Genomic DNA, 106,107 nt, shown 5'->3' with positions numbered 1-106,107 from the left:
GGCATTCGAGCCGACGAACAGCATGCCCGCCCGGGCCATCGGCTTGGCCATGGCCATCATCACGTCGGAGAAGGTCACGCCGGTGATGAAGCTGACCTTGTCCTTCTCGATCAGGTTCTGCACCAGCTGCGCCCCGCGCTCGGGGTTGTGCTGGTCGTCTTCCTTGAGGACCGTCACGGGAACACCGCCGAGCATGCCTTGGCGCTGCTCGACCGCCAGCATGAAGCCGTCGTACTGCTCCTGCCCGAGCGCGGCCCCGGGGCCGGAGAGCGTGCCGATGAAGCCGATGTTGACCTGCGCGGAAACGGCCAGTGCCGCGGCGCCCAAGATGCAGGCCACGAGGGCGGTGCGGATGCGGTGGATCAAGATGCTCCTTGTGATTTCGCTCGCGATGTTTCGCGGTTCGACTACCCGGCCTTCAAAGGGCCGACGACCTTGTAGGCGCTGAGGAGGATGCCTGATGGCATTGCTTTCGTGGTGACAAGCTCGAAGGCGCGTGGTGGAGTGCCCTGTGCGAAGAAGCGCTTTCCCGCGCCCAGCAGCACCGGATAGACGACCAGCACGACGTCATCCACCAGGCCGTGCTCGAGCAGCGTCGATGTCAGCGTGGAACTGCCCCAGAGGATCAGGTTCGGGCCCGCCTGCGACTTGAGGCGGCGAACGCCTTCGACGACGTCCGGCCCCACGCTTTCGAACGGTCCCCATGCCAGGCTCTCGGGGCGGTGGGTCACGACATGCTTGGTCGCTGCATTCAGTCCATCCGCCATCGCACCGCTCGGCGCCTTGGGCCAGTAGTCCGACCACATGTCGTAGGTGCGACGCCCAAGCAGCAGATCGAAGCGCCCGCCATGCGCGGCGAGCACTTCATCCCGGCCGGCGGGGCTGCGGTACGGCGCGGTCCAGTCCGCGTAGGGGAACGCGTCTTCGCCCGAGGTCTGGATCACGCCGTCCAGCGAGATGTGCTCCATGATTTTCAGCGTTCTCATGCGGGTCTCCGTGCTTAGGTTGGAGGGTGCGGTTCTGTTGCTTTGAGCGAAGCAGTCGCGGTGTGCGCAAGTACGTTGCAAATGGTAGTGGCCTCATCTCCCCTAGCCAAACGGGCGCAGCGGAGGGTGAGGCAGCTCCGAAGGCGCATCGGCGGCCAACGAATAGACCTCGATCCCACCGAGCAGACCTCCACTCTCGAAAATGAAGGCGCCTGCCGGTGCATCAACAGGGCCGCAGAGAAAGTCCCCGAGGATGTGCACGCCCGGAGGTGCGGGAGGATGGCCTTTGATCTGAAGATTGATGCTTGCGCAACCGCATGGACACCGCCACGGGGTCACTTCCGCCTCCTCCAGCTGCGCCAAAAATGCACGAGCCTCGGGAAGGCCGTTCTCCAACATCCACTGGGCGAGTGCACGTTCAGCGGTGCTCAATGGGCGGTTTTTCTCGGTCGAGTTCATCCCAAGCCTCTCCGGCTGACTACAAGGGCAAGCCCATTCAACATCACGTTGGAGCTTCCTCGCGAGACCAGTGAGCCCAGCGGGTGACGGTCGCTCTTGAGTGCGTGCCAACAAAGAAGCTTCATCGAAGCGGGACCATGGCCTAGGCTTTTCTAGCCTGCCACCGCTTGAACCAACGGCTTGCAGTCTTCAGCGAAATCCGCATCATGTGAGCTGCTGCATAGGGCGTCGCCTTCGCATCGAAGAGCTGAAAAATACAACCCTTTCCTGAGTCGGTGAGGTTGCCGTTGGCCCTCTGGTGATTCGGGTGACGAGGCTGTGCAGACTCCAGCACCGGCATTGGGATATCTTGAATGGACTGATTGGTATCAACGATGAACTTGCGGAGTTGACTGATGCCTTTTTCCACTTTGGCCTTGAGTCTTTTGATCTCCACGATATAGGTCGTCTCCGCAGCTTCAAAGGCGAGTGTGTTGAAGTTCAGCGAGATGGAAAATTTTCCCATCATCCCTTTCATGACTTTCAGTCTCAGTTCGGCAGCTCGCTCCGCCGCCGTGCTGTCATAGCCCACAACAGGTTCCAGATCACTGTTGGCCAGCCTCATCAACTCGGAGTAGGCCCCGACATCAAAGGTCAAATGCTGAATCTCATGGCCGATGGTATTTCGGTAGTCCACCAGATTCTTGATTTCGTCGCTCTCGGCCTGGTTTATGACTCCTTCGGCTACGAGTGCCGCACGGGCCAACTCCATCTTCTTGCCTTCCTTTGTCTTGGGTTTGCCGTCGCTCAGGCGATCAACCCGCATGCCATCGAGGGAGTCGCTGAGTGTGATGGAGTCAATGATGTGCCGCTTCAAATCTTCCATGTAGAAGAGCACCAGCACGATCTCGAATGCCCTGAGTTTCAGAACATTGGCTTCCAGACTCGTAGGAGTACGGCCCTGTGGCCGATGTTGTCGAAGTGTCATGGGTTCAGATATTTTTTCCACGAACTGGGCGACGTCTTTCCAATAGTGAGATCGAGCGATTCAAGCGTTTTTTCCGAAGCCCGGTATTGGCCGTTTTGTCGCATTAACCCGTGGGCTTCAAGCAAGAACAGCTTCATCGCGTTGAAATCGGAGAGCTCCTTAGCAGTCCAATCCAGTCATCCCCTCCAAACTGTCTGGGCAAGCGGGCGAGCGTCGGAAACAAGGCCGGTTCCGTGCGGCATCGAGCAATCGCTCCTTCCTGGGCAATGGTACCTACCCAATTCGGAAGTACCCCGGCAACCAGAGACAATCACCCCATGGCCAAAGGAAAACGAATCTCTTCCGACATTGGGGACGACGCGATCGACGCGATCAAGGCGTTCGGGGCTGCCGCCAAGCTAGCGCGCACCACCGCTGGCGAGGGCCAGGCCGTCGCCGCCGCGCGCCTGGGCGTTCATGTCCAGACGATCGCGCGGATCGAATCGGGGGAGCCGGGCGTTGCCATCGGGCACGTGCTCGGCATGTTGGCGCTCTACGGCATCTCGACGACGTTGCAGCAGCGACAACAGCAGCTACCGACGGAGAACGGCGAGCGCACCGCCTGAGCAGTCAGCCCCGCTGGGCATCGCCCACGGCAGCACGCAGCGACTGCAGCGTGGCCTCAGCCGTTTCGATGCGCCGTTGCAGTTCTTCATTGACCAGCCGCACGAGCGCGCCGAGTTCGGTGCGCGTCGGATACACATCGTCGGTGTCGTTCACATGTTGCGGCACGATGAGTTTCTCGATGCACGCATACGCGCGGCGCACCATGTGAAAGCTGTCGAGATCGTCGCAAGCCTGCAAGGCGAGCGATTCGGCGGATACGGAAGTGACGAGAGCCATGCATGGCCTCCAAGAGGTGCGATTTGCTGAAACCACCACTCCCGAGACCAATCGGAGGCGGCAGCTCGACGGGTTGGTCTACCGGGCACCTCTTGCGAGAACCGGCCGGGCTTGCGCCCGCCCGTCGAGCCGCCAAAACTGGAGGCACGAACGACAAAGCCGCAGACCCTGCGGGGAACTGCGGCTTTCGTCGCAGAGATGCTTCGGGAGACCAATCCCGGTCACGCCTTTTCGCGGCGCAACGGCCGCAGTATAGCCACGCACCCCCACCCCCTTCGCAGCGCAAAACCGGGATGCCCCTACGACCCGTGCCCCCTCCCCCGATGCTGGAACAATGCGCCGATCTATGGATGGTCTCGATCTCATCAAAACGTTCCGCGAAGTCGCGTTCCGGCGCAGCTTTTCCCGCGCGGCCCTCTCGCTGGGCATGTCCAAGGCCACGGTCAGCCGCTATGTGGCCGAGCTCGAAGCGCGCAGCGGCGTGCGCCTGCTCAACCGCTCGACCCGCTCCCTGAGCCTCACCGACGCGGGCGAGGTGCTGCTGGAGCGCAGCACCGAGCTGGTGACGATGGCCGAGAACACGCTCAACGACCTGCAGGCGCACGGCTCGCACCCGCGCGGGCGCCTGCGCATGAGCGCACCGCACGGGCTCATCGCGGGCTGGCTTTCGGACGTGATCGCGGAGTTCATCAAGCTCTACCCCGACGTGTACGTGAGCCTGAATTTCACCAACCACGACATCGACCTGATCGAGGAAGGCATCGACATCCACCTGACGGGCGGGCGCATCGACGACATGAACCTGATCGTGCGCCGGCTGGTGCGCTTCGACATGGTGGTGTGCGCGTCGCCCGCCTACTGGGCGCAGCGCGGCATTCCGCAGGTGCCCGAGGACATGGCGCGGCACGACGTGCTGAGCTATTCGCCGATGCCCACCACGCACCTGCCGTTCGAAACCGACGGCCAGCCGCACGACGTGGCGGTGCACAGCCGCATGGAAGCCAACGACGCGGTGGCGCTGATCGAGCTGGCGCTGCGCGGCGTGGGCGTGGCCTACGTGCCCGAGCCGCTGGCGCAGTCGCACCTGGAGCGCGGCGCGCTGGTGCCAGTGCTGCGCGACCACATGCCGCACGAGCACTGGCTGTATGCCGCGTACTCGCAACGCCGCCACAACAGCGCGGCGATGCGCGCAATGCTCGACTTTCTCGAAAAATCGATGGGGCCGGTGCCCGAACCCATGCCCGCGGCGGTGCCGGTGGCGCTGCCGTCTTGTCCCGCCAACGCCGCGACCACTGCCGCTGCTGCCGCCGCCATCGCGGCGCGCAACACACCCGTACCCAACGGAAAGGCCTCCTGACCCCATGACCACGCCCGCGCTCCTGATCCGCCCGCCCACGCCCGACGACTTCGCCGCATGGAAGCCGCTCTGGGACGGCTACAACGCCTTCTACGGCCGCGAGGGCCCCACGGCCCTGCCCGAGGCGATCACGCAGGTCACGTGGCAGCGCTTCTTCGATCCGTACGAGCCGGTGCATGCACTGGTGGCCGAGCGCGAGGGGCAGCTGGTGGGGCTGGTGCACTACCTGTTCCACCGCAGCACGACGCGCATCGAGCCGACCTGCTACCTGCAGGACCTGTTCACGCAGTCGTCCGAACGCGGCCGGGGTGTGGGCCGGCAACTGATCCAGGGCGTGTACGACGCGGTGCGCCGCGCGGGCGGGCAGCGCGTGTACTGGCAGACGCACACGACCAACGCGGCGGGGCGCACGCTCTACGACAAGGTCGCGAAGCACGAGGGCTTCATCGTCTACGCGACGATGGTCTGATCGATCAGTACTTGATGGTGACGCCGGCCTTCACGCCGGTGTTGGCCTTGCCGTCCGAATGCGCGCCGCCCGAGAAGGAGACGTCGCCGCCGGTCTTGGCGCCCACCGAATAGGTGGGCCGCTTGCCCGAGGTGTCGGTGCCGGCTTCGAGGGCGCTGCCGTCGGGGCGCTGCACGCCGACCGTGGCGCCGTTCGTGCGGGCGGAGGTTTCGGTGGAGTTGACGTTGGGGGCGATGTAGGCCGTGCCCTTGTCGTCGCTGTCGACGGGCACTTTGACGGGCTCCGCGATGGCCACCAAGGCGGCAACGCAGGCAACCCCACCCAGGAACGCAAGAATCACTCTGTTCATGGGGACCGATGGTGGATGCAGCGCGTCGCGCGGGCTGTGGGCGCGGCCTCACCGCGCGCGTAGGACGAAGGCGGCATCAGTGCCATGACAGGTTGAACAGGAAGAACGCCGCCAGCACCCACAGGAGCAGCACGAGGTGCGTGAGCTGCAGGCCCTCCTGCCGTATCCAGTAGCCGAACCACAGGCCGCCCAGGTGCATCGCGAAGAGGAAGGCAGCAAAGCCGGCCAGCCCCAGGTTGAGCCATGGCCGGGCGGCGGCCAGGTCGCCGCCGGCCACCAGCATCGCGCTGCCGGCCCAGAACGCCAGCGCCGCGCCGAACTGCAACGCCAGCACCACGCACAGCGCCGCGCGGTGCAGCGCCACCGAGCGGATGGCGCGCGTGAGCAAGGGCGTGTCGATGGCGGGGTCGACGCGCAACGGCGCCATCGACATCGTGCCGCCGACCGCGAACACCGAGCCCGCAAAGCCGCGCCAGTTGTTGCGCACCGCAATCGACAGCCACAGCGCCATGCCCAGCGCGTGGAGGGACTGGAACAGCCAGACGGAGGTAGGGAGATTCATCGGGGCGCCTGCGTTTTTAAATATCAAAGATTATTCTTTGATATTGACGTACCCGCCGGCCGGCGCTCAAAGTCCCTCAAGGAAGGTCGAACGAATGCCATGAACAACGCCACCACCCCACCCGGCCCCTCCCCCGAGGCGCTCGAGCGCCTGCTTGCCGCCGGCCGCGACGGCGCCCTGCTGCGCATGAGCCTGGCGCTGGCGCACCACCGGCGCGACGACGCGCCCACGGCGCTGATGCATGTCGAAAAGGCGCTCGCCTTCGACCCCGAGTTCACCGCTGCGTGGCGGCTGCAGGGCCTGCTCGCGCTGGCGCTCGGCGACGCAGCGAAGGCCGAAGCCTCGTTCGCGCAGGCGCTGGAGGTGGCGCAGCGGCGCGGGGAGCTTCAGCTGGTGAAGGAGCTCACCGTGCGGCTGCGGCGCCTGCGCACGCCGAAGCCGCCCGCAGACTGAACGGCCTCAGCCCATCATCGCGAGCGGATTGAGCCCCGGCTCGCCGACGCGCGTGAGCGTGTTGCGGTCGGTGTGGTGGAAGGGCTCGGCCTGGCCCAGGATCTGCATCACGGTGTCCTGGTCGTACGACCAGGTGCCGTCGGCGTTGATCTTCACCGTGATGTTCCACGCCACCGTGGTAAAGGCGCGCTCCAGGAACGGGTTCGACACGATGCCGTTCACCAGGCTGCCGTGCTCGGCGCTGAGCGTGAACTCGGTATCGCCGGGCTTCACGTGGCCGCTGGCCATGGCCACCTGCCCGCGCGGAATGGCCAGCGTGAGGAACACGGTGCTGGTGGCCGGCTCCCACAGCCAGTAGCCGACCTGGTCGTGGTACATCTTCGTGAGGCCGGGCTTGTGGATGTAGGTGTGGTAGCGCAGGCCGTACAGCAGCTGCGGGCCGTTGGTCTGCGCGTCGATGGGCTGCAGCTCGTAGTGTTCGACGTAGACCTGCGTCTTCGGGCCCTCTTTCTTCGGCTTGACGTCGACGCCCTTCATGCCCTCCCAGATGCCGGCCAGCGGCCGCAGCGGGCCCAGGTTGGCGAGCGTGTCGGGGTCGGCGGGGGGTTCGGTGTAGATGTCTTCGGGAGTGGTCATGGTGTCGATCGTGGGAGGGAAAACAGGACGAGGTTGCTTCGATTCGGATTCTGCTTGAGTGCGATGGCGGCCCGGTCGCGGGTCGTGGTCAGAGCGTGTCCCAGACCTGCACGAGCCCGACGAGGTGCACCACGCCGTACACGAAGCACACGAGCGAGCTCCACACCCAGAAAGCGCTGAGGCGGCGCCGGTCGAACAGCCACATCGCGACGGCGACAAGGCCGCGCAGCAGGTACACGGCGGTGATGGCAGGCAGCACCAGCGCCTGCAGCGGCAGCGGCTGCAGCACGCCGGCGCCTGCCAGCGCGTAGGCGGCCCACACGCCCAGCATGCCGGCGATGACCAGCGTGACGGCCACGGGGTACAGGTGGCCGGCCTCGGCGCTCGCGGCCATGCGCTCGCCTGCGCCGAAGAAGCGGTACCAGGCCGAGCCGCCGAAGATGACGCAGATGTGCAAGAGCGCGGCGATGGCGCTCAGCACGGCACCGGCGATCAGGAAGAGGTTGGGGGTCACGCGGGCTTTCTCAGGAGATCAGAGCAGCAGGTCGCGCGCGCGGACGGCCTCGCGCACCGGGCCGAACGCGCCGAAGCGCACGGGCAGGCCGCTGAGGGCTTCCACGCGCCGCACCCACTCGGGTGCGTGGGCGACGGGTTGCGGGTCATACAAAGGTTGGGCGCCCTCCAGCAGGCGGGTGAGCGCGTGCTGATGGTCCAGGTCGGTCGCATCGCCGAGCGGCAGCGATGACAGCGTGTGCCCGTCGGCATCGCGGTAGCCGGTGCACCAGCGCAGGTCCGCGTGCGCGAGCGCATCGAGGTGGCTCGCGAGCAGTCCGTCGAGCGGCCCGGCGGCGGCGAGCGCGTAGCGCAGCAGCACCGCGTCGGGGTGGCCGCGGCGGAACGCGCCCTGCCAGCCGTCGTCGGCGTTGTGCGGCTCGGCCAGCCGCGCATCGAGCGCGCGGTCGTGCGTGGGCAGCGGGCCGGCGCCGTGCCGCGTGAGGTGGCTGCGCAGCACGCCCAGGTGCTGTACGGGCGCCGCGATGCCCGCATCGCGCAGCACCGCCTCGACGGCGGCGGTGGAGACGGTGCTCCAGGTCGTGTGCGGATGAAAGCCGCGCCACTCGTCGAGCAGCACGCCCTGCGCGCCTTCGAACAGCACGGTGCCGGCGCGCGCGAGCCGCTCGCCGATGGTATCGGCGCTCGCGGGCGGCGACTGGCGCAGGCAGGGCTGCACGGCGTCGAGCCAGCGTCGTGCGAGTGAAGCATCGGCGAGCACGGCCAGCTCTTGCGCGGCCTCGGCCGACGAAGGCAGCGCGTTCGCGAACTCGCGGTGCAGCGCGAGGCGCAGGGCCTCGAGTTTGTCGAGCGTGCGCGCGGAGTTCGTGAGATCGCCGTAGTGCAGCGTCGTTTCAGGTGCAGCGAGCGCCTGCCGCACGGTCTCGCCCACGCCGACGCCGCAACTGCCATGCGCGGCCGCGCCGCGCACCCATTCGCGCAGGCGGCCAGCAGCCTGATGAAAAGGCGTGGTCACGCGACAGCGCGCATCGACGAACAGGCGCGCGAAGGCGTCGGGCACGCCCGCGCGTTGCAGCACCTCGGCCTCGACGCGCAGCGCGGTCGGGTGCACCACCACCGGGCTGGCGAGCACCGTCGCCACGCCGGCATGGAAGCTGCCCGCGCCGAACTGCGAGAAGGTGTGGTGGCGGCCGTCGGCCAGCACCACGTTGTGGCCGGCCTGCGCGCCGCCGTTGAAGCGCACCACGGTGTGCGCGCCCCAGGCGCCGCACAGGAAGTCAGTGAAGCGGCCCTTGCCGCAGTCGCCGAAACCGAGGCCGAGCAGCGAAACGTAGCGCGTGGAAGTCAACGGCAGGCCGTCAGCCGAAGAGTCGCTTCCACCACGAGCTGCGCGCCCCATTGCCTGCGGCGGGCGTGGCGCGGCGCAGCGCGGTCGGGTCGAGCAGCGCAGCGTAGCCATCGAGCGCGTGCAGCACGCCGCCCACGCGCTCCTTGGGCATGCCGGTGGCGGCCATCACGCCGGCCAGCGCGTCGAGGCTGGGCACGGCCTTCTCGGTGAGCGCGACGATGCCGGCGGCCACGGCGCAGGCGTCGTCGGGCGAGTCCATGCAGATCACGTGATCGCCCAGCAGCTCGCGCCAGCGCGGCTCGCAGCGGCGGCGGCGCTGCGCGTCGGGGATCAAAAAGAACAGGTGCGTGGTCTCGGCCGCGGCGGCGATGACCTCTTCGATGGGAATGTCCTCGTCGAGCTTCTCGCCGATGAGCCCTTCGACCTGGTGGCGCGACACGGCCGGGTACGGCAGCTCGTCGCCGGTGACGAACAGGTAGCCGCGCTTCTTGCGCTTGACCCAGCAGTCCATGTCGGTGTGCTGCGCCATGACGTAGAAGGCGAGCTCGTAGCTTTCTTCGCCGCTGCCCCCGCCGCCGCCTTCGAGGTAGCTCCAGGTGAGCCACTGGTCCATGAGGTTGGCGGTCGATTCGAACTGCCCCACCTGCAGCGGCGCCTGGTCGGAGGTGGCGTCGCCGATGGCCATGAAGAGCAGCTGGGGGTCGGCCACGCCGCAGTCCGTCAGCAGCTTCATGAAGGTCGGCAGCTCGCGGCGTGCGAGGGTCTGCGGGATGTCGCCCATCGAGCCGGTGACGTCGAGCGCGAAGGCGATGCCCAGCGAGTTCGGGTGGTCGGCGTTGTCGCGCGACTCGCGCACCTTGAGCCCCTGCGGGTTCATGAGCGCGTGCGTGGCGGTCTGCGTGAAGACTTCGCTGCCGGACTTGGCGGCGCGGTCGGCCACGATGGCCGCGTGGGCGGCGTGCGAATAGTTTCCGTAACCCATGGACGTGCTCCTTCGTGGGGAAAAAGTGAAAGGCTGGCGGCTAGCCGGCCGGCGCGGGGTCGAAGTGAACGAAGCGCGGCGGCCCGAAGGCCTCGCGCGAGGCGACCGACAGCGCCTGCTCGATGCCCTGCGCGCCCAGGCGCTCGCAGGCCACGGCGTCGTCGCTGCACTCGCGCAGCAAGGCGGCGATCGGTGCGGGCGCGGCGCCATCGGACAACAGCGCGCGCACGCTGCGCGCCGACGCCATCAGGTCGCGCCCGATGGCGCCGCCTGACACGTCCTGCCTGGCCTGCGACCAGCCGATGAGCAGCACGCCGTGGTCGCGCGGATGCACGAGCGCATGCGCGGGCGCGAGCGCGCGGTGCGTCCAGCCGGCGCCGTGCACGAAGGCCAGCACCTCGAGCATGCGCCGCCAGAGCCAGACGGCATGGCGGGCGTCGATGCCTTGCGGGTTGGCCTGCTGCACCTCCTGCAGGCTGCCCCAGAAACCGGTCGGGTGGCGCAGCACCAGCGCCTGCCGTTCGCCGTCGCCCAGGCCTTGCGCCACGCCCAGGCCCAGCGGCTGCGGCAGCCGCCGCGTGAAGTAGGCCGCGCCGGGCACCGACAGGGCTTGCAGCGCCTGCAGCACGGCGGCCTCGCGCGCCAGCACGGCGTTGCCGGCCGCGTCACGCGCAAGCTTGATCGTCACGCGCTCGGGCAGCGCGCCGAGCCGTTCGGCCAGCAGCACCTCGCTGTGTTCGCCCTGGCCCAGCGGCGCGAGCACGCGGTAGTGCGCGCCGCGCCATTGCAGGAGGCGACCTGTGTCCGACAGCTGCGCCGCGTTGGCGCGTCGCCAGGCGGCGCGGAAGCTCTCGCGCTCGACGGTCTCGGTGCCGCGCGTGATGGTGGCGCCGCAGTAGCCGCAGTTGACGGTGCGCCAGCGCGCCGCGCGCGGCAGCGGGGCCGAGCATTGGGGGCAACTCAGTGCAAGCAGCGACAGCATGGCCGCGCCCTCCTCTTCAGTCTTCTTGCGGCGCGGCCGGGTCCGGCGAGGCCAGCACGCGGTCGATGCGGCGCCCTTCGAGCGCCACGACCTCGAAGCACCAGCCGGCGCAATCGATGTGCTCGCCCACGGCGGGCAGGTGGCCCGACACGGACATCAGCAGGCCGGCCACGGTGTTGTAGCGGCCACGCTCTTCGTCGGGCAGCTCGCGGATGCCCAGGCGCGCGCGCAGCTCCGATACGGGCATGAGGCCGTCGAGCTCCCACATGCCGTCGGCGCGCTGGTGCGCCCAGGCGTCGGCCTGCATGCCGGGCTGCAGCTCGCCGGTGATGGCCTCGAGCAGGTCGCGCGGGGTCATGAGGCCCTGCACCACGCCGTACTCGTCGACCACGAACACCAGCCGGCCGGCGCGCGTGCGGAACTGCTCGAGCAGTTCCATGCCGGTGAGCGTCTCGGGCACGAACACGGCGGGCGTGGCTTCCTGGCCGAGCACGCCCTTGTGGGCGGAACCCAGGCGCAGCAGGTGCGCCACGCTGATCACGCCGACCACGTCGTCCAGCGAGTTGCGGCACACGGGGTACCACGAGTGCACGAGGTTGAGCGCCGCCGCGTCCGCCACCTTCTGCAGCGCCTGCGCCACGGTGTTGGAGGCGTCGAGCCATTCGATGTCGGCGCGCGGGATCATGAGCGACGACAAGCGGCGGTCGTCCAGGTGGAACACGTTGCGCACCATCTGGTGCTCGTGCTGCTCGATCACGCCGGCGTCCACGCCTTCTTCGAGGCTGGCCGAGATTTCTTCTTCAGTGACCGAGCGCGCGGCGTTGGCGTCGATGCGCAGCAGCTTCAGCGTGGTGGCGGTGGCGCCGGCCAGCAGCCACACGAAGGGCTTGGCGCCCTTGGCCAGCCCGCGCATGGGGCGCGACACGAAGCGCGCCACCGGCTCGGGGTACAGCTGGCCGATGCGCTTGGGCACCAGCTCGCCGAAGATGATGGTGAAGAAGGTGATGCAGGTCACCACCACCGCGGTCGACACGATGCTGGAGGTGCCGGCGCCCATGCCCAGGCCTTCCATCCACACGGCGAGCGGCGCCGCGAAGGCGGCCTCGCCCACGATGCCGCTGAGCATGCCGATGGACGTGATGCCGATCTGCACGGTCGAGAGGAATTGCGTAGGCGACTCCATCAGCTTCAGCGCAGCCTCCGCCCCGGTGTCCCCCGTTTCGGCCAAGGCCGCGAGGCGTGCGCGGCGGCTGGTGGAAAGGGCCATTTCGGACATTGCGAACACCGCATTGAGGGTGGTCAGCAAGGCCAGCAGGAAGACATCCATGAACGGGGGGAGAGAATGAGGGAATGTCACTTTACTGTATCGGCGACGTCCAGGGCTGCGATGCCCCCCTGGGCCGGCTGCTCGACAAGATCGATTTCTCTCCCAGCCGCGACACGCTCGTGGTGCTCGGCGACCTGGTCAACCGGGGCCCCGATTCGGCCGCGGTGCTGCGCCGCCTGCAGGGCTACGGCGCCTCGGCACGCAGCCTTCTGGGCAACCACGACCTGCACCTGCTGGGCGTGGCGCACGGCGTGCGCAAGGGCGGCCGCAAGGACACCGTGGCCGACCTGCTGGCCGCACCCGACAGCGCGGCGATGCTCGACTGGCTGCGCCAGCAGCACATGGCGCTGCACATGCAGATCGGCGGCGGCGACCTGCTGATGGTGCATGCCGGCGTGCTGCCGCAGTGGACGGTGGGCGACACGCTGGCGCTGGCGTCGGAGGTCGAGTCGGTGCTTCGCGGCCCCGCGCTGGGCGACTTCCTGCACGAGATGTACGGCAACACGCCCGACCACTGGGACGACGCGCTCACGGGCCACGCACGGCTGCGCGTGATCGTCAACGCGCTCACGCGCCTGCGCTATTGCACGCCCGAGGGCGTGATGGAGTTCGAGAGCAAGGACGGCGCCATTCCCGGCCCCGAGGGCTACCTGCCGTGGTTCGACGTGCCGGGCCGCAAGACCGCCGCGGCCACGGTCGCCTTCGGCCACTGGTCGACGCTGGGCTGGCTTTCGCGGCCCGACCTGCTGTCGACCGACACGGGCTGCGTGTGGGGCGGCTGCCTCAGCGCGGTGCGCTTCGGCACGACGCTGGACCAGCGCGAACTGGTCCAGGTGAATTGCGAGCAGGCGCAGAAGCCCGGCAAGGGGGCCTGACGGGCACCCGCCCCGTCCGGGGGCTCAGAACCCGTGCGTCATCAGCGCGTAGACCGTCTGCACGCCGGTCACGTAGTTGCCCATGCGCAGGTTCTCGTTCGCCGCGTGCTGGTTGTTGTCGGCGTTCACCAGCGGAATGATCGCGAACGGCACCTGCAGCACGCGCACGATTTCCGCCGTCGGCACGGTGCCGCCCATCATGCGGATGCGCACCGGCTCGGGCGTGGTGCCGAAGGTGTCGGTCAGCGCCTTGTAGGCCCACTGGCCGATCGGTGAGTTGATCGGCGAGCCCGCCGCGTCGGCGCCCTCGCTGCGGTAGCTGAAGCTGGCGAGCTTGTCGTAGCGGGCGCGCTCCTCGTCGGTGGGTGCGCCCTTCACGAGGTGGTAGCCCTGCTTGACGATGTGCGCTTCGATCAGCTTGCCCAGGTAGGGCGCGTCGGAGTCGGGCGTGGTGCGCAGGTCCATCTCGGCCTCGGCCTTGTCGGGAACGATGTTCGCCACCTTGTCGCCCACGGCCGCCGAGGCCATGCCTCGCACGTTCAGCGAGGGGTACTGCATCGCCTCCTGGTAGTTGGCGCCGACCCGGTCGGTGCGGGCGATGCCCAGGCGGCGCTTGAGCGCGGCCTCGTCGTCGGGCACGGCGGCCATGATCTTGCGCTCGGCCTCGCCGATCTTCACGCGGTCGTAGTAGCCGGGCACGGTCACACGACCCGTGTCGTCCTTCATCGTGGCCAGCAGGCTGGCCAGGCGCTGCGCCGGGTTGGGCGCGTAGTTGCCGTAGTGCCCGCTGTGCAGCGGCACCTTGGCACCGTACACGGTGAGCCGCGCATCGGCCGCGCCGCGGTTGCCGAACACCAGCGTGGGCCGGTTGGTGGCGTGCATGGGACCGTCGTGGATCACGATGGCATCGCTGCGCAGCAGCTCGCGGTGCGCCTGCATGACCTGGCTGATGGACGGCGAGCCTTTTTCTTCCTCGCTGTCGAGGATCACCTTCACGTTGACCGCCGGCTGGCCGCCGCCGGCCTTCAGCGCGTCGATGGCCGCCAGCAGCATCATGATCGGACCCTTGTCGTCGGCCGAGGCCCGGCCGAACACGCGCCACTCGGGGTCGAGCGGGCCGCTGAAGAGCGGGGCCGCGTCGATCTCTTCCCACTCGCCCTTGTCCGTCTTGCGCTTGAGCACGGGCGTCCACGGGCTCTTTTGCGCCCACTGCGCGGGGATCACCGGCTGGCCGTCGAGGTGCATGTAGAAGAGCACCGTCTTGCGCGCGGGGTCGCTGCCCGGGAACTCGGCGAAGAGCATCGGCTTGCCGCTGTTGGGCAGCTGCTTCGTCGTGAAGCCGCGCTTGCGGAAGGCCTGCTCCAGCCAGTCGACGTTCTTGCGGATGTCCTCCGGCACGGTGGCGTCGTTGGGCAGGGCCAGCAGCTCGAAGTACTCGCGGTAGGTGGCCTGCGCATGGCGCTCTGCCTGGGCCGGCGAGAGTTCGGCCGACTGCGCGAGGCCGTGGCCCAGCAGCAGGACGGCCGTGGGGAGCAGCGCCAACAGGCGACGGGATGAGCGGGGGGAAGGGGTGGGCATGGATGGCAGCGCAGAAGGGAGCAGGACGGCGAACCGGGGATCTGCGCAGCATAAAAAGCGGGCACCTTTTCAACAATTGCTATTTTCTTGAGCTACCTTTGCATTCCTTGCAAACCTCACACTCCCCCATGCCCAGCCGCCGCCTGCAGGAAACCTCGCTGCGCTACTTCCTCGAAGTGGCCCGCACGGGCTCGCTCACCGAGGCGGCCGCGCGGCTGAACGTCAGCATCTCGGCCATCAGCCGCCAGGTGGCCGCGCTCGAAACGCTGGTGGGCGCACCGCTGTTCGAGCGCCGCCCACGCGGCATGGTGCCCAGCGCCGCGGGCGAGCTGCTGGCGGCGCACGCCCTGCGCGGCGCGCTGGAGGCCGAGCGCGTGCTGTCGGACATCCAGGCGCTGCAGGGGCCGTTGAGCGGGCGGGTGCGCATCGCCTGCTCCTCGGGCTTCGCCAACGAGTTCCTGCCGCGCACCATCGCGGCGTTCCGCGAACAGTACCCGGGCGTGCGCTTCCGGCTCGATGCCACCGGGCCGACGCAGGTGAGCGATGCCGTGTTGCTCGGCGAGGCGGACATCGGCCTCACCTACAGCCGCGCGGCGGTGCGCGGCATCCGGGTCGAGCATCGCCAGGCGGCGTCGGTGTTCGCGATCATGCGGCCCGACCATGCGCTGGCGAAGTCGCGCAGCGTGACGCTGGCGCAGATGCATCCCTTCCCCATCGCGCTGGGCAGCCCCGAGAACACGGTGCGCCAGCTGTTCGACGTGGGCTGCAGCAACCGCGGCCTCGTGTTCGAGCCCGTGCTGGTGAGCAACCGTTTCGAGGCCCTCGCCAACTTCGTGCTGCAGGGCGGCGGGCTGGCCATCACGGGAGAGATCACGGTGCGCGACCGCGTGCAGCGCGGCGAACTGGTGGCGGCCGAGATCCGCGAGCCCGGCATGCGCGGGCGTTCGGTCGAGCTGCAGACGCTGGCCGACCGCACGCTGCCGGAGGTGGTGCGCACCTTCCTGGACTACCTGCGCGAGCAGTTGCCGGCGGCCGGCGGCACGCCCAGGCCACGCACGCGCAAGGCCGCCTGAGCTCAGCCGCGCGCGGGCCCGGCCCCCGGGAAGCTGATCACCCGGCGCTGCGTCGCGCCCGAGGGGCGCAGCAGCCCGCGCCGCGTGGCCTCGTGCACGGCCTGCGTGCGCGAATGGACCGACAGCTTGCGGTAGATGCTCTTGATCTGGCTGGCGACCGTGCTGTCGGAGCGGTGCAGCGCCTCGGCCACGCGCCGGTTGCTCCAGCCCTGGGCCACAAGCTCCAGCACCTTCAGTTCGCGCGGCGAGAGCAAGCCCTCGTCGCCGGTTTCTTCGTGCGCCCTGTCGAGCCCGTGCGCCGCCAGGGCCGCCTCCTCGATGTCGCACAGGATCTGCCGCGCCGTGCGCGCGGCCGCCCACACGTCGCCGCGCTCGACCGCCGTCATCAAGTTGGCCAGGTCCAGCTGGTTGGCCTGGGCAAAAAGCCGCGCCGCGGCGTTCGCGGCCACGGCGGGGCTCAAGGGCGGTGCGTCGTCCAGTTCCGAAATGGCACGCAGCTCGGCGCTTCCTTTGGACATGTCAATGCTCGCTCGGTCGATCAACGCTAGGGGAAAAAAGTAAACCCGGCGTCCCTCTGCCACGAAATGCAATGCAAGGACGCCTCTCGCGAGCCTGAGGTCGCTTTGTAAACAGCCTTGACCTTCCGTCTCAGTTCTTGGGAGAATTTCGCGAAATCTGTGATTTTTTAACGCTTAGTTAGTACTATTTGGCGGGCATGGACCCCCCAGCCCCTTGGCGCCGCTCCGACCTCGCCCTATGACGCACAGCGCCGCCACGGCCCCCGAACGCCCCCTCTGTCCCCCGGGCGTGGCGCACAGCCATTTCGACGTGCACGCAGAGCCGCCCGACCGGCAGTTCCTGGCCTGGCGCGCACGCGTCGGCCATGTGATGGACGCCCTGCCCTCGCGCGACGCGCTCGAGCGCCCCTTCCACGCCGCGATCGACCGCTACGACGTGGGCGGCCTGGTCTTCACCGAATGCCGCTCCGACACGCTGGTGCTGGAGCGCTCGCTGGCCCGCGTGTCGACCGACAGCGTGCGCGACTTCGTGTTCCATGTGTTCGAGGAAGGCGGCGTCGACGACCTGCGGGTGCGCGCCACACCGGGTGCGCGCCGCAAGGGCGAACCGCCGCCCGCCCCCACCGGCACGCCCACCATCCTTGCGCTGGACATGAACCAGCCGGTGCGCATGCGGCGCCACGACTGCCGGGTCCACACCTTCTTCGTGCCCGGCGCGCTGGTGCAGGAGAGCTTCCCCGACCCCGAGGCCCTGCACGGGCGCACGCTGGCCTGCACCACGCCGCTGGCGCGGCTGGCGGCGGGGCACGCGATCTCGCTGGCGCGCCACATCGGCGGCATGACACCGGCGGCGGCCCAGAGCGCGGTGCGCACGGGCGCGCAGCTGGTGGTGTCGGCCTTCGGCAAGCAGGCCGGCTTCGACGGCAACGCGCGCGCGGCGGCACGCGCCGCCATGTTCGACCGCGTGCGCCGCCATGTGCAGACCCACCTGCACCGCGCCGACCTCACGCCCGAGAGTGTGCTGGCCGCGCTGCAGCTGCCGCGCCCCACGCTGTACCGCATGTTCCAGCACGAGGGCGGGCTGGGCAGCTACATCCGCAGCCTGCGGCTGCGCCAGGCGGCGAGCGACCTGGCGCGCTACCCGCATGTGATGGTGACCGACATCGCCTACGGCGCCGGCTTTCGCAGCGCCTCGGACTTCAGCCGCGCCTTTCGCCGCGCCTACGGCATCGCGCCGCAGGACTTCCGCGTGCAGGCGCTCGAACGACGGTTCTAGGCCGCCGTGCCGAAGCCCGTGTCGAACGTGCCCTTCACGTCGAGCGGCTGCTTGATGAGCCCCACCTGCCGGTAGAAATCGGCCGTGCCCTGCTGGTCGGCGATGACCTGTGCATCGATGGCCACCCACTGCTGCTGGCGGCGCTCGAACTGCAGCTTCGCCGCCTCGGTCGGAATGCCGATGATGCGCGCCAGCGTGGCCGAAAACGCATCGACGTTGCGGTACGACCAGCGCTGCGCCTTCACCACGCGCTGCAGAAAGTCCTGCAGCACCGACCGCTTGGCGGCAATGGCGGCGTCGGTCGCGGCGAGGTAGCTCAGCCCCGGCAGCAGGCCGCGCCCGCTGACCAGCACGCGCGCATGGCGGCTGATTTCGGCCAACGCGGTGTAGGGCTCCCAGGTGGCCCAGGCATCGACCGAGCCCTGCGTGAGCGCGAGCTTGGCATCGGCCGGTGCAAGAAAGCGGATGTTCACGTCCTCGGGCTTCAGCCCCGCCGCGGTGATCGCCTTGAGCGTGACGTAGTGGCCGATGGAGCCGCGGTTGGTGGCGATGCTCTTGCCCTTGAGCTCGGCAGCGTTCTTGAGCGGTGAATCGGGCCGCACCAGCACCGCCGTGCCGTAGGCGTCCGAGCGGTTCGCACCGATGGCCTTGACGCGCGTGCCGGCCGCGAGCGCGAAGATCAGCGGCGCATCGCCGATCGGGCCCGAATCGACCGCGCCCGCGTTGAGCGCCTCGGCCAGCGGCGCGGCGGCGGGGAACTCCGACCACTGGATGTCGTAGCCCAGGCCCTCGAGCCCGCCCGCCGCTTCGAGCAGCGCGCGCAGCCCGCCCTTCTGGTCGCCGGCCTTGAGCACCGGTCGGCCCTGCGCACGCACGAAGGCGGGCAAGGTGGCGGTCGTGGCAGCGGCAAGGCCGCCGGCAAGCAGCTGGCGGCGCGATCGGTCGAGGTGTGAGGTCATGGGTTCGTTCTCCGTGGAAGCAGTGAAAAGAAATCAGTGGATGAAGCCGCCCTTGACGAAGCGCACCGGCTCGGCGTCCATGCGGGCGATGAGCGCGCCCAGGCCATCGGGCGGCAGCACGGCGCCTTTCGCCGAGGCGGCCGGCGGGCTGTCGCTGCGGCACAGCAGGTCGTCGTCGGACCAGCCGGCCTGCCCCGGCTGGCCGCGCACGCGCAGCCAGCCGTCGCGGTCGGCGATGAGCTGCATGCCTGCGAGCTGGTCGGTGCCCGCGATGAGCGCCAGCGCCTCCCACGCGGCCGGTGAATCGGCCACGCAATCGGCGGTGACGCCTGCGGCCTTCAAACCGGGCGGCAGCAGCTGCACCGTCACCAGGCGCGGGTCTTCGCTGGGCGCGACCGCGCCCGCCACGACGCGCACGCGCTGCCCGCGCCACTGCGCGAGTGACTTGGGCGCCTGCGCGCCGCAGCGCACCGCCATGTCGGGCAGGCCGACGGGCTGCGGCCAGTGGCCCTGCGCGCGCAGGCTCTGGCCCGCGCCCTGCGCCTTCATGTAGTCGATGAGCGCCCAGGCATCGGCCGCGTCGAGCGGGCCGCCGAAGCCGGGCATGGCGGCGGTGCCGTGAAGCACGCGCCAGAGCAGGTCGCCATCGGCGCGGCGCCACAGCAGCGGGCCCGTGAGGTTCGGCGGCCACACGGCCAGCGAGGCGGCCAGCGGCCCTTCGCCCTTGCCGTCGGTACCGTGGCAGCTCACGCAGTGCTGCGCGTAGAGCACACGGCCTTGCGCGATCGACGCGGCCGTGAAGCCGGTCGGTGACGCGTGGAAGCTCGCCGGCGTTGCAGGCACGAGCACGACGTTCGCGTGGGGCCAGGGCGCGGCGATCAGCAGCATCGGCACCAGCGCGAGCAGGTACCAGCGCGGGCGCCGCCAGACCAGCGCAATCAACAGCAGCAACAGCGCCACGCCGATGCACACCAGCGTCCACGCTAGGCTGCGCGCCTGCCCCAGGTCGATCAGCAGGTTCTCGCCCGAGAGCCGGTGCGCCCACGGCCACGCCGGCTGGCCGTGCACCTGGCGCACGAGGCCGAGCGCATCGAGCACGCGCAGCAGTTGCACCTGAGCGCCCTGGAGCAGGTCGATCAGGAAATTGAGCCAGTCGGCTTCCGGCAGAGCGTTCATATCTGTTCAAGGGGGCCGCCGCGCACGGCCGCCCGAAGCGGCCGGCCCGCCCCCGGTAGGGGGTTGGCGAAGCGACACGAAGTGCGCGCAGCCTGGGGGCGAGCTACATCTACCAGGTGGCGTCGAGCCCCAAGTGGCGCAGCGCTTCGTGGCGAAGCTCCGCCAGCCGTGCGTGCCCGCGATGCCGCGGATACGGCAAATCGACCACCAGCTCCGCCGCGATGCGCGCCGGCCGGTCGCTCAGCACGATCACGCGGTTGGCGAGGAACAGCGCTTCTTCCACGTCGTGCGTCACCAGCAGCGCCGAGAAGCCCGCGCGCTGCCACAGGTTGACCAGCTCGCTCTGCATCGCGATGCGCGTGAGCGAGTCGAGCTTGCCCAGCGGCTCGTCGAGCACCAGCAGCTGCGGGTCGTTGACCAGCGCGCGCGCCAGGGCCACGCGCTGCGCCATGCCGCCCGAGAGCTGGTGCGGAAAGGCTTTGGCGAAGTCGGTGAGGCCGACGAGCTTCAGCGCCTCGTCGACGCGCCCGCGCTGCGCCTTGAGCACGCCGCGCGCCTGCAGGCCGAGCGCCACGTTGTCCCACACGCTGCGCCAGGGGTAGAGCGTCGGGTCTTGAAAAACGACGATGCGCGACGGGTCGGGCCGCGTGATGGGTGTGCCGTCCTGCGTGATGCGCCCGGCCGTGGCGGGCTCCAGCCCGGCCACGAGGCGCAGCAGCGTCGACTTGCCGCAGCCGCTCGGCCCGAGCAGCGCGACGAACTCGCCGGGCTTCACCGTGAGATCGATGTCGTCGAGCACCTGCAGCGGACCTGCGGGCACGTCGAACCAGTGGCTCACGCCCTGGATGTCGATCTGCGCGCCGGCCTGGCGCACATGGGGTTCAACGGTGGCTACCATTTCACGGTCCCCTTCTGCCACGACAGCACGCGGTCGCGCACCTTGAACAGCAGCGTGATCAGGCCCGAGCACAGCAGCGCCATGACGATCAGCGCCGCGTACATGTTCGAGTACGAAGCCCAGCCCTGCGCCCACGACAGGTAGAAGCCCAGCCCGGCCTTCACGCCCATCATCTCGGCCGTCACCAGCACCGAGAAGGCGGCGCCCAGCCCCATGAACAGGCCCACGAACACCTGCGGCAGCGCGGCGGGAATCGCCACGCGCAGCACCAGGAAGCGCTCGCTCGCGCCCATGGTGCGCGCCACGTCGTAGTAGTTGCGGTTGACGCCCGCCACGCCCGACCACGTCAGCACCGCCACCGGAAAGCCCGTGGCCAGTGCGATGAGGAACACGGCCGCCGCGTAGCTCGATGGAAAGAAGAAGAACGCCAGCGGCAGCAGCGCCGAGGCCGGCACCGGCCCCACGAAGCGCAGCACCGGATGCACCCAGTAGCCCGCGATGCGCGACCAGCCGATGGTCACGCCCGTGAGAAAGCCCGCGAGCGCACCCAGCACGAAGCCGTGGGCGAGCAGCCGCGCCGAATGCGCCAGGCTTTCGCCGAGGCGGCGCCAGTCGTCGATGTAGGTTTCGATGAGGCTCTGCGGCGGCGCGAAGAACGGCGTGGGCAGCAGCGCGAGCTTGGCGGTCGCGATTTCCCAGAGCGCGAAGAGCACCGGCAGCGCCACCAGCCACGGCCCGGCCGGTCGCAGCGTGCGCGCCACGCGGCCCGCGCGCGCGCCGAGCAGCGCCACGAGCAGCAGCGCCGCACCGATGGCGATGGCGGCGATGCCGAATTCGTCGGTGTAGGCCCAGTCGCTGAAGCCCACGGCCTTGTTGGGCCAGTAGACGGTGAGCAGGCCCAGCGCGATCCAGCCCGCGCTCGCGAGCGCGCCGGTGCGCCAGAAGCCTTCGGCGGGGCGCGCGAACACGGCGGCCGGCGCGGCCTTTTCGATGCCAGGGCGGCGCCAGTTCCCCGGCGTCGGCGGTGCTTCCAGCACCCGGTCGATGACGGCGCTCATGCCAGCGGATCGAAGGACACGTGCTCCGCGAAGCGCACCGGGTCGGTGGTCTTCTTGAGCACGCCGACGCCGCGGAAGTCGCGCGCGTAGAACTCCACCTCGTCGCGCAGCTTGCGGCCCAGCGGGTGATGGTTGTGCGTGAGCGTGCCCAGCAGCGCGCGCAGGTCTTCGACCGGCACCTTGGGCGAGTACTTGGCGAAGAGCTTGGCCGACTCGTTCGGGTTCTCGGCCACGTAGTCGGAAGCCTGCGCAATGGCGCGCACCAGCGAGGCGACCGTGGCCTTGTCCTTGCGCACCAGCTCGCCGCGCGCGCCGACGATGCAGCAGACCTTGTCCTTGTACTCGCCCGAGAGGTTGCTCGCGAGTTCGACGAAGGTGCCCTGGTTGCGCTTCTCGATGAGGTAGACGTTCGGGTCGCCGTCGGCGATGGCATGGATCTCGCCCTTCTTCACCGCGATGTCGAGCAGGTCGGCCGGGTACTGGCGCCAGGTGACGTCACGGTCGGCGTCGATGCCGTTCTTGGCCAGCAGGATCGAGAAGAAGTTCTTGCCCGGGCTCGCGATGTCCGACACGCCGATGATCTTGCCCTTGAGGCTGGCCAGGCTGGTGGCGCCCGCGTCCTTGGCGCCCACCAGGCGCACGCAGCCGCCGTGCGAGCTGCCGACGATCTTCACGTCGAAGCCCGATTCGAGCGGCTTGAGCCAGCGGTGGATCATGCCCACGGCCGCGTCGGCCTTGGCGGTGGCGAGCGACTCGAGCAACTGGTCGGTCGAGCCCGTGTAGTTGACGAGGTCCACCTGCAGGCCGTTGCGCTCGAAGTAGCCGCGCTCCTGCGCCACCACCACGGGCGAGAGGCAGAAGGCCGCAGCGTTCCAGGCGAAGGTGAGCTTGCGCGTCTGCTGCGAGAAGGCCTGCGAGGCAATGAGGCCGCCCGAGGCGACCACGGCGGCGGCGGCGCCGGTGCGCAGCACGCTGCGGCGGGAAAGGGATGCGTTCATCGGGGAAAGGCTCCGGGGGTTCATCGTCAAAGCAGGAGTTCGGGTTCGGCCTCGACCAGGCCTTCGTACAGGCTGTCGAAGGAATGGATGGCGCCTTCGGGCCCGCCGATCTGGCCGTGCGTGTGGCGCGCGGTGGCCTCGTCGATCGGCTGCGGCGTGCCTGCCGCCTCGGCCAGCAATTGCGTGTGGCAGGCGTTGTCCAGCGCGATGTACCACCACGCGGCGGCCTCCACGGTGGGGCCGGCCGTCAGGATGCCGTGGTTCTTGAGGATGGCGCCCTTTTTATCGCCCAGCGCGCGGGCGATGCGATCGCCCTCGCTGGTGTCGACCACCATGCCGGTGAAGTCGTCGAACAGCGCCACGTCGTCGTGGAACACGCAGGCGTCCTGCGTGAGCGTGTCGAGCTTGCGGCCCAGCGTGGACCAGGCCTTGCCGTAGGTCGAGTGCGTGTGGGCGGCGGCCACGATGTTCGGGTTGTGCTCGTGGATCGCGGCGTGGATGGCGAAGGCGGCCTTGTTGAGCGGCCGGTCGCCGACGACCGTTTCACCCTTCGCGTTGACGAGCAGCAGGTCGGACACCTTGATGCGCGAGAAGTGCACGCCCAGCGGGTTGACCCAGAAGTGGTCGGTCAGCTCGGGGTCGCGCGCCGTGATGTGGCCGGCCAGGCCCTGCGCGAAGCCGAAGCGCGCGAACAGGCGGAAGGCGCCCGCCAGGCGCTCCTGCCGGTGGCGGCGCTCGGCCTGCACGGTGGGGCGCGGCGGGATGGGGTCGAACCAGTGCTTCTGCTGCGGGTTCGCGTGCAGCTTCAGCGGTTGGGCCGCGTGGCGGTCGATGGACAGGACGGCGCTCATGGCTCAGGCCGCCTTGCGCTGCGACTGCAGGCGCTGCGCGACGAGTTCGCGCGTGCGCGGAATCAGCGCGCGGCCGTAGTCCGCCGCGTCTTCGAGCGGATCGAAGCCGCGGATCAGGAAGGTGGTCACGCCCAGGTCGTAGTAGTCGAGCAGAGCATCGGCCACCTGCTCGGGCGTGCCGACCAGCGCGGTGCTGTTGGAGCGCCCGCCGATCTCCTGCGCGACCGCGGTCCACAGGCGCTTGTCCAGGCGCGAGCCCTTCTCGGCCGCGGCCAGCAGGCGCTTGGCGCCTTCGCTCTGCTGCGGGCCGCCGCGGTTGTAGCCCTGCACCACGCGCAGGCGCTTCGTCTCCGCCAGGATGTTCTCGGCGCGCGCCCATGCCGCGTCTTCAGTCTCCGCCAGGATCGGGCGGAACGACACCGAGAAGCGCACGCTGCGCCCGTGCTTCGCGGCTTCGGCGCGCACGCGCGTCGTGAGCTCGCGCGCCTGGTCGAGCGATTCGCCCCACAGCGCGTACACGTCGGCGTACTTGCCTGCGACCGGGATCGCCGCCTCCGACGCGCCGCCGAAGTACACGGGCACGTGCGGCTTGCCGTGGCGCGTCTGCACCGGCTTCACTTCGGAGAACGCGTTCTGGAAACGGTAGTGCGCGCCTTCGTGGTCGAAGGGCTTCTCGGCCGTCCACACCTTGTGCAGCACCTCGAGGTATTCGTCGGTGCGGGCATAGCGCTGGTCGTGGTCGAGCCAGTCGCCGTCGCGCTTCTGCTCCTCGTCGGAGCCGCCCGAGATGTAGTGCACGCCGAGCCGGCCGCCGCTGAACTGGTCGAGCGAGGCGAACTGGCGCGCCGCGAGCGTGGGCGCCACGAAGCCTGGGCGGTGCGCGAGCATGAAGTGGATGCGCTCGGTCACCGAGGCCGCATAGGCCACGGTGAGCGTGGCGTCGGGGCTGGTGGAATGGTGCGGCACCAGCACGCGGTCGAAGCCGGCGTTTTCGTGCGCCTGCGCGAAGGCGCGCACGTAGTCGCGGTCGATGGCCGGGCCCTTGGCGGCGTGGATCTCCGAGACCTTCTGGCCCTGGATCATGCCGATGAATTCAACGTCGTTCTGGCTCATGGTGTCCTCGTGGATGCGGATGGAATGAAGAGGTCAGGCGGCAGGAAGCCGCAGCAGGTTTTCGAAGCGGCGGTCCCACAGCGGCTTCACGTCGGCCGGGCCGTCGAGCACGCCGATCTTCTGGAAGGTGTCGGCCACGTCCTGGTGGCTGCGCACCACGGCGTCGGTCACCGGGCCCAGGCTGTAGTCGCCGCTGCGGCCGTTGAACAGCTCGACCAGGTCGCCCACGGGCACGCGCGTCTCGGCCGACTGCGCGCGGGCGTAGGCCAGGAAGTTGCCGTTGATCCAGGCGAACGCGCGCTGCAGGCGCTGCAGCAGGTCGCCCAGCGCCGCGCGGCGCAGCGTGTCGTCGAGCGCGCGCGGGTTGGCGTAGATGGGGAAGTTGCCCGACAGGTAGCCCACGCCGGTCTTGAGCGTGCGCGCGCCGTACTGGGTGCGCGCGAGCTGGCCGTTGTAGCCGTAGATGGCCCAGGCATCGAGGTCGCCGCGCGCAAAGGCCGAAAGGCCGTCGGCCGGCGTGAGGCTCACGGGCTGGATGTCGGCGAACGACAGGCCCGCCTCGGCCAGCTGCTTGGCCAGGTAGTAGTGCGAGGTGGTGGCGCGCACATAGCCCACGCGCTTGCCCTTGAGGTCGGCGATGCTGCGGATCGGCGCATCTTTGCGCGCCAGCGTGGCCTGGTTGTTGAGGTCTTCGTGCGTCACGGCCACGAGCCGCACGCTCGACTTCTGCCGCGCCGCGAACACCGGCGGGATCTCGCTGCCCGAGCCCAGGTCGAGCGCATCGCCGTTGATGGCCTCGATGTGCAGCACGCCGTTGTTGAGCTCGCGCCAGTCGATCTTGTAGGGCGTGTCGGCCTGGCCCGAGGCCGTGAGCAGCGGGCGCCACAGGCCCTTGTAGGTGCCCACGCGCAGCGTCACGCCCGACAGGTCACGCGAAGGTGCAGCAGCCTGCGCCACGCCCGAAGCCGCCACGCCCCATGCGGCGGCGGCCTGCAGCAGGCGGCGTCGGTCCAGCGGGAAATCGGGTGTCATGCCTTGTGTTCTTTCTTCTTCACTCACTCACGAGGAGAAGCGAGACCGTACCGAGGCAGGCCCCGAAAACGAACGCAGAAAAACGAATTTGGATATGCGCGATGCATCCTTCGCGCGCTGGCAGCGGGCCTTTACCGTGCGGGCACCATGAGTGCACTCCCCTTGCGCCGCGCGCCGGCCGTTCCCGACACAGACACCCCGCCCTCCGTCGATCCCGCCGTGCTGGCCCACCTGTCGGACCAGTTCGCGTCCACGGCGGCCGACCACGACCGCAGCGGCGCCTTTCCGCGCCAGAACTTCGAGGCGCTGCAGGCGCACGGGCTGATCGGCCTCGTCGCGCCCGTCGCATACGGCGGTGGTGGCGCCACGCTGGCCACGGCACGCCGCGTGATCGCGGCGGTGGCGCGCGGCGAGCCCGCCACCGCGCTGATCCTCACCATGACCTACCTGCAGCACCAGGCGCTCGCACGCCGTGAGAGCCGCTGGCCCGCGCACCTGCGCGAGCGCGTGGCGCGCGACGCGGTGGCGCATGGCGCGCTCATCAACGCGCTGCGCGTGGAGCCCGCGCTGGGCTCGCCGGCGCGCGGCGGCCTGCCCGGCACCGTGGCGCGGCGCACGCCCGAGGGCTGGCGCATCGACGGCCACAAGCTCTACACGACCGGCATCGAGGGCCTGTCGTGGCTGGCGGTCTGGGCGCGCACCGACGAGCCCGCGCCGCGCACCGGCGTTTTCCTGGTGCCGCGCGACGCGCCCGGCATCCGCGTGATCGCGAGCTGGGACCACCTGGGCCTGCGCGCCTCGGGCAGCCACGAGGTGGTGTTCGAGGACGTCGCCATTGCCGCCGACCACGCCGTCGACCTGCGCGCGCCCGCCGACTGGGCGCCCGGCGCCGGCAGCCAGACCGACATCGACGCCCATGCGGCGCAGCAGGCCTGGATGGTCGTGCTGCTGGGCAGCCTCTACGACGCCGTGGCGCGCGCCGCGCGCGACTGGCTGGTCGACTTCCTGAACCGGCGCGCGCCCGGCAGCCTGGGCGCGCCGCTGGCCAGCCTGCCGCGCGTGCAGGAGCAGGTGGGCGAGATCGAGGCGCTGCTGCGCACCAACCGCGTGCTGCTCGACGACGCCGCCGCCGCGGTCGACAGCGGCCACACGCCGCCCGCCACCGACAGCGGCCTGCTCAAGCACACCGTGACCACGCACGCCATCCGCGTGGTCGAGCTGGCGCTGCAGCTGAGTGGCAACCACGGCCTCACGCGCCAGAACCCGCTCGAGCGCCACTACCGCGACGTGCTGTGCAGCCGCATCCACACGCCGCAGAACGACGCGATCCTGGTCGCGGCGGGGCAGCGGGCGTTGCAAGCAGCGGGAGGTGCGGCATGAGCGCGCTGCCAATTTCTCGCCGCAGCTGGCTCGCGCAAGGCGCCGCGTTGTCGCTGGCCGTGGCCGGCCCGTTGCGCGCGGTGGCGCAACCCCAGGCCACGCTGGTGCTCGGCGACCAGGCCGGCGGCCTGCGCTCGCTGTTCGAGGCCTCCAAGGCCCTCGACGACGCGCCCTTCGCCTACCGCTGGGCCAACTTCCAGGGCGCCGCGCCGCTGTTCGAGGCGCAGCGCAGCGCCGCCGTCGACACCGCGATGGCCGGCGACCTGCCCGTGCTCGCGGCGGCCGTCGGCAAGACGCCGCTGAAGATCGTCGCCACGCGCGTGGGCAAGGCCGAGTCGCTGGGCATCGTGGTGCAACCCGACTCGCCGCTGCGCCGCGTGGCCGACCTGCGCGGCCAGACGGTGGTCGTCTCGTCGGCGCGCGGCAGCATCTCGCAGTACCAGCTCTACGGCGCGCTCGAAGAGGCCGGCGTGCGGCGCGACGAGGTCACGGTGAAGTTCGTGCTGCCCACCGACGCGGCGGCCGCGTTCGCGTCGAAGCAGATCGACGCCTGGGCCATCTTCGACCCCTACTACGCGATCGCGCTGCAGCAGGGCGGGCGCATCCTGCGCGACGGGCGCGGCATCAACACGGCGCTGGGCTTCATCACCGCGAGCGAGCATTCGCTGGCCGATGCGGCCAAGCGTGCGGCCATCGTGCAGTTTCTCGAGCGGCTCGCCCGCGCGGGCGACTGGGCGCTGGCCAACCCCGAGGCCTATGCGCAGGCCTACAGCCAGCTCACGCGGCTGCCGATCGCGTCGGCGCGCCTCATCACGGCGCGCGCCTCGGTGGCGGGGCGGCCCGTGAGCGAGGCCGACATCACCGCGCTGCAAACTGTGGCCGACCGCTCGGCGCGTGACGGTATCCTTCCCACACGCGTGGATGTGCGCGCGATCACCGACACCCAACTCTGGAAACGCCCCGCATGATTGCTCCGCTGCGCGATTTCGTCGGCGCCTTCGGCCGGCTGCTCGACAGTCGGCCCGACGAGCCGCGCATCCTGTCCGAAGGCGGCGCGCTGCTGCGCACGCTGGTGGCGCGCGACGACTGGCTGCCCGACGCCTTCGCCGTGGCCGACCCGACCTACTACCAGCAGTTTTTGCTGCACGCCGACAGCACCGAGCGCTTCTCGGTCGTGAGCTTCGTCTGGGGGCCGGGCCAGGCCACGCCGGTCCACGACCACACGGTGTGGGGCCTGATCGGCATGCTGCGCGGCGCCGAGTACAGCCAGCCCTCCGCGCTCGACGCCGACGGCACCGCGCGGCCCCAGGGCGAGCCGGTGCGGCTCGATGCGGGCCATGTCGAGGCCGTGTCGCCCACCGTGGGCGACCTGCACCGCGTGCACAACGCGCACGCCGACCGCGTGTCGATCAGCATCCACGTGTACGGCGCCAACATCGGCGCCGTGCGCCGCCACACCTACCCGGCCGAAGGCGGGCGCAAGCCCTTCGTCTCCGGCTACTCCAACACGCTGCTGCCCAACCTGTGGGACCGCTCCGCCGAACTCCGAAACACTGCCGCATGACGACGACAACGACCGACTCCTTTCCCCTGCTGCCCTTCGCCGCGCTGCGCGAACGGCTGATCGCGCGCGAGGAGACCGCGCTGCTCGACCTGCGCGAGGAAGACCCCTTCGCACAGGAGCACCCGCTGTGGGCCGCGAACCTGCCGCTGTCGCGCATCGAGATCGAAGCGTGGCGACGCATTCCGCGGCGCGACACCTTCATCGTGCTGTACGGCGCGCACGACGGTGTCGATCTCGCGCCCCTCGCGGCACGCACCTTCGCCGCGCTCGGCTACACCAACGTGCACCTGCTCGACGGCGGCCTCGAAGGCTGGCGCGCGGCGGGCGGCGAGCTGTTCCGCGACGTGAACGTGCCGAGCAAGTCCTTCGGCGAACTGGTCGAGCACGAGCGCCACACGCCCTCGCTGTCGGCGCCCGAGGTGAAGGCGCTCATCGACAGCCGCGCCGACGTGGTCGTGCTCGACGCGCGCCGCTTCGACGAATACCAGACCATGAGCATCCCCTCGGCCACCAGCGTGCCCGGCGCGGAGCTGGTGCTGCGCGTGCGCGAGCTCGCGCCCGACCCGGCCACGCGCGTGATCGTGAACTGCGCGGGCCGCACGCGCAGCATCATCGGCACGCAGTCGCTCGTGAACGCGGGCGTCCCGAATCCGGTCGCGGCGCTGCGCAACGGCACCATCGGGTGGAAGCTCGCGGGCCAGGTGCTCGACCACGGCGCGGGCCGGCAGGCACCGGCTGCGGTGTCGGAAGCGAACCGCGCGCAGGCACAGGCCGACGCGCGCCGCGTGGCCGACGCCGCGGGCGTGCGCCGCATCGCCTTCGACGCGCTCCACACGCTCGAAGCCCCGGGCCGCACCGTGTACCGCTTCGACGTGCGCACGCCCGAGGAATACACCGCCGGCCACCTGCCCGGCTTCGCGAGCGCGCCCGGCGGGCAGCTCGTGCAGGAAACCGATCACCAGGTGCCGGTGCGCGGCGCACGCATCGTGCTGGCCGACGACGACGGCGTGCGCGCATCGATGAGCGCCTCATGGCTCGCGCAGATGGGCTGGGAGGTGTACGTGCCCGATGCGGTGCCGCCAGCCGCCGCGCTCAGCGAAACCGGCACGCCGACCTCGGCCTACCCGCCCGTCGCGGCCACGGTCACCGAGATCGCGCCCCAAGCCTTGGCCGAGTTGCTGAAGCAGCAGCCCGCCACCGCCGTGATCGACGTGACCACGAGCGCCAACTACGTGAAGCGCCACATTCCCGGCGCCTGGTACGCGATCCGCGCGCAGCTGGCGCAGGCGATCGACCGCCAGGCCCTTCCATCCGCGCCGCGCTACGTGCTGACCTGCGGCAGCAGCCTGCTCGCACGCTACGCCGCCGCGGACCTGCGCGCCCTGCTCGACGCACGCGGCCAGCGCGACGTGGAGGTGCAGGTGCTCACGGGCGGCAACACCGCCTGGTTCGCCGCCGGGCTGCCGGCCGAGACCGGCGAGACGCGCCTGGCCACGGCCCGCACCGACCGCTACCGCCGGCCCTACGAAGGCACCGACGCGCCCGCAGAAGCCATGCAGGCCTACCTGGACTGGGAGTTCGGGCTGGTGGAGCAGCTGGGGCGCGACGGCACGCATCACTTCCGCGTGGCCTGAGCGCGAAGAGCGCAGACGAAAAAAAGCCGGGCATGCCCGGCTTTTTGCTTTCGCTGTCGCGCAGCCCCGGCTCAACCCGGCTCGGCCGCCTTGAACAGTGCCGCGACCTTGCGCTTGCTCTTGATGTTGCTCGAGATGCCGCGTGCGGGCGCGGCCTTGGCCGACGCTTCCCAGGCCGGTGCGGCTTCGCGTTCGCCGGATTCGTAGGGCTTGTCGAAGAACGGGTCGCGCGGCGCCGACGGCGCACGGTGCGGGCGGCCACCGCCGCTCATGCTGCGGCGGGTGTCGGCTTCGCGGCGTTCGCGCGGCTGGTCGAGCACGTCGCGTGCGTCGCCGGCTTCGCCTTCTTCACGCCAGTGGCGGCGTCCGTCGTTGATGCGGCCGCGCGGGCGGTCTTCCTCGAACTCGACGGGTTCGAGCTCGATCTTCTTCTTGATCAGCTTCTCGATGTCGGCCACCAGGCGCGCATCGTTGCCGCCGCTGGCGAAGCTCACGGCCAGGCCGGAGGCGCCGGCACGGCCCGTGCGGCCGATGCGGTGCACGTAGTCTTCGGCGTTGAACGGGATGTCGAAGTTGAAGACGGCGGGCACGTCCTTGATGTCGAGGCCGCGGGCCGCGACGTCGGTGCACACCAGCAGGTCGACTTCGCCGGCCTTGAACGAGGCGAGCGCCTTCAGGCGTTCGTCCTGGCTCTTGTCGCCGTGCAGTGCGGTGGTACGCAGACCGTCGCGCTCCAGCGAGCGTGCGAGGCGCGCGCAGCCGAGCTTGCTGTTGACGAACACGAAGGCCTGCGTAATGCCGCGCTGCTTGACGATCTGCTTGAGCGCACGGCGCTTGTCGTCGTCAGAGACGCTGTAGAAGTGCTGTTCGACGGTGGAGGCCGTTTCGTTCGGCCGCGCCACTTCGATGGTGACCGGGTTCTGCAGGTAGCTGCTGGCCAGCCGCTTGATTTCGGGCGAGAAGGTGGCCGAGAACAACAGCGTGGTGCGCTGCTTGGGCAGGTAGCTCAGGATGCGCTGCAGGTCGGGCAGGAAGCCGATGTCGAGCATGCGGTCGGCCTCGTCGAGCACGACGTATTCGACCTGGTTGAGCACCGCGTTCTTGGCTTCGATGTGGTCGAGCAGACGGCCCGGCGTGGCCACGAGCACTTCGACGCCCTTCTTCAGCTCCAGCGTCTGGGGCTTCATGTCGATGCCGCCGAACACGACCGTGCTGCGCAGGTTGGTGTACTTGGCGTACAGCTTGACCTGTTGCGCGACCTGGTCGGCCAGCTCGCGCGTGGGCAGCAGCACCAGCGCACGCACCGGATGCCGCGCGGGCGAGGTGGAGGCGTTTTCGTGCTTGAGCATGCGCTGCAGCAAAGGCAGCGAAAACGCCGCCGTCTTGCCGGTGCCGGTCTGCGCGGCGCCCATCACGTCCTGGCCTGAAAGCACGACCGGAATGGCCTGTGCCTGGATGGGCGTCATGGTCTCGTAGCCCATTTCGGCCACGGCGCGGGCCAGCGGTTCTGCCAGCGATAGATTGGAGAAGGACATTGTCATTGAGCCTTCTATTGTCGCATTGCCGCAAAAAACGGCAGTGACAACGAAACGACAACATCCGCGCAGGCCGAATTGCTATCTATTCAATAGCAAAAACCCCAATGAATCCGGGGCTCTCGGGAGACAATCTTTACAGATTGCGCGCGTTGAAGGTGTCGCAGGACTTCATTTCACCCGTCTGGTAGCCCGTGCCGAACCAGCGTTGGCGCTGCGCACTGGAGCCGTGGGTGAAGCTGTCGGGCACCACGGCGCGGCCTGCGGAGCGCTGCAGGGCGTCGTCGCCGATCTTCTGCGCGGCGTTCATGGCGGCCTCGATGTCGCCCGGATCGAGCCACTTCTTCGACTCCTGCGAGTGGTGCGCCCACACGCCCGCGAAGCAGTCGGCCTGCAGCTCGACGCGCACGCTGATGGCGTTGTTCTGCGACTGGCTCAGGCGCCCGCGCATGCCGTCGACCTTGGCGGTGATGCCGAGTTCGTCCTGCACGTGGTGGCCCACCTCGTGCGCGATGACGTACGCCTGCGCAAACTCGCCGGGCGCGCCGAGCTGGTTCTTGAGGGTGTCGTAGAACGCCAGGTCGATGTAGACCTTCTTGTCGCCCGGGCAGTAGAACGGCCCCATGGCCGATTGACCGGTGCCGCAGGCCGTGGGCGTGGCACCGCGGAACAGCACGAGCCGGGGTGCCTGGTAGTTGCCGCCGCTCTTGCGGAAGAGATCGGTCCAGACCACCTCGGTGTTCTTCAGCACGGTGGAGACGAAGGCCGCCTCGCGGTCGCCGGTGGGCGGCTTGGGCGCGGGGCCTTGCTGCTGTTGCTGCACCTGGACCGGGTCGCCGCCGCCGCTGAGCAGGCTCAGCACGGTGAGCGGATTGATGCCGAAGATCCAGCCCGCGATGAGCGCGACCGCGATGGTGCCGATGCCGATGCCACGCCCGCCGATGAAGCCGCCGCCTCCGCCACCACCCCCGCCGTCACGGCGGTCTTCGACGTTGTCGGATTGTTCGTTGCCTTCCCATCTCATCGCAGTCTCCTTGCCGGCTTGCTGAACGGCGTATTTGCCGGAACGTCGCAGGATGGTACTTGGCCCGGCCGCCCGGAACGTAACTGGCGGTCAGGATGCCTGTATCAGGCTGTCAGGTCTTGGGCAGCGTGACGCCGCGCTGGCCCTGGTACTTGCCGCCGCGGTCCTTGTAGCTGGTCTCGCAGACCTCGTCGCTCTCGAAGAACAGCACCTGCGCGCAGCCTTCGCCCGCGTAGATCTTGGCGGGCAGCGGCGTGGTGTTGCTGAACTCCAGCGTCACGTAGCCTTCCCATTCGGGCTCGAACGGGGTCACGTTGACGATGATGCCGCAGCGCGCGTAGGTGCTCTTGCCCAGGCAGATGGTCAGCACGTTGCGCGGGATGCGGAAGTACTCCACCGTGCGCGCCAGCGCGAAGCTGTTGGGCGGAATGATGCAGTAGTCGCCGTGCATGTCGACGAAGCTCTTCTCGTCGAAGTTCTTCGGGTCGACCACGGTGCTGTGGATGTTGGTGAAGACCTTGAACTCGGGCGCGCACCGGATGTCGTAGCCGTAGCTCGAGGTGCCGTAGCTGATGATCTTGTGGCCGTCGTTCTCGCGCACCTGGCCCGGTTCGAAGGGATCGATCATTCCTTCGTTCTCGGCCATGCGCCGGATCCATTTGTCGCTCTTGATGCTCATATGCGCTCGCTGATGCTGCTGCGGAGGAAATCGGGGCCGAATTGTGGCATGGGCGCCCAGCGCGCCCTCCCCCCGCAGGCGCCGCTCAGCCCGCCTGCGAAATCACCGTGCGCTCGACCAGCCGGTCGTCGCCCAGCACGATCATCGCGAACAGCAGCTCTTCGAGGTTGTTGGCCAGCGAGGTCTTGCGCGCCAGCAGCGGCGTGGCGGACGGGTTCAGCACCAGGAAGTCGGCCTCGCAGCCCGGCTGCAGGTTGCCGACCACGCCGTCGAGCCCCAGCGAGCGCGCCGCGCCGCCGGTGTGGTGCCACCACAGCCGCGAGGGCGCGATGCTCAGGCCGGTCTTGGTCTGGCCCTCACGGCCCACGTAGTACGCGGCCAGCATGGTGTGGAAGGGGCTGAAGCTGGTGCCGCCGCCCACGTCGCTGGCCAGGCCGTACGGTTGTTCGAGGCGGTCGGCCGCGCCGAAGTCGAAGAAGCCGCTGCCCAGGAACAGGTTGCTCGTGGGGCTCACGGCGGCGGCCGTCTTGGTCTCGTGCATGAGCGCACGGTCGGTGTCGTCCAGGTAGATGCAGTGGGCGTACACGGCGCGCTCACGCAGCAGGCCGAAGTCGGCGTACACGTCCAGGTAGGAGCGCGACTTGGGGTACAGCTCGCGCGCCCACTTCACCTCGTCGCGGTTCTCGGCCACGTGCGACTGGATCCAGGTGTCGCCGTACTTCGCGGCCAGCTCGCCGGCGCCGCGCATCTGCGCGTCGGTGCTGGTGGGCGCAAAGCGCGGCGTGATGGCGTAGCCCAGGCGATCGACGTTGTGCCACTTGCGGATCAGCGCCTCGGTGTCGACCAGGCTCTGCTCGGTGTCGTCGCGCACGCCGTCGGGCGAGTTGCGGTCCTGCAGCACCTTGCCGGTGATCATGCGCAGCTGGCGGCGCTGCGCGCTCTCGAAGAAGGCGTCGACCGAGGCGACGTGCGAGGTCGCGAAGGTCAGCGAGGTGGTCACGCCGTTGCGCAGCAGCTCGTCGAAGAACACGTCGGCCACCACGCGCGAATGGGCGGGGTCGGCGAACTTGGCTTCCGCGGGGAAGGTGTAGTTCTCGAGCCAGGGCAGCAGGCCGGCGGCGGGCGCGCCGATGATGTCGGTCTGCGGGTAATGCACGTGCATGTCCACGAAGCCCGGCGCCAGGATGCGGCCCGGCAGGTGGGTGGTGTGGGCGCCGGCATGGCGCTGCGACACGTCGGCATGGCTGCCGGCGTCGAGCACGCGCTGGCGGCCGGTGCTGTCGGGGGCGACGACCAGCAGGCCGTCCTCGTCGAAGACAGGCAGGCCGGCGGCGTCGAATCGCAGGAGGGAGGCGCGGTAGGCTTTTTTCATCGTGGATGCGGAGGGTAATCCAGCCCCGGACGGCGGGAATTGCCCTGCGCGTATGAGTGCTATACGCGCAACGCTCTCTTCAGGCGGGACAAAAGGCCGCGCTCAGCGCGTCGCCCGCCCCTGCACGCCCTCGGCCAGCCAGTTCATCTGCAGGATCTGTTCGTCGCTCAGCTGCGCGCCCTTGGCGATCGCGACGCGGCCTTCGTTGTCGCGCACGTCGGCCGCCACCGCGCGGAACGGCTGCAGCTTGCCGGCCGCGATATCCTTCTGCCGCGCCAGCACCTCGTCCTGCACGGCCTTGGGCACCTTCGTGCCGAAGTCGCCGACGCGGATCATTCCTTCCTTCACGCCGCCCCAGAGGTTGCCGCTCTTCCAGGTGCCGTCGAGCACGGCCTTCGCGCGCTGCGTGTAGTAGCCCCCCCACTGGTGCGTGACCGCGACGATCTGCGCGTCGGGCGCGATCTTGCGCATGTCGGAGTGGTAGGCCACGGCCATCTTGCCGCGCTCCTGCGCGGCGGCCATCACGGCGGTGGAGCCGGTGTGAAAGGCGAGCACGTCGGCGTTCTGGTTGAACAGCGCCATCGCCGCGTCGCGCTCCTTCGGCGGATCGAACCACTCGTTGAGCCACACCACGATCACCTTGGCCTTCGGGTTCACCGAGCGCATGCCGAGCGTGAAGGCGTTGATGCCCTGCAGCACCTCGGGAATCGGGAAGCCCGCGACGTACCCGGCCACGTTCGTCTTCGTCATGCGCCCGGCCGCGATGCCCGCGAGGTAGCGGCCTTCGTAGTAGCGGGCGTTGGCGGTGGCGACGTTGGGCGCGGTCTTGTAGCCGGTGATCGACTCGAACTTCACGCCGGGGAAGTCCTTCGCGACCTTCAGCGTCGGCTCCATGTAGCCGAAGCTGGGCGTGAAGATCAGCTGGCTGCCCTGCTGCGCGAGGTCGCGGATCACGCGCTCGGCGTCGGCGCCCTCGGGCACGTTCTCGACGAAGACGGTGTTCACGCGGGGGCCCAGCGCGGCCTCGACGGCCTTGCGGCCTTCTTCATGCTGGCGCACCCAGCCGGCATCGGTGACCGGCGTGACGTAGACAAAGCCGATCTTCAGCGCGTCCTTGGCCAGGGGCGGCTTCGGCGGTGCGGTCTGTGAAAAGGCAGGGGATAAAAAACAGGCGGTCACCCACGCCAGAACGGCGCGGCCCGCGAGGTTTTTGTACATGGTGTTCCTCTACATGGCCCCGGAAAAGCAAAACCCCGCAGCAGGCCGGGACGCCCTGCTGCGGGGTGGAGATTTTAAGCGCCGGGGCTCAGCGAGCCCTGCTCGCCGCCCACAGCCACGCAGGCACAGGTGTCATGCCCGCGCCGCCGCATCCGCCCCGTTCGCCCGGTAGCGCGCCGCCGGAGCCGTGCTCGACAACCGGCCCGACATCGCACGCCGCGCCGCATCGAACGCATCCCACTCGGCCAGATCAGGCAACGCCGGAATCGTGACCTGCTCGCCCTGATCGAGCCCCGCAAGGGCGGCATCGACCATGTCCTGCGCCGTCATCACGATCTCCTTGGGCAGGTGCGCCATCGGCACGCCCGCGACGCCCCAGAACTCGGTGGCCGTCGCACCGGGCAGCACCGCCTGCACGCGCACGCCTTTGTCCTTCAGCTCGTGCTGCAGCGACTGGCTCAGCGCCAGCACGAAGGCCTTGGTGCCGCCGTACACGCCGTTGAGCGTCTCGGGCGAGATCGCCACGATGGAGGCGATGTTCACCAGCGTGCCGGCACCGCGTTCGACGAAACCCGGCACGGCCGCGTAGGTGAGCCGCGTGAGCGCGCTCACATTGAGCTCGATCATGTCCTCCATCTTGTCGATGTCCGAGCCGAGCAGCGGTGCGGCGGCGCCGAAGCCGGCGTTGTTCACCAGCAGGGTGATGTCGCCGCGCGTGCGCAGCACGGCTTCCACGGACGCGATGTCCTTCCGGTCGGACAGGTCGGCCGGGAGAACCTCGACCTTGCGCCCGGTCTCGTCCGAGAGCTTCGCGGCCAGCGCGGCGAGGCGTTCGCGGTTGCGCGCCACCAGGATCAGGTCGAAGCCGCGCCGCGCGAGACGGTCCGCGTACACGGCGCCGATGCCCGACGACGCGCCGGTGATGAGGGCCGTGCCCTTGTTCGGATTTGCTTGGGTTGCAGTCATGGAGTTTCCTTCGTCGCCACGGGTGTGTGGCCGTAAGGAGAAGTCTCTTCCTGCAAGGCGATGGCGTAAATGTCATATAAGCCACCTTTCAGGACATGCGCTGCTCAAGCCGTCGCAGCCTCCCGACGGGCCACGCGGCGCACGCTCTGCGGCGGATGCCCCAGCGTGCGCAGGAAGGCGCGGCGCATGCGCTCGGGGTCGCCGAAGCCCGTTTCGCGCGCGACCACGCCGAGCGCGAGGCTGCCTTCGTCGATCAGCGCGCGTGCCGCCTCCACGCGCAGGTTCTCGACCGCATGCGCCGGCGACTGCCCGGTCTCGGCCTTGAAGGCGCGACTGAACTGGCGCGGGCTGAGGTGCGCGACCTCGGCCAGTTCTTCCACCGACAGCGTCTCGCGCAGGTTGGCGCGCGCATGCACCAGCGCCTTCTGGATGCGGTCGGACTTGGGTGCCAGCTCGAGCAGCGCGGAATGCTGCGACTGCCCACCCGCGCGGCGGTGGTACACGACCAGCTTCCTCGCCGCGAACCGTGCCGCCTCCACGCCGAGGTCTTCCTCCACCAGTGCCAGCACGAGGTCGATGCCCGCCGTCATGCCGGCCGAGGTCCACACCGGCCCGTCGTTGATGAAGATGCGGTCGGGCTGCACCTTGACGGCGGGATGGCGCTTCTGCAGTTCGCCCGCAAAGGACCAGTGCGTGGTCGCCCGGCGTCCGTCGAGCAGGCCCGCGTCCGCCAGCCCGAAGGCGCCGGTGCAGATGCTGGTCACGCGGCGCGCGTTGCGCAGCCCCGCACGCAGGAAGCGGCACATCTTCTCGGACGTGGGCGCGATGAAGAGCGCGCCGCTCATCACCAGCGTGTCGAACTTCCCCGTGCCGAAGCGCTTGCTGTCGGTGACCACGCCCGACGAGCTGGTCACGGGGCCGCCCTCTTCCGACAGCAGCTCGACCTGGTAGACCTGCTTGCCGGCATGGATGTTCGCGAGCTCGAACGCGGCAATGGCAGCGAGGTCAAGGATCTGGAAACCGGGGAAGACGAGCATGCCGATGCGTTTCATGGCCATGTCCTGAAAAGAGGGTTGTTCGAGGTAGCAGACGCAAGGCTAGACGAACCGGGTCCACCGCGCCAGCGGAAGGGATACGGCCCGCGCCCTTCCCGCGCGGCGATGGGTGTCCCCACCAATCGGCAAGCGCCAGCCCGCGCGGGTCGTCCCACAATGGGCGTTCCCCACCATGACCAACCCGACGACAACGACAACAGGCGCCCCTGCAGCCGAACCGGGCGCCCACGCACACTGGCAGCGCAACCTCGCCGTCTGCATGTTCGGCTCCTTCACGACCATCATCGCGATGACGCTGCTGCTGCCCTTCCTGCCGCTGTACGTCGAGCAGCTTGGCGTGAAGGACCACGCGGCCATCGTGCAGTGGTCGGGCGCGGCCTATGGCGCCACGTTCCTGAGCGCCGCGCTGGTCGCGCCGCTGTGGGGCCGGCTGGCCGACCGCTACGGGCGCAAGCCGATGCTGATCCGCGCAAGCCTCGGCATGGCGGTGGCGATGGCGCTGATCGGCCTGGCGGCCAACGTGTGGCAGCTCGTGGGCCTGCGGCTGCTGGCGGGGCTGCTCGGCGGGTACGCCTCGGGCTCGATGGTGCTGGTCGCCACGCAGACGCCCAAGGACCGCACCGGCTGGGCCCTGGGCACGATGTCGTCGGCCATCATGGCGGGCAACCTCGTGGGGCCGCTGGTGGGCGGGGTGCTGCCGCCGCTGGTCGGCATCCGCAACACCTTCTTCGCGGCGGGCGCGATGATCTTCGTCGCCTTTCTCGCGACGGCCTTTCTCATCCGTGAAGAGAAGAAGGCGCCTTCCGCAGCGAAGCAGCACGGCGCCTCCGACGACATCGGCTGGGCCGCCGTGCCCGACAAGCGCCCGCTGGTCGCGATGCTCTTCACCGGCATGCTGCTGATGCTCGCGAACATGTCGATCGAGCCGATCATCACGGTCTACGTCGCCACGCTGCTGGACGACCCGCAGCGCGTGACGATGATGGCCGGCCTCGTGATGTCGGCCGCCGCACTCGGCAGCATCCTCTCGGCCTCGCGGCTGGGCAAGCTGGCCGACCGCGTGGGGCACTGGAACGTGATCGTCGGCTGTCTTGCAGTGTCGGCGCTGCTGCTGATTCCGCAGGCCTTCGTCACGGCGGGCTGGCAGCTGGTGGTGCTGCGCTTCCTGATGGGGCTGTCGCTCGGCGGGCTGCTGCCGTGCATTGCCAGCGTGATCCGCCACAACGTACCCGAGCGCGTGGCCGGCAACATGCTGGGCTACTCGACGTCGGCGCAGTACGCGGGCCAGGTGGCGGGCCCGCTGCTGGGCGGCTTCGTGGGCGGGCACATCGGCATGCGCGCGGTGTTCCTCGGCACCTGCGTGCTCATGGCCGCAGGCGCCGGGTGGAACTGGCTCGCGCAGCGCGCGGCCGCGTCGTCTGCTATTCGCTGACGACCGCGCTGCGGTAGGCCGCGTCGCCCTTGATCTCCGCTTCGGAGAACGGCACCTTCAGCCACTGCCCCGCGCTGTAGGCCCGGGTGTAGTCGGCGTTGTGTGCCGAGGCCGGGTCGTCCGACAGCGAGAACGTCAGGAAGGTGTGGGCCTCCACGCCGCCTTCAGGGAAGCGCACGATGTGCATGTAGCTGTTGCCGTTCGGGTTGATGTCCATCGTGTAGCCGCCCTTGTCGAGCCGGTTCTCGGAGCAGGCGATGGTGAAGTAGCCCGGGCCGCCGCAGCCGCCGTACAGCGGGATCTTCTGGCCGCTGCGCGTGGCGAACAGGTAATCGCCGCGCGCCGCGTTCTCGGCGAAGCCGCTGGCCTGCACGCGCGCCACCGCGGCGGCGAAGGCCTGCTGCAGCGCGGGCGCGGCGTCAGGCTTCAGGTCGCGCGGGGTACGGACCGGGTCGGCCGGGTTGAAGGCCACGCTGTACAGGTCGGCCGCCGGAATGCGCGAGGCGCGGTTCCAGAACTCGTCCCACACATGCGCGCCGCGCGCGCCCGCAACGCCGGTGCCGTTCCAGTCCTGCAGCGCGCTGCAGGCGGCCGTGACGTCGATGTCGCGGCCGATGGCCTCGCTGGTCAGCGGATCGGTGGCGACGTTGATGGTGGCCTTCGCGCACACCAGCGGCAGCGCCTGCATCTTGAAGAGCTCGGCCGTCAGCGCGCGGCTGTCCAGCACCATGCGCTTCACGGTGTCGGGCGTGGCACCCCGCGCGCCGTGGCTGTCGGTGCCATTGATGCGGCCTTGCGCGAGCAGGTGGCCCAGGCGCGTGCGGAAGGTCACGGGGTCGGTGCCGGCCGGTCCCATGATCTCCGGGAAGCCGGTGAGCGGCGCCTTCGGATTCGCCAGCCAATAGCTGTCGTTCATGTTGGCCACGTAGTCGTCGCGCAGCAGGCTGGGCATGCGGGCGGCGCCCAGCGCGCCCTTTTGCGCCGAGTCGGGGTCGGTCTGCCAGTCGCAGGCGCTGCGCGAGCCGTCGAGCACCGGCACGCGGGCCAGCGCCGGCACGGCTTGCAACGCCCCGCCGACCGGGCTCTTGCTCGAACAGGTCGCCACCTGGTCCACCGACACGTTGGGCACCGCACCGATGTCGGCATACCAGGCCTTGGCGCTGCCCCGGCCCACGGCCACGGTGTTGACCCACGGAATGGCCGCTTCTTCGCGCTGGATGGCGATGAACTCGTCGAGCGACTTCGCCTGGCTCCAGCGCAGCCAGTTGCGGAAGGTGCGGAAGTTCTGATCGTTGATGTCGCGCATCGCGTAGGCCATGGTGGTGGTCCACGGCGGCAGCTTGTCGCTGAGGTACTGCAGGTTGATGATCGGCCCGTACTCGGACTTGTAGAGCGTGCGCGTCACCGGCACCACGCTGCCGTCGGCCTGCTTCACCTGCACGGTGATCTCGCGCGCCTGCATCTTCACCGCGTTGCCGTCGCGCATGTAGCTGGTGGCGTCGCCCGAGGCCAGCTGCAGTTCGTAGAAGCCGAAGCGCTTGGCGGTCGAGACCGTGTGGCTCCACGCGATGTTGTCGTTGAAGCCGATCAGCGTCACCGGAATGCCCAGGAACGAAGTGCCGCTCACGTTGAGCTTGCCCGGAATGGTGAGCTGCGCCTGGTAGAAGCGGTCAGGCCCGCGCCAGTACCAGTGCGGGTTGCCGAACAGCAGCGGGCTCGCGTCGCCGGTGGCGGCGGTGCCGAAGCCGATCATGTTGCTGCCCACGCCCTCTTCGCCGCCGACCTGCAAGGGCACGGCGAGATCGCGTGCGGCGAGCTGCAGCGGCGGCGCTTTCTTCTTGCTGTTACTGGTGCTGCGTGCCGCGACCTTCGTCGGCGCCGCGGGCACGGGCGGGGTCGCGTTCGCGATGTGCGCCAGGAAGTTGCTGTAGCCGCCCGCCAGGTTGGTCGCGTACATGCGGCGGTAGATGTCCTCGGCGGTGATCGGCTTCACCCAGGCTTTGGTGCGGCACGCCGCGTGCGCGCTGCCACCGGCCTTCGCGTCGCGCAGGTAGCGGTTGTAGCCCGCGGCAAAACCTTCCACCAGTCGCTGCATGTAATCGGCCTGGGCATTTGTCATCTGCTGCAGCACATCGGGCGAGATGACGTGGCGGTGGAAGAAGTCGGAGTCGATGTTCTTCGGCAGGCCGATGGTGCTGCCGGCCACGAGCTTCGCGTCGGCACCGAAGTACTGCGAGCGCTCGCCGCGGTAGGTGAGGAACGAGTCGGCCATGGTGCACAGGTTGTCCTCGGCCTGCGCGTAGCCGTAGCCGTAGCCCAGGTCGGGCCAGTCGGCGGCCTTGATGTGCGGCACGCCCATCGTGGTGCGGCGGATCTCGGCCTTGTAGGCGTTGTTCTCTGCGGGTGGATTGCCGCCCGTGCCGGGGAAGAAGGGAAAGCTGCTGCTGCCACCGCCTCCGCCGCCACCGCAGGCGGTCAGTGCGGCTGCGGCCACGAGCGCAAGCCAGAGTGATCGCGGCGTTGCGCCGCGCAGGAAAGTCCGAGGTCTCATGCTGTCTCCAGTTGGATGGGCGCTCTCTTGACGGAGCACCGCACAGCTTAGGCACGCCGGCGTGCCGGGGCTTGAACGCAGCCGCTGTCCTGCGCCGCGCCTGGAGACCTTCGAAGGCGCCTCAGTGCGCGAGCCCGCGCCCCCACGCGTGCGAGGCCTGCTCGTCGGCCGTCACGCGCACCTGGTTCGACAGGAAGGACGGCGACAGGCCGAAGTAGCGCTGGAAGGTGCGGCTCATGTGCGCCGCGTCGGTGAAGCCGCTGACCAGCGCCACGTCGGTCAGCGGGCGGCGCGCGGTGAACTGCTGCACCGTGCGGCGCACCTTGGTCCACAGCGCATAGCGCTTGATCGACACGCCCACCTGCTGCGCGAACAAATGCGTGAGCCGGTCGGGCGAGAGAAAGGCCAGCGCCGACAGCTCGCGCAGCGGGATCTGCCCCGCATGCGTGCGGATGGCCTGCAGCACGCGCTCGATGCGCGGGTCGATGGCGGCCTCGATCTCGGGGCACTCGGTGATCGCGGTGACCAGCCTGGAGCTCAGCAGCTGCAGGCGCCGGTCGGACAGCGCGCCGTGCTGCGCCGGTTCGAAGTCGTCGCGCGCGCGGCCGAAGCGGCGCGCGTCGAGCGGCTGGATGCCGTGGCCGCCCAGGTGCCGCGAGAGCATGCGGTAGGCGCTGGAGGCCGGGTCGAGGTTGAGCGACAGCAGTCCGCAGCCGTCGACATCGAGCCGGCGCGACACGTGCGGCCCCACCAGCGCGGCGGTGCAGCGCACGCGCGTGCCGTCGACCGCCTCCAGCGTGAAGGGATGGCCGCTCACCGACGCCAGCAGCGTGGCCGACGAACGCGCCGTGAGCCCCGACTGGATCGCCGGCGTGATGTAGAGGAACCTGTCGTCCCACAGGTGCAGGGAGTTGTGCCGCGTGGTGGTCATGCCGTCTCGCTTGGGTCTTGTCTCTTGTACTTGTCTCCAGCGGCGGATTCTCACGCATCGCGGCGGCGGCCCGCGCAAGGGCCTGCGCTCAGCGGGGTTGCACGGTCTCGAGCTGCAGATGCTGGCGCACGGCCTCCAGCAGCAGCGTGGCCAGCCGGCTCGCCGGCGCTTCGGCGCGGGCCTGCGCGCGGTACAGCACGAGCGAGATCTGCGGCAGCGCGGGCAGCGAGAGCACCGCGCGGTCGAGCGCGCGCACATGCGCAGGCAAGCCGAACGGCGTGCGCACGGTCAGGCCCAGCCCGGCCGAGGTCGCGGCCCACAGCGCCGCCAGGCTGGCGCTGCCGAAGGCGCGGCGCCACGGCAGGCCGGCGCGGTCGAGCGCGGTGATGACGATCTCGCGCAGCGGGCACGGGGCGTCCAGCATGATGAGCGGCAGCGGCTCCTTGCTCTTCACGGCGCGAACGCCCGCGCGGTGCTCGCGCTCGGTCCACCAGGGCGCATCGACGCGCTCGGGCGCCGTGGGGCCGATCCACAGCAGCGGCATCCGCGCCACGCGCTCGGCATGCGGCGACAGCGGCTGGTCGCCCGCGTCCCATGCCAGGGCCAGGTCGAGCTGGCCCAGCTCGAGCCGCTCGCGCAGCTCGCCGCTGCGCGCCACGCAGGCCTCGATGCGCACCTTGGGATGGGCGCGCGCGAAGCGGCCGAGCACGGCCGGCAGCAGCGTCTCGCCGAAGTCTTCCTGCAGGCCCAGCCGCACCCAGCCCTGCAGGTCGGCGCCGCGCAGGGCGGCGCTGGCTTCGTCGTTGAGCTCGAGCATGCGGTGCGCGTAGGCCAGCAGCGTCTCGCCGGCATCGGTGAGCGCCAGGCCGCGGCCCTCCTTGCGGAACAGCACGGTGCCGGCCTGCGACTCCAGCTTCTTGAGCTGCGCGCTCACGGCCGAGGTCGAGCGGCCCAGCTTGTCGGCCGCGCGCGCGTAGCTGCCGAGCGCCATGCCGGTGGAGAAGGTGCGCAGCACGTCGAGATCGAACATCACCTGGGTCATCGCGGGTCCTTGCATGAGGCTTTTCGATCATCCTGAATTTCAGGACGATCCGCTCATTATTTTCTGATTTTCAAAACATTTTCAGCGGCGGACACTGCGCTGCAACATGACCCAATCGCCCTCCTCCCCTCCGTTGTCGCCCCGCCATCGCTGGAAGGTGCTCGCCGCCGGCGTGGCCGCCAACGCGGCCTTCTCGGTCGCCTTCAGCGGCATTCCCATGACCGCCGTGCTCATGCGCACCGGCTACCAGCTCGACAACGCCGCGCTCGGCCTGGTGCTCGGCCTCATGGGCCTGGGCATCGCCGTGAGCGAGCTGCCCTGGGGCCTGCTGACCGACCGCTGGGGCGACCGCCCCGTGCTGCTGGCCGGGCTGGGCAGCACGGCGATCGCGCTGGTGGCGATGGCGCTGTGGGCCGCGCCGGGCGCCGGCCATGTGCCGGGCCTCGGCGTGCTCGGCGCGGGGCTGCTGCTGGTGGGCCTGCTCGGCGGCAGCGTGAACGGCGCCAGCGGGCGCGCGGTGATGACCTGGTTCGACGCCAGCGAGCGCGGCCTCGCCATGAGCATCCGCCAGACCGCCGTGCCGATGGGCGGCGGCATCGGCGCGCTGGTGCTGCCCTTCGTGGCGCTGCACTTCGGCTTTGCCGCGCTGTACGGCCTGCTGGCGCTGCTGTGCACGCTGAGCGCGGCGATGAGCTGGGCCTGGGTGCACGAGCCGCCCGTGGCGCCCCGTCACGCGAACGTGGAAGCGCCGGCGCCGAAGACCGGCCCGCTGCGCGATGTGCGCGTGTGGCGCATCGTGGCCGGCATCGGCATCCTGTGCGCGCCGCAGTTCGCGGTGCTGTCCTTCGGCACGGTGTTCCTGCACGACTTCGGCCACGTGGGCCTGGGCACGATCACCGCCGCCATGGTCTTCGTGCAGGTCGGCGCGATGGCGATGCGCGTGTGGAGCGGCCGCTGGACCGACCGCCGCCGCAACCGCCCGGCCTACCTGCGCGCCTGCAGCGCACTCAGCGTGCTGCTGTTCGCGGGCCTGGCCGCGCTGGTGATGACGGCGGGCACCGAGGCGCCCTCCACACCGCTGCGGCTGGCGCTGATCGCGCTGCTGGCCGTGAGCGGCGTGTGCGTGTCGGCCTGGCACGGCGTGGCGTACACCGAGCTGGCCACGCTGGCCGGCGCGGCGCGCGCCGGCACCGCGCTGGGCATGGCGAACACCAGCGTGTTCCTCGTGTGCTTCGTCACGCCCTTCTCGATTCCGCACCTGCTGGCACTGCAGGGCTGGCCGGTCGTGTGGCTGGCGGCCAGCGCCTGCGCGCTGGTGGCGATGCCGCTGCTCGTGCCGCGCCGCGACGCCGGTCCCGGCGCCTGCGCGGCCGAGCTGGCTCAGAAGGTCGCGAAGACGGCGTTGAGCCGGTCGACGTAGGCGCGCTTGGCCGCCGCGTCGATGAAGCTGCCCTCGAAGCTGTTGGCCGCGAGCTGCCAGGCCTGCTGCACGCCCAGGCCGGTCGCGGCGAAGGTCTGCGTGAAGTTCTGGTTCATGTAGCCGCCGAAGTAGGCCGGGTCGTCCGAGTTGACGGTGGCGACCAGCCCCGCCTCGAGCAGCGCGCCCAGGTTGTGCTGCGACAGGTCGGGGAACACGCACAGCTTGAGGTTCGACAGCGGGCACACGGTGAGCGGAATGCGGTCTTGCGCCAGCCGCTTCATCAGCGCCGGGTCCTTGGCGCTCTGCACGCCGTGGTCGACGCGCTCGACCTTCAGCACGTCGAGCGCACTCCACACATAGGCCGGCGGGCCTTCTTCGCCCGCGTGCGCGACGAGATGGAAGCCCAGCTCGCGGCAGCGTGCGAACACGCGCGCGAACTTCTCGGGCGGGTGGCCGACCTCGCTCGAGTCGAGCCCCACGCCGATGAACTTGTCGCGGTACGGCAGCGCCTGCTCCAGCGTCTCGAAGGCCTCTTCCTCGCTCAGGTGGCGCAGGAAGCACAGGATGAGCGAGGCGCTCACGCCCAGCTTCGGCAGCGCATCGACGCAGGCGCGGTGCAGGCCGTTGACCACCGTTTCCATGGCCACGCCGCGCGCCGTGTGCGTCTGCGGGTCGAAGAACATCTCGGTGTGCACCACGTGGTCGGCCGCGGCGCGCTCCATGTAGGCCCAGGCCATGTCGTAGAAGTCCTGCTCTTTCAGCAGCACGCTGGCGCCGGCGTAGTAGATGTCGAGAAAGGTCTGCAGGTTGGTGAAGGCGTAGGCCTTGCGCAGCTCTTCCACGCTGGCATACGGGATCGAGACACCGTTTCGCTGCGCGAGCGCGAAGATCAGCTCGGGCTCGAGCGAGCCTTCGATGTGCATGTGCAGCTCGGCCTTGGGCATGGCGCGCAGCAGCTCGGGCAGGCGTTCGGCGGGGATGCGCTGCGCGAAGCTGGGGTCGAAGAGGGGGCGGCTGGAATCGGTCATGGGGCGTGGGAAATCGACGTTGTGATCGCGCACAGCATAAGGGCAGACACCCTGCGCGGCATCCCCGAAAACGTATACGCTGCCAGCCCCATTTCCCCCAAACTGATCTGGGTCAAATCGGGCCATGGCGGATGCGCTAGGCTTGGACCCCGGCAGGCCCGGCATCGGGCGTGTTCCCTCCAATCCGCGCGCAGCGTGCATTCGTGCCCCTGGCGCCGTCCTTGATCGACTCGCATGACCCTACAAAACGCCTTCACCCGCGAAGACCTGCTGCGCTGCAGCCGCGGCGAACTGTTCGGCCCCGGCAACGCCCAGCTGCCCGCCCCGAACATGCTGATGGTGGACCGCATCACCCACATCAGCGCCGAGGGCGGTACCTACGGCAAGGGCGAGCTCACGGCCGAACTCGACATCACGCCCGACCTGTGGTTTTTCGCCTGCCACTTCGAGGGCGACCCGGTGATGCCGGGCTGCCTGGGCCTGGACGCCATGTGGCAGCTGGTGGGCTTCTTCCTCGGCTGGCAGGGCCTGCCGGGCCGTGGCCGGGCCCTGGGCTCGGGTGAAGTGAAGTTCACGGGCCAGGTCCTGCCGACCGCCAAGCTCGTCACCTACAGCATCCAGATCAAGCGCGTGCTCAAGGGCAAGCTGAACCTGGCCATCGCTGACGGCTCGGTGAGCGTCGACGGCCGCCAGATCTACACCGCCGAGGGCCTGCGGGTCGGCGTGTTCACTTCCACCGACAACTTCTGAGGGTTTCGCCATGCGACGCGTCGTCATCACCGGTCTGGGCATCGTTTCGTGCCTGGGCAACGACAAGGAGACCGTCTCCGCCAACCTGCGTGCCAGCCGCCCCGGCATCCGGTTCCAGCCGGCCTACGCCGAAATGGGCCTGCGCAGCCAGGTAGCCGGCTCCATCGACCTTCCCCTCGAAGACCTCATCGACCGCAAGCTCTACCGCTTCGTCGGCCACGCGGCGGCCTACGCCTACCTGGCCATGAAGGACGCCATTGCCGATGCCGGCCTGACCGAGGAGCAGGTGTCGAACCCGCGCACCGGCCTTATCGCCGGCTCGGGCGGCGCCTCCACGCTGAACCAGATGGAAGCGCTCGACCTGCTGCGCGAAAAGGGCGTCAAGCGTGTCGGCCCCTACCGCGTGACGCGGACCATGAGCAGCACCGTGTCGGCCTGCCTGGCCACGCCCTTCAAGATCAAGGGCCTGAACTACTCCATCGCCTCGGCCTGCGCCACCAGCGCGCACTGCATCGGCAACGCCATGGAGCAGATCCAGATGGGCAAACAGGACATCGTGTTCGCCGGCGGCGGTGAGGAAGAACACTGGACCCAGTCGTTCCTGTTCGACGCCATGGGCGCGCTGTCCACCAAGTACAACGACAGCCCCGAGAAGGCCTCGCGTGCCTACGACGCCGAGCGCGACGGCTTCGTCATCGCCGGCGGCGGCGGCATGGTCGTGGTCGAGTCGCTCGACCACGCACTGGCGCGCGGCGCAAAAATCTACGCCGAGATCGTCGGCTATGGCGCCACCTCCGACGGCTACGACATGGTCGCGCCCAGCGGCGAAGGCGCCGTGCGCTGCATGCAGATGGCGCTGTCGACCGTCGACACGCCCATCGACTACCTGAACACCCACGGCACCTCGACGCCCGTCGGCGACGTCATGGAAATGAAGGGCGTGCGCGAAGTCTTCGGCGACAAGGCGCCGGCCATCAGCTCCACCAAGAGCCTGTCGGGCCACTCGCTGGGCGCCGCCGGCGTGCACGAGGCGATCTACTGCCTGCTGATGATGGAAGGCAACTTCATGGCCGGCTCGGCCAACATCGAGGCGCTCGACCCCGAAGTGGCCGACATGCCGATCCTCACCGCGACGCGCGAGAACGCCACCGTCGACACCGTGATGAGCAACAGCTTCGGCTTCGGCGGCACCAACGCCACGCTGGTGCTCAAGCGCTGGCAAGGCGCGTAGCCCGGCCACCTGCCGGCCCCGTCGCGCCCGCGACGACGAGCCCGCAGGCGCTTCGCTAGACTGGGTTTTCCGTTCTTCCATCCATCCACCGCGCGAGGAGACCCATGGCGATCGACACCCTTTCCACCTGGCACCGGCTCGTCAAGACACGCGACGTGGCGGGGCTCGACGCCCTGCTGGCCGACGACGCCGTCTTCCTATCGCCCGTGGTGCACCGGCCGCAGGTCGGCAAGGCCATCACGAAGCAGTACCTCGCCGCGGCCTTCCAGGTCTTCTTCAACGAGAGCTTCCGCTACGTGCGCGAACTCCAGGGCCCGACCGATGCCGTGCTCGAGTTCGAACTCGAGCTGGACGGCATCGCCATCAACGGCGTGGACATGATGAAGTGGAACGCCGAAGGCCGGATCACCGAGTTCAAGGTGATGCTGCGCCCGCTGAAGGCGGTGAACCTGATCCACCAGAAGATGGCGGCGCAGCTGCAGGCGGCTGCGCAGCAATAAGCGCGCTCAGGGGCAGGCCAGTTCCGTCCTGGCCACGGCACACAGCCGGGCCTTCTCGGCCGCAGGCAACGTGAGCCCCGGCATCAGCCCGTCCAGCCGCAGCACCGCCGGGTAGAGGCGCGTGTCCTGCGGGTTCTTGCGGTAGGCGCGCAGCACCAGTTGCTGGCTTTCCTTGCCGCAATGCTGGCGCTGTTGGCGCGCCACTTCCTTGTCGTGCGCCGACCCGTCGCCGTTGAATTCGCCGGCGAAGTGAAAGCACATTTCCGCATCGTCCACAGCCTTGCGCAGGCGCTGCTCTTCCTTCGAGAACGTCGGCGGTGCGGCGAACGACAACGACACGGCCAGCAGTGCCGCGCCTGCCGCCATGACCCTCTGCAGCTTCATGGTGTGAATCCCTTTCCTGAATGAAAAAGGGCCGTCCACAGACGACCCTTTTCGTGGCAATCGCCGAAGCGATCGATCAATGATTACTTCTTGTCGCCGCCCGGCACCTTGCCTTCCACGCCCTTGACGTAGAAGTTCACGCCCGACAGGAACTTGTCGTCGGCGACCGCGTCCTTGGCGATCAGCTCCTTGCCGTCCTGACCGACGATCGGGCCCTTCCAGATCGAGAAGCTGCCGTCCTTCAGGCCCTTCTTGATTTCCTCGACCTTGGCCTTGGCTTCGGCGGGCACGTCTTCGGCGATCGAGACGATGTCGATCGCGCCTTCCTTCACGCCCCACCAGGTCTGGCCGGTGGCCCACTTGCCGTCCAGCGCGTCCTGCGTGGTCTTGATGTAGTACGGCGCCCAGTTGATGATGGCCGAGCCCAGGTGGGCCTTCGGGCCGTAGGCGGTCATGTCGGAGTCCCAGCCGAAGGCGCGCTTGCCCTTTTCTTGGGCGGTCTTGAGCACGGCCGGCGAGTCGGTGTTCTGGAACAGCACGTCGGCGCCGCCGTTGATGAGGGCGGTGGCGGCTTCGGTTTCCTTCGGCGGGCTGAACCACTCGTTCACCCACACGACCTTGGTCGTGATCTTCGGGTTGACCGACTGCGCACCCAGCGTGAAGCTGTTGATGTTGCGCAGCACTTCAGGAATCGGCACCGAGCCGACCACGCCCAGCGTGTTGCTCTTGGTCATCGAGCCGGCGATCACGCCGGCCATGTACGCACCTTCGTAGGTGCGGCTGTCGTAGGTGCGCATGTTCTCGGCGGTCTTGTAGCCGGTGGCATGCTCGAACTTCACGTCCTTGCTGTCGTTGGCGACCTTGAGCATGGGCTCCATGTAGCCGAAGGTGGTGCCGAAGATCAGCTTGTTGCCCTGGCCCACGAAGTCGCGGAACACGCGCTCGGCGTCGGCCGACTCGGGCACGCTTTCGACAAAAGTGGTCTTGATCTTGTCGCCGAATTCCTTCTCGAGCGCCTTGCGGGCGTTGTCGTGCGCGAAGGACCAGCCGCCGTCGCCCACGGGACCGACATAGGCGAATGCGATGTTCAGCGGGGCCGCCGGTGCGGGAGCCGGTGCGGCCGCGGGGGCCGGCGCCGGCGATGCTGCGGGGGCGGCCGCCTCTTCCTTCTTGCCGCAGCCGATGAGGGCCGCCGAAGCCACCGCGGTGAGGGCGGCGAGCTTGAGAAGGGAACGCTTGTTCAGATCATTCATTGTCGAAATCCTCGGAAGAAAAGGACGGGTTGGCAAAAAAACGAGAACGCGATTATGAGCCGGGGTAGAACGGTTTCCCCATCGATGCCGGCATGTTGATGCGGATGAAGGCAGGGTTGCGCGAGATCAGCGCCAGCACCACGATCGGCGCGATGTACTGGGCCATGCTGAGGAACTGCGAGGGCACGTCGACGCCGCTGCTCTGCAGGTGAAAACCGAGCATCGAGACGCCGCCGAACAGGTAGGCGCCGAGCAGCACGCGGACCGGACGCCAGGTGGCGAAGGTGGTCAGCGCCAGCGCGATCCAGCCGCGGCCGGCGACCATGCCCTCGACCCACAGCGGCGTGTACACGGTCGACAGGTACGCGCCTGCCAGCCCGCACAGCGCACCGCCCGCGATCACCGCCAGGAAGCGGATGCGCCGCACCGGGTAGCCCAGCGCATGCGCCGACTCGGGCGACTCGCCCACCGAGCGCAGCACGAGGCCGGCGCGGGTGCGGTACAGGAACCAGATGAGCCCGATGGTCAGCAGCACGGCCACGTACACCATCGGGTGGTGCCGGAACAGCGCCGGGCCGGCCAGCGGAATGTCGGCCAGCACGGGAATGGCGAAGGGCGTGCTCTCGGGCAGCTTGGCCTGCACGAAGCTGATGCCCGCGAAGGCCGAGAAGCCGACGCCGAACAGGCTCAGCGCCAGCCCCGTCGCGTACTGGTTGGTGTTGAGCCAGATCACGAGCACGCCGAAGAAGGCCGCGAGCAAGGCACCGGCCGCCATGCCGGCCAGAAAGCCGAGCCACGGGTTGTGCGTGATGACCACCGTCGCGAAGCCCGCGATGGCGGCGCACAGCATCATGCCCTCGGCGCCGAGGTTGACGACGCCGGCCTTCTCGTTGATCAACAGGCCCAGCGCCGCGATGGCGAGCACGGTGCCCGCGCTCAGGGTCGAGCCCAGCAGAAGTGCGTAGCTTTCCATGGTTCAGAGACCCCCTTCGGTGGCACGCGTGGTCGGCGCAACGGGCGCGGTCGGCGCGGTGATCGGCGTGCTGACCTGCAGCGAGCTTGTGGTCAGCGTCGCCGCCTTGGCGCCGGCCTTGCGGCGGATGCGGTAGGCGATGAGCGTGTCGCAGGCCAGCAGCGTGAACAGCAGCAGGCCCTGGAACACACCGGTGAGCGACTTGGGCAGGCCCAGGCGCGACTGCGCGAGTTCGCCGCCGATGTAGAACATGCTCATCAGGATGGCCGAAAAGATCATGCCCACCGGGTGCAGCCGCCCGACGAAGGCCACGATGATGGCCGCGAAGCCGTAGCCCGCCGGCACGTACGGCGTGAGCTGGCCGATGGGGCCCGCCACTTCGAGCGCGCCCGCCAGGCCGGCCGCGCCGCCCGAGGTGAGCAGCGCGATCCACACCGCGCGGCGTGCCGAGAAACCGGCATAGCGCGCCGCCGCGGGCGCCAGCCCGCCGACCTGCTGCGCGAAGCCCGCGCGCGTGCGGAACAAGAACACCCACAGCGCGCCCGCGCCGACCAGCGCGATGATCAGCCCGATCGACACGCGCGAGCCCTTCATGAGGCGCGGGATTTGCGTCACCGCCTCGAAGGTCTTGGTCTGCGGGAAGTTGTAGCCCTGCGGATCTTTCCAGGGGCCGAAGACCAGGTAGCTCAGCATCAGCGTGGCCACGTAGACCAGCATCAGGCTCACGAGGATTTCGTTGGCGTTGAACTTGTCGCGCAGGAACGCGACGATGCCCGCCCACACCATGCCCCCCAGGATGCCCGCCAGCAGGATGGCCACGACGATCCAGCTGCCGGTGCTCTTGTCGGCCAAGAGCGCCACGCCGCCCGCCGCGATGGCGCCGCAGACGAACTGCCCTTCGGCGCCGATGTTCCAGACGTTGGAGCGAAAGCACACGGCCAGGCCGAGCGCAATGATGAGCAGCGGCGTGGCCTTGACCATCAGCTCGCCGATGGCGTAGCCGCTCTTGATCGGTTCGTAGAAGAACACCTGCAGGCCCTTGACCGGGTCCTTGCCCAGCGCGGCGAACAGCGCCACGCCGATGAGCACGGTGATCAAGAGCGCCAGGATCGGCGAGCCATAGCTCCAGAAGCGCGACAGCTCCGGGCGGGGTTCAAGCTTGAGCATGCGCGCCCTCCTTCTTGTTGTTCTGGTGGGGCTGTGCCTGCGGCCACAGGCCGCTCATCCACTCGCCGATCTGCGGCAGCGTGGCCGCCGCGCGGTCGATCGAGGGCGACAGCCGCCCCTTGGCGATCACGTGCAGCCGGTCGCAGATGTTGAACAGCTCGTCCAGCTCCTCGCTGATCACGAGCACGGCGCAGCCGGCGTCGCGCAGCGCCAGGATCTCGGCGTGGATGAGCGCGGCCGCGCCCACGTCCACGCCCCAGGTCGGCTGCGAGACGATGAAGAGCTTGGGGTTGGCGTCGATCTCGCGACCGACGATGAATTTCTGCAGGTTGCCGCCCGACAGCGAGCGCGCCGCCGCGCCCGGGCCGCCGGCCTTCACCTTGAAGCGATCGATGATGGAACGCGCCTGCTTGTCGAGCTCGGCGGTGCGGATCCAGCCGCCCTTGCCCACCGCATTGCTGCGCGTGAGCAGCAGGTTGTGCGCCAGGCCCAGCGTGGGCACGGCGCCGCGCCCCAGCCGCTCCTCGGGCACGAAATGCAGGCCCAGCGCACGCCGCGCACGCGGGCGCAGCCGGCCGGCCGGCTGGTCGAACACGCGCACCATGGCGGGCTCGGCGCGCACGTCTTCGCCCGAGAGCGTGTACAGCAGTTCCTTCTGGCCGTTGCCCGAGACGCCAGCGATGCCCACGACCTCGCCCGCGCGCACGTCGAAGGAGATGCCGTCCAGGTCGACGCCGAACTGGTCTTCGCGCGCCAGCTTCAGGCCCTGCACGCGCAGCGCCACCGCGCCGGCGTGCAGCGGGCGGTGCTGCAGCGGCGGCGGCTCGCTGCCGATCATCAGGCGCGAGAGCGACTCGGTGCTCTCGTTGCGCGGGTTGCACACGCCCGTGACCTTGCCGCCGCGCAGCACGGTGCAGGCGGTGCACAGCTCCTGGATCTCGTGCAGCTTGTGGCTGATGTACAGGATGCTGCAGCCTTCCGAGGCCAGCTTGTTCAGCACGCCGAACAGGCGGATCACGGCCTGCGGCGTGAGCACCGAGGTCGGCTCGTCCAGGATCAGCAGCTTGGGGTTGGTGAGCAGCGCGCGGATGATCTCCACCCGCTGCATCTCGCCCACCGACAGCGTGTGCACGGGGCGCGAGGGGTCGATGTCCAGCCCGTACTCGCTGGCCTTGGCCGTGATGCTGCGGGCCACCTCGGCCAGCGCGAGCGACTTGTCCAGGCCCAGCCAGACGTTCTCGGCCACGGTGAGCGTGTCGAACAGGCTGAAGTGCTGGAACACCATGCTGATGCCCAGTGCGCGCGCCTGCTGCGGGTTGCGCAGGTTCACCGCCTGGCCGTCGAAGGTGACGGTGCCTTCGTCGGGCTTGACCGAGCCGTAGATGATCTTCATCAGGGTCGATTTGCCCGCGCCGTTCTCTCCGAGCACGGCATGGATTTCGCCGGGCTGCACGGCCAGGGAGATGTCGCTGTTGGCCACCACCGCGGGGTACCGCTTGGTGATGTGCGCCAGCTGGAGTCTGGGGGTTGTCATGCCGGGTTTCGTGGGTTTGTCTCGTTCAACATCAACAAGCGGGGACAGCTATAAGTTTAATAGCGTCCCCGCGACCATCGGCGCCCGACGGCGCGTCCCTCAGAGGTTGGGAGGCGCTTCGGCGTGGCCGAGCAGCCCCCGCAAACGGGCCCAATCAAGGCGCAAAGCGCAGCCATAGCGAGGGCTATGGCGAGCATTTGCAACGCAGAGTGGGCGCGTTTGCGGGGGATGAGCGGTCATGCCGAAGTGCCTCTCAATCTCTTAGTGCCCGCCGATGTAGGCGAACTTGAACAGGAAGATCGCCGCGATCACCCACACCATCGCATGCACTTCCCGTGCCCGGCCCGTGCACAGCTTGAGCACGGCGTAGGTGATGAAGCCGAAGGCCAGGCCGTTGGCGATCGAGTAGGTGAAGGGCATGGCCAGCGCGGTGACGGCCGCCGGGATCACCTCGGTGGTGTCTTCCCAGTCGAGTTCGACCAGGTCGCGCAGCATCAGGCAGCCCACGAAGAGCAGCGCCGGTGCGGTGGCGTAGGCCGGCACCGAGCCCGCCAGCGGCGAGATCATCAGGCAGGCCAGGAACAGCACCGCCACCACCACGGCCGTGAGGCCGGTGCGGCCACCGGCTTGCACGCCGGCCGCGCTTTCCACGTAGGCCGTGGTGCTCGAGGTGCCCAGCAGCGAGCCCGCGAAGATCGCGCCGCTGTCGGCCAGGAGCGCCTTGTTCATGCGTTCCATCTTGCCCGGCACCAGCAGGCCCGCGCGCTTGGCCACGCCCATCAGCGTGCCGGTGGCGTCGAACATCTCGACCAGGAAGAACACCAGCACCACGTTCAGGATGCCGCCCTTGAGCGCGCTCAGGATGTCCAGCTGCATGAAGGTGGGCGCGATGGACGGCGGCGCGTCGAACACGCCGTGGAACTTGTTGCCGCCGAAGAAGAACGACAGCACCGTCACCGTGAGGATGCCGATCAGGATGGCGCCGCGCACCTTGAGCCGGTCGAGCGCCACGATCATGAGGAAGCCGATGGTCGCCAGGATCACGGGGGCCGAGTGCAGGTCGCCCAGCGTGACGAAGGTGGCCGGCGAAGCCGCGACCACGCCCGCGCTCTTGAGCGCGATGAGCGCCAGGAACATGCCGATGCCCACGGTGATCGCCGTTCGCAAGGACTGCGGTATGCCCGCGATGAACAGCTCCCGCAACCCGGTGACCGTCACGATCAGGAACAGGCAGCCCGAGATGAACACCGCGCCCAGCGCGGTCTGCCACGTGTAGCCCATGCCGAGCACGACCACGTAGGCGAAGTAGGCGTTCAGGCCCATGCCCGGCGCCATGGCGATCGGGTAGTTGGCGTACAGGCCCATGATCAGCGTGCCGATGGCTGCGATCAGGCAGGTGGCGACGAAGACCGCGCCCTTGGGCATGCCCGCGTCCCCGAGGATCGAGGGGTTCACGAAGATGATGTAGGCCATCGTCAGGAAGGTGGTCAGCCCTGCGATGACTTCGGTGCGCACGGTGGTGTTGTGCTCGGTCAGCTTGAAAAAGCGTTCCAGCAGACCGGCGTTGGCCGGTGCGGTGGCCGCACGCAACGGCGCCGCCTCGGTGGCCCCGGCGGCCCGGGGAGTGGTGGCCTTGGGCACCTCTTCATACCTGTTCATTTCGCTTGTCTCCAGCTGTTGTATGTGGCGGTTCGTTCATCGTTGCCTCGGTCGCGACGCCGGCGCGACGGAGGGCTCAGGGAGGATCGGAAAGCGGCTCAGCCGGCAGGGCTCGGGCAGTGGCGGGCGCGGCATCGGAGCCGGGCCGCAGCGACGCCGCCACGCCCTTGATGCATTCGCGCAGCCAGCGCGCGGAGCTCGACGAATGCGTGCGTTCGTGCCAGAGCTGGTAGTACATGAGGCGCGGCAAGGCAGCCGGGCACTCGAGGATCTTCACGGGCAGCCGTGCGGCAAAGCGCTCGCAGTACTGGCGCCCGGTGGTCAGCACCAGCAGGCTGGAGGCCACCATGTCCGGGATGAGGCTGAAGTGCGCGCAGCGCGCCGTGATGTTGCGCTGCCGGCCCAGCTCGTCGAGCATCTGGTCGATGATGCCGCGCCCGCCCGGGTGCATGGGCGTGGGCGCGATGTGCTCGGCCGCCAGCCAGGTCTCCAGGTCCCACCCGCGCCGCACGGCCGGATGGTCCTGGTTGACCAGCGACACCACCTCGTCGCCGAAGAGGCGCGCCATGTGCAGGTCTTCCGGCGGCTTGAGCCAGTTGCCGATCACCAGGTCGACCTGCCCGAGCGCCAGGTGCCCGTGGTAGTCCGAATCGGGCGAGAGCGCATGGATCTCGATCTGGCACAGCGGCGCCTCGCGTTTGACCTGCGCCACCAGCATCGGCAGGAACAGCGGGTCCATGTAGTCGCTGGCCGCGATGCGGAAGGTCGTGGCCGCCGACTGCGGCTCGAAACCCCGCGCATCCGAGAACAGCATCTCGGCCGCCCGAAGAATGCTGGCCGCGGGCTCGATCATGCGCAGCCCCGCGTCGGTGGGCACCATGCCCGAACCCGAGCGCACCAGCAGCGGGTCGCCCGACAGCTCGCGCAGGCGCTTCAGCGCGGCCGAGACGGCCGGCTGGTACATGCCCAGGCGGATGGCGGCGCGCGAGACGCTGCGGTCGGTCAGCACGGTATGAAGCACCCGAATCAGATGAAGGTCGATCTTGTCGAAAAGCGCCTGGTCTCTCATGGCTGTTCACACCTTTCTTGTCTGTGCGAACAGTTATACAGCGCAGCATTTGGAGAACGGAAGGACGCTCGGACCGTGCGAGCACGGCCGGTGCTCATTCGCCAGAGGCTGCCTGCACCGCGGTCAGGGCGCGGAGGATGGATTCGCTCGTGGCCGGCGCCTTCAGCGGCGGATCGACCCGGTGCCCGCCCGCGGCCGACACGGCATCGCGGATCGCGAAGAACACCGAGAACGGCAGCAACAGCGGCGGTTCGCCCACGGCCTTGCTGCGGTGAATGGAGTCTTCGAAGTTCTGGCCCTCGAACAGGCGCACGTTGAACACCGGCGGGCAGTCGTTGGCCGTCGGGATCTTGTAGGTGCTGGGCGCGTGCGTGGTGAGCTTGCCGCTCGCCGGGTGCCACACCAGTTCTTCGGTGGTGAGCCAGCCCATGCCCTGGATGAAGGCGCCCTCGACCTGGCCGATGTCCACGGCCGGGTTCAGCGACTTGCCCGCGTCGTGCAGGATGTCGGCGCGCAGCAGCTTCCATTCGCCCGTGAGGGTGTCGACCACCACTTCGCTCACCGCCGCGCCGTAGGCGTAGTAGTAGAACGGACGGCCCTGCATCTTGTCCTTGTCCCAGCTCAGGCCGGGCGTGGCGTAGAAGCCGTCGGACCACAGCTGCTTGCGGTCGAGGTACGCCTCGCCCACCACGGTGCTGAAGGCCAGCGTGCGGCCGTTCACTTCGACCTGGTCGTTGGCAAAGCGCACGTCGGCGGCGTTGCCGCCATGGCGCTCGGCGGCACACGCGGCCAGGCGTTCGCGGATCTGGCGGGCGGCGTCCTGCGCGGCCTTGCCGTTCAGGTCGGCGCCGGTCGAGGCGGCCGTGGCCGAGGTGTTGGCCACTTTCGTCGTGTCGGTCGCGGTGACGCGCACGCGTTCGAAGCTCACGCCCAGTTCGTGCGCCACCACCTGTGCCACCTTGGTGTTCAAGCCCTGGCCCATCTCAGTGCCGCCGTGGTTCACGAGGATGGAGCCGTCGGTGTACACGTGCACGAGCGCGCCGGCCTGGTTGAAGTGCTTCACGTTGAACGAGATGCCGAACTTCAGCGGCGCCAGCGCCAGGCCGCGCTTGAGCACCGGGCTCTTCGCGTTGAAGGCCGCGATCTCTTCGCGGCGCAGGCGGTAGTCGCTGGTTTCTTCGAGCTCGGCCACGAGTTCGTGGACGATGTTGTCGGTCACGGTCTGGCGGTACGGCGTGACGTTGTTCTCGCCCTTGCCGTAGAAGTTGACGCGCCGCACATCGAGCGGGTCGCGCTTCAATTCGCGCGCCACCGAGTCCATGATGTTCTCGATGGCAATGGCACCCTGCGGGCCGCCGAAGCCGCGGAAGGCCGTGTTGCTCTGCGTGTTGGTCTTGCCCGAGAAGCCGTGCATGCTCACGTTGGGCAGCCAGTAGGCGTTGTCGAAGTGGCACAGCGCGCGCGTCATCACCGGGCCCGACAGGTCGGCCGAATGGCCGGCGCGCGACACCATCGTGATCTCGGCGCCGAGGATGCGGCCCTCGTCGTCGTAGCCCACGTCGTACTCGTACCAGAAGCAGTGGCGCCGGCCGGTGATCATGAAGTCGTCGTCGCGGTCCAGCCGCAGCTTCACGGGGCGCTGCAGCTGGCGCGCCGCGATGGCCGCCACGCAGGCGAACAGCGCCGACTGCGATTCCTTGCCGCCGAAGCCGCCGCCCATGCGCCGGCATTCGACGTGCACTTCGTTCGAAGAAAGGTGCAGCGCGTGCGCCACCAGGTGCTGCATCTCGCTCGGGTGCTGCGTCGAGCAGTGGATGTGCAGCGTGCCGCCCTCCTTCGGGATGGCGTAGCTGATCTGGCCTTCGAGGTAGAACTGTTCCTGCCCGCCGACGTCGAGCGTGGCGCTGTGGCGGTGCGGTGCCTTCGCGATGGCGGCGCGCACGGCGGCCTCGTCGCCTCCGTTGGCGGCCCCGCCGCTGCGCACGATGTGCATCGGCGGCACCACGTACTGGCCACGCGCATGCGCGTCCTGCGGCGTGAGCACGGGCGGCTGCGCTTCGAGGGTGATCGCGTCCTTGGCCTTGGCGGCGGCGCGGCGCGCGGCGTCGCGCGTTTCGGCGATCACGGCGAACACGGGCTGGCCGAGGTAGCGGATCTGGCCGCCGTCGTTCACGGGCAGCAGGATCGGGTCGTCGTGAATGATCGAGCCGCAGTCGTTGGTGCCGGGGATGTCGTCGGCGGTGAGCACCGTGACCACGCCGGGCATGGCGCGGATGGCGTCGAGCGACAGCGCCGTCACGCGGCCGTTGGCGGCCGGCGACAGGCCCAGCGCGCAATGCAGCGTGCCGGCGAGTTCGGGAATGTCGTCGATGTAGGTGGCCTCGCCGGCCACGTGCAGGTGCGCCGACTCGTGCGGGCGGCTGATGCCCACGCGCATGCCGCGGCCGTGCGCCAGCGCTTCGGCGCCCACGTCGATGCGGGCGGCGGTGTTCTTCAGGTAGTCGGCAAAGGCCTCGGCGGGCTGCAGCAGGCGGGCGTCGATGGGTTTGTTCATGGTCAGAGTCCTTCCGCCGCAACCTTGGCAACGACATGGGGCATCACGCTCCAGACGCTGGTTTCTTCGATGGACAGCGCGTCCTGCGTGCGGGTTTCGAGCCACAGGCGCTGGATCAGGTTCTGCGCCACCTGCAGGCGGTAGTCGGCCGAGGCCCGCATGTCCGAGAGCGGCTTGAAGTCTTGCGCCAGCGCCAGCTTGGCGGTCGCCACGCTGGCCTGCGTCCAGGGCTTGCCCACGAGCGCGGCTTCGGCGTTGGCGGCGCGCTTGACGGTGGCGGCCATGCCGCCGAAGGCCAGGCGCACGGCCTTCACCGTGTCGCTGCCGGCTTCCAACTCGATGGCGAAGCCCGCGCACAGCGCCGAGATGTCGCAGTCGAAGCGCTTGCTGATCTTGTAGGCGCGCACCTGGCGGCGCATGGCGGCCAGCGGCACGGCCAGGCCCTGCACGAACTCGCCGGGCTGCAGCTCGTTCTTCATGTAGTCGAGATAGAACGCGGGCAGCGGCATGCGGCGCACGACGTCGCCGCGGCGCAGCTCGATCTCGGCGTCCAGCGACATCAGCACCGGCGGCGAATCGCCGATGGGCGAGCCGTTGGCGACGTTGCCGCCCATGGTGCCCGCGTGGCGGATCGGCGGCGAGGCAAAGCGCAGCCACACGTCGGCCAGGCTGGGCACGCGGGCCACCAGCGCGCCGAAGGCGGCTTCGAGCGAGGCGCCGGCGCCGATGTAGAGCTCGTCGGCGCGCTCTTCGACCGTCTTCATCTCGGCCACGTCGCCGACATAGATGATGTCGCCGAGGTCGCGAAACTGTTTGTTGACCCACAGGCCGACGTCGGTCGAGCCGGCCAGCAGCTGGGCGCGCGGCTTCTGCACGCGCAGTGCGGCGAGCTGGGCCAGGGTCTTGGGGGCGTGGAAGTGGTCGATGCGGGCGCCCAGCGGGGCGGCGTAGTCCAGGCCGTCGTTCTTCAGCGCGGTGAGCGCGGCCACCACGGGGGCGGTGTCCAGGCGCACGGCCGGCAGATCGAACATGCGCTGGCCGGCGTCGAGGATGGGGCGGTAGCCGGTGCAGCGGCAGAGGTTGCCCGACAGGTCGTCGGCCAGCTGCTGGCGCGTGGGCTGCGTGCCCTCGGCCTGGTGGTGTTCGTAGGTGGCCCACAGCGACATCACGAAGCCCGGCGTGCAGAAGCCGCACTGCGAGCCGTGGCAGTCGACCATGGCCTGCTGCACGGGGTGCAGCGGGTGGACGGCGTGCTTGGCCGGGGCTTCCGTCTTGGGCTTGCACTGCGACGCGCACTGGCCCTTGAGGTCTTCGACCGTGAACAGCGCCTTGCCGTGCAGCGTGGGCAGGAACTGGATGCAGGCGTTGACGGTCTGCAGCTGCAGGCCGTCGACCGCGCCGGGTGCGTGGGCGTCGGTGGCGAGTTCGCCGATGACGACGGTGCAGGCGCCGCAGTCGCCTTCGTTGCAGCCTTCCTTGGTGCCGGTGCAGCGCGCGTCTTCGCGCAGCCAGTCGAGCACGGAGCGGGTCGGATGGACCCCGCTGACGTCGACGATCTTTCCGCGATGGAAGAAGCGGATCGGTTGAATCGGATTGCTACTGCTCTCGGTGCTCATGCTTTTTCAGGCTCGTGGGCGGCCCGTCATGGGCCAGTCATGGACGTTAGCGGCTTGCGTGGGGTCTTGCATACGGGCACGCCCATAACGCGTATGTGAGGGTCGGTATGCCACGTCCGGGGAAACCCTTGGATTGACGCTGCAATTCCCGGGCCATGCCGGAAACCGAGGGTTTTCAGCCTTTTTCAGCCGTGTGCGATCGCGGTCCAGGCGGTGGCGAGCAGCGTCACGCCGGCCACGAAAAGCAGCCCGGCGACCAGCCATTGCAGCGTGCGCGGCTGCAGCTTGTTCGGCAGGCGATGGTGCAGCCGCGTCGCGGCGTAGACCACGGGCATGGCGCAACCGGCCAGCAACGCCGAGTGCCACGAGAAGTGGCCGGTGGGCACCACGATGACGAGCCGCACGAGCGAGTTGAAGGCGAACATCAGCAGCAGCGCGCGGCGCACGAGTTCGCGGTCCAGCGGCTGGCGGTACATGTGAAAGACGATGGGCGGGCCCGAGGCCGAGAACAGCCCGCCCAGCACGCCCGAGAGACCGCCGATGAGGGCGAAGCTGGTGCGGCCCGACACGGCCGGCAGCGGCTTGCCCTGCAGCAACAGCAGCACGGCGCAGATCAGGATCGACACGCCCAGCAGGCCCCGCAGCCAGTCCACGGCACTGCCGCTGAGCCACACGAGCAGCATGAGCCCGACGATCACGCCGACGGTGCTGCCGTTGAGCGCGGGCTTCATCAGCTGCCAGGGCACGGGGCCGGGGCGCGCGCGGAAGTAGGTCCAGGCGTTGATGAGGCTCAGCACGGTCGCGGCATTGGCCGCGTCGTTCACGCTGGCGATGTCGAACACCGACACGAGGCCCAGCAGGATGAGGCTGAACGCAAAGCCCGTGAGGTTCTGCGCGTAGGTGGCCAGGCCCACGCAGGCCATGAAGATCAGGACCGGGACGGCCCCGGAAAGAATCGCTTGCACCGGGGTGTCGTCAGCGCGCGCCGAAGCTTGCGGGACGGTGAAGGGAGACGGGGGAAAGGGGATGCGGGACGGACATTCGGACGGGGATCGGGGGACGGGGGCGCGAGGCGGGGACGCTTGAGAATAACGCGTGTGTCCGGGGTGCGTGCCCAGGCCACCGGGTACTTCCCTCCGCGAATGTCCCCCGGGCTTCGCCCTCCTCCTTGATTTCGCTGCGGGAAGCACCCAGTGCCCTGTGCACGGGGCACGCTGCGGGTGTTCGGCGGTCGCGGTCAGCCGCGCTCCGAGAACAGGGCCACGATCACCTGCCGCAACCACCGGTTGCCCGGGTCGGCCTCGAAGCGCTTGCTCCAGTGCAGCGACACGGTGAAGTCGCGCAGCGGAAACGGCGGCTCGACGATGGCGTAGCCGCCCTCGGCCGCGAAGCCACGCGCGATGTTGCGCGGCATCACGACCGCGAGGTCGGTGGCGCGCACGATGGCCGGCAGCACCATGAAGTGCTCGGTCGTCAGGCGCAGGCGGTCTTCGAGGTTCAGCAGCTGCAGGATGCGCAGCGTGTCGGCGTGGGTGCGCACGGCCACATAGTCGAGCTCGTGCAGCGCGGCCAGCAGCGCCTGGCCGCTGCGCCGGCGCTTCACGAAGGGATGGTCGTGGCGCAGCAGCACGATGTAGCGGTCTTTCAGCAGCTGGGTGCGCTGGGTGTCCTCCACATGCGGCAAAAAACCGAAGGCGAAGTCAACCCTGCCGCTGTCCAGCGCGGTGGCGATCTCGCCCGGCGCGAGCGGCATGGTCTCCACGCGCACGCCCGGCGCCAGCTCGCGCAGCCGCGCCATCAGCGCGGGCAGAAAGCGGCCCTCGCCGATGTCGCTCATGTGGATGCGAAAGAGCTTGCGCGAGGCGGCCGGGTCGAAGCGCTCGGGCTCGGCCAGCGCCTGCTGCAACATGGCCAGCGCCGACTGCACGGGCACCGCCAGCCGCTCGGCGCGCGGCGTGGGCGCCACGCCGCCGAGGCTGCGCGTGAACAGCGCGTCGCCCAGCAGCAGGCGCAGCCGCGTGAGGCCGTGGCTGGCCGCCGGCTGCGTGAGGCCCAGGGCCTCGGCGGCGCGGCTCACGTTGCGGGTGCGGTAGACGGCGTCGAACAACCGGAGCAGGTTGAGGTCGACCGAATCAATATGCACCCCATTCATATTCGATAGCTGGCTCATTGCATTGAAGTATGACGCAGGCCCGCCCACACTCCCGCGTTCTCCCCACGACAAGAAGCACGAGACACGATGGAAGTTTCATTCAGCAAGGAAGTGGAAATGCTGCGCCTGGGCGCGGGCGACACCTTCCACGGCGAGGGCATCCTCGCGATCACCAAGGGCCTGCTGCAATCGGGCGTGGCCTACGTCGGCGGCTACCAGGGCGCGCCGGTGTCGCACCTGCTGGACGTGATGGTGCAGGGCAAGGCCTACATGGACGAGCTGGGCGTGCACGTCGAGGCCTGCTCCAACGAGGCCTCGGCGGCGGCGATGCTCGGCGCCTCCATCCACTACCCGCTGCGCGGCGCCGTGACCTGGAAGTCGATCGTCGGCACCAACGTGGCGGCCGATGCGCTGTCCAACCTGTCGTCGCCCGGCGTGACGGGCGGCGTGCTGATCGTGGTGGGCGAGGACTACGGCGAAGGCGCCAGCGTGATCCAGGAGCGCACGCACGCCTACGCGCTCAAGTCGAGCATGTGCCTGCTCGATCCGCGGCCCGACCTGGGCGTGATGGTGCGCATGGTCGAGCAGGGTTTCCAGCTGTCGGAGGCGTCGAACATGCCTTGCCTGATGGAGCTGCGCATCCGCACCTGCCACGTGCGCGGCAGCTTCGACTGCAAGGACAACATCGCGCCCGCCGTGTCCACGCGCGCGCTGATGGACGAGCCCGCGGGCTTCGACTACATGCGCCTGGCGCACCCGCCCGTCACCTTCCGCCACGAGAAGCTCAAGGGCGACGAGCGCATGCCCGCCGCGCGCCGCCACATCGTGGCGAACGGCCTCAACGAGCTGATGGCCGGCCGGCGCCACCCCGACCTGGGCATCGTGGTGCAGGGCGGGCTGTACAACGCGCTGATCCGCAGCCTGCAGCAGCAGGGCCTGGCCGATGCCTTCGGCGACACCGACATCCCGATCCTGGTGCTCAACGTGACCTACCCGCTGGTGCCCGAGCAGGTGGCCGACTTCTGCATCGGCAAGCGCGCGGTGCTGGTGGTGGAAGAAGGCCAGCCCGAGTACATCGAGCAGGACATCGCCACGCTGCTGCGCCGCCGCGACATCCAGACGCCGCTGCACGGCAAGGACCTGCTGCCGCAGGCCGGCGAGTACGGCGTGGAGGTGCTGTCGGGGGGCCTCGCGGCCTTTGCCGAACGCTACCTCGGCGCGAGCGAAGCGGCAGCCTCGGCGCAGGCTTGGCTGGCCGGCAACCGCGAACGCCGCGAGGCGGTGGCGCGCCGGCTCGATGCGCCGCTGCCCAACCGCCCGCCGAGCTTTTGCGTCGGCTGCCCGGAGCGGCCGGTGTTCTCGGCCCTCAAGCTCGCGCAGCAGGAGACCGGGCCGGTGCACATCGCGGCCGACATCGGCTGCCATGCCTTCGGCACCTTCGAGCCGTTTTCGATGGGCCACTCGATCCTCGGCTACGGCATGAGCCTGGCCAGCCGCGCGGGCGTGGCGCCGATGATGAACCGGCGCACGCTGTCGATCATGGGCGACGGCGGCTTCTGGCACAACGGCCTGCTCACGGGCGTGCAGAGCGCGCTGTTCAACGACGACGACGCGGTGCTGCTGATCTTCAAGAACGGCTACACCTCGGCCACCGGCACGCAGGACATCATCTCCACGCCCGACGACGAGATCAAGGAACGCGCGGTCGACAAGCAGCAGAGTCTGGTCGACAAGAACCAGACCATCGAGGCCACGCTCACGGGCCTGGGCGTGAAGTGGATGCGCACCGTGACCACCTACGACGTGGAGCGCATGCGCAAGACGCTCACCGAGGCGCTCACGAGCGACTTCAACGGCCTGAAGGTGGTGATCGCCGAGGGCGAGTGCCAGCTCGAGCGCCAACGCCGCATCAAGCCGTGGATCGCCGGCCTGCTGAAAAAAGGCAAGCGCGTGGTGCGCGTGAAGTACGGCGTCGACGAGGACGTGTGCAACGGCGACCACGCCTGCATCCGCCTGTCGGGCTGCCCCACCCTCACGCTCAAGGACAACCCCGATCCGCTGAAGGTCGACCCGGTGGCCGTCGTCATCGACGGCTGCGTGGGCTGCGGCCTGTGCGGCGCCAACGCGCACGCGGCCACGCTGTGCCCGAGCTTCTACCGCGCCGAGGTGGTGCAGAACCCGAAGTGGCACGAACGCCTGCTGCACGGCCTGCGCAGCGCGATCGTCGGCGCCCTGCGCCCGGCCTGAGAAGAAAGAACCGAGACATGGAACAGAACCGTCCCACCACCCTGCTCGTGTGCGCCCTCGGCGGCGAAGGCGGCGGCGTGCTCACCGAATGGCTGGTCGACGCCGCACGGCACGCGGGCTACGCGGCGCAGAGCACGTCGATCCCCGGCGTGGCGCAGCGCACCGGCGCCACCACCTACTACCTCGAAGTGTTCCCGGTGCCGATGGCGCAGCTGGACGGCCGGCGGCCGGTGTTCAGCCTGGGCCCGGTGCCGGGCGCGCTCGACGCGATCGTCTCGTCGGAGCTGCTGGAGACCACGCGCCAGATCGGCAACGGCATGAGCGCGCCGCTGCGCACGCTGGTCATCAGCTCGTCGGCGCGCGTGCTCACCACGGCCGAACGCATGGTGCCCGGCGACGGCCGCGCCGACGCGCAGCGCCTGCTCGACGTGGTCAAGGCCTTCAGCCGCGAGCACCACGTGCTCGACATGGGCGCCATGGCGCGCGAGGCCGGCACGGTGGTCAGCGCCGTGATGCTGGGCGCGATCGCGGGCAGCGGCCTGTTCCCGTTCCCGCGCGAGGCCTACGAGCGCGCGGTGCGCGGCGGCGACGAGGCCGCGCCCGACAAGCTCGGCAAGATGGCCGCCGCCAGCCTGCGCGGCTTTGCCGCCGCCTTCGAGGCCGTGCGCGCGCCGCGCGCCCAGGCCGCCTTCGTGCAGGGCGTGCTGGCTGGCGACGACACGCGCGACGCGCCCCCGCCGCCGCAGGCCCTGCCCGACGACGTGGCACGCCGCTTTCCGCCGGCCGTGCACGACATGCTGGCACTCGGCCATGCGCGGGTGCGCGACTACCAGGACAGCGCCTACGCCGCGCTGTACGCCGAGCGCCTCGCGCGGGTGCTCGAGGCCGAGCGCGCCGCCGATCCGTCGGGCGCGCAGGGCTTCGCGGTCACGCGCGAGATGGCGCGCTGGCTGGCGCTGTGGATGGCCTTCGACGACATCGTGCGCGTCGCCGCGCTGAAGGGTCGCGCCAGCCGCGCGCAGCGCGTGCGCCAGGAAGTGCGCGCAGGCGACGACGACCTCGTGAAGGTCTTCGACCACTTCAAGCCCGGCGCGCCCGAGTTCGCGGCGCTGCTCCCGCCGTCGCTCGCGCGCCGCGTGACCGCCTGGGACCGTGGCCGCCAGTCGCGCGGGCGCGCGCCGTGGGCGCTGCCGCTGCAGGTGGGCAGCCATTCGGTGCTGGGCATGGCCTCACTGCGGCTGCTGGCCTCGCTCACCTGGCTGCGCCGGCGCGGCAGCCGCTTTGCCGAAGAGCAGGCGCTGATCGAGCGCTGGCTCGCCGCCGTCGAGACCGGCACGCGCGCGCACTGGGCGCTGGGCCGCGAGCTGGCGTTGTGCGGCCGGCTCATCAAGGGCTACGGCAGCACCAACGAGCGCGGCAAGCACAACCTGCTGCACGTGATCGACGAGCTCGCGGGCCGTGCCACGCTGCAACCCGCCGCGCGCGCCGAGGCCATCGCCGCGGCCCGCGAGGCCGCACTCGCGGACGAAGGCGGCAAGGCGCTGGACGCCGCGCTCACGCGCCACGGCGCCGCGCCGCGCCCGGTGCAGGCGCAACCCATCCGCTGGATGAAGCGGCCCAAGACAACGACCACGATCTGACAACGACCACGATCTGAGGAGACAAAGAACCATGAACCCATCCACCCCCGCTTCATCGCGCCGCCTGCTGCTGGCGCTCGCGTTGGCCGGCACCGCCCTGTGCGCGCCCGCCGTGCATGCCGACACCTGGCCGTCCAAGCCCATCAAGGTGATCGTCAACTTCCCGGCCGGCGGCGCGGCCGACCAGCTCGCGCGCGCCGTCTCGCAACCGCTGCAGGAAGCGCTGAAGCAGCCCGTGGTGATCGAGAACCGCGGCGGCGCCAACGGCAACGTCGGCGGCGAGGCCGTGGCGCGCGCGGCGGCCGACGGCTACACGCTGCTCATGAGCTCGGGCGGCATGGTGTCGGTGAACCCGCACCTGTATGCACGCATGAGCTTCGACCCCGCCAAGGACCTGGTGCCCGTGGCCGCGGCCGCGCGCGTGCTGGTGTTTTTGGTCACGCGCCCTTCGCTGCCGCCGACCGACGTGAAGTCGTTCATGGCCTACCTCAAGGCCAACCCCGGCAAGCTCTCGTACGGCTCGCCGGGCAACGGCAGCTCGCCGCACCTGGCGGGCGAGATGTTCAAGAGCCAGGCCGGCCTGTTCGCGCTGCACGTGCCGTACCGCGGCGCGGCGCCCGCCTTGCAGGATCTGCTGGCCGGCCAGATCGACTACGCCTTCGACCCCGGCATTGCCCTGAACCAGGTGCGCGCCGGCAAGCTCAAGCTGCTGGCCGTGGGCAGCCCGCGCCGCTCGTCGCAGTTCCCCGACGTGCCCACGCTCGACGAGGCCGGCCTGCGCGGCTTCGACGCCGACACGGTGTTCGGCTTCTACGCCCCGGCCGGCACACCGCCCGAGGTGGTGGCGCAGCTCAACACGCAGGTCAACCGCGCGCTCGCGCTGCCGGCGGTAAAGGAGCGCATCGCGGCCATCGGCGGCGAGCCGGCGCCAGGCACGCCGGCCGACTTCCAGCGCCGTGCGGCGGCCGACTCGCAACGCTTCGGCGCACTCATCCGCGAGCGCGGCATCAAGGCCGACTGAGCAGCCGGGACAATCGACGGATGAGCAGCACTCCCTCTCCCACCGACGCTTCCGGCAAGGAAGTCGTCTACACCGCACGCGTCGAGTTCGGCGACTGCGACCCGGCCGGCATCGTCTGGTTTCCCAACTTCTTCCGCTGGATCGACGCGGCCTCGCGCCACTTCTTCGCCGAGTGCGGTGTGCCGCGCTGGGAGGAAACGGCCCAGACGCTCGGCGTGATCGGCACGCCGCTGGTCGACACACACACGCGCTTCGTCAAGGCAGCCAGCTACGGCGACACGCTGCACATCGCGGTGCGCATCACCGAATGGCGCGACAAGAGCTTCGTGCAGACCTACCGCGTGACGCGCGGCGACGACCTGATCCTCGAATGCGAAGAGGTGCGGATCTTTGCCGCCAAGCGCGAAGGCGGCGGCATCCGCGCGGTGCCGATTCCGCCGACGATCCGCGCGCTCTGCACGGGCTGAGCTACACCGCCTGCAGGCTCAGGCTGCGTCGCGACGCAGCTGCGCGAGCAGGCCTTCCACGCCGAGGTCGATCAGGTCGAAGGCCTCGATGAAGGCTTGGTGGCCGCCGTACCACGGGTCGGGCACGTCACCGCCGATGGCATCGGCGAACTCCGAGAGCAGGCGCACCTTGCGCCCCGCATCGGCGGGCGCACGTCGGCGCAATGCGGCGCAATGCGGCGCAGTGCTGCTGCGTCATGCCGATGAGCCAGTCGAAGCGCTCGAAGTCGGCCACATGCACCTGGCGTGCGCGGTGCGCGGGCATCGCGATGCCGCGCCGCAGCGCCTCGGCCACCGAGCGCGGGTCGGGCGGATTGCCGCGCTCCTCGTCGGAGATGGCGGCGCTGTCGACCTCCACCGCGAAGCCCGCGCGCTGCGCCTTGTGAAGCAGCAATGCGTGCGCGGTCGGCGAGCGACAGATGTTGCCGGTGCAGACAAATAAAACAGCGAAATTCTTCAATTAAAACAACTACTTAACTCTGTTTTTAGGGGTCAACGCGATAGGGAAATATCGGACATTGACGCCCATATAAATCAACAACTTACAGCGCTGTTTCTACCGCATGATTTCAGAATAGGATTCAGCATGAAGATCTTCTATGCAGTCCAGCCGGGACGCTACCTGGCAGAGATGGTGCCCACGCAAGGCGGCGGCGCGGCCGATAGCGTTGTGGTCGATCCTGACGGCGCTCAGCACAAGTTCAGGAACACCGTCACCGGCTACAAGGTCGTCGTGAACGAAGACGACATGACCTACCAGACGCTGTATTCCAAAGGAGGCGATGTGTGGCTTGAGAAGCGACCTCTGGGCCCGCTCGCGCAGGCAACATGGGAGGCGATACAGCGCGATTTCGCGGACGGGCATCTCCGGATCGCCTGAATTCGCACCGGCCCGCTCGGCTATCCGCACTAGGCTATTTAGGCCAGCTACCGAGTCTGTAGGTTGGCTTGAAGTGCGTAGCAGGCGTCACGCTCGGCGGCGATGGTGTCAGCGCGGGAAGCGAGCCGGACAAGAAACTCTGCATCATCTCTGAGAAGTTGGGCGCCGGTTGTACTGGGGCAATTGCCGGGGGACGCGGGCACTGGGCCACTGGCGGGACGCTGGGGACGGTCGCGCAGCTTGCCAACAGCATCGTCAAGGCGAGCACGGATGTTCTGGATGGCTTCATCTTTGGCTTTCGTGGTCTGGTTGGCTGCGGCTTGCCATTCCTGCTCCGTTGCGCGGAATTTGGCTTCGGCTTGTTGGAGTGCTTTGGTCTGGGCGATCTGGTACGCATCGAAGTCGGCCCGGACGTTCGCCTCCCCTGCCCTGTAGACGAAGAAGTGACTGAACGCCAGCGCTGCGGCAAGAGCTATGGCGATCCAGACGCGCGGAGAAAGAAGCGCTGTCATCGAGCGATCCTCCACTTGCAATCCTGCGTATCGTGGTCCTTCGAGCCGCAGAAGCAGCAGATCCTGGTCATGGCTTCTCGCACAGCTCACGCTCGGCAGCGCGGCGATTCACCAGGCCTGGCAACTTCTTGCCGCCAGCCATCACCCAGCGCGACAACTCGGCGCATGCTCCTGCCATGTCGCCTGCGTTGGCCTTGCGCACCAGCGTAGAGCCGCAAAAGCCTGATACGCCGACGTTGTACGCAAAGCTCACGAAAGCAGCCTTCTGGCCGTCTGTCATGGGCGTCTTGACGCAGTTCAGTGCCTCAGCATGCTTTGCTAGGTCGTCGGCCAGCATCGTTTCGCACTGGGCGCGCGTGTAGGTCGTACCGGGCTTCAGGGATTGATCGTCATGCCCGTAGCAGACCGCCAGCCGCCCAATCGGATCGCGGTAGACCGTGGGCACGTAGCCCTCGAAGTAGGCGACCAGCGAGACAGCAGACGCAGCGGCAACGGCGCCGATCTTGGCAATGAGCCTCGTTTTGACGCTCATTTGATGCTCGTCCCAGCCTTGAAGGCGGTATACAGGCTAACGACCGCTGCAATGGCGCCAGCGATGTAGCCGAGCGGTCGGGCGAACTTGCCGATCCAGTTCAGCACCTTGAACGCACCTTTGAGATTCGCGAAGGCCTCGACCAAGTCAGAGGTGTTGGACTCGATCCGGGCCGTAGCTTCTGTGTTGGTAGCAAGCCCTTTTTCGATCCGCTCCATGCGGGCGTCGCCGTCGTCCAAGCGCTTGTTCACGACCTCAAGCAGCTCGCCGGGTTGGGTGTCGTTGCTCATCACAGCCCCGTCGCAGCAGTCCAATGACCAGTGATGACAACGTCACTGCTCAGTGATCCTGAGTTGATGTTGAAAGCCGATTCCGATTGATTGGAAGCCGATGCCGATCTAGTTGACGGAGTGCCACCAGAATCGAGGCTGACCACTGAATTCGCATTGCTGTTGGTATCCCAAAGCTGAACCGTCGCCGCTGTCTTTAGAGGAACGGATAGCCGGATGTTGGCGGAGATGACGGCGCCCACGTTGCCCGCTGCGAAAAACGCGCCAACTTGGGTAGTCGTTCCCGGCGCCGTGCCCATGGCGTAGCTCTTCTGATAGTCCCGCTGGCAAAGTGCCAGTTCAACCCCGGGAGGACGGCGCTCAAATGGCGTGACGTAGGTGGGCTCAAATTGGGCTAGACCAACAGTGCCACCAGTGAAGCGAACCGTGACCGCTGTGTTTGCGGGAAGCGATGCCGTCTGCGAGCCTTTCGTGACGGACACACCATTGACTGTCGCAGTCGCCGTGCCAGTCCAAGAAAGCGCGTAGACGCCCCCTGCGACCCATCCAGCTTCAATGATTTGCTCAAGCCCTCCAGCCGGAGCCGTTACCACGCGATCTGGAGCTGCAGCGGCGAACGTGATGTTCTGGCCCGAAGTCACCACGCGCCACCGATCCAGCGTCACTTGGTTGGCAATGCCCGTCGCTGCGCCGCTGGCGTAGACGCGCTGGTTGATCGCGAAATTCCCGTTCACCAGCAGATTGCGGCCTTGCGGGTAGACTGCAGGCAGCGCGGTATCCAATGGCGAAATGACGCCGTAGGAGACAGCCGAAAGTCCCGAATCCAGCACGCCAGAGCTATTGCCAACCGTCACCGTCGTGTTGGGCGCGCTGTAGGTACTGGAGAGAATCGTGCCGTAGGCCGTGCCGCCCGTGTTCGTGGTCTTCAGCCGGCGACCAACCTGGAAAATCTGCGTCTGATCTCCTGGAACCGTGAACGACGTTGCGCTGACGTAGGTGGGGACGCCTTGGTAGACGACCCATTGATCCGCCGCAACGGTCGTGTCGTTGATGCCGCTGACGTAATCAATGGTGCGTTGGGTCGCGCCATCAGCATCCTTGATGACGAATTTGTACGCCTGCCCACCAACGAGCCACACCGCGCCCTGCGAGTTCACCCCTAGGGTGTTCAGCGTGATCGGGAACGAGTTCGCATGCGCTGGCAGGCCGTCGCGGTCGTTGTAGGTGGCGGCTGGAGTGCTGGAATCAGCTAGGTACACCCAAATAGTTCCACCCGACAACGGATTCCCGCTGACATCTACCTGCTGCTCATTGATAAGGGGGGCGAGAAATGCCATGCAGGCTCCTGAAATGAAAAAGCCACCCGAAGGTGGCTAGTGGCTAAAATCTGCCGGTGGAATTCACCGACTACATGTTTTGGAAGATGGTTGTCGTAGGGGTGGCAGCGGTTCTCTACGGGATCTATCGCGGCTACACCGATTACGGCGATTGAGTTGCTGCGACGGGCGCTGCTTTGTAAATGAGCTGCTGCACTTCGGGGCTGCGTGCGAACTCCAGGAGTCGGTTTCCACCAGCGGAAGGTGCTCGTGGAATCAAAGAGTTCTGAGCACGCTGCGAGAACATCTGAGCACGGATGACTGGCGGAACCACCCAAGGGGCTGCTGCCATCGCCGCCCCGCCTACAGGACCGCCAAGCACGGTCCCCAGCACTCCGCCTCCAGACGATGCATATGCCTTCAGGTTGTGCACCCCCGCACCGGCCACCATAGAAGGCGGCTGTGTGGCTTTGGGGAAGGCGCTGCCAAAACGGGCAACCGTCAGTAAATCACCTTCCAGCGGCACATCCTGTTGTAGTGCAGTAGCAAGTTTTCGCGCATCGACAGCCCCAGTACCCTCCTTCAGCGCATCCTCGACAGAAAAACTCTTGGCGATGTTCTGGCGAGCCAATCGGTAGTTTTCTAGGGTATCGCTACCCTTTGGCAACGATCGCTCAAGGGCGCTTTCATAGGCATTCGCCACAGCCCGCTGAGCCTTCCCCATCGCCGAATCTCCCTTCCTGAAGGAATCAGCTGCGTCCTCGCGAAGAATGCGGATCGCATCAACTGCATCACTTGAGTCGAACCCTCCCGACTGATGAGCGCGCACGAGATCGTTGATTTCCGTCTTCTGTACTGCGGGGATCGTCCCCTTCCCCGTGTACATTTTTACTACGTCGGACAAGTCGGCGGAGAATTTCGGGTCAGCCTTGATCGTGCCAAGTTGACGTAATGGGTCATAACCAGCCTGAACTTGAGATGAGCGATAGGCCTTCAGAGCCTCGGTGCTAAGGGGCGCGTCCTCTGCCAGGCCGAGCGCGCGACGAACTAGTTTGTCCGTGATCTCCTGATTGCGCACTGATGCAACTTGAGCTGTGGCGATCTTGCCCGCCATACTCTCTTTGACAGTGTTGTAAAGCGTTGGATTTACGGCGGATGGCGTCACCACATACCCTTCAGCAATCGCATCCTTCAGCGTCTGCGTGAGCGGAGCGTTGCGTGCGAACGCCTGGGCTTCTTCAGCGCTTCTGGCTGCCATTCGATTTCCAACTGCCCGGCCTACTGGCGCGCCAAGCATCGCAACAGCCGGGGTTGCCATTCCATAGAGCGCCCCCTTCCCCGCATCGTCTGGATTGATGATGCCTGCAGTTGCACCTCCGCTGATTGCACCGCCGCCAAGCCGCAGCAACGCATTTCCTGCCCCCTGGGCAAGTGTTGCTGGCGCGGCGCCTCCAACCCTCATGCCGCCCGATGAAATGGCGTTGCCGAACTTCGTGAGCGAGTTTCCGATGGCCGGCGCGGATGACGAAAGCGCGCCGCCAGCTGCTCTGACTGGCGCGGCGATTGCTCCGCCTACAGGATAGGTAGCTGCGATGTTCCCTAGAAGTCGCCCGCCAGAAAAAATGGCCCCCTTGTTCTCTTCGTTGAAGTCCTTCAGCCCTTGGGCGCGATCCGCATTGCTCTGCTCAGCAGGGCTCATCGGAGGCTGTCCACTCACGATATTAGTGATGCCTGATGCTGGCCGCTGAACATCTGGGTTGATCAGCAGGTTCGGCTGCGAAGGAATGACGCTTGCTGCGGATTTTGTGCCGCTGTTGATGATCGTATTTCCGACATCAGCAAAGCCGCTGGCGACCCCTTTGACGGCCGATCCGAGCGCGTCAGTGGTGTTGTTTTTGGCCTCTCGCCGAGCCTTGGGATAGACGCCGAACGCAGCCCCTCCGGAGACTGGCTCAGCCGAATCCTCGGGATTTGCCAGCGCAGTCGCAAATGGGTCGTGGTCCACCGGAACAAGTGTCGGCCCCGCCGTCGCCTTGACGGGCGTCATCTTGGCCGCCGTCGTGACCTTCGATACGTATCCAGGGTCTTCGGCATAGCCGCCGCTTTTCAGTGCCTTTGCGAAGTCCTCGGGCGTCTTGGCGTTCACCGCATTGGGATACTTGCGCTGGATCAGGCTCACATAGTCATCGACAAACTGGTCGGGCGTCTCGTAGGCACGGTATTTGTCTCGACTGCCATTCATGTTGTCCGTGGCCGCCACACCACCGCCAGCGAAGTCCTTGATGTTGCCGAGATTGTTTGTGCCGGGGATGACGCTCTTGCCCCATCCGGTTTCAAGGCCCCATTGACCGAGAACAACGCCGGGATCAACGCCAAGAGCCTTCCCCGCCTTCTCGGCAGCCGCGCCATAGCGCGCGCTAAAGTCGTTCGGCGTCGTGGACTTCTTGAACGGGTCGAAGTCAACCGCTACAAGCTCGGCCATTACTCTTTCACCTCGAAGTATTTGCCGTTCTGCTGGACGTAAAACTTACCGTCCGGCGCCCGGCGTGCCTGCAGTTGATTGCCGTCGATGGTGACGGTTCGAGCCGAGCCAGCGAGGCCGCCAGCCTTCCCGCCGTTCAGCGCTGCCGGCTGCTTGGCATAGGCGCTCGTGTCCATCGGGTCGTGGCCGTAGTTGATCCGCACGTTGTCAATGTCGAGTTTGCGCAGTTCCACCGCACGTTCGTTGATGCGCTTGATCTCGGCCAGGCGCTGCTTCACAACCTCGGTATCGTTGATGTTCTGGAAGAGCTCGTTCCAGGCGCGCTGGGCGTCGCCATCGGTCTGCACGCCCTTGTTCAGGCGCAGCGAGTCGTTGCGCAGCTTTTCGAGGTTCGACTTGAACGAGGCGAAGTTTCGGCTCTCTTCCGTGCTCATTCCGGAGACATTCAGGGCCGAGTTCGCTAGATTCGAGATGGGGCCAAACTTGAGCTTTCCGCTGCCGATTTGCTGTTCGATTGCGCTGAGGTCCGCATTGATGCTCGACGCCGTTCCGATGGCATCCAGCCCTTCCTGCTGCATCTTGAGGGCGGCAGCAGGCAGGGGCTTCAGAACCTTCTTCTGCTCGGCAGTCGTTGCGGCAGTGGATGCGCGCAAATCCTGTCCACGGGTCGTGGCGGCCACAGTGTTGGCATTGTTTGCTGCGGAGGTCTGGGCTTGCAACCTCGCATTTGCATTGGGAGTGGTGTATTCCATCTCCTTCCACTTCTGCTCCAGTTGCTGCTTCACACTCATTGCCTGCGCCCGCTTCTCTTCAATCAACGCCGGGTCGTACTGGGCCGGCATCTGGGCGGCGGCCTCTGGGCCAAAGATCTGCGCCGTCTGTTGGCGCGCGCGTTCCCACGTAGCCTGATCCCTGACGCCGTTCATGATCTGACCAGCGACCTCGTAGTTCTTCAAGTGCTGCTCTACCTGAAGCTTCATCGTCTCAAGGCCGGACTTCTTTTGTTCGTTCTGGAACTTCAGGGCGTCCTGCGCTGGCTTCACAAGGCCGGCCTTGTAGTAGGCGCTCGCAAGCCCTTCGGGCGCGGTGCCTTGCGCAATCCGGCGCTGCTCGGCGTCGTCCTGCATGCCCTGGCGTAGCTGCGACAGCTTCAGGCCTCCAAGCTCGCGCTGCATGCGCTGGTCGTCAATCTCCCCCTGTGACAGGAGAGGCGTGACGCCCTTGCCGAGGTTCAAAATGATGCTGGGGTCAAGTGCCATTTCTTATCCAATCATCCCGTTTGTGCCTGCAAATACGTTTGCGGGTGGGTTCCATCCACTTGGTCCGTTCAAGCTTGTCGAGCTCGCTCCATAGGGCGTTGCTCCGCTGGAGATCAAGCTATTCCAATTGGCCGCTCCGCTTGGATTTGAGTTGGAACGGAAGGCGTTCACCAGAGAGTTCGCGCCCGACACCAGAGCATTGCTACCGGCGACTTCGCCAGCTGCTGCCGCGTTGGCCGCCCCCGTCAAGTTGCCACCAACGGTTGCCGCCGTCTGGTTGCCAGAAGCGCCAACCTGCGCCGCCGAGTTCTGCCCCAATTGGGACTGGCCAGTCAGGAAGCTGTAGATCGTGTTGCGGTTCTGGTTGTATGCACCAAGGTTCGTATCCCAGGTGCTACGCGCGCGGCTGAAGCCCTCATTGAACTTCGTGCCGGCGTAGTCCTGTCCGAAGCGATTGAGCTCCTTCATGGCAGCGCCAGACAGGAAGTTGCCTCGTGCAGCCTGACCGCGCTCGATTCCCTGCGTTCCCTGATCGAGGCCGAACTTGTAGCCCGGGTCCGTCAGCAGGTCTTTGCCGGTGAAGCTGAATTCTTCACCGTTGCGGTAGGCGCGCATGAGCGAGCCATAGCTTGGGTCGGCGGCAGCGGCAGCGTTCTGGGCGTCCTGCTCTTCGTAGTACTTGGCGATGGCGGCGTTCAGGCCCTCTTCGTCAATCGTGGAGCCGGGGCCCATCGCGCCAGCCGAAGCGCCGTTGGCCTGGCTGTCTGGGCTAGTCCAAAGCGACGACCTGTCCGGGTTCTCGTTCCGTGCGGCTTGCTGCTGGAAGTAATCGTGCGCACCTTGAGCGCCCAATGCGGCAACGGCATCTGCGCCCGTTCGGTACATCGGCGCTGCATTGGCCGCCGTCGATTGCCGGGTGTATCGACTCATCAACTGTTGTCGCACTTGATCCGGCGTCAATCCGGTCTGCAGGCCCATCGATGTGACGCCGCTCGGGCTTCCAGTGCCAAGATACCGGCTCAGAAGGTTCTGCGCGGCGCCGCCAGCCTTGGTCCAAGGCGACAGGTCTTCGCGCATCAGCGCTTGAGCGATGATCGCGGCCTGATTGGCAGCGTCAGAGCCACCCTGCTGCGCTGAAGCCGCATTCTTCGATGCGCTCATCTGGGAAACAGTCCCAACGGCGGCGATGCCCGCCCCGACCCATGCAACGCTCATGACAATTCCTCCTGATATTCAGTGGTGGCGACTTCCGCCTCGATCTTCTCGATGTCGGTTTCGTCGGTCCTGAAGACGTTGATAAAAACCGTGTCCTGGTGGGCGTAGCCGACCTTTTGAATGCCAGGCTTCGACACAGCGACGTGCCCCGCCTGGAAGCGCCCCATGCCCGTCTCGGTGAGCACCGAGATGTCGCCCTTCGCGACGATGTTCACGCACTCTTTAAGGTGAAACTTGCCAACCAAAAGAGAGCCTTTCGGGATGAACAAGGTCCGCGTGTAAACACCGTCAATCAGCGTGTGCTGCACATCAAACTCACGCTGCTCGGTAGCCGGCAGATCAAGAAGGCTTTGCGTCCATGCGCGGATCTGCTTACGAATGGCCGCCGGAGAACGGTCGGGCACATTGAATGTGACTTCACCATCCACAAGGATGAGCAGCGCCCCCGGCCTCGTCATCGCGAAGCCTTGTCCATACTTGACCTTCATGCTGGTGCGCCTGCAGCGTCGTGCCAAACAATCGGGTTGATCGAGTGCAGCCAGACGGGCAGTCCTAGGTCTTCGTCGTAGTAGAAGCGGCCAACCCACAGGAGCGACGTGGGCCTATCTGCCGTGGGGCCGCTTTGCTGAACAGACAACGCTGCCCGATGCGTGCGGCTGATCCACTGGGCCCATGACGTGGTCCAGTTGCCGGAGGCATCGAACGGCTGGCCGCCAGGGATGTCGTAGGACTTCATCAGTTGAACTCCGCCCATGCACCGATGAACACGGTCTTCACTGGGTCAGTGACGCGAAGGCGAAACACCCAGTCGCGGCCACGGCCAAGACGCAGGAACAGCGAGCGGCACTTGAACTGGCCCATTGCACCAATGTCGCGCCAGATCTCTTCAGACCATGTATGGCCGCCGTCCTTGCTGTACTGCAGCATCAGCTTCGGCTGAGAGCCCTGCCCTGTCAGCAATCCAACGCCGCCTTCCATCTCGATCCAGAGCTTCGACAGGAACGTGTATTCACCGGTCGATTGATGGCGAGACACGAGCTCGCGGGCAATGGACTGGCCGTCATCGGTGTAGATGCCGTCTTCAAAGCGATACAGCTTGCCGTTCTCGTAGTCGGTGACATACGAGCTATCCAGGAAATTGATCTGAATCTCGCCACGGTGGCGACCGCCCGACGACTCGGCGCGATGCCACTCACGGCTAAGCCCATCGAACACCCACGACTCATTGGCCGAGGGGAAGCTGATCTGATAGAACGGATGCCCGCTCACCATGTACGCAAAGCCGGTGGCGTTGGAAACGCCGCTGTACTGGCTGAAGATGTAATCCATCTCAGGGTTCGACACGGGAACAGCGCTGTAACCAGACAAGGTGCAAACCTGCACAGCACCGAGACGGTTCTTGCGCAAGAAGATCATCGAGTCCATGAACTTGCACAGCGACCAGCGCGCAGCAAGACCCCACTCAATCGCCGCAGCACCTACGCGAGCAAACGGAAAATCAAGCGCCCCCGAATCGCTCCAGAACTCTGTCGTTTCACTGCCAAACAGAACAATCTGCCCGTTGTCTGCGATGACTCGGATCAGGTTGTCCGGATTCGACTCAGCTGTTGCGAAATCCAGCGAGGTCCAGCCAGTCAACCCATCAAGCGGCGCCGAAACATAGAAGCGGCCAGATTCAGGCTTCTGAACAATGAAGTACTGGTTCAGGAACGTCACCGTGTCTGCCCCCGGGAAATCCGGGTCGGTGATCTGCGCAAACGTCGAAGTCCCCGTGTCGTAGATGTACCCATTCGGGCCATCCACGATGATGATCTGAGTACCGTTGTCCGACATGTCCACCCGCCCGGCAGACGTGAGCAATGTGCCGATGTTGGTCATCGTCCCATCGTTCGTGACGCGCCACAGCGTGAAGCGGTTGACGATGTAGAGAACGTCGTCCTTCTTCCAGGCCCCACGGCTCGCATATGCACCGAAGTTGACGAACGTCGTCAGACCGGGCGTCGGATAGAGCGTAAGAGTGCCCTTCTCTCCGTCCTTCTGGATCTCGGCGTACAGGTTCGTGCGCTTCTGCGCATCGACGTTGTACGACTTGCCGAAGTTGCCAAGTCCGAAGAGAGGAACAGGCCTCAGCGCCATTCCAGCGGCCCCGAGCGCGGATAGGCGCAGTCATCGACCGTGAAGTTGATCGGCGCCTGGTCGGTCGCCCATTGCAGCATCAGAAACTTCTTCTGTGCAGCACGAGCGGAGATTTCCGCGCGGATCGTCTGGTCAACGCCGTACTTCAGCGAGATCTCATCGGCAAGGAAGTACTGCAGGCTGTTCACGAACTGCTGCTGGATGTTCGTCGTCCCCGCAAGGATCACGTCCGGCAGGATCGACTGATAGCTCAGCGTCAGTCCCGGCTCTTGTGTCGGCGCCGGGTACAGGTGAAAGCTCAGATCAGGCGAGACGTAGAACACCTCCGGGTAGTCCGCCGTCTTCGTGAGGTCGTATGCCTCCCAGATAGCTTTGGGGACTTGCTTCAGGGGACGCGCTGAGCCGGAGGCATCTGTGTACTTCAGCAGGGGCACTCCGAAGTAGTCGGTCGGCGGCGTGACGATGCTTGGCGTCCCAATGGTCCACACAACGGCGACAGGCGTGTTCGAGATGCGTGGCCATTGGAAGCCGTAGCTCGGAAGCTCCTTGATGACGCCATTCAGCGCGTCAAGGCACAGGTCCGCATCCTCGTCTTCCACCTTCTCGCCAACACCAATGGATTGGCAGAGCTGCAACGCGCCTTGGATGACCTTGATCGTGGTCAGCGACCAGTCCAAGCTGGAATCAATGACGATGGGCATGGTTCAGATCGTGATTGAACGATCAGCGTAGTAACTGCGCATCGCTGACACGATGGCTTGAATCTCAACATCCGACTTGGCGACGTTGTAGACAGCAAACAGCGCAATATCCACCGCATGCTGATACAACGCCGAGTTCGCCGCAGGGCTGCCGCCGACGATGAACTTGTTAGAGCCCAGATTCACAGGGAATGCCGAAGTGGCCGTCCCCGATTGATTGGTCGTCCAGTCCTTGACCGTGCGAATGCCCGTAGCCGAGTCACACCGGCCCGACAGGATCGACCACGACCCCACGTTCGACGCCAGCGTTTTGGTTGCGGCGGCGTTCTGGTCAACATTGCTGCCATCCTTGATGGCTTGGTTGTAGGCAATGCTCACCTTGCCGTCAGCAGCAACGCCGGCTTCGAAGCGCAACGTTGCCCCCCGCGTGGTCGTGGGCGGCGGCGTTACGACCGGGCCAGTCTCCGTACTGCAGATGTACGTGTAGTCGTCCGTGATTGGGCGAGCCACCGCAATAACCGTCTGACTCGCAGACTGAGGCGCGGCGGTCTGTAGGGAATTCGACCCAGGCAGGAACGTAGCGTAGTTCGTGTGATAGACCGGCGACCCGATCACCGCAGAAAGATCACCCCCAGCGTGGTTGCGAATGGTGAAGGCCGAGCTGAAACCAAAGAACCCCCAGTACGTGAGCCCAACGGTATCTGGCGGATCGAAGTCAACAACACCGGGAGCGTTCTGGTAATCGCCAACAGGAATAAGAAGGGGCATGACAACCTCAGTAGTTGAACGCGTTTTTGATGACGCTGGAGTAATACCGAGCTTGAAGTTCTTGCCCAGCGGAATTGGGGTGAAGGCCGTCCGAGAGGTATCGGCCAGCGCCTCCGTTCACCTCAAAGTCTTTGACGATCCCTGATTCGTGATGGGCATCGATCAAGATGAATCCGTAACGTCCGGCCATCTGCGACGCAAGGTCTAGCAGTGGCTGCTTGTCGGATGTTTCGAAGTCGGCTCGCTGCAGTGGATTGGCATAGAAGCACTTGGCATTCGGCCATGCGGTCTTTACCGTCCAGAAAGCCCACCTCATGGCCTCGGCAGTCAGCGTGAGATCGAGGGCGCCGAGGGTGCTCTTTGCCATCGCCGTCGCGTAACTTCCGAGGAAGACCGAATTACCACCTGTCACGGCATCATTCGTGCCCGCCGAGATGACGATTACATCTGGCGTCTCGCCGTTTGCGATGGCTTGTGCAATCTGGTAATCGATCATTTGCCAACTTGTTTGGCCTTGGTGGCGAAACGCCGCTCCGCTTTCCGCGTAATTCTTTAGGTCCTGCATCTGCATCAATGTCTGCAGGAATACTGGATAGTTGGCGCGCACGCCGGTTCCGAAGTTCCCTATGGACGGCTCGCCGGTCTTGGTGATCGAATTTCCAATGAAAAGCCAACGCAAGCCAGCCCAGTAATTTGGCGCCTGCGTAGCTGCAGCCTTGAGCGAGTCGAAGATCACCCAGCCCGATTTGTCTCTAACCTTGAAACCCTCGGTGACCGCACTTGGCAACAGCGAGAAGGCCGGCGTCACCAAGCCTCCATCAACCTTGATGCGGCTGTGAATCCATCCCGAATCATCTGTTAGGGTCAGCGCGTCAGCAGTGGACACGTTGCTTGGGGCGACAAGACCTTGCAGCGTCAGCATGTCCGCCGAAGATGCGGGTTGAAGCACATCCTTCACAAAGACAGTCGCGTCTGACGTGTAGTAGCCGTTGTTCGCCGGCACTGGGTCCCCGTAGACTACTGCGCGAGTTCCAAGTGGTTGCGGCTCGGTGGCTACTGCATCAGATAGCAGTTCGAAGAAACCAGCTCCTGCCGCCGCTTGCGCATCGACTGCAGCATCAATTGCCAAATCCTTTGCATCGCTGGATGCCTGGGCGCTGGCTGCAGCCTCCCCCGCCTTGGTCGTGCTGATGCCGGCTTGCTCTGTCGCTGTAGTGGCAGCTGCAACCGCTTGGGCGGCTGCGGGTAGGACTTCATCTCTCGCAGCAAAAACTTCCTCTGCTGCAACTACGGAATCGGCGAGCAAAACATCCGTGTATGCCAGTTTCCCGCCCACATAAATGTCGTATCTGCCATCAGCAGCATAGAACTCGAAGTACCCGTTAGCGTCTGTCTCTACAGGGTTAGGTGTCGTCGTGCCGCTGTTGTCTGAATAGATCGTTACAGGAGTAGCAGTCCCCGTGAAGGTGATCAGCACCACGATGCCGACTACTGCATCGCCGTTGCGCGCTGTGATGTTGTTCTGGTACTTCTGCATGACCTATGGCCTCAGATCGGCTCAGCGGTGTATTGGAAGGTCGGGATGGATACGGCTTTCCACTTGCCGTCCGATTCCTGCACTTGCGTCGTGATGACGGAATGCTTCACCACGTCTAGGTAGTTCTCATCGATGATGGTTTCGACGTTGCGCTTGTAGAGATTGAGCTTGAAGTTGTGACCAACCTCGATGTCGCCGCCTTCACCGTGGAAGGTGATGCGGTACTTCTTGAGCTCTTTCTTCACCGGGGCCTCTTGGGCTTCGGCTTGGGGGGTGTTGGGTACGCCACGGGGCATTTCTCTTCTCCAATGAAAAAGGCCCGGGGGTTAGCCGGGCCTCGTTGCGGTTGATGGACGTTCAGGTCAGCCGATGGCTTCCCAGGCGAACGTCTTGGATGCCAGGATCGTCGCGGCCTTCACCATGAAGCCAGCGCCCGACACCGTGACGCCGTTGGTCGTCTCCAGGGTGCGAGTGCCAGCAGCGACGGTGTGAATCGAGCTGGCCGCAGCCATGCCCACGAGCCATTCGTCGCTGATGCGGTCGGTGACGTTGTGGAAGCGCACGACGCGCGGCGTGAAGCCGAGCGTGAACGTGGTGTCAGCTGCAGCGCCTGCGTCGGTGACGACGATGCCGGTCTTGTGGTTGACGACGCCGCCGCTGGCGGTTTGCGTGTTGGTGGTCAGTGCCATGGTGTTTCTCCTTGCTTAGACCGAAGCCAGCGACTCAAGACGCAGCATCCAGGCCTGGTTGAGGATCGTGGTGATGGTCGTTGCCTTCCAGCCCACGGTCGAACGCTGGTTCAGCGGGTCAGCAGCACCAGCCGAGCCCAGAGGCTTGACGTAGGTGTTCATCGACTCGCCGGACAGCGGGGAAAGGCCGTAGGCTTCTGCGGCGATGATCAGAGTGGCGTACACGTCGTTCGAGCCGCCGCCAGTAGCCTTGTAGCCTGCAGTCGTGGCCGTGGTGGCGTTGGTCCAGATCTTCGCGTTCGTGGACGACACGAAGCGGATGTTCTTGTACGCGCCGATTTCGTCTTCGATCAGGCCTTCCTGCGAGCCGTAGTCGGAAACCGACTTGTAGCCCGTGATCGCTTCCAGATCGAATTCCACGTCAGGGTGGACGATGCCGATGAACGCCTTGCGGACCGAGCTCGTGCCGATCTTCTCCGAGGCCCCGATGCCTTCCTTCATGTACTTGGCGTTCTGGTTCTTGAGGAACCGGATTGCCTTGTCCAGATCGGGGCCGGTCAGCTTGTTGACCAGCGACAGACGGTCGGCAACACCCGAGGCATAGGCCACGTTGGAGCCGGCCACCAGCACGTCACGGCGCACGATGTCGATGGTCGTGCCGGCCTGGTCGCCGAGCACGTCGGTCGCTTCGGTCACAACCGGGTCCTGGTTCGTCATCGAAACGAGGTCGGTCAGCGTCACGTAGTCGCCGTATTGCTGCAGCGTGGAGGTGATGTCGGTCACGGACAGAGCCGAGCCGGAAGGCGTGACACCTTCGACAAGCGCGGTCGTCGCGGCGGCGAGCTGCGAGTAGCGGCGGAACTTGATCTGGTTTCCGCTGTTCTTCGGAACGGGGCGCTTCTGGCCGTAGCGGCCATGCACGTCGTTCGGCTGAGCGCGGGTCAGCAGGTTGCGGTCGTAGTACGCCTGTACGCCCGGAGGCAGAACGGCGAGGTTGGTAACGTTGGTCATTGGATTCCTTCTGTAGGGCTAGAAGCCCTTGACGCGCTTCACCTCTTTGGCGAACTCGGCGTCGGACATGTTTTTCATCCGCTCGGCCATTGCCAGTTGATCGTCCGGGGCGACTCTTGTGGAGCCTCCACCAGCGCCAGCACCTGGAACGGCCATAGCGGACACCTTGGCTTGCTTCGCAACTTCGGCAGCGAATCGCTTGCCAACCTGTTGCTCTGTGAAAGCCAGTTTTTCTGCAGTGATTTCACGAATCGCTACCAGCGGGTCATTGACATCAGGGCCAAGTGCGTCGAAACGCGCCTTGATCGCCTTCTCCAGCTCAGGATCGATAGACACATCGAAGATGCCCGGGTGGACCTTCTCGATAGCTGCCTGCCATTCCTGCGCCTTCTGCTCTTCCTGATGTCGCGGAGTCGGATCTTTCGCAACGAAGCGGATCGCATCGGCCAATTCCGGATTCGCATCCAAAATAGCTGGCTTGTTTGCCTCGCGCTCTGCTGCTTCACGCTCTCGACGTTCCTGCGCACGCTCTTGCGCCAACTTGGTCGCCCAGGCTTGGTTGTCCTTGGCGATCTTTTCGGCCTTTGCTACGCGCTCTTCGAGAACCTTGATTGGGTCCGGCTCTTCGGCCTTGGGCTCTTCAGCCACCGGCTTGTTCTCGGGCTCGACAGCCTTCTCAGGCGTCTCTACCTTCGTGAACTTGCCGTCAGCGCCTCGTGCGGTAGTTGCTTGCGCATCCGCTTCGAGCTTTGCTGCTGCCTCGTCGTACTCCTTCTGGTATTGCTCGTCATTCACTTGCATCGAATTTGCTCCTTCGGGCCCTTGCGGGTAGTCCGTCTTCCGTCAACCTGCCCCGTCCTCTTCGGATAGTGGGGCGCGCATGCCTTCAAGCTCCGACAGGAGCGTTTCTGGCAATTCCTTCATGTCGCGCAGCGCCTTGATGCGGCCACGCGTCTGTTCGTTGTCGTTGTTGATGAGCTGCACAGTGAGCTCGCCGACCTTCGCGTCGATCTCAGCCACCACCAGCGGCCACGCGGTCTTGGTGCGCTCCAGCCAGTCGGTGATGTAGGAAATCCGTACCGCGCTCATTGCGGCTCAACAGGTGGTTCGCCCAAAGAAAAACCGCCTTCAGGAGGCGGTTCGTTCGGGGAAATCTCATCTTGCGGAGGCATCGCAGGATCTGGCGGCATCTGCTCAGGTGGCCCGAGCTCTTCAGGCGCCGGCTCAGGCTGCGGGGGCTGTTGCTCCATCATGTGAGCCAGCGCCATCGCAACGGCCTGGTTCACCATGTCGGTGAGCGCGGTCTGATCCATGCCAGGCGCAGCAGCTACAGCGCTGTCCTTAGCCTTCTCGATGGCAAGCAGTGCATTGGCCTTGTCCGCGTCGATCTCGGCCTTCATGCGCTTGAATGACTCTTCCTCGGACTTATGCTGAGCCTTCTGCAGGTCTTGCTGGGTCTTCTGGAGCTCTTGCCCCATCTGCTCCATTTGCTCGGCAACCTGCATCATTCGCTGCTTCATCGGCTCGGGGATGTCGCCGCCTTCCTTGTCGTCCAGGATGGGCGACTCCTTGCCGATCTCCATCACTTCCCAAGTCTGGCGCAAGAGTTCTTTCGCATCGATCAGCGGCGCGGTGACGGGGTTGCCAAGCGCGAACTCCGAGAAGGCGCGGATCTTGTTCGTCAGCACTTCCTTTTGCATGAACGAGGCCGTGCCGGTGGCTTGCCAGTCCATGAAGGACGACTTGCCGAATTCCTTGATCTGCGCCCAGAGTTGGGCTGCTTCGTCGCCGTGGATCTTCTGCACCGTCTCAGGCGTCAGGTACTTGAGATTCCAGTCGATGTAGCACTCAACGATAGGCTCAATCCACATCGAATCGATGTTCTGGATCACCTCTTTCATCGGGAGCGAGCTCGCCGACATGATCATGGAGATGCCCGAAGCAGTCTTGTTCAGGTTGCGCGAGTCGTCGCCCTGCGTGTACTTGGTGATGCCAGTGTCATCGTCCGAGAACTGCTCAGACATGCGGATCACATCAATCCAGCCACCAGTGATGTCTGGCTCGACATGCATCTGGATAGCTGCCTGCTTCTGCTCGGGCGATAGGCCTGGCTTGAACTGGTAGACCTTGCCGGGGTACTTGCGGAAGTCCTCGGTCACAGCAAAGGCCGAGCGATCAACCGCCATCGTCCCAAGAAGGGCCATTCCCTTGCCTTCCATGAACAGGCGGAAGGCTGCGTTCGTGACCTTCTGGTGAGGCGCATTGTTCTCGGCGACGCCAACACCCCACATCTCGTGCTCGACAGCCTCATAGAGACAGCGATGGGCCGGGCTCTTGCCGCTGTAGGGGTTCTCCACCGCCTTCACGACGACACCACCAGCCATGATGATGATCGCGTCCACCATGTCGCCCATCTGGCGCTCTTCAGTCTCGGTGGCCAGCATCGTTTCGCTTGCATCAACGCTCTTCGACCACGCATCAAAGGTCGATGCGGGCACCTTGCCGAAGAAGCGCGCAACCTTGATGCGGTCGTTTTTGAACCAGTACTGAACGTTGCCGCGCATCTGCGAAGCCCGCTCCGAGCCAGTCTCATTGCCACGGTCGCCCGGGCCGATCATCGCCATCTCGACGTTCTTGTAGCTCTTGTCGCTCTTCCAGGCGGCTACCGTTGTCGGGCTCTCCATCGTGACCCAGAACACGCCGAGGCCGCTTGCTACCTCGCGGGCTTCCGGGTCCGGATACACATCCAGCGTGTTGCCGAGCTCGAAGTAAGGAAGGTCGAACTCGAACTTCTCTTCGGTCAGGCCCTCATCCGTCGCCAGCGTCTCGGTGATGACTTCCTTGCGCACGAACGGGCCGAACACAAAGCCGGTGCCGTAGGTCGCCAGCGTGTTCACGCCAGTCTTCAGCAGCTCCTTCATGTGCCCGCGCTCCATCTGCTCGGTGATGATGTCTTCCATCACGTCGGCAAAGGGTGCAAGCTTCTCGTTGGTCGGCGTGGTGTCGAACGGCATCTGGCCGCTGCCAAAAAGCGCATCCGTGATCTTTGCCCGGGCTGCACGCACCTTGTTGCGCGTGGAGCCGATGAACAGCCCCTTGGCCTTGCGCGAGCGTGCAGCACCTGTGCCGCTGGTGTCGTCGTCGCGCGGGATGCGGAGGACGTCCTGGTAGCACTCCAGCAGCTTCAGTTCCTGCGGCTTGCGAGCGTTCTCCCAATCGACAAGGCGTTGCTCAAGCAGCAAGCCTAGCGATGTGGTTTCTTGGAGCGTGTCGGCCATAGGTTAGAAGTAGAGTCCGTCTTGATCTGGTAGCTGTTGTTCGATTGGCGGACCGAAGTCCTTGCTCGGGAATGGCCTACGGCCACGGGCTAGATAGCGGAACCCGTCCGCGAAGTCACTTGCCCAGTCATGCAATGGCGTGTCGCTGAAGCGCTGTAGCTTCTCGTCCCAGATGCGCCGGTATTGCTTCAGCGCATCTAAAGCTCTCGTCATTCGTTGCTCGGCCTGTTCTGGTGTCTCATCATCAAAAGGCAGCGGGATCTCGTTGAACTCGCATAACGGCAGCATGTCCCGCACCGCTTGAATGCCATGCTCAACGCTTGCATCCCTATCCAGCACTCGCAAAGGCCTGATCCCCAACGATTCCGCTGTGACCTTGAGAGTCGCGTCGTTGACGTCTCGAATGTTCCTGTGGCCGCCGTCATGAGGCCAGATGTGATCTGCAAAAACGTAAGGTCGGGCGGCTAGCTTCTTGGCGTACCAGTCGATGCCAACGCCTGACCCTGAAATGCAATCGATGATGCGAACCCGCCCGCTTGTGGGTTGTTGGAAGCACCAGACCACAGTGCTATCGCCCGTCCCCAAGTCCCAAGCCGTTCCGACAGGCTCATTCGGAATCCATGGGAACAAGCCGATTCGCTTTTCTTTTAGCGCCTTCGACATATGAGAGCCGTAGTACGCGCCAGGGATAGAAGCGTCTGCATCGCAGTAGTACTCCTGATCGATGATGGCTTTTGCTTCTTCCTTGCCGCGCTCCGCCTCAAGCTCTCTGCGCTCCTTTTCGATGGAGTCCATCGAGATAGCGCCTGTATCCTCGACTGTCAGCGTCTCGCCGTACCAGTCGTCGGCCTTCTTTGCATACTCAACCAATTTGTGGAAGTGGTTTCGCCCCCGCGTGGTGCTGATGAACAGCGCCCACCCGCCGTTCTCCGCCAAGATGGGGCGCAGCATCGCCCATGCGGCGGGGTCGGCCAATGCGTACTCGCTGAACACAATCCCCACTGGCGGGGACCCAACCAAGCTGTTGTAGTTGTCGGAGCCAACAACCTGCCACGTTGATCCGTTCTTGAAACGGATGAACATGTCGTTCTCTCGGGTCGATTCACGGATCTCAGCCGGAAACGCGTCGTCAATGCGCCTGCGTCCCGTCCTCGGGTTCACAGCATCCCAGATGGCTTTGCGCGCCTGGTTGGCAAGCGGCAGCATGTGCCAGTACGGACCAACACGCTCCATGGAAGCAGTGGCAGTCCAATGTAAGCAGACATCATCCTTGCCTGCCCGCCTATGCCACGCTAGCGCCAACCTCTTTACACCACTCTCCAGAGCCGCCCATGCATTCATCTGGTACGGACGCGGCTCCCAGCCGTGAGCTGGAAGAATGATCTCGGTCATTGCGTCAGCTTGCGGACAGTCACATTGACGGAGCCGGAATGTTCTTGCTCCATCTTGTCTCGCCAATCCTTGGGCTTACGGTTCTTCAGCCAGAAGATGGCCGCCGTTGTGTCGGGCGGGTAGTACTTGCGGATCGGCGTTTGCACAATCGCATTAGCGACCACACGGATATCCACCTCTTCATGCTCGTAGCCGTTAGCCCTTGCGAACAGGCTTCGCTCTACCCGGTCGTCGGCCTCTTCCTTGCCAGCCTTTAGGGCCTGACAAAATTTGGCGTTCTCCCCTTTCCACCGGTACAAGGTACGCACATCAACGGCGAAGAAGTCGGCCATCTCAATGTCGGTTGCACCGAGCTTGCACAGCTTCTCTGCCTGGGCGACGAACTCGGGCTTGAACTTGGATGGTCGGCCTGCGGCCATGATGAATACTCCTTCGAGGCCTTGCGGCTAATTCGATGGTTGAAATGAAAAAGCCCGCCGATCTCGCGAAGGGCGGGCAAAGTGGCAACTGATAGAAACTGGCTAACAGGCCGAGCCGCCACCAATCAGCGAAAGTGCCTGCCTAATATCTGTAGCAACTGCAAGTTGCAAATCGGCCTGAGCGTGATTTCCCTCGGCGCGGCTGATGGGTTCGTTCGTCTCAACCGTGTCCAGCGCAACCTTCAATGAAGCGATTGCATGCTTGAGTGGGAATCGGTCTGACTTAGGGCCTCCAATTTCTCCGCCCCGGAAAAGCGACGCAAACGACGACCCAGGTTCTGCCTTGTGCATAGCCATCGCGACACGCTCCGCCGTTTCCTGGCTGGTGAACTCGCCCAGCGATGTGCAACTACCCCCAGACTCATCTAGCTTGTAGTGCGTCACGTTGTATCTCATCACCGGGCGCACCCGGAATTCGTTCTCAGTCATGTGAAGTCTCCGACCCCTCGGGGCCATTCCCGGAGGTTCAAAGCCACAGTGGCCGGGTCCAACAGTGATAGGTGCCGGGTCAGACCTGAGCTAATACAAGCCGGTGGTGGTCGATAGTCTGCCCGGCGAAAACGAAAAGGCCTCCGAGGATTTCTCCAAGGAGGCCTTGTTCTGGTTGGGTGGGCCACCCCACTCCGACACCATTGTCTTTCTGAGGGACTCTGTACTCCGCTGCAGGCGTGAACCTGAGCGGCTTGTGGGTTGATGGTGGCCCGTGACTTATCTGACTCGCCAACCCTCCCCGTTTTACAGGGGATGCTCTACTTTGAGCTAACGGGCTACCCGACTAGGTGTTCATTCACCATCACGGCTGCGGACTGTCACTGGCCAGTGCGATAACGACGGTATCCCGAGTTTCTGGATGCCTCCAGTAGAACTACGTCCCGTTCTCTCTGCCAATCCGCATGCGTGATGGGCCGCTTTTCCCTTCCGCCGACGCCCCAGCATCCTCACGGAAAGTTCGATTTATGCGTCTGCGCGGTCGATTGCGCGCGATCCTACACGATGTTTCTTTCGTGTGCAACTACTTTCTTCGATTGACCAGCATCGTCCTGCCACCGTGGACCAGTGCTGCCAGAACCTCGTAGGTCACAGCCAGTTCGCGCGCGGCTGCGGCTGGAGGCGCGTTCGTTCTGACATAGCTCCAGCGGATGGCATCCCGGTTCTTGCCCGGCAGATCGGCAACAGCTTTCTCCATGACGTGCCCATCCAAAGAATCCAGCGGGTCGCTCAGCTCAGGGGCATGCCACTGGCGTCCATGGGACTTGCCCATCTTCCAGATCGGGCCCACCCATGACGGTCGGCGGACCGAGACGTAGCGAGCCCAGTTCTCCAACCTCTTGTGGATGGCGTAGTGCTCCGGCTTCACCAGGTGGAAGTCGATTGGCTCGATCTTGGTCTTCATCAGCATCACAGCCCTTTCAGCCAATTGATATTCCACTCGCACACCAGTTCGTCGGCCCAATACCACTCATCAGGAAGCTTGCCCTCGCGACGTAGCCGGTAGTTGCGCCTGATGAGCGGCAGCAGGATCACATGCGCGATGAGCCACTTCACTCCCCTACCTCCAGTATTGAAGGGTCGATCACAGCTCGATGGAGAAGCGGACTTCGGAGATGCGGCCCGAGATGGACTCCACGAGGATGCGCAGGTTCTGGAGCTTGGCGCGCATCTCACTGCGGGGCGCTTCCGGCTCTTGACTGCCTTGCGCGGCCTTGGTGTTGCTTGCTGGCTGGCAGACCGGTTGGATTCGCTGAATTAGCCACTGCACCGATTGGTCGAGCTCAAGCGCTGCCCGCTCTAGCCGGTCGTACTCCACGTCAAGCATGGGCTTGTCTTGCAGCACCTTTTCGCCATAGTCGCGCGCCACCGCCTGTTGCTGCGCACTCGAATAATATGGGTCGCGGCACGCCGCCTGAATCGATTGATTGCCGATCATCTGGTTCACTTCAGTTTCCTTTAAGTTGCTTTTCCATGCGACGAAGCCTCTTGCCCATCACAGACTTGAAGCGCTTGTAGTAGTCCACGTCATGGCGGACGATCTGGTTCTGGCTCATCAGCCAATCCACCTTCTCCTGCCCGATCTTCTCGACCAGGCGAGGTCGATACGCTGCGATGTTTCCGCTCTTGAACAGGTTGCACTGTGCGCATGCCTTGTGAATGTTCCAGAGGTGAAACTGCACCGCTGACGCTGCCCCGTGGCTTCTGAAGTGCGACCCGTGCCATGCGCCCCCATAGTTGGCTGGCATGTGGCACGAGATGCACCCTTCATCCTTGTCCCTGATCCGCGCGATTGCCTGAACGATTGCGCGGCACTCCGCTTCCCACTCCGACGTCTTCTTCAGGCGCTCTCTCGTCTTTCGATCAAGAGCACGTTCGACCTTTAACTTTGCTTTCCGTTCCGCATCTGCCTTGCGTTTTTGCTTCTCTTGGAAGGCTGCTGTCCAAGGTTCGATGCAGTGTTGGTGAAGACGCTTGCCGCGCTCTTCTGCGGTGAACTTCACCTTGCAGTGCTTGCAGCGAGTGGGGAGGCGGGAGAGGGTCATGGCAACCCTACAAATTGGTAGGCTGAACGCGGCTTCACGGAACCAACAAAGAACTCTCTCTTTGCAAATGTTGATGTAGCTTTGACAACGGGCTCTTGCACGATCTGCCGTATCTCAACGCGATCACCATGGATCTCCACGATCTCCGCAAAGTACCAACCACCTCGGTTGCACACGCGCCATATCGCGCCGACCTTGATGGCCCAATCCATTACCGCGCCTCCGGTTCTGGATTCCAACTTGGCAGACTTCGCATGGCAGCCTCTGGGCATGAGAAGTTCATAGAGTGGGACCCCGGAACGCTCCACATCTCAACCGGCAATGGAAGAGTTGTCAGGAAATGGATAAATGCGCGCCCTCTGTTCGTCAGAGTTGGGCGGTCCAGGGTGAAGGTAGGCTCAACAAGCCCATCTCGAATGAACCCTTGTAGGGCCTCGATGCATGCGGGAGCATCACGCCGAGGCCATGGGTCGGCATGACAATGGAAATGCAAGATCATTTCGATCTGAAGCGGAGTCATACAACCTCCAATTCGTAGAACGTCACACCCAGCTCGCTCGCCGCATAGGCCTCGACCTGGGAACAGAACTCCGAGAACTCGACGGTAGACAGCGCAGTGCTACTCTTGCCGATGACCTCCCCGTTCGGCAATTGCTCCACGCCGATGAACATGCGCTTGAACTGCTCGTGCCATGTCTCAGTGCTGTAGAGGCGCCCGTGGATGGCTGCTTGGGCCGCGACTTGCGCCAGCACGCCGTTGCCCCAATAGCGCCGGTTCTGGGCCTTGGTGCGCTTCCTCGGGCCGATGGTCATGACCCAGCGGTGACCGCCCTGCAGGACTTGCGCGAGGAATGGGAAGGCCTGAGCCTTGATCGCGGCCCATGCTTGCTGGCGGTTGTGCAGTTCGATGGTGAGCGTGTTCAAAGCAGCGCCCTCCCCACCTTGCAAGACGCCTTCTCTGCCTTCACCCCCTGTACTGCAATCGTGAAGGTGTTAGCGATCAATAGGCCAAGGCAGCAGGCGAGCAACAGAGCGATGGTGTATCTCATGGCGATGCTCCCCATACCTGAGCCAGCATCGGCTGGCGCTCCATTGCAAGGCCTACCAGCGTCTCAGCCCTCTGCTCGCGCACATGTCTTTCGCGCTTCTTGCGCTCCAGCACCTTGCGGGGAGTTGGCGGATTGCTCAACGCCCGCTCACCGATGCTTGTCACCCTGTAGTGGATCGGCGGGAAGAACGATTCAATGCGCTTTGTTCGGCGAAGCGTTTTGATCGCTTCACGCACGTCGTGAGGTGACAGGCCGCTTTTCTCGGACAGCGCTTCGACACTGCCAATGCCCTGCATCAGCAACTCAAGGACTCGGCGTGAATTGGTCACGATGCGTCCTCCCCAACGATTGCACGGTAGACCTTGCGCCACAACTTCCCTTCTTCGGTGAACCATGGGTAGGGGCAGGCATCAAGGATGGTCTGGCCGAGCTTGGCAGCACGCTGGGCGTCGTTGGTCACGGCTTGAATGACGTACTCGGTCATGGCTTTCTCCCAAGCAGTTTGCTAGCGGCCACCTGGTGGGCGAGCGAAGCAGGACCAAGGTCGATACGCTGGATGAATCTGCCACCCTCTACATGCACATTGCGCATTGCACATGGGCAAAGAGGCTCTCCGTTCTGTGGGCCGATGCACCCACAAGGACTCACCATCTTCAGCTCTGGTGCAGCCTCTTGCAGCTTCTTTCGGAGGTAGTCACTCGGCTTCATGCAACCTCCTTGTGCTGGCTGGGCACTGGGAGCCGTTGCAGCGTTTCGTCTTGGGCGTCTTCTCCGGGGTCGCGGATGGGACGCAGTGACCAGTCGTATGCCAATATGAATTGATCTATCACTGGCTCGAAGAACCAAAGCGGGTCACCTTCTTCGCAAAACAATTCAGTCACACGAACAATCCGGCCAATAGACCTCTGTCCGGCCTTGGAGGATGGACGCACTACAACAGCCAAATCTCCCGGCTTGCAGTTCATACAGCCTCCTCCTCCTCGTCTTCCAGCACAGGACGCCCGCCATACCTCTTGCGTGCATCCTCCATCGAGTCAGCAGGTCCGAGCGTCTTCCAACTGACGTTGAAATACTCCACCTTGGTCAGCTTGCCTCTCAGGTACTCGGTGAAGAAGCCTGCAGAGGTGTATTGGGGTTTGAGGGCGGTGTACATGGTTGCTCCTTAGAAAGTGCATCCGATATGGAGCACACGTTTTTCCAACAGATATGCCGCATGGGCCTCTTCCGGCGTATCAAAGAAGCCAATGCACTTCTTCTTTCCGTTTGCCCTGATTTGCGACCGCCATCGACCAGACGGCTTATGCAGGGACACCCCCAAGAGGCCGGCTTTGTTGTTTGAATGAGCCTTGTGTTGGTTCTGAGAATTCATCGATTGGTCAACATCTCGGAGATTCACCCAACGGTTATCCCCCTTGTTCGTCATGGGTCATGCCTTGGCCTTCCTGTGGCGATGACCACCACTCAAGTCCTCGGGGATCTTTGTGCAGCCCGTGGCATCACCGAGGTACGCCAGAGCCCAGTCAACGTGATTGCCCTTCACGAACGCACCACGTTGAGCACGGTCAAGGATTCGGTGGGCGTAGACAGCCCAGCGGTCGGAGGATTCGCGGCCTCGGGTCATCAGTGCGCTCCTTGACGTTGTGCGGCGAGCGCCGCGAGATCGTTCAGCCCAAGACTCGGCATGGAGCGGCCACGAACCCGAGCCTTGTAGACATGCCATTGCTCAGCAATCTCATCCCATGCACCGATGCCCTTGGCGACACCTTCGGCCTCGATGGCTTGACGAGAATCTGGGTCAGCATTTCCTGAAGATTCAGGCGGAGGCGCAGCGCCGTTGAACACTCGGCCTCGCAACTTCGCCCAGTCTTCGCGCACGGCCTCCATGAACGCGTCATCCCAGTTCGCGTAGGTGTAGCCCTTGGCCGAAGCTTTGCGACGGAATGCGTCCAGGTGGGCATCGAGGTTTGCGTAGCCCTTCTCCTTCGCCCACGTCTTCACCCGATCCGAGACACCGAAGTCATCGGCCATGGCGGTCTTCACGGACTTCTTCCGAAACGAGGGGGAGCGAGCGACAGCGATAGGCGACGGTGGCGCCGTATCCACAATCCGGTATCCGGAATCAGAGAATCCGGAATCAGGCGATCTTGGCGATGTCTCGGCACTGCCTAGGTTGTGCTTGATCACTTCCTTGGTTGTGCCTTGTTCCATGCAAGGCAGTTCCGAGGCTGCTTCTCGGACGTGCGGAGTCTGGTGCCTGGAGAAGTTGACGATCTGGATGCAAGGCACACCCTTGGCTTCATACCGCGCGATGAATCCGGCCTTGTGGAGTTGATCCAACATAGCCCCAACATCAGTCGCGCGGTCGTAGGCAAGCGCCTGCGCTGCGATCCTCTTCGGTCGATCTTCCAAGCGCCCTTCCCTGTCTGCCAGCATCCACAAGTAGATGAACAGCAGACGGGTCACGGGCTCAAGCTCGGCCAACTCTTCGTTGTCCATGATGGCCGGCTTGATGTTCCGAGCACGGGCCACTACACAGCCTCCCAGACGCGGAAGCCGTTGCGCACCAGGTCATCGCCGCCGAGCTGGATCACGCGCGCGAGGCCCTGACGCTGCAGTTCAACCATGCGGCGGTCGATCTGCACAACAGTCAGCCCTGTGTACTTTGCGATCCACTCAGCCGTGCCAGAACCCTCATGGCGAAGCACGGAGAGGATGCGGCCTGCATGCGTATGCGCGAAGCACTGGGCCTCGGCTGCGGCAGCGTGTGACGTAGACGGGTCAGTGGCACGAGCGCGCGGCAGATCTGCCATGTCGTCCATGCCGTGAACCATTTCATCCGTTACGGAAGAGTTCACTGGGAGCCTCCATTGATCACTGCAAGCACAGCAGCACGGCCATAGAGGCGAAGTTCCCGACGCACTTCAGTGATCGCTTCTCGATGGTCGGCCGTCCCAACATGGAAGGTGGCCAGCGTGCCGCCGACGCGCGCGTAGACGTTGGTAGTTGCTCCGAATGGGTTCTTGATCGAAACCAAGTTCCCATATCCGTCATCGGCTAAGTTCATCTAGTCCTCCGAATCCGTAACGGATTTGTTCAACGACGTCGCGGCAGCATCTGAGCGATGCCGATCTTGCGAAGTCGATAACGTGCATCAAGCTCGGTCTGAGCCAGTCTGGTGGCCGCCTGCTCGACAGTGATGCCGTGCAGTCGGGCATATCGCTTGAGGTTCAGCAGCTGGGCTTCCGTCAAGTCGATGGCTTGGGTTTTGTCTCTCGTCACTGCACATTTCCGTTACGCGGCAGGCTCTACTGCGCTGCAAACTTGCTCGGGAAGAGTCACGACTGAAGCGCTCGCATTGCGAGGCCTTCGTCTTCATGATTCATGGCATGCATACGCGCCAATCCTTCCAAGACAAGCTCCCGCAAAAAGGCAGACTTCTGCTTTCCGTTGAACTCGGCAGCGGCCTCGGCCATGCGGTCTTCGACCTCGTTCAAGGACAGGTTGATGCGCTTCACGCGGAGATGGGTCGGATTTGCGTACATGGTCTTTCAAGCTCCCAGGTGGATGAACCCGCTCGCGAGTCGCTCAGCGGGAGGAATGGAAAGGGTTGGATTTCTGTTCATGACGCGGCGTTAATCGCGTTGGTCAGGCTTCTTGTTGAGCGCGACAAGCACACCAGCAGCAATGACGATTGCGCCAATGAGGGCAAGAACGGCTTGGAGGTAGAAGCAGCAGTTGGACATGAATCAGTCCTCCTGAGCGAAGCCGTAGAGGCCAATGCACGTAGCAATGAGGCCAATGGCGAAGGTCAAACCCAGCTCGCCCAGTCCTTTGGACAAGAGAGAGACGCCAACGGCTACGAAGATGAGCGCTATGAAGTGGTTCATAGGTCAGCCCCACAGCGCGTCGTAGCTGCCCTTGATGTCGGCGGGCACTTCGGCGCCAGCAATCAGTTCCAGGAACATGCAGCGCGTGCATCGACCCCAGCCGGATCCATCGCCGAGACGCGTGCCAAACCCGTTGCACACATCCTCGTCAGAGCAGGATGTGCGTTCGTGCTTCGGGTGAGCCTTGTTGAGAAGTTCCAGAGCGTCCATGGCCTACACCCCCTCCTTCACTTCCGTGCGGGTGCGGCGCTTGGGGGCGGCCAGCTCGGGCCAGATGTCTTTCCAGTCGTCGGGGCGAAGGTCGCGGCGCGAAACCACCCCGTTCGTCAGTCGCTCGATTGCGACGCAACTAGCTGGACTAGGCAGGGTTCCTCTGGCCTTCCAGTTGCTCACCACTGGCTGCCCGATCCCGAGCGCGTCCGCGAGCTTGCTCACGCCGCCAACCTGTTGAATCGCAATATCAAGGGCTTTCATGCCCCGAATGATCACTCAAGTGATTGAATTAGTCAACACCAAAGTGATTCACGCAAGTGATGAAATCCAAGCCATGGAAACTGTGGGCGTTCGGCTGAAGCGACTAAGGGAGGCGGCAGGCCTCTCTCAGGCCGAGCTCGCGCGACGCGCTGGCTACAAGAGCCAAGGCGCCATCGGAAACATAGAAGCCGGTGATCGTGGCTATGGCGATGGCGTCCTCAAAGTCGCCAAGGCTCTCGGCGTGGACCCCTACTACCTCGCTTGCGAGACGGACGAACTCGGCGTTGCGCCCCTGGTACTCTCCGCAGCCGACTCGATACGGTCGAAGACCACGGAGATCCTGAATATCGCTGCCGCGCTGCCATCCGATGTTAGGAAGAGCACCGCAGACATGCTGAGCAATTACATCCTTCACCCCGCAGCAAATAGCGACATGCTGCCAGTCCTGGTTGCACGTCTATCGGGGGAGTTCTCCACCGAGCGGGACAATCCCAGCCCTCGGGCGGCATAGGCACAAAGACTGCGTTCCGACTCTACAGGGTTCGGTAGTCGTTGTTTCTAAGTGTTTCTAACTAGTACGCCTTTATAACTATCCCATGAACATGGGAGCCCTCGGCAACGCGCGGTGCGCGAAAGGATGCGTCATGAAATCGGTCGCTTTTAAATCGGTCGCCTCTCTGTTCCTCTTGATTGCGGGCGCTGCAAATGCAGCTTGCTATGGGACAGGGGCCTTTCGAACTTGCATGGACAACAGCGGGAACACCTACACCGTCCAGCAATACGGGAACACCACTCAGGTCCAAGGAAGCAATGCTGCGACTGGCACCAACTGGAACCAGACTAGCCAGACTTATGGCGGCACCACCTATCAATCGGGTAACGCCAGCAATGGTCAAAACTGGAATCAGACGATTCAGACAATGCCCGGCATGACGACATATTCAGGCACCGATTCCCAAGGCAACAATTTCTTCAAAACCTGCACCGCCTACGGCTGCCAGTAACAAGGCGAGCCACCAAGATTAGAGCCCGCCGAGCGCGGGCTTTTTTGTGCCCCCAGGTTGGGATTGATCAATGGTTCATGGATACTTACCAGTGGGAGGAAGGCTGGACGGACAATTCTCGGCGTGACACGAGGAACCCGATCCTTCCTATGCCCCGGAGCGCCGGCCCGCGCTCCGTAAGGTGGTCAATGGCTAGAAAAGCCCCGCAGTCACGTTGCGGACTAGCCTATTGATGCCAGTAACCACCAAAGCACGATCACGCACAAACGCGGTCGAGCACCGGTGCTGCGACTGCATCTTCGCGGGAGACCCCATGAAGCTGCAAATTGCAGTCCAGGTTGAGAAAATGAAGGTGACTGTTTCGGTTCCGGCCGAGCTGATCATCTTCCTTCTTCTGCTCCTGGTTTGACGAAAAGCAGGCGGGGTTCGCTCCGCCTGCCCATCGTTACCCATTCCCCAAAGATCAACCCCAGCCTGGGGACCCTCGCAGATGCGAGGCGTGATCAGAGTTTACCCGATTCAATCACTTGAGTGTTGACAAGATCAATCACTTATGTGATCATTCTCCCATCGCATACCCAACCCCCAAGCCAGTAGCGATCCCGCTGGCGAACTGACCGGAAGCGTGAGGAAGGGGCAGGAACTGAGTTCCGCTGGTGTGTGGTGGAGAGTGATGTGATGGGCGGCCGCACGGAAGGACGTGCAACAACGGTTCATGTTTCTAGAGCACAGACGTTGTTTCCGCCGACATGCGATGGGCCAAGTAGCTGAAGGCTTATCGAGAGGCAAGTAGGAATCAAGCCCTACCCGTCCATCACATCGCTCTCCTCCCTCAACTCTGATGGAGAGCAGCATGAGCTACCAAGTAATCGACATCCAGACGAAGCAGCCAGTCGGCAAGCCGATGAGCAAGCAGGCAGCTCGTGCCAAGTGCGACCGCCTTGACCTGGCATACGGCGCCGTGCGCTTTGTGGTGAAGGCGGTGCAAGCATGAGCGCGCAGCACACGCCCGGACCTTGGGAGGCAAGAGACTCTGCAGGCGCTGGCCTTGGCATCTGGGCTGACCTCCGGCCCGCTCTCGGTGAGAAGTACTCCAAGGACTTCCCCATCTATGGGCAAGGTGCGCTGCCAGCGCCCAAAATTCAGATCGCCTACGAGCAGTGGGTCCAGTTCCCGAAGGCCGAATGGGATGCGATGCAAGCGGCGAACGCTCGCCTGATAGCTGCAGCACCTGATTTGCTGGAGATGCTCAGTATCGCTCGCAACTACATCGAGGCGACGGTTCTAAACGCCTCCAGCCCGAAGACGCGCGAGAACTACAGCGCTTGTCTCCGTCGAATTGATGACGCGCTTGCCAAGGCTCAAGGAGAAGCATCGTGAACGCATTCACCAACCTCCAACACCGCGAATTGCGTCTACGCAAAGCACGTGAAGAAATGCGCGCTGTTTACCGCGCTGGCGGGATGAGCGACCGCGAGCTGTTCGACATGGTGAATTTCCTCATCGGTCAATGCGCTCCAGAGCAGCAGGAATCGAAAGAAGGATTGCTGACGGTGGCGTGCGATCTTGATACGGAGTTGCCCGAAGCCGACGCATTCCATGGGCTTGGTGAAGCATCGCTTGACCCGTCCGACCGCTCGCCGTTCGCAGCCTTCCTGCCGTGGCCCGGACTTGCGAGGAACTCATGACCCGCACCGCTATTTGGCTCACTGCCATAGCTCTAGCAATAGGCATGAGCTACGACCCTGACGGTCCTACTACCAGTGATCTTCAGCTTGTTGCTGATGACGTTTTGCAAGCACCACGCGACCAAGCTGTCGCAATGAAGGAGTGACCTCATGAATCCAGAAGTGAAAGCGAAGTGGGTTACTGCACTGCGCAGCGGCGAGTACAAGCAAGGGCGAAACCGCCTACGTACCAAGGATTCGTTCTGCTGCCTTGGAGTGCTGTGCGACCTCTATTTGAAAGACGGACTTGGCGGAAAGTGGGATGACAGCCATGTCGGCGTCTCCTACGACGGCCAGCGGTTCGAGATTAGCGAGGGAGAGGGAAGCTCCTATGGATTGCCTTCTGCGGTATCAGTGTGGGCAGGCGTCCCTCGTGGTGCGCCCATGGTGCGCTGCGAGGAAGAGGGAGTTGCAGTCAGCATCGACGCATTGAACGATGGGGTGCGAGAAATCAGGCCCCGCACATTCGCCGAGCTCGCCGACATCATCGAGGAGCAGCTGTGAACTTCCTCAACAGCCCCATCGGCGACAACTCTCCCAATGCTTGGCTTGGCGATGTGTTCCTTGGAGCAATCGTCTGCCTGGTGCTGCTGGGTGTGTTCATGTGGGTGACGCAATGACCACCGAGAAAACCCACTATCGCAAGGCCTTCGATTCGCCCTACCTGAGTAGTGCCGACATCGTGGAACCCACCGTGCTGACCGTCCATCATGTTTCTCTTGAGATCGACAAGACCAAGAAGACGAAGGACATGTTCAACACGGCGCACTTCGCCGAGAAGGAGTTGCGTCCTGGCGAAAATCTCAAGCCGATGATATTGAACGCGACCAACAGTAAGACCATGAAGGGCCTCGTTGGTTCAGCCTTCATTGACGACTGGAAGGGCGTGCAGATCACGGTCTACGTTGACCCGAACGTCCGCTTCGGCAAAGAGTCTGTAGAAGGCCTGCGGATCAGCCCGCATGCGCCCGAGAAGAAGCATTTGCTGCCCAGCCATACCAAGGCTTGGGAGAACGCGAAAGCGGCCTACAAGCGCGATGGCAACCTGATCGCCGTTCTCTCTCGCGTGGACATCAGCCCGGAGCATCAAGAGCAACTGATGGACGAATGCAAGGAGCCGAGCGATGCGGTTTCATGACGTTCAGCAGAACACCGATGAATGGATGGCACTTCGCCTTGGCAAGGTGACGTGCTCCAACTTCGGATGTTTCATGGCGAACGATGGCAAGTCTTTCGGCGAGCCGGCGAAGAAGTACGCACTGCAGATCGCGCTGGAAATCGATACGGGGCGCAAGGCTGAGTACAGCTTCGGCAACGAGCACACCGAGCGCGGCCATGAACAGGAGCCGGTTGCCCGGATGCTGTACGAGCAAGAGCACTTCACGGACGTTGGCAACGGAGGCTTCTTCGACTGCGGGGACTACGGCGATTCGCCCGATGGCCTGGTGGGTGTTGACGGCGTGGTTGAGATCAAGTCGGTGATTGCTCCTACGCACTACGCCACCCTGCGGCGCGGCAGCTTTGACCCGGCTTACCGCTGGCAACTCGTCGGCCATCTGGACTGCACCGGTCGCGACTGGGTGGACTTCATCAGCTACTGCGCCGACTTTCGGGATGACCAGCAGTTGATCGTTCACCGCCTGCATCGCAACGACTGTCTCGCAGAGATCGAGCGCCTGAACGAGCGCCGCGCCGAATTCCTCGCCTACGTGCGTGAAACCCTCAAAACCATTCAAGGATGACCATGGCCGAGTACGACAACACCAACCGAGGCGTTCTTTTCGAGAACGACCGCAAGGAAACCGAAAAGCACCCAGACATGACCGGCTCGCTGAACATCAATGGCGTTGAGCACTGGTTCAGCGGCTGGTGGAAAGAGGGGAAGCGCGGCGAGTTTCTGTCGCTCAGCATTGGCAATCCGAAGGACGCTCAAGGCGCTGCACCAGCACCCCAGCCTTCACGACGCGGGCGATCCAGTTCACCTGCCGCGCCCGCCGCTGCTCCTGCTAGCCCGTCGTCAGGCTTTGACGATATGGACGATGACATCCCGTTCTAGGACCCCACCATGCCCACCAACAGCAACAACGAAACGATCTCTGCGCACGACGAGGGAGAGGACTTGCCCCGGATGGGCGGTAGCGAGCGCGAAGCATTTGAAGCGTGGATCAAGCCGCGCCCATGGGTTGAGTTCAGCGACTACGCATGGCAAGCGTGGCAAGCCCGTGCCGCTCTTCCCGCCGCCCCTCAAAGCGATGGATGGAGGCTCGTCCCAAAGATTGGCGCGCTGGTCAAAGCTGACCACCCTGTTACCTGCCTGAACCCATCCGAGTACTTCGAAGTCTCCGAGATTCGTATTGATGGCGGTGGACGAATTTCTGTGCGCGGCGAGGAAACCTGCTGGTTCGGCCTCGGACTCATCTCGGCAGCCCCTGCCACCCAGCCCGAAGGACAGAGCCATGGCGAATGAACGCGATCAGGCCTACAAGGTCATCCGCACTGACGGCTACGCCCTTCAGGACGGCGGCAGCGAGCAACACCCCTATGTGCGCGGCGTCGTTCGCACTCCGCTCGGCTATGTCTCCGTCTACTCGGAAGGCAGGCACACAGCCCTCTCGATCATTCATGACGGCTACGAGGTCACGCGGATGTTTGATCGCGGATACACCAAGCGGGGCCTCGTGACGCTGGCTCGCCGCTTCATTGAGGAAATGCAGCCATGAGCAACAACGACAAGACCGCCCTCACCTCCCCCGTAGCGCCCGAGCAGGTAGTGGCGGCAGCACCTGCTCCCGGCACAGTGACGATGAGCGACGTTTGGTTGAGAGAGCGCGCCGACGAGTTGGTGAAGAAGATTCACGCACGCATCGGTACGTGGGGCGAACAGCGAAAGTCCATCCTCGATTTTGCGCGAGAGTTTGCCGCCCTCAACCAGCCCGCACCAGCGGCACCCCTGCTCATGCAGGACGAGAACTCGGGCCGTGATGGTCGCCGCTACAACGAATGGCATGCGTCGCGACCTGATGCGCGGCTCAATGCTCGTGAGGCGGCAGCGGCAATGGAGGGGGGCTATCCGCCTCTTCCTCAAGACCTGTTGTTCAACACCATGAACAACGTGAGCTACTACAGAGCCGAGCAGATGCGCGCCTACGTCGATGCCGACCGCGCACTTCGCCCTGCAGCGACACCGGCCGCACCGAGCGCGGGGGAAATCAGGGCGGCTTTCGAAGAGGGCTACTGGGCCAACAACCGCCGCGCCTTTGACGGCGAAACGATGGACGATCTGTGGTGGGTAGGAAGCCGTGCCTATGCCGCCCTCGCACAGCCCGCGCCCGTGCAGGCAGGAGCACAGCAGGCGGCGGAGAGCGATGTGTGCCAAGTCATCTATGCGACCTTAAAGCCCGGTCAATCTCATCCGCACCCATTCTTCTATGAAGAAGAAAAATGGAAGGCTGAAGAAAACGCAAAAGAGTCGGGGGATTGCGTTCTCGAATATCGACTCGCCGCCCCCACTCAGGCAGGGGCGGGAGATGCGAAGGGAGGTGCGTGATGGCACTGCGCTGGAAAAAGAACGCGGCTGAGACAGGCCTTCGGCGCATCGGGGCTGGCCCACGAGGCAGCCGGCTACGTCTCGACGGTGACCTTGAGCTCGCCTCTGTCTCGGCCCTTCGCGAGGGCTTCCAGACGCGCGGGTGGTACTGGACCGCCGCGAAAAACGCAGCGCTCGGGATCGAATGGCGGAACACCTGCAACGCGCTGGTGCCGACGGAGCAAGAGGCGAAGGACGAGGCCATGGCGTACATCCGCGCCGCACTCAAGGGCGCGAGCCCTTCCGAGGGGGATGCATGAAAAGCGCCACAGAGCTATCCACTGCCTCCGCTGGAGAGGCGTTCACCTACGGCATGGTAGACAGCGTGCCGTTCCCGCCGCGCATCCTTGACCTGCTGAATGACGTTGCCGACCGAAATCCGCCCGATGGATTCGGCGTCTTCCAAGACGGCAACGGAGAGCCGATGCAAGACGACGCAGACGCTGCCCTGACGTGGATCGAAGCGCGCACTGCATCACCAGCACCAGGGCGGACGCCGCTGACGGAAGCCGATCTGCTTGGCAAGCAAGTCTGGATCGAAGCTGTGATGGAGGCCACCCCATGACCCACCCCACAGAAGTGAAGCTGCCCGAGAGCCTGGAGGTGGTGGCCGTTGTCAGCGAACGCGGCCTATCGCGACTCGCCACCGGCAACGCACATTGCGTGCATGCCTACGCGAAGGTCGTGGACGAGGACGATCAGCGTCTCGTCCGTCTCTCCGACGCCGAATCCGCCCTCAAGTCCCGTGACGCGGAGATCGAGCGGCTGAGGGGCGTCGTTGTCGAGACGCGCCGCGTGCTGGAGCAAGAGAACCGCAAAGGCGTCTTCAGCGCGATCCGAGACACCCTCTGGCGCGGACCGGCTGAAACGCTGTTCGACTACCTTGACGCCGCCATCGATCAGGCCCGAGCAGAGGGCGGGGAGGCGGCCGCTATTCCTTCGGACGGGCGCGATCTATGAGCGCGCGCAGCCACTCCATGCCGCCCTGCGCGTCAAAGGCGTCCCATTGCTCGGCATTGAGCTTGATGACCCGCTGCTTCAATGCCGCGCCAGTTGCGTCGGAGCGCCGCTCTGCGCTGCTGATGAGGTTGTACGAAAGCGCTGGGCCACAGGCCCGAATCAGAGCCTTCTCGTCGTCATGTCGATGCCAAACCTCGCGGTCGGTCTGGAATCGCGCGACGACTTCGAAAGAGAAAGACTCCGGCCCGTCCATAGACCAATCCCTTTGGAGGGCTGCGTTGTGATGCTTCCCGCGATTCAGCATCGTGCGGTGGTAGCTGAAACGTTGCACCAAGTTCCGCGTGCAGCCGATGTAGCTGCGCCCAGTTCGGGTGTGAGTGATTCGGTATGTGCCGCCGGCTGTCACTCTGGATCTTTTGCTTTCTTGATCTTTTCTCGCACCCATACGGCGCCCCCTAGTCGCTTGCACTTGTCCCACTCCGCATCAGTCATGCGGATGGGCCGGTTTTTCATCAGTTCGCCCGAGGCACTCGCAGGCTTTCGGCCCTGCCCCCTATCGCCTGGTGGACGTGGTGTTTTTGGTTCCATGGCACGAATGATAACGCATATGCAAAAACAACTTGCAATTTTGATTTCGCATCCGCATAATCAATGCACTGATTCACAGGAGCGCACCATGGCAATCGAAGGCACCACATTCACCGTCGCAGGCACCAGCGATTACCCGGTGTGCGATTGCTGCGGCAAGACCAACCTGACCCGCGCAGTGATGGTTCGCAACGAGCACGGCGAAGAATTCAACGTCGGCTGCATCTGTGCGTCGAAGGTTCTGCGCCAGCGCTATCAAGGCAAGAGCCTGCGCATCAGCACCGCTGCCGTGATCTCCATGGGGAAGGCTGCAAAGGCTTCTCCCGAATGGAAGACCCGCAACGGCTACAGCGCCCACAGCTTCCAGTTGGTGGCCGCATGAGCAGCCTCTCCTTGGAACAGATGAACGACTTGCTCGCCAAGCTGAACAGGCTTGGCGCGATCAATGATGAGCAGGAGCGCGCATCGACTGCACGCCGAGAAGCGAGTGACCGATGGAATTCCGCTCGCGAGGAATACGCGCGACTTCACGCCGAAATCGTTGCTCAGTATGGCGAACAGAACGCCCCCTACTGGATCGATTCGCTGCGTGGTCCGCGCGTGACCAATGCTGCTGCAAAGGAGCCCTCATGACCACCACCGAAGCCTTCGAGGCGCTGATGCCGGAGCCGGCAGTGCACGCGGTCTACGCCACTGCGAAGAACACGCCAGCAGTGAAGAGCGGCACCGAGATGTCCGGCTACATGAAGTCGCCCGACCTCTACACCGCCGAGCAGATGCGCGCGATGTTCGACGCCGCAACAGAGCGCGCCGCAAAGCAGGAGCGCGAAGATGGCGTGTGCATCGTCTCCTACGCCTTGCCGACTGACCCGCACGACCTCGATGAGGTGCGCATTGAGCGCGCGCGGCAGATCGAGGGGCCTGCCCTCTGGGCAGTTCGACGCTCTGGCGATGTGCTCAACAAGCAAGGCGAGTGGGAATGGGAGCCGAGGCCGAGCGGCCGTGACGATGAATTCCTCGCGCGCGCACGCTTCGACACTGCCGAGGAAGCTATTGC

126 protein-coding genes (2 of these 126 running past the window's edge) are annotated in these 106,107 nt (G+C 65.9%); 39 read left to right on the top strand and 87 right to left on the bottom strand.

Translation table 11 applies throughout. From position 1 onward, the window contains the following. From AC1RAD_RS08135 to AC1RAD_RS08120, 4 genes are all read right to left on the bottom strand, one after another. Positions 1–366, bottom strand: partial view of an ABC transporter substrate-binding protein gene (locus AC1RAD_RS08135; protein WP_492734457.1) — the start only. The gene continues 795 nt to the left of window position 1, outside the view; the window shows 366 of its 1,161 coding nt (coding positions 1–366); it begins with the start codon at positions 364–366; the stop codon falls past the left edge of the window. Positions 367–407: 41 nt separating this feature from the next. Further along, positions 408–986 carry a dihydrofolate reductase family protein gene (locus AC1RAD_RS08130; RefSeq protein ID WP_492734456.1) on the bottom strand — a complete coding sequence of 193 codons (579 nt, stop codon included), beginning with the start codon at positions 984–986 and terminating at the stop codon, positions 408–410. Between the two features lie 102 nt (positions 987–1,088). After that, positions 1,089–1,445 (bottom strand): hypothetical protein, encoded by a 357-nt coding sequence (locus tag AC1RAD_RS08125; protein ID WP_492734455.1) that lies wholly within the window; start codon positions 1,443–1,445, stop codon positions 1,089–1,091. A 142-nt stretch (positions 1,446–1,587) separates the two neighbouring features. Then, positions 1,588–2,412 carry a helix-turn-helix domain-containing protein gene (locus AC1RAD_RS08120; protein ID WP_492734454.1) on the bottom strand — a complete coding sequence of 275 codons (825 nt, stop codon included), beginning with the start codon at positions 2,410–2,412 and terminating at the stop codon, positions 1,588–1,590. Positions 2,413–2,729: 317 nt separating this feature from the next. Here AC1RAD_RS08120 and AC1RAD_RS08115 point away from each other — a divergent pair, with 317 nt between their 5' ends. After that, entirely contained in the window at positions 2,730–3,017 is a 288-nt protein-coding gene (locus tag AC1RAD_RS08115; RefSeq protein WP_492734453.1) for a helix-turn-helix domain-containing protein, read from the top strand. A gap of 4 nt (positions 3,018–3,021) precedes the next feature. Here AC1RAD_RS08115 and AC1RAD_RS08110 read toward each other — a convergent pair whose 3' ends face one another. Next, positions 3,022–3,294, bottom strand: a complete 273-nt coding sequence (locus tag AC1RAD_RS08110; RefSeq protein ID WP_492734452.1) for a hypothetical protein — start codon at positions 3,292–3,294, stop codon at positions 3,022–3,024. Between the two features lie 346 nt (positions 3,295–3,640). On the opposite strand from AC1RAD_RS08110, the gene AC1RAD_RS08105 reads away from it, so the two are divergent. Together AC1RAD_RS08105 and AC1RAD_RS08100 are read left to right on the top strand one after the other, a co-directional pair. Then, positions 3,641–4,651 (top strand): LysR family transcriptional regulator, encoded by a 1,011-nt coding sequence (locus tag AC1RAD_RS08105; RefSeq protein ID WP_159274534.1) that lies wholly within the window; start codon positions 3,641–3,643, stop codon positions 4,649–4,651. Positions 4,652–4,655: 4 nt separating this feature from the next. Further along, on the top strand, positions 4,656–5,120 hold the full coding sequence (locus AC1RAD_RS08100) for a GNAT family N-acetyltransferase (RefSeq protein WP_070061748.1): 465 nt from the start codon (positions 4,656–4,658) through the stop codon (positions 5,118–5,120). Between the two features lie 4 nt (positions 5,121–5,124). Here the strand turns inward: AC1RAD_RS08100 and AC1RAD_RS08095 are convergent, their stop codons facing one another. After that, positions 5,125–5,469, bottom strand: coding sequence for a hypothetical protein (locus AC1RAD_RS08095; RefSeq protein WP_492734451.1), 345 nt, complete (start codon positions 5,467–5,469; stop codon positions 5,125–5,127). A 76-nt stretch (positions 5,470–5,545) separates the two neighbouring features. Beyond that, positions 5,546–6,031, bottom strand: coding sequence for a DUF2165 family protein (locus AC1RAD_RS08090; RefSeq protein ID WP_070061746.1), 486 nt, complete (start codon positions 6,029–6,031; stop codon positions 5,546–5,548). 99 nt (positions 6,032–6,130) lie between these two features. Between AC1RAD_RS08090 and AC1RAD_RS08085 the strand changes: the two genes are divergently transcribed. Then, the gene (locus AC1RAD_RS08085) at positions 6,131–6,484 is read left to right on the top strand and encodes a hypothetical protein (RefSeq protein ID WP_492694499.1); all 354 of its coding nucleotides are present in this window, start codon (positions 6,131–6,133) and stop codon (positions 6,482–6,484) included. 6 nt (positions 6,485–6,490) lie between these two features. Here the strand turns inward: AC1RAD_RS08085 and AC1RAD_RS08080 are convergent, their stop codons facing one another. From AC1RAD_RS08080 to AC1RAD_RS08055, 6 genes are all read right to left on the bottom strand, one after another. Beyond that, the gene (locus tag AC1RAD_RS08080; RefSeq protein ID WP_492734449.1) at positions 6,491–7,120 is read right to left on the bottom strand and encodes an FABP family protein; all 630 of its coding nucleotides are present in this window, start codon (positions 7,118–7,120) and stop codon (positions 6,491–6,493) included. An 88-nt stretch (positions 7,121–7,208) separates the two neighbouring features. Then, the gene (locus AC1RAD_RS08075) at positions 7,209–7,634 is read right to left on the bottom strand and encodes a hypothetical protein (RefSeq protein ID WP_492734448.1); all 426 of its coding nucleotides are present in this window, start codon (positions 7,632–7,634) and stop codon (positions 7,209–7,211) included. Positions 7,635–7,652: 18 nt separating this feature from the next. Further along, entirely contained in the window at positions 7,653–8,981 is a 1,329-nt protein-coding gene (locus AC1RAD_RS08070; RefSeq protein ID WP_492734447.1) for an adenylosuccinate synthetase, read from the bottom strand. A 10-nt stretch (positions 8,982–8,991) separates the two neighbouring features. Continuing rightward, a complete protein-coding gene (locus AC1RAD_RS08065; protein ID WP_492734446.1) occupies positions 8,992–9,963 on the bottom strand; it encodes a VWA domain-containing protein in 972 nt (323 codons plus the stop codon). Between the two features lie 40 nt (positions 9,964–10,003). Beyond that, positions 10,004–10,945 carry a protein kinase family protein gene (locus AC1RAD_RS08060; protein ID WP_492734445.1) on the bottom strand — a complete coding sequence of 314 codons (942 nt, stop codon included), beginning with the start codon at positions 10,943–10,945 and terminating at the stop codon, positions 10,004–10,006. A 16-nt stretch (positions 10,946–10,961) separates the two neighbouring features. Then, positions 10,962–12,272, bottom strand: a complete 1,311-nt coding sequence (locus tag AC1RAD_RS08055) for a hemolysin family protein (RefSeq protein WP_369631899.1) — start codon at positions 12,270–12,272, stop codon at positions 10,962–10,964. A gap of 23 nt (positions 12,273–12,295) precedes the next feature. On the opposite strand from AC1RAD_RS08055, the gene AC1RAD_RS08050 reads away from it, so the two are divergent. Then, entirely contained in the window at positions 12,296–13,147 is an 852-nt protein-coding gene (locus AC1RAD_RS08050) for a symmetrical bis(5'-nucleosyl)-tetraphosphatase (protein ID WP_492734443.1), read from the top strand. Positions 13,148–13,171: 24 nt separating this feature from the next. On the opposite strand, the gene AC1RAD_RS08045 is transcribed toward AC1RAD_RS08050, so the two are convergent. Then, positions 13,172–14,725 carry a M20/M25/M40 family metallo-hydrolase gene (locus AC1RAD_RS08045; RefSeq protein WP_492734442.1) on the bottom strand — a complete coding sequence of 518 codons (1,554 nt, stop codon included), beginning with the start codon at positions 14,723–14,725 and terminating at the stop codon, positions 13,172–13,174. A 128-nt stretch (positions 14,726–14,853) separates the two neighbouring features. On the opposite strand from AC1RAD_RS08045, the gene AC1RAD_RS08040 reads away from it, so the two are divergent. Next, positions 14,854–15,798, top strand: a complete 945-nt coding sequence (locus AC1RAD_RS08040; protein WP_492734441.1) for a LysR family transcriptional regulator — start codon at positions 14,854–14,856, stop codon at positions 15,796–15,798. A gap of 2 nt (positions 15,799–15,800) precedes the next feature. Here the strand turns inward: AC1RAD_RS08040 and AC1RAD_RS08035 are convergent, their stop codons facing one another. Next, entirely contained in the window at positions 15,801–16,316 is a 516-nt protein-coding gene (locus AC1RAD_RS08035; RefSeq protein WP_492734440.1) for a response regulator transcription factor, read from the bottom strand. Positions 16,317–16,554: 238 nt separating this feature from the next. Here AC1RAD_RS08035 and AC1RAD_RS08030 point away from each other — a divergent pair, with 238 nt between their 5' ends. Further along, positions 16,555–17,592 carry an AraC family transcriptional regulator gene (locus AC1RAD_RS08030; protein WP_492734439.1) on the top strand — a complete coding sequence of 346 codons (1,038 nt, stop codon included), beginning with the start codon at positions 16,555–16,557 and terminating at the stop codon, positions 17,590–17,592. Here AC1RAD_RS08030 and AC1RAD_RS08025 read toward each other — a convergent pair. The 8 genes from AC1RAD_RS08025 to AC1RAD_RS07990 form a co-directional block, all read right to left on the bottom strand. Next, positions 17,589–18,551: an ABC transporter substrate-binding protein gene (locus AC1RAD_RS08025; protein ID WP_492734438.1), complete on the bottom strand. Its 963-nt coding sequence runs from the start codon at positions 18,549–18,551 to the stop codon at positions 17,589–17,591. The genes AC1RAD_RS08030 and AC1RAD_RS08025 overlap by 4 nt on opposite strands. Positions 18,552–18,584: 33 nt before the next feature. Then, positions 18,585–19,727 carry a c-type cytochrome gene (locus AC1RAD_RS08020; protein WP_492734436.1) on the bottom strand — a complete coding sequence of 381 codons (1,143 nt, stop codon included), beginning with the start codon at positions 19,725–19,727 and terminating at the stop codon, positions 18,585–18,587. A gap of 109 nt (positions 19,728–19,836) precedes the next feature. Beyond that, on the bottom strand, positions 19,837–20,625 hold the full coding sequence (locus AC1RAD_RS08015) for an ABC transporter ATP-binding protein (protein ID WP_492734435.1): 789 nt from the start codon (positions 20,623–20,625) through the stop codon (positions 19,837–19,839). Beyond that, positions 20,619–21,683 (bottom strand): ABC transporter permease, encoded by a 1,065-nt coding sequence (locus AC1RAD_RS08010; protein ID WP_492734434.1) that lies wholly within the window; start codon positions 21,681–21,683, stop codon positions 20,619–20,621. Before AC1RAD_RS08010 ends, AC1RAD_RS08015 begins: the two co-directional genes overlap by 7 nt. Further along, positions 21,680–22,681: an ABC transporter substrate-binding protein gene (locus AC1RAD_RS08005; RefSeq protein ID WP_492734433.1), complete on the bottom strand. Its 1,002-nt coding sequence runs from the start codon at positions 22,679–22,681 to the stop codon at positions 21,680–21,682. Before AC1RAD_RS08005 ends, AC1RAD_RS08010 begins: the two co-directional genes overlap by 4 nt. A 26-nt stretch (positions 22,682–22,707) precedes the next feature. Beyond that, the gene (locus AC1RAD_RS08000; RefSeq protein WP_492734432.1) at positions 22,708–23,532 is read right to left on the bottom strand and encodes a class II aldolase/adducin family protein; all 825 of its coding nucleotides are present in this window, start codon (positions 23,530–23,532) and stop codon (positions 22,708–22,710) included. Positions 23,533–23,535: 3 nt separating this feature from the next. Further along, a complete protein-coding gene (locus AC1RAD_RS07995) occupies positions 23,536–24,645 on the bottom strand; it encodes an LLM class flavin-dependent oxidoreductase (RefSeq protein WP_492734431.1) in 1,110 nt (369 codons plus the stop codon). A 33-nt stretch (positions 24,646–24,678) separates the two neighbouring features. Beyond that, positions 24,679–25,677, bottom strand: a complete 999-nt coding sequence (locus tag AC1RAD_RS07990) for an ABC transporter substrate-binding protein (protein ID WP_369644273.1) — start codon at positions 25,675–25,677, stop codon at positions 24,679–24,681. Between the two features lie 147 nt (positions 25,678–25,824). Between AC1RAD_RS07990 and AC1RAD_RS07985 the strand changes: the two genes are divergently transcribed. From AC1RAD_RS07985 to AC1RAD_RS07970, 4 genes are read left to right on the top strand one after another with little or no spacing between them, the layout of a single operon-like run. Next, positions 25,825–27,057, top strand: coding sequence for an acyl-CoA dehydrogenase family protein (locus AC1RAD_RS07985; RefSeq protein WP_492734430.1), 1,233 nt, complete (start codon positions 25,825–25,827; stop codon positions 27,055–27,057). Further along, positions 27,054–28,025 carry an ABC transporter substrate-binding protein gene (locus AC1RAD_RS07980; protein WP_492734429.1) on the top strand — a complete coding sequence of 324 codons (972 nt, stop codon included), beginning with the start codon at positions 27,054–27,056 and terminating at the stop codon, positions 28,023–28,025. Before AC1RAD_RS07985 ends, AC1RAD_RS07980 begins: the two co-directional genes overlap by 4 nt. After that, positions 28,022–28,621, top strand: a complete 600-nt coding sequence (locus AC1RAD_RS07975; protein ID WP_492734428.1) for a cysteine dioxygenase family protein — start codon at positions 28,022–28,024, stop codon at positions 28,619–28,621. Before AC1RAD_RS07980 ends, AC1RAD_RS07975 begins: the two co-directional genes overlap by 4 nt. Further along, positions 28,618–30,255 (top strand): rhodanese-related sulfurtransferase, encoded by a 1,638-nt coding sequence (locus AC1RAD_RS07970; protein ID WP_492734427.1) that lies wholly within the window; start codon positions 28,618–28,620, stop codon positions 30,253–30,255. Before AC1RAD_RS07975 ends, AC1RAD_RS07970 begins: the two co-directional genes overlap by 4 nt. A 71-nt stretch (positions 30,256–30,326) precedes the next feature. Here AC1RAD_RS07970 and AC1RAD_RS07965 read toward each other — a convergent pair whose 3' ends face one another. From AC1RAD_RS07965 to AC1RAD_RS07935, 7 genes are all read right to left on the bottom strand, one after another. Then, the gene (locus AC1RAD_RS07965; RefSeq protein ID WP_062477554.1) at positions 30,327–31,796 is read right to left on the bottom strand and encodes a DEAD/DEAH box helicase; all 1,470 of its coding nucleotides are present in this window, start codon (positions 31,794–31,796) and stop codon (positions 30,327–30,329) included. 130 nt (positions 31,797–31,926) lie between these two features. Further along, positions 31,927–32,814: a KPN_02809 family neutral zinc metallopeptidase gene (gene ypfJ, locus AC1RAD_RS07960; protein ID WP_159277955.1), complete on the bottom strand. Its 888-nt coding sequence runs from the start codon at positions 32,812–32,814 to the stop codon at positions 31,927–31,929. 112 nt (positions 32,815–32,926) lie between these two features. After that, entirely contained in the window at positions 32,927–33,493 is a 567-nt protein-coding gene (gene dcd, locus AC1RAD_RS07955; protein WP_062477547.1) for a dCTP deaminase, read from the bottom strand. A gap of 85 nt (positions 33,494–33,578) precedes the next feature. Further along, positions 33,579–34,865 (bottom strand): guanine deaminase, encoded by a 1,287-nt coding sequence (gene guaD / locus AC1RAD_RS07950; protein WP_492734426.1) that lies wholly within the window; start codon positions 34,863–34,865, stop codon positions 33,579–33,581. Positions 34,866–34,967: 102 nt separating this feature from the next. Continuing rightward, positions 34,968–36,083, bottom strand: coding sequence for a BMP family ABC transporter substrate-binding protein (locus AC1RAD_RS07945; RefSeq protein WP_492734425.1), 1,116 nt, complete (start codon positions 36,081–36,083; stop codon positions 34,968–34,970). Positions 36,084–36,215: 132 nt separating this feature from the next. Further along, the gene (locus AC1RAD_RS07940) at positions 36,216–37,049 is read right to left on the bottom strand and encodes an SDR family NAD(P)-dependent oxidoreductase (RefSeq protein ID WP_492734424.1); all 834 of its coding nucleotides are present in this window, start codon (positions 37,047–37,049) and stop codon (positions 36,216–36,218) included. Positions 37,050–37,153: 104 nt separating this feature from the next. Then, complete coding sequence (locus tag AC1RAD_RS07935) at positions 37,154–38,101, bottom strand: GlxA family transcriptional regulator (RefSeq protein ID WP_492734423.1); 948 nt, start codon at positions 38,099–38,101, stop codon at positions 37,154–37,156. 175 nt (positions 38,102–38,276) lie between these two features. On the opposite strand from AC1RAD_RS07935, the gene AC1RAD_RS07930 reads away from it, so the two are divergent. Continuing rightward, positions 38,277–39,536, top strand: a complete 1,260-nt coding sequence (locus tag AC1RAD_RS07930) for an MFS transporter (RefSeq protein WP_492734422.1) — start codon at positions 38,277–38,279, stop codon at positions 39,534–39,536. On the opposite strand, the gene AC1RAD_RS07925 is transcribed toward AC1RAD_RS07930, so the two are convergent. From AC1RAD_RS07925 to AC1RAD_RS07915, 3 genes are all read right to left on the bottom strand, one after another. Beyond that, complete coding sequence (locus AC1RAD_RS07925; RefSeq protein ID WP_492734421.1) at positions 39,526–42,087, bottom strand: penicillin acylase family protein; 2,562 nt, start codon at positions 42,085–42,087, stop codon at positions 39,526–39,528. The genes AC1RAD_RS07930 and AC1RAD_RS07925 overlap by 11 nt on opposite strands. Positions 42,088–42,208: 121 nt before the next feature. Next, positions 42,209–43,018 (bottom strand): helix-turn-helix domain-containing protein, encoded by an 810-nt coding sequence (locus tag AC1RAD_RS07920; RefSeq protein WP_492734419.1) that lies wholly within the window; start codon positions 43,016–43,018, stop codon positions 42,209–42,211. 88 nt (positions 43,019–43,106) lie between these two features. Beyond that, positions 43,107–44,060, bottom strand: coding sequence for a LysR substrate-binding domain-containing protein (locus tag AC1RAD_RS07915; protein WP_307637305.1), 954 nt, complete (start codon positions 44,058–44,060; stop codon positions 43,107–43,109). Between the two features lie 106 nt (positions 44,061–44,166). Between AC1RAD_RS07915 and AC1RAD_RS07910 the strand changes: the two genes are divergently transcribed. Further along, positions 44,167–45,480 (top strand): MFS transporter, encoded by a 1,314-nt coding sequence (locus tag AC1RAD_RS07910; protein ID WP_492734418.1) that lies wholly within the window; start codon positions 44,167–44,169, stop codon positions 45,478–45,480. Here AC1RAD_RS07910 and AC1RAD_RS07905 read toward each other — a convergent pair. Then, positions 45,441–46,508 carry an adenosine deaminase gene (locus AC1RAD_RS07905; protein ID WP_492734417.1) on the bottom strand — a complete coding sequence of 356 codons (1,068 nt, stop codon included), beginning with the start codon at positions 46,506–46,508 and terminating at the stop codon, positions 45,441–45,443. The two genes, AC1RAD_RS07910 and AC1RAD_RS07905, sit on opposite strands and share 40 nt — an antisense overlap. 234 nt (positions 46,509–46,742) lie before the next feature. Between AC1RAD_RS07905 and fabA the strand changes: the two genes are divergently transcribed. The 3 genes from fabA to AC1RAD_RS07890 all read left to right on the top strand — a co-directional run bounded on the left by fabA (position 46,743) and on the right by AC1RAD_RS07890 (position 48,989). Continuing rightward, on the top strand, positions 46,743–47,258 hold the full coding sequence (fabA, locus tag AC1RAD_RS07900; RefSeq protein ID WP_056574156.1) for a 3-hydroxyacyl-[acyl-carrier-protein] dehydratase FabA: 516 nt from the start codon (positions 46,743–46,745) through the stop codon (positions 47,256–47,258). Between the two features lie 10 nt (positions 47,259–47,268). Beyond that, a complete protein-coding gene (gene fabB, locus AC1RAD_RS07895) occupies positions 47,269–48,489 on the top strand; it encodes a beta-ketoacyl-ACP synthase I (protein ID WP_492734416.1) in 1,221 nt (406 codons plus the stop codon). Between the two features lie 104 nt (positions 48,490–48,593). Then, a complete protein-coding gene (locus AC1RAD_RS07890; protein ID WP_492729063.1) occupies positions 48,594–48,989 on the top strand; it encodes a nuclear transport factor 2 family protein in 396 nt (131 codons plus the stop codon). A gap of 6 nt (positions 48,990–48,995) precedes the next feature. Here AC1RAD_RS07890 and AC1RAD_RS07885 read toward each other — a convergent pair whose 3' ends face one another. The 11 genes from AC1RAD_RS07885 to AC1RAD_RS07835 form a co-directional block, all read right to left on the bottom strand. Continuing rightward, positions 48,996–49,373: a hypothetical protein gene (locus AC1RAD_RS07885; protein ID WP_492734414.1), complete on the bottom strand. Its 378-nt coding sequence runs from the start codon at positions 49,371–49,373 to the stop codon at positions 48,996–48,998. Between the two features lie 83 nt (positions 49,374–49,456). Beyond that, on the bottom strand, positions 49,457–50,626 hold the full coding sequence (locus tag AC1RAD_RS07880) for a BMP family ABC transporter substrate-binding protein (protein WP_062477516.1): 1,170 nt from the start codon (positions 50,624–50,626) through the stop codon (positions 49,457–49,459). Between the two features lie 52 nt (positions 50,627–50,678). After that, a complete protein-coding gene (locus tag AC1RAD_RS07875; protein WP_062477512.1) occupies positions 50,679–51,599 on the bottom strand; it encodes an ABC transporter permease in 921 nt (306 codons plus the stop codon). 3 nt (positions 51,600–51,602) lie between these two features. Then, positions 51,603–52,766, bottom strand: coding sequence for an ABC transporter permease (locus tag AC1RAD_RS07870; RefSeq protein ID WP_492734413.1), 1,164 nt, complete (start codon positions 52,764–52,766; stop codon positions 51,603–51,605). Next, positions 52,753–54,300 (bottom strand): ABC transporter ATP-binding protein, encoded by a 1,548-nt coding sequence (locus AC1RAD_RS07865; protein ID WP_095744201.1) that lies wholly within the window; start codon positions 54,298–54,300, stop codon positions 52,753–52,755. Before AC1RAD_RS07865 ends, AC1RAD_RS07870 begins: the two co-directional genes overlap by 14 nt. A 261-nt stretch (positions 54,301–54,561) precedes the next feature. Continuing rightward, positions 54,562–55,959 carry an NCS2 family permease gene (locus AC1RAD_RS07860; protein WP_062477503.1) on the bottom strand — a complete coding sequence of 466 codons (1,398 nt, stop codon included), beginning with the start codon at positions 55,957–55,959 and terminating at the stop codon, positions 54,562–54,564. Between the two features lie 76 nt (positions 55,960–56,035). Next, positions 56,036–57,028, bottom strand: coding sequence for a LysR family transcriptional regulator (locus AC1RAD_RS07855; RefSeq protein ID WP_492734412.1), 993 nt, complete (start codon positions 57,026–57,028; stop codon positions 56,036–56,038). A 94-nt stretch (positions 57,029–57,122) separates the two neighbouring features. Beyond that, the gene (xdhB, locus tag AC1RAD_RS07850) at positions 57,123–59,582 is read right to left on the bottom strand and encodes a xanthine dehydrogenase molybdopterin binding subunit (protein WP_492734411.1); all 2,460 of its coding nucleotides are present in this window, start codon (positions 59,580–59,582) and stop codon (positions 57,123–57,125) included. Between the two features lie 2 nt (positions 59,583–59,584). Next, positions 59,585–61,198, bottom strand: a complete 1,614-nt coding sequence (gene xdhA / locus AC1RAD_RS07845; RefSeq protein WP_492734410.1) for a xanthine dehydrogenase small subunit — start codon at positions 61,196–61,198, stop codon at positions 59,585–59,587. A gap of 185 nt (positions 61,199–61,383) precedes the next feature. Further along, positions 61,384–62,163 carry a TSUP family transporter gene (locus tag AC1RAD_RS07840; protein WP_492734409.1) on the bottom strand — a complete coding sequence of 260 codons (780 nt, stop codon included), beginning with the start codon at positions 62,161–62,163 and terminating at the stop codon, positions 61,384–61,386. A 272-nt stretch (positions 62,164–62,435) separates the two neighbouring features. Next, complete coding sequence (locus tag AC1RAD_RS07835; protein WP_095744196.1) at positions 62,436–63,350, bottom strand: LysR family transcriptional regulator; 915 nt, start codon at positions 63,348–63,350, stop codon at positions 62,436–62,438. A gap of 87 nt (positions 63,351–63,437) precedes the next feature. Between AC1RAD_RS07835 and AC1RAD_RS07830 the strand changes: the two genes are divergently transcribed. The 4 genes from AC1RAD_RS07830 to AC1RAD_RS07815 are packed head-to-tail and all read left to right on the top strand — an operon-like array spanning position 63,438 to position 68,725. Continuing rightward, entirely contained in the window at positions 63,438–65,597 is a 2,160-nt protein-coding gene (locus AC1RAD_RS07830; protein ID WP_492734408.1) for a thiamine pyrophosphate-dependent enzyme, read from the top strand. Between the two features lie 17 nt (positions 65,598–65,614). Then, entirely contained in the window at positions 65,615–67,237 is a 1,623-nt protein-coding gene (locus AC1RAD_RS07825; RefSeq protein ID WP_492734407.1) for an indolepyruvate oxidoreductase subunit beta family protein, read from the top strand. A gap of 31 nt (positions 67,238–67,268) precedes the next feature. Beyond that, positions 67,269–68,258 carry a Bug family tripartite tricarboxylate transporter substrate binding protein gene (locus AC1RAD_RS07820; protein ID WP_492734406.1) on the top strand — a complete coding sequence of 330 codons (990 nt, stop codon included), beginning with the start codon at positions 67,269–67,271 and terminating at the stop codon, positions 68,256–68,258. A 20-nt stretch (positions 68,259–68,278) separates the two neighbouring features. After that, positions 68,279–68,725: an acyl-CoA thioesterase gene (locus AC1RAD_RS07815; protein ID WP_307584612.1), complete on the top strand. Its 447-nt coding sequence runs from the start codon at positions 68,279–68,281 to the stop codon at positions 68,723–68,725. An 18-nt stretch (positions 68,726–68,743) separates the two neighbouring features. On the opposite strand, the gene AC1RAD_RS07810 is transcribed toward AC1RAD_RS07815, so the two are convergent. After that, positions 68,744–68,929 carry an arsenate reductase/protein-tyrosine-phosphatase family protein gene (locus AC1RAD_RS07810; protein ID WP_492734404.1) on the bottom strand — a complete coding sequence of 62 codons (186 nt, stop codon included), beginning with the start codon at positions 68,927–68,929 and terminating at the stop codon, positions 68,744–68,746. After that, positions 68,853–69,158, bottom strand: coding sequence for an arsenate reductase/protein-tyrosine-phosphatase family protein (locus tag AC1RAD_RS07805; RefSeq protein ID WP_492734403.1), 306 nt, complete (start codon positions 69,156–69,158; stop codon positions 68,853–68,855). Before AC1RAD_RS07805 ends, AC1RAD_RS07810 begins: the two co-directional genes overlap by 77 nt. Before the next feature lie 192 nt (positions 69,159–69,350). Between AC1RAD_RS07805 and AC1RAD_RS07800 the strand changes: the two genes are divergently transcribed. Then, positions 69,351–69,644: a hypothetical protein gene (locus AC1RAD_RS07800; protein WP_492734401.1), complete on the top strand. Its 294-nt coding sequence runs from the start codon at positions 69,351–69,353 to the stop codon at positions 69,642–69,644. A gap of 47 nt (positions 69,645–69,691) precedes the next feature. On the opposite strand, the gene AC1RAD_RS07795 is transcribed toward AC1RAD_RS07800, so the two are convergent. The 39 genes from AC1RAD_RS07795 to AC1RAD_RS07605 form a co-directional block, all read right to left on the bottom strand. Continuing rightward, positions 69,692–70,156 (bottom strand): hypothetical protein, encoded by a 465-nt coding sequence (locus tag AC1RAD_RS07795; protein WP_492734400.1) that lies wholly within the window; start codon positions 70,154–70,156, stop codon positions 69,692–69,694. Between the two features lie 67 nt (positions 70,157–70,223). Continuing rightward, entirely contained in the window at positions 70,224–70,688 is a 465-nt protein-coding gene (locus AC1RAD_RS07790; RefSeq protein WP_492734399.1) for a lysozyme, read from the bottom strand. Beyond that, positions 70,685–70,978 (bottom strand): hypothetical protein, encoded by a 294-nt coding sequence (locus AC1RAD_RS07785; protein ID WP_492734398.1) that lies wholly within the window; start codon positions 70,976–70,978, stop codon positions 70,685–70,687. Before AC1RAD_RS07785 ends, AC1RAD_RS07790 begins: the two co-directional genes overlap by 4 nt. Next, entirely contained in the window at positions 70,978–72,315 is a 1,338-nt protein-coding gene (locus AC1RAD_RS07780; protein WP_492734396.1) for a hypothetical protein, read from the bottom strand. Before AC1RAD_RS07780 ends, AC1RAD_RS07785 begins: the two co-directional genes overlap by 1 nt. 142 nt (positions 72,316–72,457) lie before the next feature. Continuing rightward, entirely contained in the window at positions 72,458–74,776 is a 2,319-nt protein-coding gene (locus AC1RAD_RS07775; RefSeq protein ID WP_492734395.1) for a glucosaminidase domain-containing protein, read from the bottom strand. Next, complete coding sequence (locus tag AC1RAD_RS07770; protein ID WP_492734394.1) at positions 74,776–76,035, bottom strand: hypothetical protein; 1,260 nt, start codon at positions 76,033–76,035, stop codon at positions 74,776–74,778. The genes AC1RAD_RS07775 and AC1RAD_RS07770 overlap by 1 nt, the downstream gene beginning before the upstream one ends. Before the next feature lie 3 nt (positions 76,036–76,038). Next, positions 76,039–77,250 (bottom strand): hypothetical protein, encoded by a 1,212-nt coding sequence (locus AC1RAD_RS07765; protein ID WP_492734393.1) that lies wholly within the window; start codon positions 77,248–77,250, stop codon positions 76,039–76,041. Continuing rightward, positions 77,247–77,738: a hypothetical protein gene (locus tag AC1RAD_RS07760; RefSeq protein ID WP_492734392.1), complete on the bottom strand. Its 492-nt coding sequence runs from the start codon at positions 77,736–77,738 to the stop codon at positions 77,247–77,249. The genes AC1RAD_RS07765 and AC1RAD_RS07760 overlap by 4 nt, the downstream gene beginning before the upstream one ends. Continuing rightward, positions 77,735–77,986, bottom strand: coding sequence for a hypothetical protein (locus AC1RAD_RS07755; protein ID WP_492734391.1), 252 nt, complete (start codon positions 77,984–77,986; stop codon positions 77,735–77,737). The genes AC1RAD_RS07760 and AC1RAD_RS07755 overlap by 4 nt, the downstream gene beginning before the upstream one ends. Next, positions 77,986–79,386: a packaged DNA stabilization protein gene (locus AC1RAD_RS07750; protein ID WP_492734390.1), complete on the bottom strand. Its 1,401-nt coding sequence runs from the start codon at positions 79,384–79,386 to the stop codon at positions 77,986–77,988. Before AC1RAD_RS07750 ends, AC1RAD_RS07755 begins: the two co-directional genes overlap by 1 nt. Continuing rightward, on the bottom strand, positions 79,377–80,087 hold the full coding sequence (locus AC1RAD_RS07745) for a phage adaptor protein (RefSeq protein ID WP_492734389.1): 711 nt from the start codon (positions 80,085–80,087) through the stop codon (positions 79,377–79,379). The genes AC1RAD_RS07750 and AC1RAD_RS07745 overlap by 10 nt, the downstream gene beginning before the upstream one ends. Before the next feature lie 3 nt (positions 80,088–80,090). Then, positions 80,091–80,855: a hypothetical protein gene (locus AC1RAD_RS07740; RefSeq protein WP_492734388.1), complete on the bottom strand. Its 765-nt coding sequence runs from the start codon at positions 80,853–80,855 to the stop codon at positions 80,091–80,093. 7 nt (positions 80,856–80,862) lie between these two features. After that, positions 80,863–82,392 carry an SGNH/GDSL hydrolase family protein gene (locus AC1RAD_RS07735; protein ID WP_492734387.1) on the bottom strand — a complete coding sequence of 510 codons (1,530 nt, stop codon included), beginning with the start codon at positions 82,390–82,392 and terminating at the stop codon, positions 80,863–80,865. 11 nt (positions 82,393–82,403) lie between these two features. Further along, positions 82,404–82,688, bottom strand: coding sequence for a hypothetical protein (locus AC1RAD_RS07730; RefSeq protein ID WP_492734386.1), 285 nt, complete (start codon positions 82,686–82,688; stop codon positions 82,404–82,406). Positions 82,689–82,754: 66 nt separating this feature from the next. Further along, a complete protein-coding gene (locus AC1RAD_RS07725) occupies positions 82,755–83,081 on the bottom strand; it encodes a hypothetical protein (RefSeq protein ID WP_492734385.1) in 327 nt (108 codons plus the stop codon). A 15-nt stretch (positions 83,082–83,096) separates the two neighbouring features. Beyond that, positions 83,097–84,092, bottom strand: coding sequence for a N4-gp56 family major capsid protein (locus AC1RAD_RS07720; protein ID WP_492734384.1), 996 nt, complete (start codon positions 84,090–84,092; stop codon positions 83,097–83,099). A gap of 18 nt (positions 84,093–84,110) precedes the next feature. Continuing rightward, a complete protein-coding gene (locus AC1RAD_RS07715; protein WP_492734383.1) occupies positions 84,111–84,893 on the bottom strand; it encodes a hypothetical protein in 783 nt (260 codons plus the stop codon). Between the two features lie 42 nt (positions 84,894–84,935). Then, positions 84,936–85,181 carry a hypothetical protein gene (locus AC1RAD_RS07710; RefSeq protein ID WP_492734381.1) on the bottom strand — a complete coding sequence of 82 codons (246 nt, stop codon included), beginning with the start codon at positions 85,179–85,181 and terminating at the stop codon, positions 84,936–84,938. Next, complete coding sequence (locus tag AC1RAD_RS07705) at positions 85,178–87,370, bottom strand: portal protein (RefSeq protein WP_492734380.1); 2,193 nt, start codon at positions 87,368–87,370, stop codon at positions 85,178–85,180. The genes AC1RAD_RS07710 and AC1RAD_RS07705 overlap by 4 nt, the downstream gene beginning before the upstream one ends. A gap of 3 nt (positions 87,371–87,373) precedes the next feature. Beyond that, positions 87,374–88,762, bottom strand: coding sequence for a hypothetical protein (locus tag AC1RAD_RS07700; RefSeq protein WP_492734379.1), 1,389 nt, complete (start codon positions 88,760–88,762; stop codon positions 87,374–87,376). Next, positions 88,759–89,181, bottom strand: a complete 423-nt coding sequence (locus AC1RAD_RS07695; protein WP_492734378.1) for a terminase — start codon at positions 89,179–89,181, stop codon at positions 88,759–88,761. Before AC1RAD_RS07695 ends, AC1RAD_RS07700 begins: the two co-directional genes overlap by 4 nt. A 102-nt stretch (positions 89,182–89,283) precedes the next feature. Further along, positions 89,284–89,670 carry a hypothetical protein gene (locus AC1RAD_RS07690; protein WP_492734376.1) on the bottom strand — a complete coding sequence of 129 codons (387 nt, stop codon included), beginning with the start codon at positions 89,668–89,670 and terminating at the stop codon, positions 89,284–89,286. Positions 89,671–90,253: 583 nt separating this feature from the next. Further along, on the bottom strand, positions 90,254–90,640 hold the full coding sequence (locus AC1RAD_RS07685; RefSeq protein WP_492734375.1) for a hypothetical protein: 387 nt from the start codon (positions 90,638–90,640) through the stop codon (positions 90,254–90,256). Further along, positions 90,640–90,786 carry a hypothetical protein gene (locus AC1RAD_RS07680; RefSeq protein WP_492734374.1) on the bottom strand — a complete coding sequence of 49 codons (147 nt, stop codon included), beginning with the start codon at positions 90,784–90,786 and terminating at the stop codon, positions 90,640–90,642. Before AC1RAD_RS07680 ends, AC1RAD_RS07685 begins: the two co-directional genes overlap by 1 nt. A gap of 28 nt (positions 90,787–90,814) precedes the next feature. Then, positions 90,815–91,177, bottom strand: coding sequence for a hypothetical protein (locus AC1RAD_RS07675; protein ID WP_492734373.1), 363 nt, complete (start codon positions 91,175–91,177; stop codon positions 90,815–90,817). 1 nt (position 91,178) lies between these two features. Continuing rightward, the gene (locus AC1RAD_RS07670) at positions 91,179–91,775 is read right to left on the bottom strand and encodes a recombination protein NinG (protein ID WP_492734372.1); all 597 of its coding nucleotides are present in this window, start codon (positions 91,773–91,775) and stop codon (positions 91,179–91,181) included. After that, positions 91,772–91,987 carry a hypothetical protein gene (locus tag AC1RAD_RS07665; protein WP_492734371.1) on the bottom strand — a complete coding sequence of 72 codons (216 nt, stop codon included), beginning with the start codon at positions 91,985–91,987 and terminating at the stop codon, positions 91,772–91,774. The genes AC1RAD_RS07670 and AC1RAD_RS07665 overlap by 4 nt, the downstream gene beginning before the upstream one ends. Before the next feature lie 304 nt (positions 91,988–92,291). Continuing rightward, positions 92,292–92,699 (bottom strand): recombination protein NinB, encoded by a 408-nt coding sequence (locus AC1RAD_RS07660; RefSeq protein ID WP_492734370.1) that lies wholly within the window; start codon positions 92,697–92,699, stop codon positions 92,292–92,294. 121 nt (positions 92,700–92,820) lie between these two features. After that, complete coding sequence (locus AC1RAD_RS07655; RefSeq protein ID WP_492734369.1) at positions 92,821–93,153, bottom strand: hypothetical protein; 333 nt, start codon at positions 93,151–93,153, stop codon at positions 92,821–92,823. Next, complete coding sequence (locus AC1RAD_RS07650) at positions 93,150–93,308, bottom strand: hypothetical protein (RefSeq protein WP_492734367.1); 159 nt, start codon at positions 93,306–93,308, stop codon at positions 93,150–93,152. Before AC1RAD_RS07650 ends, AC1RAD_RS07655 begins: the two co-directional genes overlap by 4 nt. 220 nt (positions 93,309–93,528) lie before the next feature. Then, entirely contained in the window at positions 93,529–93,789 is a 261-nt protein-coding gene (locus tag AC1RAD_RS07645; protein WP_492734366.1) for a hypothetical protein, read from the bottom strand. Next, positions 93,786–93,977: a hypothetical protein gene (locus AC1RAD_RS07640; RefSeq protein WP_492734365.1), complete on the bottom strand. Its 192-nt coding sequence runs from the start codon at positions 93,975–93,977 to the stop codon at positions 93,786–93,788. The genes AC1RAD_RS07645 and AC1RAD_RS07640 overlap by 4 nt, the downstream gene beginning before the upstream one ends. 467 nt (positions 93,978–94,444) lie before the next feature. Then, positions 94,445–95,320 (bottom strand): hypothetical protein, encoded by an 876-nt coding sequence (locus tag AC1RAD_RS07635; protein WP_492734364.1) that lies wholly within the window; start codon positions 95,318–95,320, stop codon positions 94,445–94,447. Positions 95,321–95,352: 32 nt separating this feature from the next. Continuing rightward, positions 95,353–95,679 carry a hypothetical protein gene (locus AC1RAD_RS07630; RefSeq protein ID WP_492734363.1) on the bottom strand — a complete coding sequence of 109 codons (327 nt, stop codon included), beginning with the start codon at positions 95,677–95,679 and terminating at the stop codon, positions 95,353–95,355. Then, positions 95,676–95,888 carry a hypothetical protein gene (locus AC1RAD_RS07625; protein ID WP_492734362.1) on the bottom strand — a complete coding sequence of 71 codons (213 nt, stop codon included), beginning with the start codon at positions 95,886–95,888 and terminating at the stop codon, positions 95,676–95,678. Before AC1RAD_RS07625 ends, AC1RAD_RS07630 begins: the two co-directional genes overlap by 4 nt. Positions 95,889–95,917: 29 nt before the next feature. Then, positions 95,918–96,103 carry a hypothetical protein gene (locus AC1RAD_RS07620; RefSeq protein WP_492734361.1) on the bottom strand — a complete coding sequence of 62 codons (186 nt, stop codon included), beginning with the start codon at positions 96,101–96,103 and terminating at the stop codon, positions 95,918–95,920. A gap of 56 nt (positions 96,104–96,159) precedes the next feature. Next, the gene (locus AC1RAD_RS07615) at positions 96,160–96,339 is read right to left on the bottom strand and encodes a hypothetical protein (RefSeq protein ID WP_492734360.1); all 180 of its coding nucleotides are present in this window, start codon (positions 96,337–96,339) and stop codon (positions 96,160–96,162) included. A gap of 375 nt (positions 96,340–96,714) precedes the next feature. Next, positions 96,715–96,921: a hypothetical protein gene (locus tag AC1RAD_RS07610; protein WP_492734358.1), complete on the bottom strand. Its 207-nt coding sequence runs from the start codon at positions 96,919–96,921 to the stop codon at positions 96,715–96,717. 3 nt (positions 96,922–96,924) lie between these two features. After that, positions 96,925–97,185: a transcriptional regulator gene (locus AC1RAD_RS07605; RefSeq protein ID WP_492734357.1), complete on the bottom strand. Its 261-nt coding sequence runs from the start codon at positions 97,183–97,185 to the stop codon at positions 96,925–96,927. Between AC1RAD_RS07605 and AC1RAD_RS07600 the strand changes: the two genes are divergently transcribed. From AC1RAD_RS07600 to AC1RAD_RS07530, 15 genes are all read left to right on the top strand, one after another. Then, a complete protein-coding gene (locus AC1RAD_RS07600) occupies positions 97,184–97,696 on the top strand; it encodes a helix-turn-helix domain-containing protein (RefSeq protein WP_492734356.1) in 513 nt (170 codons plus the stop codon). The two genes, AC1RAD_RS07605 and AC1RAD_RS07600, sit on opposite strands and share 2 nt — an antisense overlap. Before the next feature lie 133 nt (positions 97,697–97,829). Beyond that, positions 97,830–98,189: a hypothetical protein gene (locus AC1RAD_RS07595; RefSeq protein ID WP_492734355.1), complete on the top strand. Its 360-nt coding sequence runs from the start codon at positions 97,830–97,832 to the stop codon at positions 98,187–98,189. A gap of 853 nt (positions 98,190–99,042) precedes the next feature. After that, on the top strand, positions 99,043–99,183 hold the full coding sequence (locus AC1RAD_RS07590; RefSeq protein ID WP_492734354.1) for a hypothetical protein: 141 nt from the start codon (positions 99,043–99,045) through the stop codon (positions 99,181–99,183). Then, positions 99,180–99,569, top strand: coding sequence for an XkdD/Y8K6 family phage-associated protein (locus AC1RAD_RS07585; RefSeq protein ID WP_492734353.1), 390 nt, complete (start codon positions 99,180–99,182; stop codon positions 99,567–99,569). The genes AC1RAD_RS07590 and AC1RAD_RS07585 overlap by 4 nt, the downstream gene beginning before the upstream one ends. Beyond that, positions 99,566–99,877 carry a hypothetical protein gene (locus AC1RAD_RS07580; protein WP_492734352.1) on the top strand — a complete coding sequence of 104 codons (312 nt, stop codon included), beginning with the start codon at positions 99,566–99,568 and terminating at the stop codon, positions 99,875–99,877. Before AC1RAD_RS07585 ends, AC1RAD_RS07580 begins: the two co-directional genes overlap by 4 nt. 150 nt (positions 99,878–100,027) lie before the next feature. Next, positions 100,028–100,420: a hypothetical protein gene (locus tag AC1RAD_RS07575; RefSeq protein ID WP_492734351.1), complete on the top strand. Its 393-nt coding sequence runs from the start codon at positions 100,028–100,030 to the stop codon at positions 100,418–100,420. 112 nt (positions 100,421–100,532) lie between these two features. Beyond that, positions 100,533–101,054: a hypothetical protein gene (locus AC1RAD_RS07570; protein ID WP_492734350.1), complete on the top strand. Its 522-nt coding sequence runs from the start codon at positions 100,533–100,535 to the stop codon at positions 101,052–101,054. Beyond that, positions 101,041–101,658, top strand: a complete 618-nt coding sequence (locus tag AC1RAD_RS07565) for a YqaJ viral recombinase family protein (RefSeq protein WP_492734349.1) — start codon at positions 101,041–101,043, stop codon at positions 101,656–101,658. The genes AC1RAD_RS07570 and AC1RAD_RS07565 overlap by 14 nt, the downstream gene beginning before the upstream one ends. A gap of 2 nt (positions 101,659–101,660) precedes the next feature. Further along, positions 101,661–101,972, top strand: a complete 312-nt coding sequence (locus AC1RAD_RS07560) for a hypothetical protein (RefSeq protein ID WP_492734348.1) — start codon at positions 101,661–101,663, stop codon at positions 101,970–101,972. 9 nt (positions 101,973–101,981) lie between these two features. Beyond that, entirely contained in the window at positions 101,982–102,383 is a 402-nt protein-coding gene (locus AC1RAD_RS07555) for a hypothetical protein (RefSeq protein ID WP_492734347.1), read from the top strand. After that, positions 102,373–102,636, top strand: coding sequence for a hypothetical protein (locus AC1RAD_RS07550; RefSeq protein WP_492734346.1), 264 nt, complete (start codon positions 102,373–102,375; stop codon positions 102,634–102,636). The genes AC1RAD_RS07555 and AC1RAD_RS07550 overlap by 11 nt, the downstream gene beginning before the upstream one ends. Beyond that, the gene (locus AC1RAD_RS07545; protein ID WP_492734345.1) at positions 102,633–103,463 is read left to right on the top strand and encodes a hypothetical protein; all 831 of its coding nucleotides are present in this window, start codon (positions 102,633–102,635) and stop codon (positions 103,461–103,463) included. Before AC1RAD_RS07550 ends, AC1RAD_RS07545 begins: the two co-directional genes overlap by 4 nt. After that, positions 103,463–103,762 (top strand): hypothetical protein, encoded by a 300-nt coding sequence (locus AC1RAD_RS07540; RefSeq protein ID WP_492734344.1) that lies wholly within the window; start codon positions 103,463–103,465, stop codon positions 103,760–103,762. Before AC1RAD_RS07545 ends, AC1RAD_RS07540 begins: the two co-directional genes overlap by 1 nt. Continuing rightward, entirely contained in the window at positions 103,759–104,067 is a 309-nt protein-coding gene (locus AC1RAD_RS07535; protein ID WP_492734343.1) for a hypothetical protein, read from the top strand. The genes AC1RAD_RS07540 and AC1RAD_RS07535 overlap by 4 nt, the downstream gene beginning before the upstream one ends. Further along, positions 104,064–104,462 carry a hypothetical protein gene (locus AC1RAD_RS07530; protein ID WP_492734342.1) on the top strand — a complete coding sequence of 133 codons (399 nt, stop codon included), beginning with the start codon at positions 104,064–104,066 and terminating at the stop codon, positions 104,460–104,462. Before AC1RAD_RS07535 ends, AC1RAD_RS07530 begins: the two co-directional genes overlap by 4 nt. Here the strand turns inward: AC1RAD_RS07530 and AC1RAD_RS07525 are convergent. Next, positions 104,434–104,907: a GIY-YIG nuclease family protein gene (locus tag AC1RAD_RS07525; RefSeq protein WP_492734341.1), complete on the bottom strand. Its 474-nt coding sequence runs from the start codon at positions 104,905–104,907 to the stop codon at positions 104,434–104,436. The genes AC1RAD_RS07530 and AC1RAD_RS07525 overlap by 29 nt on opposite strands. Positions 104,908–105,069: 162 nt before the next feature. On the opposite strand from AC1RAD_RS07525, the gene AC1RAD_RS07520 reads away from it, so the two are divergent. The 3 genes in view from AC1RAD_RS07520 to AC1RAD_RS07510 are tightly spaced (each overlapping or abutting the next) and all read left to right on the top strand, a layout consistent with a single transcriptional unit that may run on beyond the window. Next, positions 105,070–105,432, top strand: coding sequence for a hypothetical protein (locus AC1RAD_RS07520; RefSeq protein ID WP_492734340.1), 363 nt, complete (start codon positions 105,070–105,072; stop codon positions 105,430–105,432). Further along, positions 105,429–105,683 (top strand): hypothetical protein, encoded by a 255-nt coding sequence (locus AC1RAD_RS07515; RefSeq protein WP_492734339.1) that lies wholly within the window; start codon positions 105,429–105,431, stop codon positions 105,681–105,683. Before AC1RAD_RS07520 ends, AC1RAD_RS07515 begins: the two co-directional genes overlap by 4 nt. Then, on the top strand, positions 105,680–106,107 hold the 5' portion of the coding sequence (locus AC1RAD_RS07510) for a hypothetical protein (RefSeq protein WP_492734338.1). It continues 40 nt past the right edge of the window; 428 of the gene's 468 nt are visible here — the first part of the coding sequence; its start codon is at positions 105,680–105,682; the stop codon falls past the right edge of the window. The genes AC1RAD_RS07515 and AC1RAD_RS07510 overlap by 4 nt, the downstream gene beginning before the upstream one ends.

The organism is Variovorax sp. GW823-FHT04B03, assembly GCF_058796495.1.
This window is presented reverse-complemented; position numbering and strand designations above follow the sequence as displayed.

What these genes read in the sequence shown, in the direction of transcription:
- AC1RAD_RS07545 (WP_492734345.1), top strand. Translation starts at nt 102,633, where the DNA reads ATGAGCAACAACGACAAGACCGCCCTCACCTCCCCCGTAGCGCCCGAG.
- ypfJ (WP_159277955.1), bottom strand. Translation starts at nt 32,814, where the DNA reads ATGAGATGGGAAGGCAACGAACAATCCGACAACGTCGAAGACCGCCGT.
- dcd (WP_062477547.1), bottom strand. Translation starts at nt 33,493, where the DNA reads ATGAGCATCAAGAGCGACAAATGGATCCGGCGCATGGCCGAGAACGAA.
- AC1RAD_RS07685 (WP_492734375.1), bottom strand. Translation starts at nt 90,640, where the DNA reads ATGCTGATGAAGACCAAGATCGAGCCAATCGACTTCCACCTGGTGAAG.
- AC1RAD_RS07890 (WP_492729063.1), top strand. Translation starts at nt 48,594, where the DNA reads ATGGCGATCGACACCCTTTCCACCTGGCACCGGCTCGTCAAGACACGC.
- AC1RAD_RS07645 (WP_492734366.1), bottom strand. Translation starts at nt 93,789, where the DNA reads ATGAACTGCAAGCCGGGAGATTTGGCTGTTGTAGTGCGTCCATCCTCC.
- guaD (WP_492734426.1), bottom strand. Translation starts at nt 34,865, where the DNA reads ATGAAAAAAGCCTACCGCGCCTCCCTCCTGCGATTCGACGCCGCCGGC.
- AC1RAD_RS07690 (WP_492734376.1), bottom strand. Translation starts at nt 89,670, where the DNA reads ATGACTGAGAACGAATTCCGGGTGCGCCCGGTGATGAGATACAACGTG.
- AC1RAD_RS07815 (WP_307584612.1), top strand. Translation starts at nt 68,279, where the DNA reads ATGAGCAGCACTCCCTCTCCCACCGACGCTTCCGGCAAGGAAGTCGTC.
- AC1RAD_RS07935 (WP_492734423.1), bottom strand. Translation starts at nt 38,101, where the DNA reads ATGAAACGCATCGGCATGCTCGTCTTCCCCGGTTTCCAGATCCTTGAC.
- AC1RAD_RS07870 (WP_492734413.1), bottom strand. Translation starts at nt 52,766, where the DNA reads ATGCTCAAGCTTGAACCCCGCCCGGAGCTGTCGCGCTTCTGGAGCTAT.
- AC1RAD_RS07530 (WP_492734342.1), top strand. Translation starts at nt 104,064, where the DNA reads ATGACCCACCCCACAGAAGTGAAGCTGCCCGAGAGCCTGGAGGTGGTG.
- AC1RAD_RS07860 (WP_062477503.1), bottom strand. Translation starts at nt 55,959, where the DNA reads ATGAACAGGTATGAAGAGGTGCCCAAGGCCACCACTCCCCGGGCCGCC.
- AC1RAD_RS07605 (WP_492734357.1), bottom strand. Translation starts at nt 97,185, where the DNA reads ATGAAAGCCCTTGATATTGCGATTCAACAGGTTGGCGGCGTGAGCAAG.
- AC1RAD_RS08085 (WP_492694499.1), top strand. Translation starts at nt 6,131, where the DNA reads ATGAACAACGCCACCACCCCACCCGGCCCCTCCCCCGAGGCGCTCGAG.
- AC1RAD_RS08095 (WP_492734451.1), bottom strand. Translation starts at nt 5,469, where the DNA reads ATGAACAGAGTGATTCTTGCGTTCCTGGGTGGGGTTGCCTGCGTTGCC.
- fabB (WP_492734416.1), top strand. Translation starts at nt 47,269, where the DNA reads ATGCGACGCGTCGTCATCACCGGTCTGGGCATCGTTTCGTGCCTGGGC.
- AC1RAD_RS07820 (WP_492734406.1), top strand. Translation starts at nt 67,269, where the DNA reads ATGAACCCATCCACCCCCGCTTCATCGCGCCGCCTGCTGCTGGCGCTC.
- AC1RAD_RS07795 (WP_492734400.1), bottom strand. Translation starts at nt 70,156, where the DNA reads ATGACAGCGCTTCTTTCTCCGCGCGTCTGGATCGCCATAGCTCTTGCC.
- AC1RAD_RS07985 (WP_492734430.1), top strand. Translation starts at nt 25,825, where the DNA reads ATGAGTGCACTCCCCTTGCGCCGCGCGCCGGCCGTTCCCGACACAGAC.
- AC1RAD_RS07990 (WP_369644273.1), bottom strand. Translation starts at nt 25,677, where the DNA reads ATGACACCCGATTTCCCGCTGGACCGACGCCGCCTGCTGCAGGCCGCC.
- AC1RAD_RS07940 (WP_492734424.1), bottom strand. Translation starts at nt 37,049, where the DNA reads ATGACTGCAACCCAAGCAAATCCGAACAAGGGCACGGCCCTCATCACC.
- AC1RAD_RS08050 (WP_492734443.1), top strand. Translation starts at nt 12,296, where the DNA reads ATGTCACTTTACTGTATCGGCGACGTCCAGGGCTGCGATGCCCCCCTG.
- AC1RAD_RS07880 (WP_062477516.1), bottom strand. Translation starts at nt 50,626, where the DNA reads ATGAATGATCTGAACAAGCGTTCCCTTCTCAAGCTCGCCGCCCTCACC.
- AC1RAD_RS07775 (WP_492734395.1), bottom strand. Translation starts at nt 74,776, where the DNA reads ATGGCCGAGCTTGTAGCGGTTGACTTCGACCCGTTCAAGAAGTCCACG.
- AC1RAD_RS07945 (WP_492734425.1), bottom strand. Translation starts at nt 36,083, where the DNA reads ATGTACAAAAACCTCGCGGGCCGCGCCGTTCTGGCGTGGGTGACCGCC.
- AC1RAD_RS07720 (WP_492734384.1), bottom strand. Translation starts at nt 84,092, where the DNA reads ATGACCAACGTTACCAACCTCGCCGTTCTGCCTCCGGGCGTACAGGCG.
- AC1RAD_RS07905 (WP_492734417.1), bottom strand. Translation starts at nt 46,508, where the DNA reads ATGACCGATTCCAGCCGCCCCCTCTTCGACCCCAGCTTCGCGCAGCGC.
- AC1RAD_RS07835 (WP_095744196.1), bottom strand. Translation starts at nt 63,350, where the DNA reads ATGAATGGGGTGCATATTGATTCGGTCGACCTCAACCTGCTCCGGTTG.
- AC1RAD_RS07825 (WP_492734407.1), top strand. Translation starts at nt 65,615, where the DNA reads ATGGAACAGAACCGTCCCACCACCCTGCTCGTGTGCGCCCTCGGCGGC.
- AC1RAD_RS08015 (WP_492734435.1), bottom strand. Translation starts at nt 20,625, where the DNA reads ATGGTAGCCACCGTTGAACCCCATGTGCGCCAGGCCGGCGCGCAGATC.
- AC1RAD_RS07770 (WP_492734394.1), bottom strand. Translation starts at nt 76,035, where the DNA reads ATGGCACTTGACCCCAGCATCATTTTGAACCTCGGCAAGGGCGTCACG.
- fabA (WP_056574156.1), top strand. Translation starts at nt 46,743, where the DNA reads ATGACCCTACAAAACGCCTTCACCCGCGAAGACCTGCTGCGCTGCAGC.
- AC1RAD_RS07785 (WP_492734398.1), bottom strand. Translation starts at nt 70,978, where the DNA reads ATGAGCAACGACACCCAACCCGGCGAGCTGCTTGAGGTCGTGAACAAG.
- AC1RAD_RS07590 (WP_492734354.1), top strand. Translation starts at nt 99,043, where the DNA reads ATGAGCTACCAAGTAATCGACATCCAGACGAAGCAGCCAGTCGGCAAG.
- AC1RAD_RS08035 (WP_492734440.1), bottom strand. Translation starts at nt 16,316, where the DNA reads ATGTCCAAAGGAAGCGCCGAGCTGCGTGCCATTTCGGAACTGGACGAC.
- AC1RAD_RS07635 (WP_492734364.1), bottom strand. Translation starts at nt 95,320, where the DNA reads ATGGACAACGAAGAGTTGGCCGAGCTTGAGCCCGTGACCCGTCTGCTG.
- AC1RAD_RS07800 (WP_492734401.1), top strand. Translation starts at nt 69,351, where the DNA reads ATGAAGATCTTCTATGCAGTCCAGCCGGGACGCTACCTGGCAGAGATG.
- AC1RAD_RS07965 (WP_062477554.1), bottom strand. Translation starts at nt 31,796, where the DNA reads ATGACAATGTCCTTCTCCAATCTATCGCTGGCAGAACCGCTGGCCCGC.
- AC1RAD_RS08090 (WP_070061746.1), bottom strand. Translation starts at nt 6,031, where the DNA reads ATGAATCTCCCTACCTCCGTCTGGCTGTTCCAGTCCCTCCACGCGCTG.
- AC1RAD_RS07910 (WP_492734418.1), top strand. Translation starts at nt 44,167, where the DNA reads ATGACCCAATCGCCCTCCTCCCCTCCGTTGTCGCCCCGCCATCGCTGG.
- AC1RAD_RS07875 (WP_062477512.1), bottom strand. Translation starts at nt 51,599, where the DNA reads ATGGAAAGCTACGCACTTCTGCTGGGCTCGACCCTGAGCGCGGGCACC.
- AC1RAD_RS07710 (WP_492734381.1), bottom strand. Translation starts at nt 85,181, where the DNA reads ATGAGCGCGGTACGGATTTCCTACATCACCGACTGGCTGGAGCGCACC.
- AC1RAD_RS08025 (WP_492734438.1), bottom strand. Translation starts at nt 18,551, where the DNA reads ATGACCTCACACCTCGACCGATCGCGCCGCCAGCTGCTTGCCGGCGGC.
- AC1RAD_RS08040 (WP_492734441.1), top strand. Translation starts at nt 14,854, where the DNA reads ATGCCCAGCCGCCGCCTGCAGGAAACCTCGCTGCGCTACTTCCTCGAA.
- AC1RAD_RS07750 (WP_492734390.1), bottom strand. Translation starts at nt 79,386, where the DNA reads ATGGCGCTGAGGCCTGTTCCTCTCTTCGGACTTGGCAACTTCGGCAAG.
- AC1RAD_RS07550 (WP_492734346.1), top strand. Translation starts at nt 102,373, where the DNA reads ATGGCGAATGAACGCGATCAGGCCTACAAGGTCATCCGCACTGACGGC.
- AC1RAD_RS07920 (WP_492734419.1), bottom strand. Translation starts at nt 43,018, where the DNA reads ATGACCACCACGCGGCACAACTCCCTGCACCTGTGGGACGACAGGTTC.
- AC1RAD_RS07540 (WP_492734344.1), top strand. Translation starts at nt 103,463, where the DNA reads ATGGCACTGCGCTGGAAAAAGAACGCGGCTGAGACAGGCCTTCGGCGC.
- AC1RAD_RS07625 (WP_492734362.1), bottom strand. Translation starts at nt 95,888, where the DNA reads ATGAACTTAGCCGATGACGGATATGGGAACTTGGTTTCGATCAAGAAC.
- AC1RAD_RS08100 (WP_070061748.1), top strand. Translation starts at nt 4,656, where the DNA reads ATGACCACGCCCGCGCTCCTGATCCGCCCGCCCACGCCCGACGACTTC.
- AC1RAD_RS07790 (WP_492734399.1), bottom strand. Translation starts at nt 70,688, where the DNA reads ATGAGCGTCAAAACGAGGCTCATTGCCAAGATCGGCGCCGTTGCCGCT.
- AC1RAD_RS07695 (WP_492734378.1), bottom strand. Translation starts at nt 89,181, where the DNA reads ATGGCCGCAGGCCGACCATCCAAGTTCAAGCCCGAGTTCGTCGCCCAG.
- AC1RAD_RS07730 (WP_492734386.1), bottom strand. Translation starts at nt 82,688, where the DNA reads ATGCCCCGTGGCGTACCCAACACCCCCCAAGCCGAAGCCCAAGAGGCC.
- AC1RAD_RS08115 (WP_492734453.1), top strand. Translation starts at nt 2,730, where the DNA reads ATGGCCAAAGGAAAACGAATCTCTTCCGACATTGGGGACGACGCGATC.
- AC1RAD_RS07855 (WP_492734412.1), bottom strand. Translation starts at nt 57,028, where the DNA reads ATGAGAGACCAGGCGCTTTTCGACAAGATCGACCTTCATCTGATTCGG.
- xdhB (WP_492734411.1), bottom strand. Translation starts at nt 59,582, where the DNA reads ATGAACAAACCCATCGACGCCCGCCTGCTGCAGCCCGCCGAGGCCTTT.
- AC1RAD_RS07520 (WP_492734340.1), top strand. Translation starts at nt 105,070, where the DNA reads ATGCAAAAACAACTTGCAATTTTGATTTCGCATCCGCATAATCAATGC.
- AC1RAD_RS08000 (WP_492734432.1), bottom strand. Translation starts at nt 23,532, where the DNA reads ATGAGCGCCGTCCTGTCCATCGACCGCCACGCGGCCCAACCGCTGAAG.
- AC1RAD_RS07725 (WP_492734385.1), bottom strand. Translation starts at nt 83,081, where the DNA reads ATGGCACTGACCACCAACACGCAAACCGCCAGCGGCGGCGTCGTCAAC.
- AC1RAD_RS07780 (WP_492734396.1), bottom strand. Translation starts at nt 72,315, where the DNA reads ATGGCATTTCTCGCCCCCCTTATCAATGAGCAGCAGGTAGATGTCAGC.
- AC1RAD_RS07565 (WP_492734349.1), top strand. Translation starts at nt 101,041, where the DNA reads ATGCGGTTTCATGACGTTCAGCAGAACACCGATGAATGGATGGCACTT.
- AC1RAD_RS08045 (WP_492734442.1), bottom strand. Translation starts at nt 14,725, where the DNA reads ATGCCCACCCCTTCCCCCCGCTCATCCCGTCGCCTGTTGGCGCTGCTC.
- AC1RAD_RS07670 (WP_492734372.1), bottom strand. Translation starts at nt 91,775, where the DNA reads ATGACCCTCTCCCGCCTCCCCACTCGCTGCAAGCACTGCAAGGTGAAG.
- AC1RAD_RS07535 (WP_492734343.1), top strand. Translation starts at nt 103,759, where the DNA reads ATGAAAAGCGCCACAGAGCTATCCACTGCCTCCGCTGGAGAGGCGTTC.
- AC1RAD_RS07925 (WP_492734421.1), bottom strand. Translation starts at nt 42,087, where the DNA reads ATGAGACCTCGGACTTTCCTGCGCGGCGCAACGCCGCGATCACTCTGG.
- AC1RAD_RS08110 (WP_492734452.1), bottom strand. Translation starts at nt 3,294, where the DNA reads ATGGCTCTCGTCACTTCCGTATCCGCCGAATCGCTCGCCTTGCAGGCT.
- xdhA (WP_492734410.1), bottom strand. Translation starts at nt 61,198, where the DNA reads ATGAGCACCGAGAGCAGTAGCAATCCGATTCAACCGATCCGCTTCTTC.
- AC1RAD_RS07705 (WP_492734380.1), bottom strand. Translation starts at nt 87,370, where the DNA reads ATGGCCGACACGCTCCAAGAAACCACATCGCTAGGCTTGCTGCTTGAG.
- AC1RAD_RS08130 (WP_492734456.1), bottom strand. Translation starts at nt 986, where the DNA reads ATGAGAACGCTGAAAATCATGGAGCACATCTCGCTGGACGGCGTGATC.
- AC1RAD_RS07585 (WP_492734353.1), top strand. Translation starts at nt 99,180, where the DNA reads ATGAGCGCGCAGCACACGCCCGGACCTTGGGAGGCAAGAGACTCTGCA.
- AC1RAD_RS07930 (WP_492734422.1), top strand. Translation starts at nt 38,277, where the DNA reads ATGACCAACCCGACGACAACGACAACAGGCGCCCCTGCAGCCGAACCG.
- AC1RAD_RS07865 (WP_095744201.1), bottom strand. Translation starts at nt 54,300, where the DNA reads ATGACAACCCCCAGACTCCAGCTGGCGCACATCACCAAGCGGTACCCC.
- AC1RAD_RS07765 (WP_492734393.1), bottom strand. Translation starts at nt 77,250, where the DNA reads ATGAGCGTTGCATGGGTCGGGGCGGGCATCGCCGCCGTTGGGACTGTT.
- AC1RAD_RS07595 (WP_492734355.1), top strand. Translation starts at nt 97,830, where the DNA reads ATGAAATCGGTCGCTTTTAAATCGGTCGCCTCTCTGTTCCTCTTGATT.
- AC1RAD_RS07555 (WP_492734347.1), top strand. Translation starts at nt 101,982, where the DNA reads ATGCCCACCAACAGCAACAACGAAACGATCTCTGCGCACGACGAGGGA.
- AC1RAD_RS07650 (WP_492734367.1), bottom strand. Translation starts at nt 93,308, where the DNA reads ATGACCGAGTACGTCATTCAAGCCGTGACCAACGACGCCCAGCGTGCT.
- AC1RAD_RS08065 (WP_492734446.1), bottom strand. Translation starts at nt 9,963, where the DNA reads ATGGGTTACGGAAACTATTCGCACGCCGCCCACGCGGCCATCGTGGCC.
- AC1RAD_RS08125 (WP_492734455.1), bottom strand. Translation starts at nt 1,445, where the DNA reads ATGAACTCGACCGAGAAAAACCGCCCATTGAGCACCGCTGAACGTGCA.
- AC1RAD_RS07610 (WP_492734358.1), bottom strand. Translation starts at nt 96,921, where the DNA reads ATGGACGCTCTGGAACTTCTCAACAAGGCTCACCCGAAGCACGAACGC.
- AC1RAD_RS08105 (WP_159274534.1), top strand. Translation starts at nt 3,641, where the DNA reads ATGGATGGTCTCGATCTCATCAAAACGTTCCGCGAAGTCGCGTTCCGG.
- AC1RAD_RS07970 (WP_492734427.1), top strand. Translation starts at nt 28,618, where the DNA reads ATGACGACGACAACGACCGACTCCTTTCCCCTGCTGCCCTTCGCCGCG.
- AC1RAD_RS07640 (WP_492734365.1), bottom strand. Translation starts at nt 93,977, where the DNA reads ATGTACACCGCCCTCAAACCCCAATACACCTCTGCAGGCTTCTTCACC.
- AC1RAD_RS07740 (WP_492734388.1), bottom strand. Translation starts at nt 80,855, where the DNA reads ATGCCCCTTCTTATTCCTGTTGGCGATTACCAGAACGCTCCCGGTGTT.
- AC1RAD_RS08055 (WP_369631899.1), bottom strand. Translation starts at nt 12,272, where the DNA reads ATGGATGTCTTCCTGCTGGCCTTGCTGACCACCCTCAATGCGGTGTTC.
- AC1RAD_RS07830 (WP_492734408.1), top strand. Translation starts at nt 63,438, where the DNA reads ATGGAAGTTTCATTCAGCAAGGAAGTGGAAATGCTGCGCCTGGGCGCG.
- AC1RAD_RS07665 (WP_492734371.1), bottom strand. Translation starts at nt 91,987, where the DNA reads ATGGATTGGGCCATCAAGGTCGGCGCGATATGGCGCGTGTGCAACCGA.
- AC1RAD_RS07575 (WP_492734351.1), top strand. Translation starts at nt 100,028, where the DNA reads ATGAATCCAGAAGTGAAAGCGAAGTGGGTTACTGCACTGCGCAGCGGC.
- AC1RAD_RS08005 (WP_492734433.1), bottom strand. Translation starts at nt 22,681, where the DNA reads ATGAACGCATCCCTTTCCCGCCGCAGCGTGCTGCGCACCGGCGCCGCC.
- AC1RAD_RS07885 (WP_492734414.1), bottom strand. Translation starts at nt 49,373, where the DNA reads ATGAAGCTGCAGAGGGTCATGGCGGCAGGCGCGGCACTGCTGGCCGTG.
- AC1RAD_RS07715 (WP_492734383.1), bottom strand. Translation starts at nt 84,893, where the DNA reads ATGCAAGTGAATGACGAGCAATACCAGAAGGAGTACGACGAGGCAGCA.
- AC1RAD_RS08080 (WP_492734449.1), bottom strand. Translation starts at nt 7,120, where the DNA reads ATGACCACTCCCGAAGACATCTACACCGAACCCCCCGCCGACCCCGAC.
- AC1RAD_RS07700 (WP_492734379.1), bottom strand. Translation starts at nt 88,762, where the DNA reads ATGACCGAGATCATTCTTCCAGCTCACGGCTGGGAGCCGCGTCCGTAC.
- AC1RAD_RS08060 (WP_492734445.1), bottom strand. Translation starts at nt 10,945, where the DNA reads ATGCTGTCGCTGCTTGCACTGAGTTGCCCCCAATGCTCGGCCCCGCTG.
- AC1RAD_RS07600 (WP_492734356.1), top strand. Translation starts at nt 97,184, where the DNA reads ATGCCCCGAATGATCACTCAAGTGATTGAATTAGTCAACACCAAAGTG.
- AC1RAD_RS08030 (WP_492734439.1), top strand. Translation starts at nt 16,555, where the DNA reads ATGACGCACAGCGCCGCCACGGCCCCCGAACGCCCCCTCTGTCCCCCG.
- AC1RAD_RS07755 (WP_492734391.1), bottom strand. Translation starts at nt 77,986, where the DNA reads ATGAAGTCCTACGACATCCCTGGCGGCCAGCCGTTCGATGCCTCCGGC.
- AC1RAD_RS08120 (WP_492734454.1), bottom strand. Translation starts at nt 2,412, where the DNA reads ATGACACTTCGACAACATCGGCCACAGGGCCGTACTCCTACGAGTCTG.
- AC1RAD_RS07745 (WP_492734389.1), bottom strand. Translation starts at nt 80,087, where the DNA reads ATGCCCATCGTCATTGATTCCAGCTTGGACTGGTCGCTGACCACGATC.
- AC1RAD_RS07515 (WP_492734339.1), top strand. Translation starts at nt 105,429, where the DNA reads ATGAGCAGCCTCTCCTTGGAACAGATGAACGACTTGCTCGCCAAGCTG.
- AC1RAD_RS07995 (WP_492734431.1), bottom strand. Translation starts at nt 24,645, where the DNA reads ATGAGCCAGAACGACGTTGAATTCATCGGCATGATCCAGGGCCAGAAG.
- AC1RAD_RS07525 (WP_492734341.1), bottom strand. Translation starts at nt 104,907, where the DNA reads ATGGGTGCGAGAAAAGATCAAGAAAGCAAAAGATCCAGAGTGACAGCC.
- AC1RAD_RS07915 (WP_307637305.1), bottom strand. Translation starts at nt 44,060, where the DNA reads ATGACCCAGGTGATGTTCGATCTCGACGTGCTGCGCACCTTCTCCACC.
- AC1RAD_RS07560 (WP_492734348.1), top strand. Translation starts at nt 101,661, where the DNA reads ATGGCCGAGTACGACAACACCAACCGAGGCGTTCTTTTCGAGAACGAC.
- AC1RAD_RS08020 (WP_492734436.1), bottom strand. Translation starts at nt 19,727, where the DNA reads ATGAACGCTCTGCCGGAAGCCGACTGGCTCAATTTCCTGATCGACCTG.
- AC1RAD_RS07975 (WP_492734428.1), top strand. Translation starts at nt 28,022, where the DNA reads ATGATTGCTCCGCTGCGCGATTTCGTCGGCGCCTTCGGCCGGCTGCTC.
- AC1RAD_RS07980 (WP_492734429.1), top strand. Translation starts at nt 27,054, where the DNA reads ATGAGCGCGCTGCCAATTTCTCGCCGCAGCTGGCTCGCGCAAGGCGCC.
- AC1RAD_RS07735 (WP_492734387.1), bottom strand. Translation starts at nt 82,392, where the DNA reads ATGCAGAAGTACCAGAACAACATCACAGCGCGCAACGGCGATGCAGTA.
- AC1RAD_RS07570 (WP_492734350.1), top strand. Translation starts at nt 100,533, where the DNA reads ATGACCACCGAGAAAACCCACTATCGCAAGGCCTTCGATTCGCCCTAC.
- AC1RAD_RS08010 (WP_492734434.1), bottom strand. Translation starts at nt 21,683, where the DNA reads ATGAGCGCCGTCATCGACCGGGTGCTGGAAGCACCGCCGACGCCGGGG.
- AC1RAD_RS07760 (WP_492734392.1), bottom strand. Translation starts at nt 77,738, where the DNA reads ATGAAGGTCAAGTATGGACAAGGCTTCGCGATGACGAGGCCGGGGGCG.